Raw genomic sequence first — 111,151 nt, 5'->3', positions numbered from 1 at the left:
GCTCCGGCGCGCCGACCGGCGGCGCTCACGGAACGGCTCCGGACGGCTACTCCTCCAGCCGCTCGGCGAGCAGCCGGGCCAGATTCCTGGCCTTTTCCTGCAGTTCCTTGCTGTCGGGAGCCTCGGCCGGCGCGGCCGTCCGCTCCTCGTACTGGACGGTCACGATGACGTTCGATGTGCGGAACACCACGCTCACGAGACGCTTCGCGCCGGACGGACCGGTGGTCTCGAGCGTGTCGTCGAGGAAGGCGACCTCGCCGAGACCTTCGAGGACGCGAGACTCCAGACCGGTGGGCGGAGCGGTGGGCGTGGTGGCGGGCCCGGTGGTGGCGGTGGCGGTCGTGCGAGGCGCCTGGGGCGCCTGGGGTGCGTGAGCCGGCTGGTGGCCGGCAGGCGGGGCGACCGGGCCCGTGGACGAACCGGAGGACGAGGGGGCCACAGGAGGCGTCGTCGTCGCCGCCGGGGTGACGCCGGCGGCGGCCTGCTTCCGGCCGTACACCTCCTGCGCCCGGGCGTCGTCGCTGACCGACGGGTCGTAGGAGACGACCCGCTCGATGTCGAGGGTCAGGCGGTGGGTGGTGTCCGGGGCGTCCGACTTCCAGCTGCAGCCCACCCGGCGGTCGGTGTCGAAGGTGGCGGCCGCGGTGCCGCGATAGGTCCGGGCGCGCTCGGCGTCGGGCAGCGCGGCGGCCCCCGGCAGCAGGTCCATCAAGGTGGGCCCGGGCACCGCGCCACAGGGCTCGAAGAGCGTGCGGTAGCGACCGGGTGGCGCGGCGGGGGCGGCGGGGCCCGCCTTGGAGTCGACGGTTTCGGTGTCCGCGGCCGTGCCGGAGGAGCAGCCCGACAGACCGATCCCGAGACCGAGGGCGAGAGCGGCCGCGGAGAGGACCGCGGGCCCGGACCGACCGGAGGCGTACGCCTTGCGCTGCACGATCCCAGGCTCCCTTCTCCCGGAGGAATCCCCCGAAAACTGTTTGCCGCCCCGTGGGGCGCGGTGAACACAATGTGTATCGCACGCGCAGCCGTTGATGCCGGTCCGCAGTCACCTGTACGGGCTTTGGCTCCGGTTTTTGCGTTATCAGACTTTCCGGGGGAAGTGAGTAGATATGTCGTACGTGGAGGTACCGGGCGCGAAGGTGCCCATCCGTATGTGGGCGGACCCGTCCTCCGTCGAGGGCGGCGCCATGCAGCAGCTGCAGAACGTGGCGACGCTGCCGTGGATCAAGGGCCTCGCCGTGATGCCGGACGTGCATTACGGCAAGGGCGCGACGGTCGGCTCGGTGATCGCGATGCAGGGTGCGGTGTGCCCGGCGGCGGTCGGCGTGGACATCGGCTGCGGCATGTCGGCGGTCAGGACGTCGCTGACGGCGAACGACCTTCCGGGTGATCTGTCGCGGCTGCGGTCCAAGATCGAGCAGGCGATTCCGGTGGGGCGGGGGATGCACCGGGAGATGGTCGATCCGGGCCGGCTGTACCAGTTCGCTACCGCGGGGTGGGGGGACCTGTGGTCGCGCTTCGACACGGTCGCCGATCCGGTGAAGTTCCGCCGGGAGCGGGCCGAGAAGCAGATCGGCACGCTCGGCAGCGGCAACCACTTCGTTGAATTTTGTACGGATGAGAGTGGAAGCATCTGGCTCATGCTGCACTCCGGCTCGCGGAACATCGGCAAAGAACTCGCCGAGTACCACATCGGCGAGGCGCAGAAGCTGCCGCACAACCAGGGCCTGGTCGACCGCGACCTCGCGGTGTTCGTCGCGGACACCCCGCAGATGGCGGCCTACCGCAACGACCTCTTCTGGGCGCAGGAGTACGCGAAGTACAACCGCGCGATCATGATGGCGCTGTTCCAGGAGGTCGTCCGCCGGGAGTTCCGCAAGGCGAAGGTCAGCTTCGACCAGGTCATCTCCTGCCACCACAACTACGTGGCCGAGGAGCGGTACGAAGGCATGGACATGCTCGTCACCCGCAAGGGCGCGATCCGGGCCGGCTCCGGCGAGTACGGGATCATCCCGGGCTCCATGGGTACCGGCTCGTACATCGTGAAGGGCCTCGGGAACGCGGCCTCCTTCAACTCCGCCTCGCACGGCGCGGGCCGCCGGATGAGCCGCAGCGCGGCGAAGCGGCGGTTCTCGACCCGGGACCTGGAGGAGCAGACCCGGGGCGTGGAGTGCCGGAAGGACTCGGGCGTGGTGGACGAGATCCCCGGCGCCTACAAGCCGATCGAGCAGGTGATGGAACAGCAGCGTGACCTGGTCGAGGTGGTCGCGAAGCTGAAGCAGCTCATCTGCGTCAAGGGCTGAGGCGGGCGCCGGGGACTTCCCGGTCAGAGCTCGCGGTGGACCTTGGTGTTGCTGGCCTGGGCGCGGGGGCGGACGACCAGGAGGTCGATGTTGACGTGCGGGGGGCGGGTGCAGGCCCAGGTGATGGTGTCGGCGACGTCGTCGGCGGTGAGGGGTTCGGCCACGCCGGCGTAGACCTTGGCGGCCTTGTCGGTGTCGCCGCGGAAGCGGGTGGTGGCGAACTCCTCGGTCTTGACCATGCCGGGGGCGATCTCGATGACGCGGACCGGGGTGCCGACGATCTCCAGGCGGAGGGTCTCGGCGAGGACGCGGGCGCCGTTCTTGGCGGCGACGTAGCCGGCGCCGCCCTCGTAGGTGGCGTGGCCGGCGGTGGAGGAGAGGACGACGACGGTGCCGTCGCCGCTCGCGGTGAGGGCGGGGAGCAGGGCCTGGGTGACGTTGAGGGTGCCGATGACGTTGACCTCGTACATGCGGCGCCAGTCGTCGGGGTCGCCGGTCGCGACGGGGTCGGCGCCGATGGCGCCGCCGGCGTTGTTGACGAGGACGGCGAGGGTGCGGAAGGCCGTGGCGAACTCGTCGACCGCGGCGCGGTCGGTGACGTCGAGGGCGTAGGCGGTGGCCTGGTGGCCGGCCTCGTTGATCTCGGCGGCGAGGGCTTCGATGCGGTCCTTGCGGCGGGCGGTGAGGACCACGCGGTAGCCGGCGGCGGCGAGCTGCCGGGCGGTGGCCGCGCCGATGCCGCTGCTCGCTCCGGTGACGACGGCGATGGGGGTACCGGCGGCAGTCATGACGTGCTCCTCGCGCGTGCGGTCGGGGGTGGGGATCGCGTGGTCAGGATAGGGCGGGACGGATTCAGCGGCCGCGCGGGGCGTACATGATGACCGCCATGCCGGCGAGGCAGATCAGGGCCCCGATGACGTCCCAGCGATCGGGGCGGTAGCCGTCGGCGACCATGCCCCAGGCGAGGGAGCCGGCGACGAAGACGCCGCCGTAGGCGGCGAGGATGCGGCCGAACTCGGCGTCGGGCTGGAGCGTGGCCACGAAGCCGTAGACACCGAGGGCGAGGACGCCGGCGCCGATCCAGATCCAGCCGCGGTGTTCCCGTACGCCTTGCCAGACGAGCCAGGCGCCGCCGATCTCGAAGAGGGCGGCGAGGGCGAACAGGGCGGCGGAGCGGGCGATGAGCATGGGGGCAGGGTGGCACATCGAGACACGCGGCTGACGGTTAGTCAGAACATATGGGTTGTCATGGGTATCTTCTGGGCATGACTGCGATGCGCAAGGCGCTGCTCGGCGCGGCCCTGACGGCTGCCCTGGTGACCGGCACGACCTCGGCCGCCGCCGCGCCGCCGGAGGCGGATCTGGCCCACCACGGCCATGTCTCGCTCTGGGACGGGCGGATCGGTGTGTGGCTGGTCAGTGAGAACCACGGGCCGTCGAACGTCTCCCAGGCGACCGTCCGGCTCGCGTTCTCCGAGCCCATGGCGGGCGGCCAGGAGCTTCCCCCGAGCTGTCTGTGGAGCAGTGACCGGGTGGTCTCCTGTCGTACGGGTGAGCTGCGGGCGGCCGGTGCGGTCGGTGAGCTGGCGCTCGATCTGCGGACCGCGGGGCGGCCGCAGGAGCTGACCGTGGACATCGGCACCGTGTGGCGGGACGGGGTGTCCGACGGCAATCCCCGTAACGACCTCCACCGTGTGCTGGTCCTGGCGACCGGCGACCCGTACGTCTTCTGAGCGCGGCGAGGGCCGGGGGATCGCCGCCTAGGCGCCGAGCGGGGCCGTGTAGCCGTCGGGGCGGACCAGGAGCGTGTCGCGGCGGGTCGGGTCGGCCCAGGTGGCCCGTATCGCGCGGTCGGGGGCGACCGGAGCCGTACGGGGCAGGGCCGGGGTGGTGCCCTCGGGGGCGATCAGGACGAACTCGCCCTTGCGGAGCAGCTCGTAGAGCCGGCCCTCGCGCAGCTCCAGGTCCGGGACGCGGCGCGTTTCGGGGCCGTAGGAGAGGCCGATGCCGCTGATCTGGCCCACGGCGCGGTCCGCGGCGGGCCGGACGACGCCGAGGATCCGGGTGGCGAGGGCGCGGGCGGCCCGCTGGAGCGGGGAGTGGCCGATGGCGAGCCGGATGAGGGTGCCGCTGCTGCGCAGCACCAGCTTGCCGATCGGGTGTCGCTCGGCCTGGTAGCTGTCGAGGAGGGCCTCGGGGTCGGGGGCTTCGCCGCGCAGGACGGCGGTGAGCTTCCATGAGAGGTTGGCGGCGTCCTGGAGGCCGGTGTTCATGCCCTGGCCGCCGGCGGGGGAGTGGACGTGGGCGGCGTCGCCGGCGAGGAAGACCCGGCCGGAGCGGTAGGCGGGGGCCTGCCGTTCGTCGCTGTGGAAGCGGGAGACCCAGCGGGCTTCGTGCATGCCGAAGTCGCTGCCGAGGGCGCGGCGGGTGATGTCCCGGACCTCGTCGAAGGTCACCGGCTCGCTGTCGGGGACCTGGCGGTCGCGGTCCCAGCCCATCACCCGGTACCAGCCGTCGCCGAAGGGGGCGATGAAGGCGAGGGCGCCGCCGGAGGCGGTGACGGTGAGCAGCCGGCCCCCCGGCTCCTCGGTGAGGCGGACGTCCGCGAGCACCATGGAGCGGATCACCGAGGCGCCGGGGAAGGGCAGGCCGATGGCGCCGCGGACGGCGCTGCGCACGCCGTCGGCGCCGACCAGGTAGCGGGCGCGGAGGGTGGTCGGCCCGTCGGGGCCGGCGAGTTCGGCCGTGACGGTGTCGGCGTCCTGGCGCAGGCCGCGCAGCTCCGTGTCGTAGCGGAAGTCCACGCCGGAGGACAGCGCGCGCCGCTCGAGGAGCTGCTCGACCTCGTACTGCGGGGTGGTCAGGAGGAAGGGGAAGCGGGAGGGCAGGCGGGAGAGGTCGAGGTCGAGTCCGCCGAAGATGCGCAGGCCGGTGATCCGGCTGCCGGTGGTGAGGAGCTCGTCGGCGAGGCCGCGGGCGTCGAGCTGCTCCAGGGTGCGGGCGTGGACGCTGAAGGCGCGGGTGAGGTTGCTGAGGCCCTGGGGCCGGCGCTCGACGAGGGTGACGCGCCGGCCGGCGGCGGCGAGGTCGCCGGCGAGCAGGAGTCCGGTCGGTCCGGCGCCGACGACGAGGACGTCGGCGTCGGCGTCGGGGGTCGGGTGAGGGGTCTTGTTCGTGGTGCCCGTGGTGCTCATCGCTGCCTCCAGGGGTGCCAGGCCCAGGTCCCGGCCTGGGTCCACGCCCGTTGGCCAACAGGTGTTGGTCAACGCTTGTTGGCAAATGTAGGTCCGCGCCATGGCGTTGTCAACGCCTGTGGGCCTACACTTGTTGGCATGAAGTCTCCACGTCGCTCCGACGCCACCCGGACCGCGATCCTCGACGCCGCCCGCGAGCGCTTCGCCGCCGACGGCTACGAGCGCGCGACGATCCGGGCCATCGCCCGTGACGCCGGGATCGACCCCTCGATGGTCATGCGCTACTACGGCAACAAGGAGGGCCTCTTCGCCGCGGCCTCCACCTTCGAGCTGGAGCTCCCGGAGCTCGGCGCACTGCCGGCCCGGCACGCCGGCGCCGCGCTCGTCGCCCACTTCCTCGACCGCTGGGAGCGCGACGACGTCCTGACCGGGCTGCTGCGGGTCGGGGTCACCAACGAGGCCGGGGCGGAGCGGATGCGGTCGGTCTTCGCCGAGCAGCTCGGGCCCATCACGGCCGGCGTCTGCCCCGACCCCGCCGACGCGCCCCGCCGGGCCGGTCTCGTCGCCTCCCAGATCCTCGGCATGGCGCTCACCCGCTACGTGCTGCGTCTCCCACCCCTCGTGGACATGTCCCGCGAGGACGTCGAGGCGTGGCTGGGGCCGACCGTGCAGCGCTATCTGACCGCCGAGGCGCCCTGAGCCGGCGGAGTGCGACGCCGAACGACTCGGCGACCGCGCCCCGGCCGGAGTGCGTCAGCGCGCGGCCGCGCCGCCGAACTCGCGCACCGCGTCCGTGACGATCGCCTCCAGGCGGGCGTGGTGGGCGCCCCGCCAGTACACCCGGCCGCAGTCCACGCACCGCGCGAAGACGTCGTACGTGTTCTCCGTGCCCTTCTCCAACTGCTCGCGCACCGCCTCCTTGTCGGCGTCCGCGAGCGACCCGTTGCACGCCGTGCAGCGCGTCCAGGGCGCAAGCGGCGGCGCGAACCGTTCGAGGACGTCACGGAGCTGTTCGTCGGGCCGGTCGCTGTAGACGTACGCGCCGGCCCACAGCTCCCGGCGGCGCAGCAGCCCGCGGTCCCGGGAGAGCATCACCCGGCGCTCCTTCGCGGACAGCGCGGCCAGGGCCGGGTCGCCGATGTCCTCGCTCTCGTACGCGGCGTCGACGCCGAGCAGCCGGAGCCGCCGGGCCAGCGTCCCGAGGTGCACGTCCAGCAGGAACCGCAGCGGGGCGCCCGGGACCGGCTGGGGGCGCAGGACGCCCTCCACCTCGACCGTCTCGCCGGCCACCGGGACGTGCGAGGGGTCCACCGGGCGTCCGTCCACCAGCAGCCGCCCCGCCTCGGTCAGCGGCACGCCCAGCGACTCGACCACATGGCCGAGGGAGGAGACGCCGTCGGTCGCCACGGGCGTCCGGCCCGAACGACGGTCGGCCGCGACGAAGAGCCGCAGGCCGGGGGCGAAGCTGATCTGGATCTCCGGTCCGTTCACGCAGACAGGATGGCATCGGGTGTGGTGGGGCGGCCAGGCAATTCCCCACCGACCGAGCTGACCGGGCCGGCCCGACGACCGCCTCCCGGTTCCGCCTCCACCCCGCCCTCGGACTCCGCGCCGACCGCGCGGTACGGTCCCGCCATGAAGATCATCGACCTCGAGCCCGGCGATCCCCGCCTGGAGAGCGAGCTCCTGCCGGTCCTGCGCGAGCTGCGCCCCCACCTCACCCCGGAACTCTTCCGCGACGTCTACGAGAACGGGTACCGGCAGGGCCTGCGCTTCAGCGCGGCATTCGCCGAAGACGGGCCCAGGGGCGGTGCCTGCGTCGGCGTGGCCGGCTGGCGGATCGTCATCAACACCAGCTCGGTGAAGAAGCTGTACGTGGACGACCTGGTGACCAGGGAGACCGCCCGCTCCACCGGCGTCGGACACGCCCTGATCGCCCACCTGGAGGCGCACGCCCGCGCGGCCGGCTGCTACGAGCTCAACCTGGACTCCGGCACCCACCGCACCGGAGCCCACCGCTTCTACCTGCGCGAGCGCTTCGACATCGTGGCCTTCCACTTCACCCGCGAGCTCAAGGCCCTGGGGGAGTAGCCGGAGCGTTCGCCACGCCCGCGAGATCGAGCCGCCAGTCGTTGCAGCGCATCGGCCGGCCCGGCGGGTACTCGAAGTCCCGCTCCCCGAGGAGGGTGAAGCCGGCCTTGCGGCACACCGCGTTCGAGGAGCCGTTGTCCGTCGACGGGAAAGCGTGCAGGTGACGGAACCGGCCCTCGGCGCGCGCCCGTTCCACCACCGCGCGCGTGGCCGCGGTCGCCACGCCCCGGCCCTGGAAGCCGGGCAGCACCGTCCACCCCGTCTCGTACGCCGGCTCGCCCTCCCAGGAGGTCTCCCAGAAGCCGATGCTGCCCGCGGCCGTGCCCTCGGGCAGCAGCACGATCCGGAACATGCCGCCCGGCCGGTCGGCGTCGGCGCTCAGCGCCTCGTACCGCGACTGCCGCGCGGCCAGCTGCTCCTCGGTCTCCGGGCCGCCCAGATACGCCGTCAACTCCGGTGCGTTCACCGCCCGCAACAGGTCGAAGTCGCCTTTCGACCACGCTTCCAGCCTGACGGTCGTGCTCTCGGTGTCCATGACCGCACCCTAGGCGGGAGGTCTGACAACGGGCGGCGGCAGGCCCTCTTGTGCGGGTCGGGGAAGCGCTCCAAGGTGGGGACCGGGAGAGGGAGATTTCCGGCCGGGGAGGGAGCAGCCGCATGTCGGACGCCAGGGGCACGGGCGGTGCGCGGGAGTGGGGATTCACGGACGATCTGGGTGCGGCCCTGACGGCCGCGCGCCGACCGGAACGGGTGGTCGCGTACGTACGGGCCGGGGCCGCCCTGCTCGACCTGGGGGTGCGGCCGGTCGCGGTCTACGGGTCCGGGCACGACGCCGATCGGCTCGATCCGGTCAAGGCGGGCGGTCTCGCGGCGGCGGGAGTGCCCTACCTGGGGCCCGGGCGGGCCCTGGACGAGGCGCGGATACGGGGGCTCGGCGGCGTCGACCTGGTGGTGGACGTGACGTACGACGGCAAGAGCCCGTACGCGGTGGACGGGGCGCTCGCCGAGCGGCTCGGGGTGCCGCTCGCCGCGCTGGCCGTCGGCAACGAGCTGACGTTGGGGGCGATCGTCGACCGTTTCGCCGCGCTCGCCGGGGCGCTGGGGGCGGAGGCCGACGCGGGCGCGAGGAGCACCGGACGGCTGGGCGACGCGGAGGCCGCGGTGCGGGCCGCGGCGGCCCGTACCGGGGCGACCGTTCTCGCGCTGTCCGGCGCCGGTCCGGAGCAGGTGCACCTGGCGCGACCGCACGCCTGGCCGGAGCTGGCGCGGCTCGCGGAGCTGGGCGTCCGGTTCGTCGACCCGGGGCCGGGACCCGGGGCGAGCTGGCTGACCACCGACTGGGAGCACGCCGTCGGGCTCGGCCCGGACCTGGTGCTCTTCGACAGCCGGGCCAACGCGGTGCCACCGCACGCGGTCCCGCCGGGTGCCCGGCTGGCCCCCTGGAACCCGGAGACCCCGCCCAGCCCGGCCGCCTGCGCCCGGTTCTTCCAGGACCTGGCGGCGGCGCTGGGGGACGGGGACGGGGGCGGCGAGCCGTAGTCCGTACGCCGACGGGTCCCGGGTGGGGCTACGGCAGTCGGGCCCGCAGCGAGTTCGCGAACTCCTCCGCCCGCGCCAGCTGGGCGCGGAGTTCCGCGACGCGCTCGGCCGCGGCCTGCTCGTAGCCACGGACGCGGGCGACGAGGGCGGCCCGGACGGCGGGGTCGAGCTCGCCCGGGGTGTCGGGCACGTCGGCGGCGAGGCGGTCCACGGCGGTGAGGAGGTCGCGGGTCTCGTCGAGGGTGAAGCCGAGGGGTTTCATCCGGCGGATCACCATCAGGCGGGCCACGTCGGCGTCCGTGTACAGCGGGAAACCGCCTTCGGAGGCCGCGGACGGGACGACGAGGCCGCTGTCCTCGTACTGGCGGATGGTGCGCAGGGACAGTTCCGTCCGTGCCGCGACCTCGCCGATCTGCATGGGGCGCACAGTGCTGGTGCTCACCGCATGTCCTTCCCTCGTACCGCACATCACATCCGATTTGTCCTCACTTCATCACTTATGAGGACCGGAAGTGTGGTGAAACGCCTGGGGAGGTGGCGGAGGGCCCCGTTCAGCAGTCGTCCCGTACCCCCTCAGCCGTCCTTCGAGCAGGAGTCGACGGGGGTCGCGCTCACCGCCTGAGTGCCCCAGTCAAGCCGCCGCAGGGCGTCCTTCCCGTCCTTGCCGTCCTTCTCGCCCTTGGATTCCTTGGCGTCCTTGCCGCCGGCCGGCTTCACCTTCACGGTGATGCCCTCGGCGTCCAGTTCCACCAGCTCGCCGCACACCACCCCGTCACGCGTGTGCACCGACACCGACGCGCCGCCGCCCTTGTCGGCGGACGGCGCCACCCAGGTCGTCATCACACCGGCGGCGGTCGCGAGGACGCCGGCCACGGCGAGCCAGCGCGCCCGGTTCACCAGGACGGCCACCCGTGCGCTCTCCTCCGACTCCCACGCGAGGAGTTGCTCGCCGTCGGCGGCCTTCAGCTCGTCGCCCGGGCGCCCGTGGGCCGCCGAGGCGGCCGTGAACGCCGAGAACAGCAGGGCCAGCAGCCCGCAGGCCATCATCACGACGACCGCCGTGCGGTAACCGGTGGGCAGTTCGGCCACGTTCTCGCGCCCCTTGAGCACGAGGACGGCGGCCAGCAGCGCGGTCGCGGTGGCGAGGAAGTTGCGCCAGCCCTCGGCCTGGTGCCGGGCGATCCCCAGCTGCGACTGGAGCATCTCGAACAGGCGCTGCTGCGCCGCGTCCCGGGCGGCACGGGCCGTCAGACGCGGCGGAGGGGGAGGCGGGGGCAGGGGCGGGGTAGAGGGAGGAGGCGTGCTCATCAGAGAGCACCCTCCTCGGGGAGCCGCACCGTCCAGCAGGCCCCGCACCCGTTGCGCTCGTCCGCTTCCCTGTGCGTGATCCGGCACTCGCAGTCGACCGTCCGGTCCCGGTTCGCCTGCGGCTTCTTCCGGCCCCAGGGCAGACCCTTGGTGACGGTGCCGGGCACGATGTCGACCAGCGACTTGTCCGTGCGATGCCCGCAGACCGGGCAGGTGCCCGTGGCCACGAGGAATCCGCCGTCCCGGTGCCAGGCGAGGTCCCCGGGCGGAGCGACCCGCTGCTCCCGGTACGGCTTGTCGTCGTCGGGGGTCGTCATGCGGGGGCCTCCAGATCGGTACGGGCGGGGTGGGGCGGCGGCGGCATGTGCAGGCCGAACAGCGGGGCGTAGAAGGTGAGCCGTTCCCGTACCTGCGCGGGCGTCAGCTCGGTCTCCTCCGACGACAGCTGTACGTGGTCCTCCGACACCTCGCCCGCGACGGCCGGCTCCCGGCCGGTCAGATGCCGGCTGAGGAGGATCACGTCCTGCCAGTCCGGCTCGTAGCTGTCGTCCTCGGGCTCGGGGCAGGCCAGGGTGAGGCCGTAGCGGGTGTAGGGGGCGAGGGCCCGATAGGTGGAGCGCAGGCCCTTCTCCAGACGGACGGCGGTGGTGACGAGCGCGAGCGGGGTGACGGTGCCTTCGCTGAGGGGCGCGTAGAAGAGCAGGCGCTCGAGGACGGGGTCGCGGTCGGCCGGTTCGGCGCCGATGTCCTCCCGGTAGGGGACGTGGGGGGCGCCGAGGGATTCGTACGCGCGGAGGCGGGTTGCGGCGGTGTCGAGGGAGTAGTCGAGGTCGATGGCGTAGCGCACGATCTGCCGGTGGGTGAGTTCGGTGCGCCACTGGCACGAGCTGTCGGTGAACAGTGCCATGAAATCCGCGAGCTCCGGTTTCAGGTCACGTGCTTCGGCGGGGACGTCGTCGACGCTGATGCCGTACGGCTCGGCTTCGGCGCGCAGCTGGTCGGCGAGCTCGCCGACGGAGGACCGGCGGGCAGCGGCGAACGTGATCAGGAAGCGGCCGTCCACCCGGTCGGACGTGTCGGGGAACGGGGCCTGGAAACCCCAGCTCTGACCTTCCCGTCCTTCGACGTTCCTGTCCGGCTGGACCAGGAGTCGCAGGGGTGGCACCTCGCCCTCCAGCCGGGCACGGACCGCGCTCGGGGCGTTCACGACCACGCCCCCGGCCTCGGCGAGTGCGGTCAGCGCACTTGCCTCGGAATCCGCCGACCCCGAGTCCAGCCGGTGCTGAAGGGCGCGCAGCACGCTCCACACGCTGAGAGGTCCGTGTGGCGGTTGTAGGCCGGCTCCGAGGAACTGCCACCAGGAGGGCGCCTTCACGGACGCCAGCGGTCCGGGTGAGACCTCGGGCAGGCCGAGCCGCCTGAGGGTGTCCCGCATGATCGCGGCCGTCGTCCCCACATCGGGGTCCGCGCGTTCGGCGGAGAGACGGACCAGGTCCAGCAGACCGAAGGGGTTGTGGAGACCGCTGAGGGGGAGGTGCAGGTGGCGCACGTCGTCGTCCGACAGGAAGGCATCGTCGAACGTCCCGCTGAGCTCGTAGCCGAGGGCCGCGTACGTCTTGCCGACGGCGGCGACCTCCGTGGTCACCGAGCGCGTGCGCTTGGCCGCGTAGGCGGCGACGGTCGGGGTGATCAGACGAGGAAGGCTGTCGAGTCCCGGCACGGATTTGCCGGTCACGATCCTGTGTTCGTGCGGGGTCGGGATGTGAGAACCGAGCTCCCCGAGGACGGGCGGCTCGGGTAGAAGGGCGTCGAAGTCCCCCAATCGCCCGAGGCGTTCGGCCAGCTGTCCGAGCGGCATGCCGGTGGCGACGCCGACGTCGATCAGATCTGCCTGTACAGGCGCCTGGGTCGGGTCGTCCGTCGCGTACTTCGGCTGGCCGTCGTGGATGTACGCCGAGTACAGCATGGTCGCGAGGCCGTCGCCGGTCATGTGGTCCAGGGCCCGGATGTCCGCTGCTTCCGGGATGTGTACCCCTGCGACGGCGTACCGGCGCAGACCCCGCAGAGTCGCGCGGAGGCTCAGCCCACTGGATGCCGAGGCGCGGAGTGCGGCTGTTCCGGGACACCACCGGCTGTATCCCTCCGCCGAAAGGAACACCAGGGCGTCCAGGGGCGCCGGTGTGGGATAGCCCTGGGGGCGGCCGATGCCGGGGCTGAACGCGTTCTTGTACGGGGTCTCCGTCCCCACCAGGCTGTTCCGCCACTGCAGGAACAGCTGTGAGCCCTGGTGCAGTTCGTCGACTTCGTAGATCGAGACGTCGACGTAGGTGTCGGCGTCCATCGGAAGACACCCCAGGGCCGAGAGGGGCTGCAGGCGCTGCGCGGAGTACACCGGCTTCTGGAACCACTGGTTCACGTCCATGGACGCCTCCGTGTCCAGCAGCCGGCGCACCACCAGCTCGGTCGCGTGTGTGTCGCTCTCAGCGAGCTTCCACAGCCAGTCCAGCGGCATCGGATCCCACAGCAGAAGGTCGTCGACGGCGGCCCGCAGGTCCTCGGCGGCCGCGCCGCGGTCGAAATACTGCAGACGGTTGCGGTCGGCGGTGAGCTTCGCCCCGTGCCGGCGCCGCAGGTTGATGACGTAGCCGTACGGATGGTCGTCGTGCCGGACGCGGACGCCGTCCACGAGCCGCGCGCCCTGCGCAGGTACCCACCACACGTTGCCGTCCTCCTGGCGGCGGGGCAGCGGGACTGCGCCCGGGACCCGTAGCTGGCCGGCCGGCCAGTGGGCCTCTTCGCCCTCACCGGACAGGCCGTCGACCACGGCGATGTTCACGTCGCTGTACCAGACCTCGTCCCGCAGCACCTTCACCAGCGACGGCGGATCCGCGCAGAACTCGGGGCGCAGGTACAGGCGGACGCGGGTGCCCAGTCCGATGTCGTCGGTGCGGGTGATGTGCATGAGGCCGGAGTCCGCGACGACGTCGACGCGGTGGCCGCTCTCGCCGGCGGCGGCGACGCCGTTCGCGCTGGCCGGGCGGGTGGAGACCTGGATCGCCTCGGCCAGCATGAAGTAGCTGAAGACGCCGATGCCGAAGCGGCTGTTCTGTTCGGGGACGATGCCCCTGCGGCGCCAGCGGCGCATCTCGCGGATGCGGGCCGGGGACTGTTCGTAGCGGCGGCCGGCGCGGGCGAAGAGGTCGCGGAGCTCCTCGACGGTCATGCCGATGCCGGCGTCCTGGCACTCGATGTAGAGCCGGCCGTCGGCGGTGTCGCGGCCCAGGGTGAAGATGATGGTGTAGTCCGCGAGCGGCTTGATGTGTGAGGGGTCGATCTCGTGCACGGCCGCCGCGTAGTCCTGGCGGGCCTGGCGGCGGCGGCAGGCGTCCAGCGCGTTCTGGTAGAGCTCGCGGACGGCGAGGGTGCGGTCGCCGTAGAGCTGGGTGCCCATGATCAGGGGTTTGACGCCGTCCTCGGAGAGCTGGAAGCGCGGGGGCGGGGCGTCGTAGGCGCTGAGCCGGGCGGGGGCGAGGGAGTCGGTGCTGACGTGCTGGGGCAGCGCCGCGTACAGGTCCTCGTTGGGGGTCGCCTTCGTCAGGCTCCGTACGGCGGCGACGACGGAGTCGACCTGGCGCTCCAGGGCCACGTGGAGCGCGGCGTTCTCGCAGGCGGAGTACAGGGTCAGGTCGGTGGGGTTGCCGGCCTCCATGAAGTCGCTGTTCGCCACCTGCCGGACCACGGCCTCCGGTTCCACGCGCAGGTGGGTCACCCCGAGGTGGTCGATGACGATGCCGTCCAGCAAACGGGGGTCGATGGCGAGGAGTTCGGCGATGTGCAGCAGTCCGGCCAGCTGGCGGGGCCGCCACTTGCAGGCGAACAGGCCCAGGCGGGTGGACAGCTGGTCGTCCCAGTCCTTGCCGTCGGGTGCGACGGGCCCGGGGCGGCTGCGCATCTGCATGACGACCTGCTGGAGGGCCGTGCCCAGCTGCTCGGAGGCGTGCCGCGGGGCCTTGCGGCCCTGGTAGGCGGCGAGCACGGCCGCGTCCGTCAGCAGCCTCATGACCGTGGACAGGCTCTGCAGCGCCCCGACGGTCTCCTGGGTGCCGGTGGAGGCGTCCCACAGCTGGTCCCAGTCGGCGAGCAGCTGGTGCCGCAGCCACTGTTCGGTGGCCCGGGCGGCGCCCGGGTCCGCCGGGTCGTCGGGGTCGGGGCGGGTGCGCAGCCGTTCGCGCTTCTCGTCGATCTGCTGGTACGCCCTGCGGACGTCGGTCATGTCCTCGGCGAGGTTGCCGCGGAAGGTGCCGGATGTGAGGTCCACGGTGCCCTCGGGCACGCCGTACGGATCGTAGAGCTCGGCCAGCGCCCGGCGCCCGCACGCGATCGCCGCCTCGCGGACGAAGGGGGCGGCGAGGAGCGTGACGGTCTCCAGCGGACTCAGCCTGCCGCCCTGGTCGGTGGCGGGGACGAGGCGGTCGAGCTGGGCGAGGACACGGCTGGGGAAGGCGCGGTCCTCCCAGGGGTCGCGGCCGGCCTTCTTCGGCTGCCCGGCGTCGGCGCGGATCTTGAGGACCTCGTCGATCAGCCGGTCCAGGAGGTCCTGGAGGGCGCCCTTGTCCAGGCCGTCGGCCGTCACCCGCCGCCACAGGCCCGAGGCGCGGACGTCCGCCTTCCACCGGTCGAGGGCGGGATCGAAGGCGCAGATCCGGTGCCCGGCCCGGGGGGAGTCGCCGGGTGCGGGACCCAGCCAGCGGAACTCCGGCCGGTGGTCGTGGCCGTGGGCCTCGGCGATCTCCCGGGCCCGCACGCGCACGTGGTGGATGACCTCGGCGACCGTGCTCACCGAGGAGTCCGGGGACAGGGCTTCGGCGAGCGCGCGGCCCATGAAGCTGCCCGCCTCGGTGCCCATGGCCTCCTGGCCGACGGCGCAGGCGTGGACCAGGACGACGTGGTCGAGCGGCATGTCCGCGGTGGCGGGTTCGAGGGGCGTCCGCCAGGTGGTCCCGAGACCCTCGTCCGCCTCGTCGCGGCACGCGTCCAGGCACACCATCACCGTGGCCCGGCTCCTGAGCTGCTCCAGCAGATAGTCCGGCCTCGTGTGCACGAGCTGCTGGCCACCGGAGGCGCGGTCGGCGCCGCTCGGTACGAGGTGGTCGCCGCCGCGGCGCCGTACGCCGTGCCCGGAGAAGTAGACGAGGGCGAAGTCCTCGTCCTCGCTCTTCTGCAGCAGGTCGTTGATCGCGGCGTAGATCCGGTCCCGGGTCGTCGCCTCCGGCGTGTCGAGGACCGTCACGTCCGACTCGGCGTAACCCGAGCCGAGCAGCGCGTCCCTGATCCGCTCCACGTCCCCGGCGGTGAAGCCGAGGTCCTCCTCCGGCACGGCGATCAGCAGTGCCCGTAACGCGCCCATAGTGGAGCAGTCCCCCCGGTTCCCCCGGTCCGTCGTCAGCAGAGGGGAATTATGGCAGGCGCCGCCGCCGGGTCAGGGCCAGACGAGGCAGTACGGCTGGTGGCCGGCCTCGTGCAGGCGATGGCTGAAGTCCTGCCATTCGTGGAGCAGTTGGTACACGTTGAAGGCGTCCTGCGGGCCGCCGCGGTCAGGGACCGTGGACCAGATGAAGGCGGCGGCACCGACCGATTCCTCGCCGATGCCGCGGAGCGGGTCGACCACGGTCATGGGGAGCTTCACCACGGCGTAGTCGGGGTGGAGGACGACCAGTTCCAGCGGGGGGACCTTGTGCAGGGGCATGCCCTGGATGCCGGTGAGGACCATCGCGGCTATGGTTTCCGGCTTGATCTTGGTGAACATGCCGCCCATGCCGAGTTCGTCGCCGCCGAGTTCCTCGGGGCGCATCGAGATCGGGACACGGGCCGCCGTCGCGCCGTCGGGCGCGCCGAAGTACTTGTACGTCACCCCCAACCGGCCACTCCCGCCACTTGCGCCGTTCTCGCCGCTTGCCCCGCTGGGGCTGCTCAGACCGTTCAGGCCGCCGAGGCCGCTGAGCCCGCTCAGACTGCTTCCGCTGATGCTTCCGGGACCGCTGATGCTTCCGGGGCCGGTCACGCCTCCGGTGCCGGTTCCGCCCTCCTGCGCCGGGCCCTCGATCGGCCCGCCGTCGCGGGCGCGGGCACGGCGGGCCCGGGACCTGGCCACCCGGGACGACTCGTCCAGGCCCCGGTCACGGTCCTGCGCCGGCTCGCTGGTCGGTGCTCCGGCCGGTGTGCCGGTGGCCCGGGGATCGACGGCCCGGGAATCGGGGGCCACGGACTCGGCAGGCCGCGGGTCGGCGGCGCGGGGCTCCGGAGCGCGTGACTCGGCCCGGGGGTCGGCCGGCTTCGGCTCCCCGCCCGCCCTGGGCTCACCCGTCCTCGGCTCGTTCGCCCTCGGCTCCTCCGTCCTCCGGCGCCGGTGCCTCCCTCGCCGGACAGGCTCGGGACCCAGGTCGTCAGTCCCCTCGCCCGGTCCGCCACCGCGATGCATATCTCCACCCGACTGCTGTTCCAGACCGCACGTCCGCGCCACGCGGCCCGATCATCGTGACAGTGACCTCCCCCGCGCTCGTGCGGTGAAACACCTGTCCGCAAGATCGCCGTGGCCTCTGACACCATGGATTCCGTGAGCCATCCCTATGACGCCCCAGTTTCGCAGACGCGGAGGACAGACGCCCTGGTGTAGTTCACAGGATGCCCACACCGTCCCCACCCGTCTCAGCCGTTCCCCGTCCCTCTTCGTCCCTCCCCAGCCGTTCCCCGTCCGCTCCTCCGTACCCGACGTCGTACTCGCAGGTCAGGATCACAGTGCCGTATTCATACGAAGCCCCAGTCTCACAGACGCTTTTCGACCGCGCCTCCCTTGTGACGCCCGGCGGCGTGAACTCTCCGGTGCGAGCCTTCCGGGCCGTGGGCGGTACGCCCCGGTTCATGGTGTCCGGTACCGGTCCGTACCTCACCGACGCGGACGGTCGCGAGTACGTCGACCTGGTCTGCTCGTGGGGTCCGATGATCGTCGGGCACGCGCACCCGGAGGTGACCGCGGCGGTGCAGGCGGCCGTGTCGCGCGGGACCTCCTTCGGAACGCCCGGCGAGGGCGAGGTCGCGCTCGCCGAGGAGATCGTCGCGCGGATCGAGCCGGTCGAGCAGGTGCGCCTGGTGTCCTCCGGCACCGAGGCGACGATGTCGGCGATCCGGCTCGCCCGCGGGTTCACCGGCCGCGCCAAGGTGATCAAGTTCGCCGGCTGCTACCACGGGCACGTGGACGCGCTGCTCGCCGCGGCCGGCTCCGGTGTGGCCACCTTCGGGCTGCCCGACACGCCCGGCGTGACGGGCGCGCAGGCCGGCGACACCATCGTGCTGCCGTACAACGACCTGGAGGCGGTGCAGGAGGCGTTCCACCGCCACCCGGGCGAGATCGCCTGTGTGATCACCGAGGCCTCGCCGGGCAACATGGGCGTCGTCCCGCCGCTGCCGGGCTTCAACCAGGGCCTGAAGGACGCCTGCGCCAAGAACGGCGCGCTGTTCATCTCCGACGAGGTCATGACCGGTTTCCGCACCTCGCGGGCCGGCTGGTACGGCGTCGACGGCGTGAAGCCGGACCTGATGACCTTCGGCAAGGTCATGGGCGGCGGCTTCCCGGCCGCGGCCTTCGGCGGCCGTGCCGACGTGATGGGCCACCTCGCCCCGGCCGGCCCGGTCTACCAGGCGGGCACCCTGTCCGGGAACCCGGTCGCGACCGCCGCCGGGCTCGCGCAGCTGCGGCTGCTCGACGAGGCCGCGTACGACAAGGTGAACGCGGTGTCGAAGGAGATCCAGGGCCTGGTCACGGAGGCGCTGTCCAAGGAGGGCGTGGCGCACCGGCTGCAGACCGCGTCCAACATGTTCTCGGTCTTCTTCACCTCCACCGAGGTGCGCGACTACGAGGACGCGAAGAAGCAGGAGGCGTTCCGCTTCAACGCCTTCTTCCACTCGATGCTGGCGGACGGCGTGTACCTGCCGCCGTCGGCCTTCGAGTCGTGGTTCGTGTCGACCGCGCACGACGAGCGGGCCGTGGAGCGCATCGCCGCCGCGCTGCCCGCCGCCGCCCGCGCGGCCGCGGAGGCGACCGCATGAGCGGCGCGAAGGGCGACATCACCGTCGTCCACCTGATGCGGCACGGCGAGGTGCACAACCCGGACGGGATCCTCTACGGCCGCCGCTCCGGCTACCACCTGTCCGAGCTCGGCCGGCAGATGGCCGACCGGGTCGCCGAGCACCTGGCGGGCCGGGACATCACCCGGGTCGTCGCCTCCCCGCTGGAGCGGGCGCAGGAGACGGCGGCGCCCATCGCCAAGACGCACGGCCTGGGCCTGGTCACCGACGAGCGGCTGATCGAGGCGGGCAACGTCTTCGAGGGCAAGACCTTCGGCGTGGGTGACGGGGCGCTGCGCAAGCCGGGCAACTGGAAGCACCTGACCAACCCGTTCCGGCCGTCCTGGGGCGAGCCGTACATCGAGCAGGTCGTGCGGATGATGGCCGCGCTGGACGCGGCGAAGGACGCGGCCCGCGGGCACGAGGCGGTCTGCGTGAGCCACCAGCTGCCGATCTGGATCGTGCGCAGCTTCGTGGAGCGGCGCCGGCTGTGGCACGACCCGCGGCGCCGGCAGTGCACGCTGGCCTCGCTGACCACGTTCACGTACCGGGGCGACAGGATCGTGTCGGTCGGATACAGCGAGCCGGCCCTGGACCTCGTGCCGGAGCACCTGCGCGCGGGCGCCAAGCCGGTCAAGGGCAGGGCCAAGGCCTTCGGGGCGTAGGCGCGACCGCCCGGTCCGGGCGGAGGCGGCGAATCCGGTCCGGGGCGTAGACGCCGGGACCGGACCGGGAGTAGAAGACCCTCAGGGGCGGTCGGACGACCGTGAGTCGTCCGACCGCCCCTGAAATTTTTGTGCTATTCCCCGGAACCTCCGTGTTCCTCCCCGCATCTCACTCAATGTCGGTTTGGATGACGTTCAGGTCATGTGTCAGTACGAATGGGGATGTCATGCGCGGGATCAACCGAAGGGGTCTGCTCGGGGCGGGCGTTGGTGCCGCCGCGGCCATGGGACTGGCCGCCTGCACCGGAGGAAACCAGGACAAAGGCGGGCCTTCCGGTCCCGGTAAGGGTGGTGACGCCACGGGCGGTCCGAGCACCCCCGCCACCCCCACCCAGGACGACGGCCGGCCGATCGGCGACGGTTCCACCGCCGACACCGGCAAGCAGCCGAACCAGCCCGACGCGCCCGTGCCGCTCGAACCGGGCCAGACCCCGCCGCAGTTCGTGATCTTCTCCTGGGACGGCGCCGGCGAGGTCGGCAACGGCCTCTTCCCGCGCTTCCTCCAGCTCGCCAAGGACCACGACGCGGCGATGACCTTCTTCCTCTCCGGGCTCTACCTCCTGCCCGAGTCGAAGAAGCACCTCTACCGCCCGCCGAACAACCGCACCGGCGCCTCCGACATCGGCTACCTCACCGACGACCACATCAAGGACACCCTCAAGTACGTCCGCCAGGCCTGGCTCGAAGGCCACGAGATCGGCACCCACTTCAACGGCCACTTCTGCGGCGGCTCCGGCTCCGTCGCCCACTGGACCCCCGCCGACTGGCAGAACGAGATCGACCAGGCCGTCGGCTTCGTCACCAAGTGGAAGACCCACAGCGGCTGGACCGACCTCGACCCGCTGCCCTTCGACTACACCAAGGAGCTCGTCGGCGGCCGCACGCCCTGCCTGCTCGGCCAGGACAACCTGCTGCCCACCGCCAAGCGCCTCGGCTGGCGCTACGACGCCAGCTCGCCCGGCGGCCGTCAGATGTGGCCGGTCAAGCGCCAGGGCGTCTGGGACCTGCCGCTGCAGGCCGTGCCCTTCCCCGGGCGCTCCTTCGAGGTCCTGTCCATGGACTACAACATGCTCGCCAACCAGTCGAAGAACTCGACCAAGGGCATGCCCTCGCGTTATCCGGGCTGGCGCAAGCAGGCCACCGGGGCCTACCTGTCCGGCTTCCGGCGCGCGTACGAGTCCAACCGCGCCCCCTTCTACATCGGCAACCACTTCGAGCAGTGGAACGGCGGCATCTACATGGACGCCGTCGAGGAGGCCCTGAAGGGCATGGCCGGCAAGAAGGACGTCCGGCTGGTCTCCTTCCGGCAGTTCGTGGACTGGCTGGACGTCCAGGACCCGAAGATCCTCGCCAGGCTCCGTACCCTCGAGGTCGGCCAGTCCCCGGCGGGCGGCTGGAACGCTTTTCTCAAGCCGGCGTGACCACCCGCGTGACCACTCGCGCGATCACCCGCGTGACCGCCTTCGGCTTAACCGATCTTGACAAGGGGCGTTACGGGCACGTAGGGGGGTGCCCAAGATCCGCGAAACGCCCATGCGAAACTTTTCACATGAGTCCTCGCCGCGCACCCCGCCGCGCCCTGCTGACGGCCGGAGCCCTCGCCGCCGCGCTCGCGCTGACCGCCTGCAGCTCCGACTCCAAGGGCAAGTCGGGAGGCGGCGGTGACACCAACTTCGTGACCAACACGGGCGGTATCGCGACCGTCGCGAAGGGCGAGCGCCGCCCGGTGAACAAGATCGCGGGCGAGACCCTCGACGGCAAGCAGCTGGACGTCGCCGGCCTCAAGGGCAAGGTCGTCGTCCTCAACGTCTGGGGCTCCTGGTGCAGTCCGTGCCGAGCCGAGGCCCCCCACTTCGCGAAGGTCTCCGAGGAGTACAAGGCGAAGGGCGTCGAGTTCGTCGGCCTCAACACCCGCGACTTCAAGAAGCAGGACGCGGTCAACTTCGAGGCCGACTACGGCGTCACGTACCCGAGCCTCTACGACCCGGCCGGGAAGATCATCCTCAGCGGCTTCCCCAAGGGCTCGCTGCCGCCCCAGGCCATCCCCTCCACCATCGTCCTCGACAAGGACGGGAAGATCGCCGCGCGTTCCCTCATGGCGCTCGACGAGGCGAAGCTGAAGTCCATGATCGACCCGCTGGTCGCGGAGAAGTGACGTGAACGAGACGGTCTTCAGCGGAGCGCTCCTGCTCGCCCTGCCCATCGCCGTGCTCGGAGGACTCGTCTCCTTCTTCTCGCCCTGCGTGCTGCCGCTCGTCCCCGGCTACCTGAGTTACGTGACCGGCGTCACCGGCACCGACCTCGCCGAGGCCCGCCGGGGCCGGATGGTCGCCGGGGCCGGCCTCTTCGTGCTCGGCTTCTCCGCGGTCTTCGTCTCCGGCGGCGCCCTCTTCGGTTACTTCGGCTGGACCCTCCAGGCGCACCGCGAGATCCTCACCACCGTCCTCGGCATCCTCATGATCGTCATGGGTGTCTTCTTCCTCGGCCTCATGCCCTGGTTCACCCAGCGCGAGTTCCGCTTCCACAAGAAGCCCGTCACCGGCCTCGTCGGCGCGCCCGTGCTCGGCGCGCTCTTCGGCATCGGCTGGACCCCGTGCATCGGCCCCACCCTCGCCTCCGTGCAGGCGCTCGCCGCCGAACAGGCCAGCGCCGGCCGCGGCGCGCTGCTGACCGTCGCGTACTGTCTCGGTCTCGGGCTGCCGTTCGTGCTCACCGCCGTCGCCTTCCGCAAGGCGCTCGGCGCGTTCGCCTGGGTCAAGAAGCACTACACCTGGGTGATGCGGATCGGCGGCGGGATGATGATCCTCACCGGCGTTCTGCTCCTCACAGGTGCGTGGGACAGCATGGTGTCCACGATGCAGGGCTGGTCCAGCGGTTTCACGGTGGGGATCTGAGAGTTCCGAGATGAGCAAGACCGAGACTGACAGGCACGAGCCGCACGAGCCGCGCGAGCCGCACGAGCCGCGCGAGTCGCACGAGATCGGCGAGGCCGGCGCGCAGCTGTCCACCGCGCCCCGCGAGGACACCTCCGACGGCGGCGTCATCGGCGGCCCCACCCTCGGGGTCGTCGGCTGGATCCGCTGGTTCTGGCGACAGCTGACCTCCATGCGGGTCGCCCTGATCCTGCTGTTCCTGCTCTCCCTCGGCGCGATCCCCGGCTCGCTCATCCCGCAGACCAGCGCGGACGAGCTGAAGGTGCAGCAGTTCAAGGACGCGCACGAGACCCTCACGCCGCTCTACGAGAAGCTCCAGCTCTTCGACGTCTACGGCTCGGTGTGGTTCTCCGCGATCTACATCCTGCTGTTCGTCTCGCTCATCGGCTGCATCGTGCCCCGCACCTGGCAGTTCGTCGGCCAGCTCCGCGGCCGCCCGCCGGGCGCCCCCGCGCGCCTGACCCGGCTGCCCGCGTACACGACCTGGCGCACCGAGACCGAGCCCGAGCAGGTCCGCGAGGCCGCGCTCGCCCTGCTCAAGGGCCGCCGCTTCCGCGCCCATGTCGCCGGGGACGCCGTCGCCGCCGAGAAGGGCTATCTGCGCGAGACCGGCAACCTGCTCTTCCACGTCGCGCTGATCGTCATCCTCGTGGCCTTCGCCGTCGGCCAGCTCTACAAGTCCGAGGGCGGCAAGCTGATCGTCGAGGGCGACGGCTTCTCCAACACCCTCACCCAGTACGACGACTTCAAGTCCGGCTCGCAGTTCTCCACCGACGAGCTGGCGCCGTTCAGCTTCAGCCTGGACAGCTTCACCGGCACGTACGAGAAGAACGGCCCCCAGCGCGGCACCCCCCGCACCTTCGAGGCGGCCGTCTCCTACTCCGAGGGCGGCGGTCCGGACAAGAAGGCCGTCATCCGCGTCAACGAGCCGCTCCAGGTCGGCGGCTCCAAGGTCTATCTGATCGCCCACGGCTACGCGCCCGTCATCACCGTCCGCGACGGCCGCGGCAAGATCGTCACCAGCGGTCCCGTACCGCTGCTGCCCATCGACAACAACATCACCTCCACCGGCGCGATCAAGGTGATGGACGGCTACCGCGACAGGAACGGCAAGAAGGAGCAGCTGGGCTTCCAGGCCTTCTTCGTGCCGACCTTCGCGGGCGCCGGCAAGGGAACGATGTTCTCCCAGTTCCCCGCCCTCGACTTCCCCGTCATGGCGCTCACCGGCTACCACGGCGACCTGCGCGTCGACTCCGGTCTGCCGCAGAACGTGTACCAGCTCGACACCTCCAAGATGAAGCAGTTCAAGGTGACGGGCGGCACCGGAAGCGCCAATCGGCTGCTGCCGGGCGAGACCATGACGCTGCCCGACGGCGCCGGCTCGATCACCTTCGAGAAGGAGATCAAGGAGTGGGCGAGCTTCCAGATCTCCCAGCAGCCCGGCAACGGTCTCGCCCTCGCCGGTGCGATCGCCGCCATCGCCGGGCTGGCCGCCTCGCTGTTCATCCAGCGGCGCCGCGTCTGGGTCCGGGCCGTACGGGGAGCCGACGGCGTCACCGTCGTCGAGATGGCCGGCCTCGGCCGCAGCGAGTCCGCCCGGCTGCCCGAAGAGCTGACCGAGCTCGCGCTCACGCTCAACACCGAGGCGCCGACCGCGCCGGAACCCGCAGAAGAACCTGCCGAAGCTGGAGAGGCTGACAAGTGATCCTCGCCGCCGAGACCAACGAGAGCCTGGCGCAGATGAGCAACACGCTCATCTACTCCTCGATGGCCGTCTACACGCTGGCCTTCCTGGCCCACATCGCCGAGTGGGTGTTCGGCAGCCGCAGCAAGGTCGGCCGCACCGCCGCCGCGCTCACACAGACCAGGACCGCCGCGGCCCCCGCCGTGACCGTGCGGGGCACGTCGGCGAGCGGCGGCACCGCCGTCCTCGACAAGCCGAAGGTCGTCACCCGCTCCACGGCCGGCGCCCGGGACGTCCCGGACGGCCCCGGCGCGGCCGGCGGCACCGTCAAGGGCGACCTGTACGGCCGGATCGCCGTCTCCCTGACCACGCTCGCCTTCCTCGTCGAGGCGGCCGGTGTGGTCACGCGCGCGCTGTCGGTGCAGCGGGCGCCGTGGGGCAACATGTACGAGTTCTCCACCACCTTCTCCACCGTGGCGGTCGGCGCGTACCTCGGCTTCCTCGTCGCGAAGAAGAACGTCCGCTGGCTCGGCCTGCCGCTGGTGACGACCGTCCTGCTCGACCTCGGCGTGGCCACCACCTGGCTCTACACCGACAGCGACCAGCTGGTCCCGGCGCTCCACTCGTACTGGCTGTGGATCCACGTCTCCACCGCGATCTTCTGCGGCGCCGTCTTCTACCTGGGCGCGGTCGCCACCCTGCTCTACCTCTTCCGCGACTCGTACGAGAGCAAGCTCGAGACCGGCGGCGAGCCGGGCGCCTTCGCCCGCTCGGTGATGGAGCGGCTGCCGTCGGCGGCCTCCCTGGACAAGTTCTCCTACCGGGTCAACGCGGCGATCTTCCCGCTGTGGACCTTCACGATCATCGCGGGCGCGATCTGGGCCGGCGACGCGTGGGGCCGCTACTGGGGCTGGGACGCCAAGGAGGTCTGGTCCTTCATCACCTGGGTCGGTTACGCCGCGTACCTGCACGCCCGGGCCACGGCCGGCTGGAAGGGCCGCAAGGCGGCGTACATCGCGCTCATCGCCTTCGGCTGCTTCCTCTTCAACTACTACGGCGTGAACATCTTCGTGAGCAGCAAGCACTCCTACGCCGGGGTGTGAGCCGCAAGCCCTGCCGGCGCCCGCGCTGGCAGGGCTCCCGCCCCCGGGCCACGCTGGAGGTATGAGCGAGATACCCCGGGGCAGGTGCGAGACCCACGACGGCGACGCGCACCTGCTGCGGTACGTGGTCGAGCTGCCGCACCCGATGGTGCGCGTGTGGGCCGCCGTCGCCACGCCCGAGGGCCTGCCGCAGTGGCTGTGCGCGGCGGACCCCCTGGAGCCCCGCCTGGGCGGGCGCGTCACGCTGCGCTGGTTCACCAGCGACACGGTCGTCTCCGGGCGGGTGACCGCCTGGGACCCCGAGTACGTGGCCGAGTACACGGTCGATCCGCCGCACGGCCGGATCCGCTTCCACCTGGAACCGGGCCGGCCGGACGCGGCCGGGTCGACCGTGCTGCGTTTCACGGCGGAGTTCCACGGCCCCCGGGAGGCGAGGCCGGCCACGCTGGCGGCCTGGCACGAGCACCTGGAACGGCTGCGGGACGCGCTGGACGGGCGGCCCACGGACTGGCTCGACTGGACCGCCGACCGGCTGGAAGAGCTGCGGGAACGCTACGAGCGGGACGAGGCGCCCTGGCCGAAGTGGGTGCCGTAGGGGATATAAGGGTGCCCCTACGGCCTCCCCTCCTCAGCCCCGCTTCGGCGGCAGGCAGCTCGCCGCGGGCGGCTCGCCCTCGGGCCAGGCGATGGCGACGAAGCGCTGCGAGCCGTCCTGCGCCAGCTCCACGATCGGCACCGCCTTGTTGTACGGGTTGCCGAAGTTGTCCAGGCAGATCCAGCCGCTCGCGCCCTGCACCCGCAGCGAGCCCTTGACCTGCGGCCACTGGGTGGCCACGTCGGCGAGCTCCGGGTGGGCCGCGCCCGCCGGGGTGGCCTGGCGGATCGCGTGGACGGCGGTCGCCATCGCGTCGTACGCGACGATCGCCTGCCCGTCGGCGAGCGCGACCGGCTCCTTGGAGGCGCGGGCGATGTCCGTCACGAAGGTCTCGTACGCGACGGTGGAACCGCCCGTCGCCGGCACCGTGCGGCCGGGGCCGGGCCGCCAGGCGTCCGGGTGCGCGAGGGAGGCGTAGCGGACGGTCAGCCGGGCCTTGAGGGCCTGGCGGTTGAGCTTGCGGTCGGCGCCCAGGTAGGAGCCCTCGTCACCGGTCAGGACGGTGAAGGAGCGCTCGGCGCAGCCGCGGGCGCCGAGGGCGTTGATGAACTGGCGCAGCTGGGTGTGGCGGCCGGCGAAGAAGACGGTCTCGGCGCGGGTGTCGCAGATGAGGTGGGTGATCTGCCGGAAGGTGTTGGCGGTGGTGCCCTCCTCGGTGGGGTCGGGCGGCGAGGTGAACAGCTGCGGCTCGTAGGGCGCGCCCTCCAGGGAGGTGGCGAAGGCCGACTTGAGGGTGTCGGTGTAGTGGTCGCCGGTGCGGGTGTCCTGGACGAGGATGGCCTTGGCGGCGTCGACCTTGCCGAAGTGGGCGAGTGCCTTGGCCTCGTCGCCGTTGGTGGGCGAGACGCGGGCGAGGCCCGGATAGCGGTTGTGGCCGGGGCCCGGGCCGTTGGCGATGTCGTCGGCGGTGATGGTGGTGCCGACGACGGCGATGCCCGCGCCGGTGAGGGCGGCGACGGCCTGCCGCACCTCGGCGGAGGAGGTGGCGACGCCGGTGACGGCGCGCAGCCGCTGCGGGGCGGCGGTCATCGTCGTCAGCTGGTCGACGGTGGTCTTCCAGTGGGCGTTGCCCTTGCCGGTGTTGGCGAGGACGAGCCGGATCCTGGGGGTCTCGCTGTTGGACTCGTGGTTGGCCCGGTACTGGCGGGCGTAGGCGCCCTGCACCTCGTGCAGGACCTTGACGCGCATGCCGGGGTCGGGGGAGGTGAGCGGGAGGAGGACGGCGACGGTGGCGTACTCGTCGGGCCCCAGGGCGGCGTTCTCGCGGCCTATGAGCCCGGCGACCTCGGTGAGTTCGGGGACGCCGAAGGCGTAGCCGTCGCCGTTGACGCCGATGCACTCGTCGGAGCCCTGGGGGCGTGCGACGCCCGCCGCGCAGGAACGGTCCTCGGGCGTGGTCCAGGTCCTGATCCCGTAGCCCAGCGGCACGCCCAGCACGACGAGGGCGATCAGGGCGGCGAAGAGCTTCTGCCTCGGGGTGTAGAGATAGCGGTTGCGCAGCCGGTTGGCCATCGGCTCAGACTCCGTCCTCGTGGTCGCGGCCCGGCGGCAGCGAGGGCCGGCGCCAGGCGTGGATGTCCCTCGGCCAGTGGGTGGCCGCGTCCCACAGGGGGCTGTTGCCCGTCAGATGGCGGCCCGAGAGCTGGCGCAGCTCGTGCGCCAGCTTCTCGGTCACCTCGCCGTCGGGCAGGGCGAGTGGATCGGTGAGCAGCCATACGGCGTGCAGCAGGCGCCGTACGGACAGATGGAGGGCGATCTCCTCGGCGTCGAGCCCGGCGGGCAGGTCGGACGCCTGCCGGCCGAGCGCGACGGCCCGGCGCGGGTCGGGGCCGTCGGGGCCGTCGGGCCCGCCGCCGTGCGGGTCACGGGGGTAGGGGGCGGAGGCGATGAAGCGGAGCCGGCCGAGCCAGCCGACCACGTCGGGCTCGGGGAAGGTGGTCCGCAGATGGCTCACGGCGTCGTCGACCCGGCCCAGGGCCAGCTCGTGGTACAGCCGGTAGGGGATGTTCGGGGTCTGCCCGTAGTGCCGGTGGAGGGTCTCGTGGACGGCGCGCCAGGCGGCGTGGCGCGGGTGGTCGGCGTCCTCGAAGCGCAGCCGGTGCAGGAGCAGGGCGCGCAGCAGAGGGTCGGCGACGAAGTGCTCGGGGCCCTCGGGCCAGTCCTCGGCGCGCAGCTCGTCGCGCACGAGGAGTGCCATGTCGCCGTCGCGGGACTCGGTGTGCAGCCGGGTGCGGGCGAGCAGCCGGGCCGACTCCTCGTCGTGGGCGGCGGCAAGCACGGTGAAGGGCTCCAGGCGGGGCTGCGGGAGCAGCGCGCCGAGCAGGGCGGGGGCGACGGGCACGGGCCGGGCGTCCTCGCGGAGCTCCACGGTCAGGTCGAGCAGGGCGCCGGGGGTGAGCCCGGGCCGGGCGGTGCGCGGGGCCTCGGCGGCGGCCTGGCCGAGCAGCATCACGCCGAGCGGCCGGCCGCCGGTGAGCCGGTGGACGCCGCGGGCGAGGTCGGCGGGGGTGCGCCCGGAGGGGTCGAGGCGGTCGAAGGCGGCCTGGGCCTGGGCGGGGGAGAGCGGGGTGAGTTCGACGGCGAGGATGCCGGAGGTGATGTCCGCGCCGCGCGGGGCGGGTGCCCGGTGGGCGGTCTCGGGCAGCCGCAGCCGGTGGGCGTGGCGCATGCCCTCGTGTTCGCGGACCCGTGAGGTGGCGAGGACGACGACCTTGTCGCGCCGGCCGTCGTGGCGGGCGCGCAGGACCGGTTCGACCAGGCGGCGGCCGAGCTCGCCGTGGGCGTTGTCGAGGAGCAGGACGGGCCGGCCGCGGCGGGTGCCGACGCGGGTGATGCCCTTGTAGGCCTGGCCGAGGTCCTCCAGGAGCGCGCCGACGAGGAAGTCCTCGGCCTCCTGGCGGCGCCGGCCGCCCTGCTGGAAGTCGACGGCGAGCTGCTGGAGCCCGGCCTTGCCGCGGCCGCCGGCGTTGCGGTAGCTGCCGTAGAAGCCCTCCGAGCGCTGCTGGACGCGGCCGAAGACCTCTTCGAGGACGGTCTCGACGGTGGCCTCCGCGAGGAGTCCGGCGAGCGGTGCGGTGGCCTCGGCGAACCGGGCGGCGAGCTTGGTGAGGACCTTGGTGACCCAGTTGGCGGCGGCGCCCTTGGTGGCGTCGACGGTGGACAGCACGGGGCCGAGTCGTTGCAGGTCGCGCTGGGCCCGCTCCTCGTCCTCCTGCGTCCAGCTGGTGGAGGCGACGGCGACCAGGCCGAGCGAGAGCCGCGGGAACTGTACGGGCTTCGCCCCGGTCACCCGCGGCGAGAGCTGCACGGCGAGCTCGGCGAGCGCCCCGGTGACCTCGGTCCAGCCGGGCCCGTGGTCGGCGGGCGGCTCGATGTGCGCGCAGTCGAGCAGCGCGAGCGGGGTGGCGCCCTTGTAGGTGTTGCGGAGCTGTTTGAGCAGGGCGGTCTTGCCGAGCCCGCGTCCGCCGGTGAAGACGACGACGGGCGGGTCGTCACCGTGCTCGTACGGCACGCGCGCGAGCCCCTCGCCGCCGAGCCCGACCAGTCGCGCGGCGAGTCCCGTGCGATGGAGCACCGCCTCGCGGCCGTAAAGGACTCTGTCCACCCGCTACCCCCCGCATCCCACCAGACGTGCCCCGTCACATCTCAAGTGAAGGATATCGACAGGGTGTTGGGATGAGGTCAGAGTTGACGAGGTCAATCCGGGGCCGATCCGGGGCAGGTCCGGGGGCGCTCGGCGGGCGGTGGCGGGCTGTGACCGAAACGGGGCGAGCGCGCCTGATCGAACTGGACAAGTGTGCACAGGCTGGCTGATGATGTGCCGCCGGTCGAATCTTAAGGAAATAATCATGCCTCGCGGTTTCGTGCTGCCCTGGTCACGCGGGACCGTGGCCGAGTTGTTCACCGGCCGCGACAACAGTCTCGGCTTCCTGAGGCTCGCCCTGGCCACCGCCGTCGTCGTCTCGCACGCCCGCATCCTCGGCTACGGCGGCAAGGAACACCTGCTGGGCTTCAGCCACGGGCAGCTGACCCTCGGCACCATCTCCGTCTACGGCTTCTTCGTGCTCTCCGGAATCCTCGTCTCCCGCAGCGGCGCCCGGCTGCCCGTGGGCCGCTACTTCTGGCACCGGGTGCTGCGGATCCTGCCCGGGTTCTGGGTGTGCCTGCTGTTCACGGCCTTCGTCGCGGCGCCGTTCCTGCACTGGTACGTACGCGGTGACCTGGGCGGATTCAGCGGCCCCGCGGGCCCGTTGGACTACGTCCAGGCCAACTGGTCGCTGGCCATGCGGCAGTACGACATTTCCGGCATACTCACCGAACTGCGTGGATCCGGCGCACAGGTGTACAACAGTGCCTTCGACGGCGCCCTGTGGTCCCTGCGCTACGAGTTCCTCTGCTACGTCGGCGTCGCCGTCCTCGCCGTGACCGGCGTCCTGACCCGCGCCCGCCGCGCGGTCCTGCTCGTCACCGCCGTGCTGTTCTGGCTCGTCGCCCGCCAGGCGCTCGACAAGCCCTTCTGGCACGGCCCGAGCGAGGCCCGCTACTTCGAGGCCGTCGAGCTGCCGCTGCTCGGCGTCGTGACCCCGGCGTACACCATCTACCTCGGCCTGGCCTTCTGCCTCGGCGTGCTCATCGAGCTCTACCGCGACCGCATCCCGGTCAGCGACTGGCTCGGCGCCGCCTCACTCGCCGTGGTCGCCGGCAGCCTCCACTACGGCTACTTCTTCGTCTTCGGCATCCCCGCCTTCGCGTACGCCCTGGTCTGGCTGGCGATCCGCCTTCCCGCGCCGTTCCGCCGCATCGGCGCCCGCAACGACTACTCGTACGGCATCTACATCTACGGGTTCGTCGTCCAGCAGGTCCTCGCCGTGATCGGCTGGACCCGCTGGGGCATGCCGGCCTACCTCGGCCTCACCATGGTCTTCACCCTGATCCTGGCGGCGGCTTCCTGGCACCTCGTCGAGCGCCCCGCCCTGCGCATGAAGGACCTCTGGCGCCGCCCGCCGGCCCCACGCCTGCCCCAGCCCGCCAAGGCACCGGCCGAGCCGGAGGCTCCCGTACCGGTCGCCGCCGGACGCTGACCCGCGCGGGCGGTCATCCGGCGGTGATCGCGTCGAGCTGCGCCCGCAGATACGCGTGGGACTCGATGCCGTTCACCGTGGTCCCGGGGTCGCACTCGTAGAAGTAGACCAGCGACATCAGCTCCTCGGCGGGTGCGTCGGCCGGGGGCGGGAGGACCCGGTGGCGGCCCGAGCGCCAGCGGCCGGCCGTCCAGCCCGCCATGAGGTCGCCGATGTTGACGGTGAAGGCCTCCGGGTCGTACGGGGCGTCCTGCCAGCCCTCCGCGTCCGTGTGGAGCTGCAGTCCGCCCTTCCCCGCCTGCCGGTCGAGGATCGTGACCGTGCCGAAGTCGGTGTGCGGGCCGATGCGGAACTGGCCCGGCGCCGGGTCTCCGACCCGCTCCCGCCCCGGGTACCAGTTGATGTTGAAGCCGAAGGTGGGGTGGCCGGTGTGCCGGGTGAAGAAGTCGGCCTCCTCGCCGAGCGCCGGGCCCAGCAGGCCCAGGACACGGTCCGACAGCGACCGCATCAGGCGCAGGTACTCCTCGACGAGGGGCCTGAGCTCCGGCACCTCGGCGGGCCAGGTGTTCGGCACGAACCACTCGGCGTCCACGGCCGGGTCCCCGGTCGGCTCCTCCGCGGCGAAGGAGAGCGACTCCTTCAGGTCGGGCGGGGTGGCGGTGCCCTCCGCGTAGCCGTTGGCCTCCGCCCCGGGGCCGAGCCAGCCGCGCCCGCCGACCTTCACCGCGTACCGCTCCTTCACGGCCGCGGGGAGGTGGAAGAAGCGCCGGGCGGCGGCCCGGATCTCCTTGCGCAGCTCCGGCTCGACGCCGTGCCCGGTGACGAGCAGGAAGCCCGCCTGCCGCAGGGCGCGGTCGACGGCGGGCAGCTGAACGGCCGGATCCCGGCGGAGGTCGATCGTCGGAAGGCTCGCCTCAGTCATCGCCGATGTCCTCGTTCCACAGGGCCGGATGCTTCTCGATGAACTCCCGCATCAGGGCGGCACACTCGGGATCGTCGAGCACCAGGACCTCGACCCCGTGCGCGGCCAGCCAGTCGTGCCCGCCGTGGAAGGTCTCCGCCTCCCCGACCACCACCCGCGAGATCCCGAACTGCCGCACCAGACCCGAGCAGTACCAGCACGGCGACAGGGTCGTCACCATCGTCGTCCCCCGGTACGAACGCTGACGCCCGGCCGCCCGGAACGCGTCCGTCTCCGCATGCGCCGAGGGGTCCCCGTCCTGCACCCGCCGGTTGCGCCCCCGCCCGAGCAGCGCGCCGTCCGCCCCGTACAGCGCGGCGCCGATGGGGATGCCGCCCTCGGCGACACCTGCACGGGCCTCGTCGAGGGCGGTGCGGAGGAGGAGGCGGGCGTGTTCGTCGTCCATGGGGGGACTGTTCCCCGGTGTGGAGTCGGGATCACGCGGAGGGCTATTCCTGCTCTGGGTCCAGGGGCGTGACGTAGGAGCCCTTGCCGCGAACGGTGATCACGAGCCCCCGGTCCCGGAGCTCCTGTGTGGCGCGGCGGGCCGTGAGGCGCGCGACGCCGTACTCCTCGGCCAGGCGGTTCTCGGACGGGATCGGTCGGTCGGGGGCGAGGGCGCCCGAGGCGATCTGCTTGCTGATGATCTCGGCCAGCTGAATGTAGAGCGGTGTGGCGCTCTGCGGGTCTAGGGGCGCGCTCGGTGAGGACGAATCGCTCATGTGTCCAACGTAGAGCGCTGCACCCTGACACGATCGAGTGGATCCCTCTGTACTTGTATACAGAGGGCTATAGCTCGACCTAGATTCTGGACAGTGAAGACCCCGGCGAGGTGGCTAGACCTCCCGGGGCATGGCCACCAACTACAACGGAGTTGATGACGTGCGGAACCCTATCGCGCACCTACTGATGTGGTTGCTCATCCTGACCCTGCCACCCACCGGCAGGCACCGGCCCCGCCCGGTCACCCCCGCGCCCCGCCCACGGCCACGCGTCCCCGCCCAACGGTCTCCCTACGCCAGGGAGCAGGCGATGCTCCTCGACGGGTCCCGATCGCCCCTGGAGCGCCCCTACCTGGCAGCCGCCTCGGCGCGGGCGGAGCAGCGCAGGCGGCGGCGGGCGTTGTGGCTGGCCACCGTCGGGGTGGACGTCGACCACCGGAACATCCATGCCGGGGCCGCCCGATGAGCCGCTGTGGGGCCCGGCGGCCCGTGGTCGCCGTCGTCGAGGTGATGCGGCCGGTGTGTGCGGGCTCGGTCTGTGTGCTCGCCGTCGGGCATGACGGTCCCCATCGCGACCGTGCCGGGGATGCGTGGTGGGTGACGCCGGAGATCGCCGACGCGGTGAGCGTGTCTCTGCTGACCCAGGCTCTGACCGCCGCGCCCGAGCCGGAGCTCCGGTCACCACGCTGCGTCGTCGGCCGCCACGACCGCTGCCGGGACCACGTGCCCCGGGACAGCGGCGTACAGGGCGTCCGTCATCTGGTGTGCGGGTGCGCCTGTCATCCGGCGGCCCCGGCCTGACCGACGGCGGCCTCACACGCCGACGGCGGCCTCCTCGTACGGGAAGCGGGCGAGCGGCGGCTCGTGGTGGAAGAAGGTCTCCGCGCGGGTCATCGCCGCCGTGTCCGCCCGGACCCGGCCCGGGCGGGAGCCGGTGCCGGTCAGGACGCCGCCGAAGCGCATCCGCAGATAGGCCGCCGAGTGGCTCAGGGAGGTCACCAGGCCGTCCGCGACGACGTGCTCGTCGTGGGCCAGCGCGGTCACGCCCCACAGCGTGCCGCCCGCCATGCGCTGCTTGAAGTCCGAGCCGGGCACGTTCAGCCAGCCCGACCAGTAGTCCAGGAAGCGCTTGGCCTGCGCGGAGAGGGTGTACCAGTACAGGGGCGAGACGATGACGACGTCCGTGGCCTCCGTCGTGGCGTCCATCAGCATCCGCTCGGTCTCGCCGGTCGGCGGGCCGGTGAGCTCGTGCCGCCCGTCCTGGAAGTCGGGCAGGTCCAGTCGGTTCAGGTCCACCCAGCGCTGCGGGACACCGGCCGGGAGCCCGGCGGCGGCCGCGCGGGCCAGGATCTCGGAGTTGCCGTCCGGGCGGGAGCTGCCGAGGACGAAGAGGAACGAGCGGTCCGAGAAGTCCGGGCCGTGCGGTGCGTGCGGGGCGTCGAGGGTCATGTCATCTGCTCCGTCCGGTGGGTGGTTCCCCGGTGCCAACCCCACCGGCCCGCACGGGTATTCCGTCGGGGTGACCGGGCCCCGCCGGCCGGTGTCGCGGACCCCATCGACACGGCCGATGGCCCCATCGGCAGGACGCCCCACTGACCCGTGGACCGCCCCCGGCCCGGCTCCGTAGCGTCGGCGGCATGAGAAACGAGACCAGGGGAACTCTCGAACTGACCCTCGCCATGGTGCTTTCCGGCACCCTCGGCGTCTTCGTCGTCGAGGCGGGCGCCTCGCCGTTCGTGGTGGTGTTCTTCCGGTGCCTGTTCGGGGCGCTCGCCCTCGGCGCCTACAGCCTGGCCCGGGGTTTCCTCACCGGGCACGGACTCACCCCGCGGACGTTCGGGCTCGCCGCGCTCGGCGGTGCGCTGATCGTCTTCAACTGGGTGTTCCTCTTCGAGGCGTACGAGGCCACCTCGATCTCCCTGGCCACCGTCGTCTACCACACCCAGCCGTTCTTCCTGGTGCTGTTCGGGGCGGTGGTGCTGCGGGAGCGGATCGCGGCGGCGAAGGTGGGGTGGCTGGTGGTCGCCTTCGCCGGGCTGGTGCTCGTCTCCGGGGTGCGCCCCGGAGACACCGCCTCCCTCGCGGGGCTCGGCTACGCGCTCGCGGCCGCCGTGCTCTACGCCCTGTCCACCCTCGTCACCAAGCGGATCACCGGCGTCCGCCCGCATCTGATCGCGCTCGTCCAGGTCACCACCGGGATCCCGCTGCTGCTCCCCTTCGCGGACTTCGGCGAGGTGTCGGGCCTCGGCGCCGGCTGGGGCTGGCTCGCCGGGCTCGGACTGCTCCACACCGGCGTGATGTACGTCCTGATGTACGCCGCTTACCAGAAGCTGCCCACCGCGAAGATCGCCGTCCTCGCCTTCACCTACCCGGCCGTCGCCATGCTCGTCGACTGGCTGGTCTACGGGCACCACATCGGGCTCGTGCAGGCGCTCGGCGTCCCGCTGATCGTGCTCGCCAGCCTCAAGGTGACTCTTGGACGAGCCGCCGCGCCTGCTCCACGAACAGCCGCACGTGTCCCGGCAGCCGCTTCCCCCGCCGCCACGCGATCTGGGTGAAGAGCCGGAACGACGGCTCCCAGTCCAGCGCCACCAGCGCCCCGGACGCCAGCTCCTCGCGGACGGCGATCCGGGGCAGCAGCGCGATCCCGAGGCCCGCGGCCACCCCGCGCTTGCTCGCCTCGATCGTGCCGTACTCGGTGAACACCGGCCCGTACGGCTTCAGCTCCGCCTCGAAGAGGTCGCGGTAGGGGCAGCCCGGCTCGGTGCCCACCAGGCCCGCCGCCGCCAGGTCCCCGGCCGTGAGGCCGCTTCGCCCGGCCAGCGGATGCCTCGGCCCGGCGACCAGGACCAGCGGCTCCTCGGTGAGGACCTCGCTCTCCAGGCCCTCGTGCTCGGTCTCCGCCTCCATCAGGAACCCGATGTCGTACGTCCCGGCGCGCAGCGCCTGCCGGGTCGCGTCGCCCAGCGTCGGGCGCAGCGCGAGCCGCACCCCCGGGTAGCGGTGGTGGAAGAGTTCAAGCAGCGGCGGCAGCCGGTAGGAGGTGAGCGACTCCATGGTGCCGACGGCGATCGACCCGGCCGGTTCGCCGCCCGCCGTCACCGCCGCCCTGGCCTCCTCGGTCAGGGCGATGATCTGGCGGGCGTACGGAAGCAGCCGCTCGCCCGCCTCGGTGAGGCGGATGCGGGAGCCGAGGCGCTCGAAGAGCTCGGTGCCGAGCGAGGACTCCAGGGAGCGGATCTGACCGGTGACGCTGGACTGGGCGTACGCGAGCTCGGTGGCGGCCCGGGTGAAGGACAGCACGGTCGCGACCTTCTCGAAGGTGACCAGGAGCCGCAGCTCCATCACTGGTCCTTGTCGCCGTCCTGCTCGCGCTTCTTCAGCTCCTCCTCGCGGCGGCGCAGGTCGGCCTCCCAGTCCTTGAGGAGGGACTCGTCCTTCTGGTTCTCCTCGCGCAGCGACTTCAGGAACTCGGGGTTGTCGTCGGGGGCGACCCACTCGTGGCGGTGGTTGCGGTGCCATTCGCTCGGCGTGCGGCCTCCGGCCGGAGCCTTGCGCATCTTGCCGGCGGCGAACCAGACGATCGGTCCGACGATCCAGAACAGCAGGATGATGATGACCCAGACGACCTTCGGCAGGTGCTTGACCTCGTCCTCGGGGGTGTTGAGGCAGTCGATCAGCGAGTAGATGACCAGCGCCAGCGGCAGGATGAACATCAGTGCCCTGAGCATGTGGGACAGCCCCCTGGATGCGATGGCGGACCGTTCAGTACGGCCCCGGTGAGGCTTCCAGGTTATCGGGTGACCGATACTTGCCCCTATGGCTTACGACGATCTCCGCTCGCTGCTCAGGGCGCTGGAGCGCGAAGGCGACCTCAAGCGCATCAAGGCCGAAGTCGATCCGTACCTGGAGGTCGGGGAGATCGTCGACCGGGTCCAGAAGTCGGGGGGCCCGGCGCTGCTCTTCGAGAACGTCAAGGGCTCCTCGATGCCCCTGGCGATGAACGTCTTCGGCACGGACCGGCGCCTCCTCAAGGCCCTGGGCCTGAAGTCGTACGACGAGATCAGCGAGAAGGTCGCCGGTCTGCTCAAGCCGGAGCTGCCCAAGGGCTTCATCGGTGTCCGGGAGGCCTTCGGCAAGCTCGGCTCGATGGTCCACGTCCCGCCGAAGATGGTGAAGGACGCCCCGGTGCAGGAGGTCGTCCTCACCGGCGACGACGTCGACCTCGACAAGCTGCCCGCGCTGTTCACCTGGCCCAAGGACGGCGGCTCCTTCTTCAACCTGGGCCTCACCCACACCAAGCACCCCGAGAACGGCATCCGCAACCTCGGGCTCTACCGCCTCCAGCGCCACGACAAGCGCACCATCGGCATGCACTGGCAGATCCACAAGGACAGCCGCAACCACTACCAGGTGGCCGCCCGGCGCGGCGAGAAGCTGCCGATCGCCATCGCCTTCGGCGCGCCCCCGGCCGTCACGTACGCCTCGACGGCGCCGCTGCCGGAGGACATCGACGAGTACCTGTTCGCGGGCTTCCTCCAGGGCAAGCGGGTCGAGATGGTCGACTGCAAGACGGTGCCGCTCCAGGTCCCGGCGGACGCCGAGGTGGTCCTGGAGGGCTGGCTGGAGCCCGGCGAGATGCTGCCGGAGGGCCCGTTCGGCGACCACACCGGCTTCTACACGCCGCAGGAGCCCTTCCCGGCCCTGAAGATCGACTGCGTCACCATGCGGAAGCGTCCGCTGCTCCAGTCGATCGTGGTCGGCCGCCCGCCCACCGAGGACGGCCCGCTCGGCCGCGCCACGGAGCGCTTCTTCCTGCCGCTGCTCAAGATCATCGTCCCGGACATCGTGGACTACCACCTGCCCGAGTCCGGCGGCTTCCACAACTGCATCATCGTGGCGATCGACAAGAAGTACCCGAAGCACGCCCAGAAGGTCATGAACGCCATCTGGGGCGCCCACATGCTCTCGCTGGAGAAGCTGATCGTGGTCGTCGACGCCGACTGCGACGTGCACGACTACCACGAGGTCTCCTGGCGGGCGCTCGGCAACGTGGACTACTCCCGTGACGTGCTGATCACCGAGGGCCCCGTCGACCACCTCGACCACGCCTCCTACCAGCAGTTCTGGGGCGGCAAGATGGGCATCGACGCGACGCGCAAGCTGCCCGAGGAGGGCTACACCCGGGACGGCGGCTGGCCGGACATGGTCGAGTCGGACCCTGCGACGGCGGCCCTGGTGGACCGGCGCTGGAAGGAGTACGGGCTGTGACGACCGCGGCCGTTCCCGGCGCGCAGCCGGGCCGCACGAAGGCCTTCCTGCGGCTGGTGATGATCGAGCACTCGGTGTTCGCCCTGCCCTTCGCGTACATCGCCGCGCTCACCGCGATGTACGAGGAGGACCGCAGCGTCCACTGGGTGCGGCTGCTGCTTGTCACCGTCTGCATGGTGGGCCTGCGGACCTTCGCGATGGCGGTCAACCGGATCATCGACCGCGAGATGGACGCCCGGAACCCCCGGACGGCGCAGCGCGAGCTGGTCACCGGCGCGATGTCGGTGCGGCACGCCTGGGTCGGCGCGCTGATCGCCCTGGTCGTGTTCCTGGGCGCGGCGGCGCTGCTGAACCCGCTGTGTCTGGCGCTGGCGCCGGTCGCGGTGGTGCCGATGGTGGTCTATCCGTACGGCAAGCGGTTCACGAACTTCCCGCAGGCCATCCTGGGCCTGGCGCAGGCGATGGGGCCGGTCGGCGGCTGGCTCGCGATCTCCGGGGCCTGGTCGTGGGAGGCGGTGGTCCTCGGCCTCGCGGTCGGTGTGTGGATCGGCGGCTTCGACCTCATCTACGCCTGCCAGGACGTCGACAGCGACCGCGAGACCGGGGTCGGCTCGGTGCCGGCCAGGTTCGGCGTGCCGGCGGCCGTGTGGGGCGCGCGGGTCTGCCACGTGGTGACGACGGCCCTGCTGGTCTGGTACGCGCTGCTGACGGACGCGGGCGCGTTCTTCTGGGTGGGTCTGGTGATCGTGGCGGCGGCGTTCTGCTACGAGCACGCGATCGTGAAGCCGCGCGATCTGTCGCGGCTGAACCGGGCGTTCTTCACGGTGAACGGCTTCATCGGCATCGCGCTGTTCGTGTGCGCCCTGCTTGACCTGCTGGTGCGCGGGCTCACCCCGTAGGTGGCCGGATAGGCTCGTCGGCGTGGAGCCGGTAGAGAAGCAGCAGCGTCGTCCCTGGGTGGTCGGGGTGTCCGGGGCGTCGGGGACCCCGTACGCCGCCTCCGTGCTGCGGGGGCTGCTCGCGGCGGGGGAGAGCGTGGATCTCGTGGTGTCGCGGGCCTCGCGGCTGACGCTGCTCGACGAGACGGGGGTCTCCTTCCGGGACGCGCACTGGCGCGAGGACCTGGCGACCTGGCTGGCGCGGGGCGCCGACGGGAAGCCGGACACCTTCGCGGTGGACCCGGAGCGGCTGGCCGACGTGCGGTACTGGGCGGCCGGGGACCTGGCCGCGGGGCCGTCCTCGGGGTCGTACCCGGTGAAGGGGATGCTGATCGTGCCGGCGTCGACGGCCGCCGTGGCGGGGGTCGCGCTCGGTCTGTCGAAGGATCTGCTCCAGCGGGCCGCGAGCGTGATGCTCAAGGAGCGGCGTCCGCTGGTCGTCGCCGTGCGGGAGACCCCGCTGAACGGGCAGACGCTGCGGCACATGGTGGCGCTGGACGAGGCGGGCGCCGTGGTGCTGCCCGCCTCTCCGGCGTTCTACGCGGGGGCGACGCACATCCAGGATCTGGTGGACTTCGTCGCCGGGCGGGTGCTCGACGCGGCAGGGGTGCCGCACGGGCTGTACCGCCGGTGGGAGGGAGAGCTCGGTGGAGCCCTGCCCGGTGATTAGCGCTTCTTGGCGGCGCGCTTGCGCGCGGCGCGCTCCGAGGCGGCGGACGGCTGGTGGGCACGCGAGCGGTTGGCCAGCTCCTGCAGCTCTCGCATACGGGCGTAGGCCATCTCGATCGTGTACACGGTGAACACCACTCCTGAAGATCGTCTTTGATCTGAATGAACGATTCACAGGGTGTCGGACCCTGTGTACCTTAGATTCTATACCTAAACTCGCGGTATCGCTGGACAATGGAAGGCTTCATACCTATGGACGCCGTGGACAGGCAGCTCATCCAGGCCCTGCGCGAGAACGGCCGCGCCTCGTACGCCGAGCTCGGCCGGCTCGTCGGGCTCTCCGGCCCCTCCGTCACCGACCGCATCAACCGTCTGGAGGCGGCCGGCGTCATCACCGGCTACCGCGCCACCGTCGACGCCGCCTCCCTCGGTCTCGGCGTCACCGCCCTCATCGGCATCTCGCTCTCCGACGCCGCCGACCACGAGGACGTGGCCCGCCGGCTCAAGGACCTGGCCGAGATCGAGGACTGCTGGTTCATCGCCGGCGACGACTCGTACATGCTCAAGGTCCGCGCCAACGACGTCGACGGCCTGGAGAAGACCATCCGCCGGCTCAGCGGCACGAAGGGCGTCTCCCGCACCCGTACGACGATCGTGCTCTCCACCAAGTGGGAGAACCGGGTCGGGGATCTGCCGGAAGAGGGCTGACCCGCAGCGAGTACGGTGGTGGGGCCTGATTCACGGGGATCGACGGAAGAGAACGGAAGGCGGCCGGAGATGGACGCTGGGCTCAAGCGCGAGCTGGAGCAGAAGGTGCTGGCCGGGGAGCGGCTGAGCCGCGAGGACGGCATCGCCCTCTACGACTCCGACGACCTCGCCTGGCTCGGCGGCCTGGCCCACGAGGTCAGGACCCGCAAGAACGGCGACGTGGTCCACTTCAATGTCAACCGGCATCTGAACATGACCAACGTCTGCACCGCCTCCTGCGCCTACTGCTCCTTCCAGCGCAAGCCGGGTGAGAAGGACGCGTACACCATGCGCATCGAGGAGGCCGTGCGCCTCGCGAAGGCGATGGAGAACGAGAACCTCACCGAGCTGCACATCGTCAACGGGCTCCACCCCAACCTGCCGTGGCGCTACTACCCGCGCTCGCTCTCCGAGCTGAAGAAGGCGCTGCCGAACGTCTCGCTCAAGGCCTTCACCGCCACCGAGATCCACCACTTCGAGACCATCTCGGGCCTGACCGCCTCCGAGATCCTCGACGAGCTGATCGAGGCCGGTCTGGAGTCGCTGACCGGCGGCGGCGCCGAGATCTTCGACTGGGAGGTCCGGCAGCACATCGTGGACCACCGCACCCATTGGGAGGACTGGTCCCGGATCCACCGCCTCGCGCACGAGAAGGGTCTGAAGACCCCGTGCACGATGCTGTACGGCCACATCGAGGAGCCGCGCCACCGCGTGGACCACGTGCTGCGGCTGCGCGAGCTCCAGGACGAGACCGGCGGCTTCCAGGTCTTCATCCCGCTGCGCTACCAGCACGACTTCGTGGACATGCAGGACGGCAAGATCCGCAACAAGCTCCAGGCGCGGACGCAGATGGCGACCGGCGCCGAGGCGCTGAAGACCTTCGCCGTCTCGCGGCTGCTCTTCGACAACGTCCCGCACGTCAAGGTCTTCTGGGTGATGCACGGCGTCCAGACCGCTCAGCTGGCGCTCCAGCACGGCGCGGACGACATGGACGGCTCGGTCGTCGAGTACAAGATCACCCACGACGCCGACAACTACGGCACCCCGAACAAGCTGACCCGGGACGACCTCCTGGAGCTCATCCGGGACGCCGGCTTCCGGCCGGTGGAGCGCAACACGCGCTACGAGGTGATCCGCGAGTACCCGGGGCCGGACGCGGAGCGCCGCGAGTCGCCGCAGCCGATGCGCGTCTGACGCGCCGGATTCTGTTCCTGGACGCGCCGGACTTCGTTCCTATCGGAGCGGAAGCAACATGATGATGTCGTCGCGGTCGTCGCCCGGGGCCACCCGGATGGCGGCCGGGACGCGTCCGACCTCCTTGTAGCCGGCCCGCGCGTAGAACGCGTCGACGCCGGTGCCGCCGCGGCAGGTGAGCCGGATCGCCTCGATGTGCTCGAAGCCCTCGGCGGTGCGGGCCGCCTCCTCGACCGCCGCCATCAGGTCGAGTCCGTAGCCCTTGCCCTGGTGCCCGGGGTGCACCATCACCGTGTACAGCCACACCCAGTGCGTCATCAGGGGGTGGCTGTTGTACGTGAAGAAGGCGGTGGCGGCGACTTCGCCGGCCTCGTCGCGGCCGACGAGCAGGCGCGTGGTGCCCTCGGCCATGGCGACCAGGTGCCGGAGCAGGGCGGGCCGGATCTCCTCCGGTGTCACCGGGGGGACGAACCCGACGGCGCCGCCCGCGTTGGAGACGTCCGCCCAGAGGGCGAGGACGCCGTCGCGGAGGGCGGGGTCGACGGCCGGGTCCAGCTCGAACGTAAGGGTCATAGGTCAAGAGTATCCATTACTTTGCCTGCGGCTCAAGGGTCGGCGACCGGGCACGGCGGGGGCCGTGCTTCACTGGAGGGACGCTTGTCCTGTACGGGAGGGACTCACATGCTTCGCTACAGCCTGATGCGCCTCGGTATCTTCGCCGGCAGCTTCCTCGCGCTCTGGGGCCTGGTCTACATCGGCGTGCTGCCGCGCGGCCTCGGCGACTCCAACCTGCTGTGGGTCCTCCTGCTCTCCGTCGTCGTCTCGGCGCCGCTGAGCTTCGTGCTGCTGCGCAGGCAGCGCGACGAGCTGAGCGAGCGGATCGTGGCGAAGGTCGACCGGGCCAAGGGCCGCCTCGAGGCGAACCGCTCGGCCGAGGACGCCGCGTAAGCGGCGCGAGGGCCGTGTAAGGCTCGCGTAAGTTACGTCACAACCTCATACATCCCGGACACCCCGGGCTGGAGCTTCGAAGGCTCCTGCCTGGGGTGTTCTGCGTTTCGGAGGCCTTCGGGGCCGTAGAAGCCTCAAAGAATGGCTTTGAGGTTCTCAAAGTTCAAGTGTTAACGTGTCGGGCATGAAGACAGCAGTGCGCCTCCTCGATGCCGCGAGCACCCCGCTCGTGGCGCGCCTGCATGTCGATCTGTGCCGCTGTATGTCCGCGGTCTGTTGCCGCGCGCTCTGACCCGGCATCATGCAGCGGCCCGCGTGTTTCGCGCGAGTGTGCCGCACCCCCGTCCCCGTATTTCCCCGATACGCACCCGTGGAGTGTGTCTGTGTCCGCGTCCGCGTCCGCGCCCGTGACGAAGTCCCCGTCCCGCATACCCAAGGTCCCGTTCTGGGCCCAGATCGTCGCCGGTCTCGTCATCGGCGTCCTGCTCGGCTGGCTCGCCCGCAGCCAGGACATCGGCTGGCTCAAGGAGACCCTGACCCAGGTCGGCGGCATCTTCGTCCAGCTGCTCAAGCTGGCCGTCGCCCCGCTCGTCTTCTTCGCGATCCTGGTCTCGATCACCAACCTCCGCAAGGTCAACAACGCGGCCCGCCTGGCCGCCCAGACGCTGGTCTGGTTCATGATCACGTCGCTGATCGCGGTCGGCATCGGCCTCGCCATCGGCCTGATCACGAATCCGGGCTCCGGCACCGGCCTGACGCCGGCGGACGGCAAGCGCCCCGAGCACCAGGGCAGCTGGATCGACTTCCTCACCGGCATCGTCCCCACCGACGTCATCACGCCCTTCACCGAGCTGAACGTCCTCCAGATCGTCTTCATGGCCGCCGTCGCCGGCATCGCCGCCCTCAAGCTCGGCGACAAGGCCCAGCCGATCCTGTCCCTCTCCGAGTCGGTCCTCGAACTGCTGCAGAAGGCCCTGTGGTGGGTCATCCGACTGGCCCCCATCGGCACCGCCGGCCTCATCGGCAAGGCCATCGTCACCTACGGCTGGGACCTGATCGGCAAGTACGCCACCTTCACCGCCGACGTCTACATCGGCTGCGCCCTGGTCCTCTTCGGCGTCTACCCGCTGCTGCTCGCGACGGTCGCCAAGCTCAACCCGCTCCAGTTCTTCAAGGGCGCCTGGCCGGCCATCCAGCTCGCCTTCGTCTCCCGCTCCTCGGTCGGCACCATGCCGGTCACCCAGCGGGTCACCGAGCGCCTCGGCGTCCCGAAGGAGTACGCCTCCTTCTCCGTGCCGTTCGGCGCCACCACGAAGATGGACGGCTGCGCCGCGATCTACCCGGCGCTCGCCGCGATCTTCATCGCGCAGATCTTCGACGTGCAGCTGGGCATCAAGGAGTACCTGCTCATCGCCTTCGTCTCGGTGATCGGCTCGGCGGCCACCGCCGGTCTCACCGGCGCGACGGTCATGCTCACCCTGACCCTGTCCACGCTCGGCCTCCCGCTGGAGGGCGTCGGCCTCCTCATGGCGATCGACCCGATCCTGGACATGATGCGCACCGCCACCAATGTCGCCGGCCAGGCCCTGGTCCCGGTGATCGTCTCGGCCCGCGAGAAGATCCTGGACGTCGACGCGTACAACTCGGCGTCGGCGTCGCCGGTGGACGACTCGCGCGACGAGCGCGAGGTCGCGGTGCCGGCCGCCGCCTGACCCGTACGCCGGCCTGTCGGCCGACCCGCACCACGCACCGCGCCCCGGACCGCCGAATGGTCCGGGGCGCGGATCTGTCCAAACGGCGTACGGCACCCTAGATTTACTCGGAAGTAAGGTTACTGACCGGTTCTCGACGTCCGAGGAGCCGCACGTGCCCGTCTCCGAGTTCCAGCCCGAACCGCCCGAGCTGACCGTCGTCGACGGGACCGTACGCGAGGCCGCCGTACCCGCGCTCGTCCCACCCGTGCGACGCGGCTCCCTCGCCGACCTGCCGTACGACACCGCCCGCGAGGAACCGGCGGCGGCGCTCTTCTCCCGCAAGCGGCCCGACGGCACCTGGGCGGATGTCACCGCCTCCGCCTTCGCCGCCGAGGTGCACTCCGTCGCCAAGGGGCTCATCGCCCAGGGGCTGCGGCCCGGCGACCGGCTCGCGCTGATGTCCCGCACCCGCTACGAGTGGACCCTGCTCGACTTCGCCGCCTGGGCCGCCGGGCTGATCACCGTCCCCCTCTACCCGACCTCCTCCGCCTACCAGACCCGCTGGATCCTCCAGGACTCCGGCGCCGTGGCCTGCGTCGTGGAGGACGCCGCCCAGGCCCGGCTCGTCTCCACCGAACGGCGCCAACTGCCCGCCCTCGGACACCTGTGGGCCCTCGACACCGGCGCCGTCGACCAACTGCGGCGGGCCGGCGCCCGGGTGGCCGACCAGGCCGTCACCGCACGGCGCGGACTGCTCACCCCGCAGACCCTCGCCACCCTCGTCTACACCTCGGGCACCACCGGCCGCCCCAAGGGCTGCGCCCTGACCCACGCCAACTTCTTCGCGGAGGTCGACAACGCCGTCGCACTCCTCCATCCCGTTTTCCGCTCGGTGAGCAAAGAACCCGCCTCCACCCTGCTCTTCCTGCCGCTCTCGCACGTCTTCGGGCGGATGGTCGCCATCGGCTGCGTCCGCGCCCGGGTCCGGGTCGGACACGCGCCGTCCGTCGAGAGCGACGAACTCCTCGCCGACCTCGCCTCCTTCCGGCCGACCTTCCTGCTCGCCCTGCCCTACGTCCTGGAGAAGGTCTTCCACACCGCCCGCGCCACCGCCGAACGCTCCGGCCGCGCCGGGACCTTCGACCGCGCGGCCCGGGTCGCCGAACGCTACGGGCACCAGCCCCGGCCCTCACTCGGCCTGCGCGCCGCCCACGCGCTGTACGAGCCGCTCGTCTACAAACGGATCCGGGCCGTGCTCGGCGGCCGCGTCCGCCACGTCATCAGCGGCGGCTCGCCGCTCGGCGCGCGCCTCGCGGAGTTCTTCGCCGGCGCCGGCGTCGAGGTGTACGAGGGATACGGCCTGACGGAGACCACCGCCGCCGCCACCGTCACCCCGCTCGCCGGGCCCCGCCCCGGCACCGTCGGCCGGCCCCTGCCCGGCACCGCCGTACGGATCGCCGCCGACGGCGAGGTCTGGCTCAGGGGCGGCCACGTCTTCGCCGGCTACTGGGACGCCCAGCGCGGGGCCGCCCTGCCCCACACCGACGACGGCTGGTTCCCCACCGGGGACCTCGGCGCCCTCGACGACGAGGGCCATCTGCGGATCACCGGCCGCAAGAAGGAGATGATCGTCACCTCCGCCGGCAAGAACGTCGCTCCCGCCCCGCTCGAGGACTGGCTGCGCGCCCACCCCCTGGTCGCCCAGTGCATGGTGCTCGGAGACCGCCGCCCGTACGTCACCGCCCTGATCACCCTGGACCACGAGGCACTGCTGCACTGGCGGCGGATGCGGCACAAGGACCACCTCGCGCTGTGGGAGCTCGCCCGCGACGAGGACCTGCTCGCCGTCGTCCAGCGGGCCGTGGACGACGCCAACCGGCTGGTGTCGCGGGCCGAGTCGATCCGCGCCTTCCGGGTCCTCACCACCGAGTGGTCCGAGGCCGGCGGACACCTCACGCCCTCCCTGAAGCTCAAGAGGAGGGCGGTGCTGCGGGACTTCGCCCGGGAGATCGACGCGATGTACGCGGAGCGCCCGCCTCCGGGAACGTGACCCGGACGGTCAGCCCGCCGCCCTCCGCCCCGGTCCCGGCCGTCGCGGTCACCTCCGCCCCATGGGCGCGGGCGATCGCGTCGACGATCGAGAGCCCCAGGCCCGCGCCCTCCCCGGGGCCGTGGGTGCGCTCGTTCAGACGGCGGAACGGCTCGAAGAGCAGCGGGACCGTGCCGGGCGGCACCACCGGCCCGGTGTTGGTCACCTCGATTCCTTCCGCTCCGACACGAATGACCACCCGGCCGTCCGGCACGTTGTGCCGCATCCCGTTCGCGAGCAGGTTGTGCAGCAGCCGGTCCAGCAGCACCGGGTCCCCCTCGACGGCCAGCGGACCGGCCCGTACGACCATGGCCACCCCGCGCCGTTCCGCCTCGCCCGCCAGCGCGGCCGCCGCCTGCCGGGCCAGCTCGTCCACCGCCACCCGGCGCCGCTCCCGCAGCCCCTGCTCGGACGTCGCCAGGAGCAGCAGCCCCTCGATGATCCGCTCGCTGGAGTCGGCGACCTCGATCAGCTTCGACCGGATCCGCGCCACCCGCTCCGGGGACGGCTCGCCCGCGAGGCCGATCTCCGCCGCCGCCCGCTGCACGGCCACCGGTGTGCGCAGCTCGTGCGCCGCGTTCGCCGCGAACCGCTGCTGGGCGGCGACCAGCCGCTCCATCCGCCCGAGCATCTCGTCGAAGGTGTCCGCCAGCCGCTTGAGCTCTCCCGGCGGGCCGGCGAGGGCGATCCTCTCGTGCAGGTTCTCGCCGGACAGGCGGCGCGCCGTGTCGGTGATCACGGCGACCGGGCGCAGCACCCGGCCCGCCACCCACCAGGCGACGATCACCGACAGCAGCGCGTACACGAGGAAGACGGTCACCGAGACCGTCAGGAGCCGCTCGAGGGCGGCGGACTCGGCGGCGTCGCTGACGGACCGGGTGATCGCCAGCGCCGCCCGGGGCACGGTGCCGGGCGGCACCGGACCGGGGCTCGCGGGCACGGCGCTCGGGTAGTCCGTCGGGAAGGCGGTGGGGTACGCGGTCGGCAGGTCCTCGAGCCGCCGCGCCGGTACGGCGGTGGTGACGGCCATGCTGATCGACGAGTACAGGCCCTCCTTCACCAGCACGTACACCACCCCCGTGAGCAGCGCGCCGGCGATCACCAGCAGCCCGCCGTACAGCGCGGTCAGGCGGGTTCGTTCCCCTCCGAGCGGAACGAAGGCGGACGGGCCTTCCGCGCGCGGGCGGGGTCGGCCGGGCCGGCGGGGTCGGCGGCTCATGACGCGATCCGGTAGCCCGTGCCCGGGACCGTCTCCACCACCGGAGGCTCGCCCAGCTTCGCCCGCAGCTTGCTCAGGGTCACCCGGACCGCGTTGGTGCGGTAGCTGGTGTGCTCCTCCCACACCTGCTCGATCAGGTCCTCGCCGCTGACCACCGCGCCCTCGGCCCGCAGCAGCGCCTCGAGGACCCCGAACTCCTTGCGGGACAGGTGGAGATGGCGGCCGTCGCGACTGGCCTGCCGGCGGGCGGTGTCCAGGACGATCCCGGCCCGTTCCAGGACGGGCGGCAGCGCGGGCCGGGCGCGCCGCCCCAGGGCCAGGACGCGGGCGAGCAGCTCGTCGTACGCGAAGGGTTTGGCCAGGTAGTCGTCGGCGCCGAGCCCGAGGCCCTCCACCCGGTCGCGTACCGTCCCGGCGGCCGTCAGCATCAGGACCCGGGTCATCAGCCGCTGCTCGACCACCCGTCGGCACACGTCGTCGCCGTGCATCCCCGGCAGGTCCCGGTCCAGGACGAGCACGTCGTACTCGCCGAGCCGCAGCTTCCGCAGCGCCTCCAGACCGTCGGCCGCCACGTCCACGGCCAGCGCGGCGCGGCGCAGCCCCTCGGCGATCATCTCCGCGAGGAAGGCCTCGTCCTCCACCACCAGTACGCGCATGGCCCCTGTGTATCCGAAAGGGACCTTTCGCCGGTGTAAACGAAACCGCTGAGAGAAGCGAAACATCCCTTCGCGGCACCCTCCTCGCCATGACCATTCGACGGATCACCCGCGCGGCCGCCGCCGCTTCCCTGGCCGCCGCCCTCTCCCTTCTCGCCACCGCCTGCTCGGGCTCCGACCCTGGTTCCTCCGGGAGCGGAACGAAAGACGGCGGTGTGACGGAGGAGGGCAAGAAGGCCGACCAGGCCTTCGAGCACCGCAAGTGCCTGCGCGAGCAGGGCCTCGACGTGCCCGAGCCCAAGCCGGGCGAGAAGGGCGTCGGACTCACCATCGGCGGCGACGGCATGTCGAAGGAGAAGATGGAGAAGGCGTTCAAGGCCTGCCAGAGCAAGTCCGGCGGCTCCGGGTTCGGCAAGGAGCCGACGCAGGCCGACAAGGACAAGGCGCTGGCGTACGCGAAGTGCATGCGCGAGAACGGCTTCAACATGCCGGACCCGTCGTTCGACGGCGGCGCGCAGAAGGCCATGCCGATGCCGCAGGGCGCCGAGAAGGACAAGATGGAGAAGGCCGCCAAGGCGTGCGAGGGCGTGGTCCGATGAGCGACCGCGCGACCCGCGAGCGGACGCTGGGCCGGCGCCGGCTGGTGATCGCCCTCGTGACGATCGCCGCCGTCGCGGGCGTCGGCGTCGCCGTCACCGCCCTCGCCGCCCCCGAGGCGCCGCGCTCCACCGCCACCGGCGCGCGCGGCCTTCCGCCGGACACCGCTCCCGTCACCCGCGGCGACCTCAGCGACAGCTCCCAGCAGGACGGCACCCTCGGCCACCTCGGCGAACGGCGGATCAACGCGGGCGGTCCGGGCGGAACCCTGACCTGGCTCGCCCCGACCGGCTCGGTGGTCGAGCGGGACGAACGGCTCTACGAGGTCGACGGCGAGCCGGTGCTGCTGATGTACGGGGACGCCCCCATGTACCGGACGCTCAAGACCGGCGACAAGGGCAAGGACGTGCGGCAGCTGGAGGAGAACCTGGCCGCCCTCGGCCACACCGGCTTCGACGTCGACGAGGAGTACACGGAGAAGACGGCCGTCGCCGTCAAGCGCTGGCAGAAGTCCCACGACCTGAAGCGGACCGGCACCGTCGGCCCGGAGCGGATTGCGTTCGCGGGCAGCGCCGTACGGGTCAAGGAGGCGGGCGGCGGGGGCACCGACGGCACCCGGGTCGCGGCCGGCGACCGGGTCGCACCGGGCTCCCCGGTCCTCACGGTGACCGGCTCCGAGCGGGTGGTGAGCTTCAAGGTGCCGGCGTCGGAGGCCGGTTCGGCGAAGGTCGGCACCCGGGTCACGGTCACGCTGCCCGACGGCACGCGGCTGCCGGGCAAGGTGTCGGTCGCCGGGAAGACCGCGTCGACGGGCGACGACCCGCAGGACAGGACCCCGAAGATCGACATCACGGTCTCCTTCGACGATCCGGAGAAGGTCAGGGGCGTCGACCAGTCGCCCGTCACCGTCGACCTCGTCGGCGAGACCCGGCGCGACGTCCTGTCCGTCCCGGTCAACGCCCTGCTCGCGCTGCCCGGGGGCGGCTTCGGCGTCCAGGTCGTCGACAACGGCAGGACCAGGGACGTGAAGGTCGAGCTCGGCATGTTCGCCCAGGGCAGGGTCGAGGTCAGCGGCGCGGGGCTGCGCGAGGGCATGAAGGTCGGGGTGCCGTCCGTATGACCGCCGCCCGTATGACCGCCGCCCGTATGACCGCCGTCGGGGAACTCAGGAACGTCGTGGAACTCAAGGGCGTCGTCAAGGAGTACGCGGGCGGGGTCCGCGCCCTCGACGGTGTCGATCTCAGCGTCGGCGAGGGGGAGTTGCTCGGCATCGTCGGGCCCTCCGGCTCCGGCAAGTCGACCCTGCTGCACATCGTCGGCACCCTGGACCGGCCGACCTCCGGCACGGTCGGGATCGCCGGGCACGACATCGCCTCCCTCACCGACCGGCGGCTGTCCGCCCTGCGCGCCCGCCACATCGGCTTCGTCTTCCAGGCCTTCCACCTCGTGCCCGGCGTCGGGGCGGTGGAGAACGTCGCCGAGGGGCTGCTCTACTCCGGGCTGCCCCGGGTCCGGCGCCGGCGGATGGCCGCCGAGGCGCTGGCCCGGGTCGGGCTCGCCGACCGCATGCACCACCGGCCGCACGAGCTGTCCGGCGGCCAGAAGCAGCGCGTCGCGATCGCCCGGGCGGTGGTGGGGCAGCCCGACCTGCTGCTGGCCGACGAGCCGACGGGGGCCCTGGACTCGGCGTCCGGCGAGGCGGTCATGGACCTGCTGCACACCCTGAACGAGGAGGGGGCGACGATCGCCGTCATCACCCACGACACCGAGATCGCGGGCCGGCTGCCGCGCCAGGTCCGGATCCGTGACGGCCGGGTCGTCGCGGACACGGCCCGGGGAAAGGTCGCCGTCTGATGTCCCGTGCGCGCACCCTGAAGGCCGCCCGGCTCGGGCCGCGTGACGTCCTGCACGTCGGCTCGGCCGGGCTGCGCAGCCGGCCCGTACGCGTGGTGCTGTCCGCGCTCGGCATCGCCATCGGCATCGCGACCATGATCGCGGTGGTCGGCATCTCGGCGTCCAGTCAGGCGCAGTTGCTGCGGCAGCTCGACGCGCTCGGCACGAACATGCTGGTCGCCAAGCCGGGCGAGGGGATGTTCAGCGGGCAGGAGGTCAAGCTGCCCAAGGACGCGGTCGGCATGGTCGGCCGCATCGAGGGCGTCGAGAAGGCCGGCGGGACGGGCGACCTCGACCGTTCGGTACGGCGCTCGGAGAAGATCCCGGAGGGAGAGACGGGCGGCATCGCGGTGAAGGCGGCCACGGAGGGGCTCCTCGGTGTGCTGCGCGGCACGATGGCGTCCGGCACCTGGCTCAACGCCGCCAACGGCCGCTATCCCTCGGTGGTGTTGGGGCATGTCGCCGCCGATCGGCTCGGCATCGACCGGCCGGGACGCCAGGTCTGGATCGACGACCGCTACTTCACCGTCGTCGGCATCCTCGACCCACTGCCGCTCGCCCCGGAGATCGAGCGCTCCGCGCTGGTCGGCTGGGACGGCGCCCAGCGGCTGCTGGGCTTCGACGGACATCCGACGGCGGTATACGAGCGGTCCACGGACGCGTCCGTACGGGAGGTCCAGCGGCTGCTCGCGCCGACGATCGACCCGCGGAACCCGCAGAACGTGGCCGTCGGCGACCCGTCCTCGGCGCTGAAGGCGAAGGCGGCCACGGAGGGCGCGTTCTCCACCCTGCTCCTCGGGCTCGGCGGGATCGCGCTGCTGGTCGGCGGTGTAGGCGTCGCCAACACCATGATCATCTCAGTTCTGGAGCGACGCCACGAGATCGGCCTGCGCCGCTCGCTGGGCGCGACCCGGGGGCAGATCCGCCTCCAGTTCGTCACCGAGTCCCTGATGCTCTCCGGCCTCGGCGGCCTGGCGGGCGTGGCCCTGGGCGCGGCGGCGACGGCGGTGTACGCGACCACGGGCGGCCTGCCCTGGGTCGTCCCGCCCTGGTCGGCGGCGGGCGGCTTCGCCGCGACGCTGGCGATCGGCACCGTGGCGGGGCTGTATCCGGCGGTGAGGGCGTCGCGCCAGTCGCCGACGCTGGCGCTGGCGGCGGTGTAGGAGGAGCCGGAGCCGGGTGGGGGGCCTGCCGGTGGGCAGGCCCCCTCGCTCGCTTACGCCTACGGGGTGTCTCGCCGATCAGCACGGCAGGATCGGCGAGACACCCCCTACGGCCAGAGCAGCTCGCGGACCCAGCCGTCGCCCTGCCGCGGCCGCCGGTAGAGGAGCCGTACGTGCCGGCGGTCCTGGTCGCCCTGGAAGAACTCCACCTCCGCCGGCTCCACCACGTACAGCGTCCAGCTCGGCGCGTGCGCCTCCGGATCCTGCCGGGCCCGTTCCCACGCCGCCGCGCTCGCCCGTTCCAGCTCGTCGAGCGAGCCGAGCACCTCGCTCTGCCGGCTGACCAGCGCCGAGGCCAGGGCCCCGGTGGTCCGGGCGTGCAGATCCGCGTAGGCCTCCTCGGGCGGCGCGGTGACCACCCGGCCCCGCACCCGCACCTGGCGGCCCTGCCCTGCCCAGTAGAAGTGGAGCGCCGCCTCGGGCCGGGCGGCGAGCTGGCGGCCCTTGGCGCTGCCCGCGTGCGAGGCGAAGTGCCAGCCGCGCGCGTCCACCTCGTGCAGGATCACCGTCCGCACGTCGGGTCGCCCGTCCGCGTCCGCCGTGGCGACCGCCATCGTGTTCGGCTCCACGACCCCGGCCGCCACCGCGTCGGCGAACCACGCGTGGAAGAGCGCGACCGGATCCTCCGGCACGTCCGCCGGATCGAAGCCGGGCAGCTCGGTGTCCCAGACCCGCACGGACCGCAGGGCCTCCTGAAAACGCCGTTCGTCGTCCATGGCGTCCATCATGAGGCCCTGCGGTGGGGTGGCGCGGTACCGGCGCCGGTGGGTCAGCCGGTGTAGTAGCCGGCGATGTCGGCGAGGAGGTCGACGCTGCCGGCGTGGTTGTAGAAGGTGATCTTGCCGTCCTTGACGGGGACGATCACCAGGTTGGGCACGGACTGGCCGGCGGTGAAGTTGAGGTTGGAGACCGGCGGTCGGGCCGTGCCGTACGGGTAGACGGACACGTAGCTGGTCGCCGTCGGGTTGGTCGCCGTCACGTTGAGGACGACGGCCGAGTACTTCGTGCCGACCTCGAGCGTCACCGTCCTGCCCGCGCCGACCTTGCCCCTCGGCGCCCCCTCCCCGGCGATGGTGTTGAGGATCCGCTTGGGCTGCATGCCGGTGAAGACCGACCCGGTCCCGTCCTTGAAGTAGCCGGTGACGTCGGCGAGGAGGTCGACGTTGCCCGCGTGGTTGTAGAGGGTGACCTTGCCGTCCTTGACGGGGACGATCACCAGGTTGGGGACGCTCTTCCCGGCGGTGAAGTTGAGGTTGGAGACCGGCGGGCGGGCCGTGCCGTACGGGTAGACGGACACGTAGCTCGTCGCCGTCGGGTTCGTCGCCGTCACGTTCATCGCGACGGCGCTGACCCCCGGCTCGTCGATCGTCAGCGTGACGGTCCCCTTCGGACCGACCTTCGCCTTCGGGGCGCCCACCCCGCCGATGGTGTTGAGGATCCGCTTCGGCGCGACCGGCTGGTACTCCGCGCCGGAGGTGCCCTCGGTGTAGTAGCCGGCGATGTCCGCGAGCAGGTCGACGGAGCCGGCGTGGTTGTAGACCTCGACCCAGCCGTCGACGACGGGCACGGTCACCAGATTGGCGACGGACTGCCCGGCGGTGAAGTTGAGGTTCGACGTCGGGGTACGGCGCGTGTCGTGCGGGTACACGGAGACGTAGCCGTTCGCCGTCGGGTTGGTCGCCGTCACGTTGAGGACGACGGCGGTGAGCCCCTCCGTGGGCACGCCGGCCTGGCCGGCCACCTTCAGCGCGACGGTGCCGCGCGGGCCCACCTTCCCCTGCCGGACACCGGTGCCGGCGAGGGTGTTCATGAGTCGGGTCGGGGTCACGGGGGTGTAGGTGCCCGGGAGGGTGGTCAGGGAACTGCCGACGACGTCGAAGGCCCCGGCCTGGCCGTCAATGGAGCCGTCACCGCCGCCCAGGGGTCGGGCGAGCAGCTCCCAGCGGTACTGACCGGGCTCGATGCCCCGGCCCTGGGCGTCCTTGCCGTCCCAGGTCACGCGGACCGAGGCGTTGACACCCTGCGCGCCTTCGAAGGTGCGCACGACCTCGCCGTTGCCCTTCAGCACGCGCAGTTGCCAGGAGCCGACGGGCCGGGAGTAGCGCCATACCGGGGACCAGGTGGCCGTGGGCTCGGCACCTTCGCCGTCGAAGACCAGCTCCGGTACGGTGTGGTCGATCGGTGCGAGGCCGTCGGGGACCAGGCCGACCCGCTTGACGTGGATGTCGTTCCCGGCACCGATGTACGCGACACCGCCGCCGAACTTGTCCACGGTCCAGGTCGTGTTGCGGCCGGAGCCGGTCGGAGCGCCCGGGAGAGCGGCGAAGTCCGAGGTCACGCCGGAGGTCGTGTTCGTCAGCTGGAGCTTGTCGCCCACGTGCCGGACCACGAAGCCGTCGCCGAGGAGAGCCTCGCCGGTGGGCACCGGGACGCTCTTCTGCCAGATCTGGTCGTAGACGCCCGCCTTGGTGGTGCCGCAGGCCCAGTAGACCCAGCGGCCCACGGCCTGGAGCTCGCTGGGCCGGCAGCCGGACCCGAGGTCGACGGGATTCGTGGTCGTCCTGGTCTTCAGGTCGTACGTGTTGACCTTGTCGCCGGTGGCGGCGGCGAGCTTCCAGACCCGGTCGCCCCACACCGAGGCCGCCGAGTTCACGGTGTAAGCGAGGCCCGTTCCCTGACCGCTGTCGAGATCCATGACGTGGTAGCTGCCGCCGTCGCCCTGAGTGACCACGTAGCGGCCGGCGGCGTCGGTCTTTCCGGGCCGGGTGGGCGGGGTCACGGCGCGGAAGGACGAGGTGTCCGTGGGGGAGATGAGCGTCTCATGGTGCGGGCCGACGAGGACCGAGTCGCCGTCGCCGAGGGACCGAAGCTCGCTCTGGACGCCGTGTTCGGTGGCGAGCATGCGGTGGCGCAGCCGGGGCGCGCTCGCCGACGGGGTGCCCGTCAGGTCGGTGTCGACATCGTAGAGCGCGGGGTTGTTGCCCGCCCAGGAGTCGCTGACGTAGCTCAGCCGCCCGGCGCCGAGGGCGAGGCCGGTGTACGCGGCGGGGACGTGCGGGACCTTGCGCACGGTGCTCAGGACGGGCAGGCCGTCGCCGTCGGGGGTGATGCGGCGCACGGCCCAGTCGGTGGAGCCGGTGCCGCCGACGGCGAGGACGCTGCCGTCGGGGGCGACGCGGACCGTCGCGGTCGCGGCGGGCAGCAGTTCCTTGGCAGGGCCGCCGCCGAGGGGGACTGCCAGGAGCTTCTCGCCGAGGACGTGTGGCGCCTTCCAGACGATGGGCTCCGTGGCCGCGATCACCCAGTTCCCGCTCACGGTGAAGTCCATGGCGACCGGGCCCGCTTCGGAGCCCACGACGGTGGTCGTCACGGGTTCGGCCGCGGGGGTGGAGCGGGGCACGGTTCTCACGACGCCGGATCGACTGTTCCAGGCGACGATGTGCTCGCCGGACAGACGGTAGTGGGAGGCCGCGCCGATCCGGTCCGACAGCCTGGTCAGCGTAGCACCGGCGTAGTCGAGGTAGTAGGCGGTGGCGTCGTCCAGCAGGATCGCGCCGCGGCTGTCCTGGATGTCCACGTACAGGTTCGCGCCGGCCTCGGGGAGGCCGGTGACCGGGCGCTCGACGGGGGTGCCGTTCTCGGACGAGATCAGCCAGTAGGCCTGGACCTTCGTGTTCGTGTCCGGCCTGATCGTACCGGCGAGCACAGTGTCGGCGGTGAAGCCGTCGGCCCAGAACCGCTGGGCGGGAAGGGTGAGAAGCGTTTCCTTGCCCGTCGCGAGGTCGGTGACCGTCACCCCTCCGTTGCGCCAGTCGGCGGAGAGTCCGGAGTGGCCCGCCTCGGCGTACGCCGGGATCGTCCTCGTCTCGCCCGTGGCCGCATCCGTCCAGAGGGTGCCTGTCGTGCCCTCCTGGCGGTGGACGTAACCCGTGGTTCCGGCCTGGTAGAGGGTGTCGTTGCGAGGCTTGAAGCGCCCCGGGTCCCTGATGACGACCTCGTCGGAGGCCGCCGGTGTGTCGGCGGCGACGGCCGGGGTGGTGCTGAGTGCGGTGGCGAGGCCGGTCGTGATGCCGACGGCGGTCGCGACGGCGAGCGCTCCGCGCGTACGCGCGCGGACGCGTGCGGGTCCGTACAAGGAATTCCCCTCCGAAAGACCGATCAGGCGGAGGTCGGATGGCCGTTGTTCGCGCGTGTCCCGCGCGGCCCCCTCGGCGCTTCCCGTACCGCACCGCCTGTCTGAGGCCGTGATCGTAACAGCGGCACCTCTACAGGGGAACTGGTTTCGAACTCGTTCAAGCGGCGGTCGTCCGGAGCGTCTTGGACGCCTCGTAGTCCTTCAGCGGCACCGCGTTGGCCGCCTTCTGGATGTCGTCGCGGATCTTCTTCGCGATCAGGTTCTTCCAGGGGGTCTTCGGCAGCGTCCGCACCATGAACATGCGCAGGGCGATCTTCCACTTCGTGTCCAGGGTCATCTCCTTCACGAAGCCCTCGGCCATCCGCTGGTTCTGCTCGACTCCCGGCCGCATCACGCGCTCGTACTCCTCGAACGCCACGCGGTGGTCCCCTTGGGCCGCCGCGAGTTCGCCCGCCAGGACGTACGCGCCGGTGAGGGCGAGGCCGGTGCCCTGGCCGGAGGCGGGGGAGGCGCAGTGGGCGGCGTCGCCGAGGAGGACGACGCGGCCGCTCGACCAGCGGTCCATCTCGATCAGGCTGATCGAGTCGAGGTAGAAGTCGGTGGCGTCGGCCGCGTGGCCGATCAGCCGGGGGATCTCCCAGCCGTCGCCCGCGAACGCTTCGGAGAGCACACGCTTCTGGGCGCCGAAGTCCCGGTGGTGGTAAGGGAGTTCCTCGGGCGAGCGGAAGACGAAGGAGTTCTTCGCGGAGGTCTCGCCGGCCGAGCTGTAGACGCACACCAGCTTGCCGGGGAGGGCGTGGTACGTCTCCCAGCGCTTCAGGCCCAGGTGGTTGGGGGCGGTGAAGATCGAGATGTACGCGCCCAGGTACCGCTTGAACCGCCGCTCGTCGCCGAAGGCGAGGCGCCGGGTGTGGGAGTGCATCCCGTCCGCGCCGACCACCAGGTCGAAGCGGCGCCGGGTGCCGCTCTCGAAGGTGACGTCGACGCCGTCGCCGTCGTCGTGCAGGGCGGCGACGGAGTCGTCGAAGAGGTACTCGACGTCGTCGCGGGTCCGCTCGTACAGGATCCGGGCGAGTTCGCCGCGCATGATCTCGTCGTCCCCGTCGGCCCGGCCGCCGAAGATTTCGGCGGGCAGTTCGCCGATGGTGCGGCCGCCGGCGTCGACATACGAACCGCCTTCCATGTCCGTGGAGTTGGCGCGGATCTCATCGAGGATCCCCATCCGCCGGCAGACCTCGATCGCGGTGCCGCGGATGTCGACCTTGTAGCCGCCGGTGCGCAGTTCGGGGGCGCGCTCGACGACGGTGGGGGTGAAGCCGTGGCGGTGCAGCTGGAGGGCCAGGGCGGGTCCGGCGATCGAGGCGCCGGAGATCAGGACGGTCTTGGCAGCGGGCTTGGCAGTGGTCATGGCGGGGCGTGCGGCGTGCGACATGGCGGACTCCTCGTCGTGGGTGGGCGCGGGGCCTTCCGGCCCCGCACAGACGACTATACGGATGTCCTACACGACTGTCTATGACGCTTGTATAGATTCTTGGGAGTGGCCCGCGCCCCGCCTCAGCCCCGGCCCAGCACCACCGTCCCCGAGGAGCAGAACCAGCCCCCCGTACCCGACGCCACCGCCAGCTCCGGCAGCGAGCCGTCCGGGCGCAGGACCTGGCGGCCCGGAGCCTCGCCGCGCAGCTGCCGCACCGCCTCGACCAGCAGGAACAGGCCACGCATGCCGGGGTGGCAGGCCGAGAGTCCGCCGCCGTCCGTGTTCACCGGCAGCCGGTCCTTCTCCGCGAAGAACGCGCCGCCCTCGCCCTTGGCGCAGAACCCCAGGTCCTCCAGGGTCACCAGCGTCATATAGGTGAACGCGTCGTAGATCTCGGCGAGTTCGACGTCCTCGGGGCGCACTCCCGCCCGCTCGAAGGCGAGCCGCCCGCTGACCGCCGCCGGGGAGACCGTGAAGTCCTCCCACTCCGACATCGTGGTGTGCGAGACGTACTCGCCCGTGCCGAGCACCCACACCGGCGCCTTCGCGGTGTCGGGGACGTACTCCTCGGCCGCGAGCAGCACCGCGCAGCCCCCGTCGCTGCGGATGCAGCAGTGCAGCTTCGTGAACGGGTCCGCGATCATCGGGCCGTCGAGCACGTCGTCGACCGTGATCGGCTCCCGGAACATCGCCTCCGGGTTGAGCGCCGCGGCGGCCCGCGCCTGGACGGCCACCTCGGCCAGCTGCTCCAGCGTCGTGCCGTACTCGTGCATATGGCGGCGGGCCGCCATCGCGTACTTGGCGATCAGGCTGTGGCCGTACGGCACCTCGAACTGCAGCGGGCCGCGCGCGCCGAAGGAGAGGTTTCCGGTGCGCCGCCCGGCCCTGATGTCGGCGCGGGCGGTGGAGCCGTAGACCAGCAGGACGGCGTTCGCGCGGCCGGCCGCGATCGCGTCGGCGGCGTGCGCGGCCATGACCTCCCAGGTGGCGCCGCCGACGGCGGTGGAGTCCACCCAGCGGGGGCGCAGCCCCAGGTACTCGGCGACCTCGACCGGGGCGAGGGTGCCGAGGCCGGCCGAGGCGAGGCCGTCGATGACGGAGCGGTCGAGGCCGCTGTCCGCGAGGGCGCGGCGGGCGGCCTGGGCGTGCAGGGCGTAGGGGGTGGCCTCGTCGACCCGGCCGCAGTCGGAGAGGGAGACGCCGACGACGGCGACGCGACGCCGACGCGCGGGCGAGGGTGAGGGTGAGGGTGAGGGTGAGGGTGATCGGCGGTCCCATGGGGTGGTGGACATAAATCTGACGGTACATCAGATCAATCGGATCGGGAGGTCCGTCGGGGTGGGCATCTGCCGTGCGCGGCCCTAGCATGACGCCCCGTCAGATACGGAGGGGAGACCCATGCGTACCGCCGCCGTCACCGAAGAACAGCAGGAGATCCGCCGCACCCTGCGCGAACTCCTCGCCCAGCGCGCCGGACCGGCCGCGACCCGCGCCGCCGTCACCACCCCCGAGGGCTACGACACCGCGCTCTGGGCCACCCTGGCCGGCACCCTCGGACTGCCCGGACTCGCCCTGTCCGAGGAGTACGGGGGAGTCGGCTGCGGCACCGCCGAACTCGCCCTCGCCTGCGAGGAGACCGGCCGCGTCCTGCTGCCCTCGCCGCTGCTCGCCACCGGCGTCCTCGCCGCCCCGCTGATCGCCTCCCTCGGCACCGCCCGGCAGCGCGCCGAGCTGCTGCCGCGGATCGCCGACGGCACCCTCACCTGCGCCCTCGCCCTCCCCGGCGGCTCCCTTCCGCTCGCCCTCGGCCTCACCGGCGACAACACCGCCGAAGCCTGGGCCGGCGGCGGGCGCTCCGGCGGCGTCCAGGCCACCCGGCCCGCCGAGGGTGTGCACTGGTCCCTGTACGGGCAGGCCGACCACGTCCTCGACGGGCACAGCGCGGGGCTCCTCCTGGTCGCCGCGCACACCGGCGGCTTCCCGCGCAGCCGCACCCTGCTCTTCCTGGTCCGAGAGGACGCTCCCGGGCTCGTACGGCACCGTGAACCCACCCTGGACATCACCCGCTCCCAGGCCACCATCCAACTCCGCGACGCCGAGGCCGAATTGCTCGGCGAGGAGCCGGTCGACGCGCTTGCCGCCCTCGCCGCCGCCGGGCGGGACGCGGCCGTGACGCTCGCCGCCGAGGCGGTCGGAGCCGCCCGCGGCGCCCTCGACCGCACGGTCGAACACGCCCTGACACGTGAGCAGTTCGGTCGTCCTATCGGCTCCTTCCAGGCGGTCAGGCACCGCCTCGCCGACCTCCTCGTCCAGATCGAGTCCGCCCGCTCCCTCACCCTCTGCGCCGCCGGCGAGGAGGACCGCGTCTCCGCCGGGCTCGCCCTCGCCCAGGCCCTGGAGGCCCAGCGCGCAGCCGCCGCCGAGACCGTCCAGCTGCACGGCGGCCTCGGCATCACCTGGGAACACGACGCTCACCTCTACTTCAAGCGCGCCGCCGCCGACGAGCTCCTCTTCGGCCCCGCCCCGCGTCTGCGCGCCCACGCCGCCGCACGGGCCGGACTCTTCGACGGCCCGCTCCCCGGGGAGGTGGCCTAGGTGCCGAATACGCCGGATACGCCGAATCCGCCGGATACGCCGAATACATCCGATGCGCCGGATACGCCGAGGACGCCCAGGACACCCAGGACGCCCATCGGACTGCGCCTGATGCAGAAGGTCTCCGCCACCCGCGCCTTCGCCAGGGTCGCCCCGCACGTCGTCCCCGCCATGGACCGGGCCGTCCACCGGCTCACCCGGGGCAGGGTGATGCTGAGCGCCCGCATGCTGCCCGGCCTGATCCTCACCGCCAGGGGCGCCAGGACCGGGCAGCCGCGTGTGACGCCGCTCGCCTGCGTGCCGGAGCCCGACGGGACCTGGCTGCTGATCGGCTCCAACTTCGGCCGTCCGGGGCATCCCGCCTGGACCGCGAACCTGCTCGCCCACCCGGAGGCCGAGGTCAGCTGGCGCGGCGAGAGCTTTCCCGTACGGGCCCGGCGGCTCACCGGGGAGGAGCGGGCCGAGGCCTGGCGGGCGGCGCTGGCGTTCTGGCCGCCCTACGCCACGTACCAGGCGCGGATCGAGCGGGAGATCCGGCTCTTCCGGCTGAGCCGTCTTCCGTAGCCGAAGGGGAAGAGCACGAAAACGCCGGCGGCGGTCTCCCGTACGGATACGGGACCGCCGCCGGCGCGACAGGACGGATGAAGGAGCCAGTGGGCTCGCGGGGATTACTTCGTCGGCTTCTTCCCCGTGATTCCCAGGTGGACCAACAGGGCGAGGTTGGGCTTGAGTTCGGCCTGCTTCACGCCCCAGGTCTGGAAGCCCTTCTGGTGGCCGGCGACCGCCGCGAGCATCGCCACCAGCGAGCCGGCCATCGCCGCCGGGCTGATGTCCTTGTCGACCTTGTTCTTCGACTGGAGCTCCTTCACCGCGTCCGTCAGGGAGTTGGTGACCGAGTTCAGGATCTTCATGCGGATCTTGTAGAAGCGCTTGTCGCCCTCCGCGGCCCCGAGGTCCACCACCCTCAGGATCGCGTCGTGCTTGCGCCAGAAGTCCAGGAATCCCTCGACCAGTTCCTCGGAGGTCTGCCAGCCGGCCTTGCCGACCCAGGAGCGTCCGGAGACCAGATCGGTCAACCCGGCGCCCTCCTTGGCCATTTCCTCCGCGATCTCGAGGACGGCGCCCTCGACGTCAGGGAAGTACTGGTAGAACGTCGCGGGTGAAGTACCCGCCTTCCGGGCCACGTCGATGACCTTGACGTCCCGGTAAGGCGAGGAGCTGAGCATCTCGCCGAGGCAGTCGAGCAGCTTCTGCCGCGTCGCCTGGCCGCGTCGTCCGGCCACGCGGCCGTCGACGGTGCGTACTTGTCCTGTCATGCCGTCAGCTTACCGAGGGGTGATCGGCGCGCGATTCGGCCGACTGCAAATGGGGTGCACCCCCCTCGGAGGGCCTCCCGGGAGCCGCTCGCGCACAGATCCCACTCGCCGCGATCTCGCCCCGATCTCGTCCCGATCCCCGATGGGCTTATTAACAGCCTGTGGACAACTTCGGTGGACAACCCAGGCGGGACAAGGGCTCTCGCCCCCCTAAAGGCGTATATGTTCGATTTTCGAGGGGTGCGGAACGGCGCACCGGACCCCATTCTGGAGCCATGGCCGTACGCACACAGGGCACCCCGTGCTGGGTGGACGCGCAGCTTCCCGACCTCGAGGCCGGCAAGCGCTTCTACGGCGAGCTCTTCGGCTGGACCTTCGACCCCGACCGTGACGAGGCGCTCCTCCGGGGCCGCCGCGTCGCCGGGCTGCTGCCCAAGCGCGACGGCCGGATGCCGACCACCTGGACCGTCTACCTCACCACCGGCGACGCCGGCACCGTCGCCGCCCGCATCAAGGCGGCCGGCGGCCGGATGGTGATGGACCCCTATCCCGTGGGCCCCTTCGGGGTCCTGGCCCTGGCCGCCGACCCCGGCGGCGCCGTCTTCGGCCTGCGCCAGTCCGGCGACGACGACGGCTTCGAGGTCACGAACGAGCCGGGCGCCTTCTGCTGGATGGAGGTCTACACGCGGGAGCCCGAGGCGGTCGACACCTTCTACGCCACCGTCTTCGGCTGGCTCGGCCGTCAGACCGACCCCGCCGAGGAGGGCCGCAGCGGGGGCTACGACTACCGCGTCTGGTCCCCGCCCGGCTCCCGTCCCGGCGACGACACCGCCTTCGGCGGCCGGGCGGTGATCTCCGACGACTTCCCCGTCGAGATGCCGGGCCACGTCCTCGTCTACTTCGCCGTCCGCGACTGCGACGAGACCTGCGCCACCGCCGTACGCCTCGGCGGCCGTGTCACCACCGACCCCTTCGACACCCCGCACGGCCGCATCGCCGTCCTCCACGACAACCAGGGCGCCCGCTTCGCGGTCCTGGCCGAGCCGAAGGGCCGTCCGGAGCGCCCGGAGCCCAGTGGAGCCATGGAGCCCGCCGGGGCCGAGGAGCGCACAGGAGCCACGGAGCCCGACGGGGCCACGGAGCCCGCCGGGCGACCGGGGGAGCGCGCCCCGGAGCGCTGAATCGTTCCTTCCGACCCTTCCGATATGACCGGTGACACCCCGATCCGCCCCCGGGTTCGCAACCACCGCCCCGGACAGGAACAATCAGGGTCCACGGGGCCGTACCCTCATGGCCCTACGGGGAGGTGGCAGGCAAGTGGAGCAGCTGACGCAGCACGACCCGAGAAGGATCGGGCCCTTCGAGGTGCTGGGCCGGCTCGGTGCGGGCGGAATGGGGCTCGTCTATCTCGCGCGCTCGGCGTCCGGGCGGCGCGTGGCGATCAAGACCGTGCGGACCGAGCTCGCCGAGGACCAGCTGTTCCGCGTCCGCTTCACCCGTGAGGTGGAGGCCGCCCGGGCGGTCTCGGGCTTCTACACCGCGGCCGTCGTCGACGCCGACCCGCGCGCCGCCGTGCCGTGGCTCGCCACCGCGTACGTCCCCGCGCCCTCCCTCGAGGAGATAGTGAACGAGTGCGGGCCGCTCCCGGCCCAGGCGGTGCGCTGGCTCGCGGCCGGCGTCGCCGAGGCCCTGCAGTCCATCCACGGCGCCGGCCTCGTCCACCGCGACCTCAAGCCGTCCAACGTCCTCGTCGTCGAGGACGGCCCCCGGGTGATCGACTTCGGCATCGCGTCCGGCGTGTCCAACACGCGCCTGACCATGACCAATGTCGCCGTCGGCACCCCGGCCTACATGTCCCCCGAGCAGGCCCGCGACTCGCGCAGCGTCACGGGCGCCAGCGACGTGTTCTCGCTCGGCTCGATGCTGGTCTTCGCCGCGACCGGCCACGCCCCGTACCACGGAGCCAACCCCGTCGAGACCGTCTTCATGCTGCTCCGGGAGGGCCCCGACCTCGAAGGGCTGCCCGACGAGCTGCGGCCGCTCATCGATTCCTGCATGCAGATGGACGTCGCCAAGCGCCCCACCCCGGCCGACCTCCAGGCGCAGCTCGCCCCGCACCTCTTCGGGTCGGGCGAGGACGACAGCGGTACGGCCGCGGCCTGGCTGCCGCAGCGCGCCACGGCCATGATCGAGGCCCGGCGCGGCGGGCGGCCCAACCCGCCGCCCCCGGCCGCGCCGCCGATGCCGCCGCGCCCGCCGCGCGAGCCCGCGGACTGGGGCGGCGACCCGCGCGGCGGCGGCCGGCACGCCGGTCCCGCCGCCGGGCCCTCCTCGGCCTCGTCCCCTGTCTCGGTCTCCTCCCCGGCCTCGGCCGCCTCGGGCGCGTCCCCGGCTTCCGTCGCCGAGTCGGTGCCCGACGCCGGACCCGTACGCCTCGCCGGCGCCGCCGTGCCGATCGGCCCCGGCCCCCGGGTCGCCGACACCCGCGCCGCCGTGGCCCTTGCCCCGGGCGCCGCGGCCGGCACCGCCACCGGCTGGATCCGCCCGCCCGGCGGCGGTCCCCACGGCGCCGAGCCCGGCCCGCCGCCCGGCTCCCGCCCGCTGCCGGGACCGGCCCGCGCCCCGGAGGCGCAGCAGACGCCCTCCGCACCGGACGCGCCCGCGCCCGGCCACTGGCGGCCCTGGCGTTTCCGCATGTCGAACGATGTGTGGGGCACCCCGGTCGTCGACGGCGACCTGCTCTACGTCACCTCCTTCGAGGTGCACGCCCTGGACACGGCGAGCGGCCGGCGTCAGTTCAAGACCCGGGACGTGGCCTGGTCGATGGCGGTGGCCGGCGGCCGTATCCACGCTTCGGACGGGCCCACGCTCTACGCGCTCGACGCCCTCGACGGCACCGAGCGCTGGCGGCTGCACACGGACGCCTGGGTGTACTCCCTTCAGGTGGAGCGCGGCACCGTCGTCACCGGCACCCGCGGCGGCGGGGTGCAGGCCTGGGAGGCGTCCAACGGGGCCAAGCTGTGGGAGATCACCGGAGCCCAGAGCGACTTCGAGACGCCCGAGGGCGGGCCCGCCGTGCACGGTGACACCGTGTACGTGTGGCGGGACGCCCGGCTCCAGGCGCTCGACGCCCGTACGGGCGTGGAGCGCTGGTCGTACCCGATCGGCGACGCCGCCTCCTGCGCCCATGTGCCGGTGCGGGTGGCCGCGGCCGAGGACGGCTGTGTGTACGTGGCGGCCGGCACCCGGGTGCTGTCCGTCGACATCGCGAGCGGGCACGTCCGCTGGCACTTCGAGGCGCCGGCCGTCTTCCTGTCGCCGCCGGCGTTCGCGCCGGGGCCCGCGGTGACCGGTGGCGGGGTCTACCTCGCGGACCACCTGGGCACGGTGTACGCGATCGACGCCACCACCGGCAAGGACCGCTGGCGGATCGCGACCGAGCCCCGCCAGTCGGTCGAGCCGGTGCTCGTCGCGGCGGGCCACGTCCACGTCGGCAGCGGCAGCGCGCTCTACACCCTGGACGCCGTCACCGGCACGCCGAAGTGGCGGTTCGCGGCGGGCGGCGAACTGATCGGCACCCCGGTCGTCGCCGACGGCCGGGTGCACTTCGGCTCGGCCGACCACGTGCTCTACACCCTCGACGCGAGCGGCGGCCAGCTGCGCTGGAAACTCGCGACGGGCGGCGAGATCACCGGTTCGCCGGTGGCGCGGAACGGCGTCGTGTACGCGTGCAGCAAGGACCGCTGCGTGTACGCGCTGGACGCGGTGAAGGGCACGGCGACGAACCGGGGCGCGTAGCGCCGGGGGGGAGACGGGACGAGGCGAGGCCGGCACCCAGGGCGGGTGCCGGCCTCGGGGCCCGGAGCGGTGTGCGTACGGACTACGGGTGGGGGTGCGGGTCGCTCAGGCGACCGGCACGGGCTCGTTCGCGGCTCAGGCCCGGTGCTCCGGGGGCGGCGGGTTCTCGTCGCGGCCCGGGTCCCAGGGGACGTCCGAGGACGGCGGCGGTGCGGACCGGGGCGGACCGGACTCCCGCCCGTCGTACCCGGCCGGCCCCTCGTGTCCGCCGTGCCCCCGCCCGTATCCCTGGTCGTCCCCCCGGTCGTATCCCTGGTCGTGCCCCCGGTCGTATCCCTCGTCGTGACCCCGGTCGTCGTCGTGTCCCCAGTCCCTGGGGCGGTCCACCCGGGTGGCGTGGCGGCGGGTCCGGCCGGACATCACGAGCGCGCCGATGAGCAGCAGCAGCCCGCCGCCCAGGGCGTTGGCGACGCCGTCGCCGAGCCCCTGGCCGTCGGACCCGACGGAGAGGCCGTCCTCGACCTGGCCGACCCGGACCATCCACAGGACGGTGAAGCCGAGCACGACGACGCCGGCCACGGCGACGAGCACGCGGGAGCGCAGCACGACCCCGATCAGGGTGAGCAGCGCGGCGAAGGCGAACGGCAGGAGGATCGAACCGATGATCTCGGCCTTGGCGTCCGTGACGCCGGTGAAGAGCTCGTCGATCCGGTAGTCGCGCCCGTGACGGCCGTCGTACCAGGCACGGAAGGGGCTCCAGACGGCGGCCGTCGCTCCGGCGAGCGCCAGGACCGAACCGACGACGTTGCGGATCATCGCACGGCCTCCTTAGGGTCCGGCTCTCGGTCTCGACGCTACGCCGGGTCCGGGGCCCTCGCCACGCGGCGGTGCGGCGGCGCTATGGTGACGCGAACACGGCGAAACGACAGGGAGGGCGGGGTTCATGGTCCGCACCAGGCTGAAGCTCGCGGCGACGCTCACGGTGGTGGTCCTCGCCCTGACCGGCTTCCAGACGAGCTCGGGCGGCAAGGGCGGTGGCAGCAAGTCGGGCAAGAGCAAGAGCAGCCGCGGTGGCGGCTGCTCCAGCTCCGAGAAGAAGAACGACGACTACGACTACGAGGGTGCGGGGACCGCGTCCGGCGGCTCCGGCAACGGTTCCACGTACACGCCGTCGCCCACCTCGTCCCCGACCTCGGACGTCGAGGTCTTCGTCGTCGACTGCGTCGAGCCCGCCCAGAAGAAGCGCAAGGGCAAGCCGGCCCGCAAGGCCGACACCACCGCCACGCTGAAGCTCACCTCGCGGAGCGCGTACCCGAAGACCTACAAGGTGGTGCTGGAGTTCAAGGGGACGGGCGGCTCGGCGGTGGACCGGGCCGAGACGGTGGTCTCCGTCGACGGCAACGCCTCGAAGACCTTCGACGTCCGGATGCGGAAGCCGAAGGCCGTCGGCCAGGTGAAGGACTGCTACGTGTACGACGTCCGCGAGCTCGCGCCGACCACTCCCGCCCCGTCGGCCACCGCTAGCGCGTCCTGAACCCCTTTTTCCTTCCTCTCCCGGAGAAAAGCTCGGCCTGCCGCTCCGGCGGCAGGTTCCCGAGCGCCACCAGGTGCGGCGCGTGGGCGAGGGCCTGGGCGCGGGCGGCCTCCTTGACCGACCACAGGGCCCGTACGGTCCCCTGCACGGCCTCCGTCGGGCAGGCGGCGATCTCGGCGGCCGCCTCCCGGGCCGCGGCCAGCGCCCCGCCGCGCGGGGTCAGCTCGCTGACCAGGCCCGTCTCGTACGCCCGCCGGGCCGAGATCCGCTCGGCGGCCCCCATCAGCGCCATCCGGGCGACCTCGCCGAACGGCATCCGCTGGGCCATGTGGACGGTCTCGAAGGCGCTGACCATGCCGTAGGTGGTGTGCGGGTCGAAGAACTCGGCCCCCTCGCCCGCGATCAGGAACTCGGCCTCGCCGAGGAGGTAGAAGGCACCGCCGCAGGCCATGCCCTCGACGGCCGCGATCACCGGTTTCCACAGGTCGTTGGCCTTGGGGCCGATCCGGAGCAGCGGATCGTCGATCGTGTACGGGGAGGAGGGCTGCGGCACCCGTCCGGCGTCCTCCCGGTCGATCCCGGTGCAGAAGGACCGCCCCCCGGCCCCGGTGACGACGATCGCCCGGACCTCGTCCTCGTGGCGGAAGCCCCGCCACACCTCGCCCAGCGCCCGGGCCATCTCCAGCGTGATCGCGTTGTGCTTCCCGGCCCGGTCGAGGGTGACGACGGCGACGCCGGTCTCCTTGTCCCGCTCCACCGCGATCGTCATCCGCGCTCCAGGAGCCAGCGGGGGACGGTGACGCCGTCGATCTCGGCGAAGGCGACCCGCACGGCGGCGCCGATGCGCAGCCGGGCCGGGTCGACGGAGTTCAGGGGGGCGTCGGGGGCGCTGACGACGTTGCCGGCGAGGCGGATGCGGGGGGCGTCGGCGAGTTCGACGAGGACCGCGTTGTAGGGGGCCTGGGCGGCGTAGTCGGGCAGCAGCGGGGGGTGCGGGACGACGAAGGACCAGATCCGGCCGCGGCCGGACATCAGGCGCCACTCGCTGTCGAAGGACTGGCAGTGGGGGCAGCAGGGGCGGGGCGGGAAGCGCAGGTGCCCGCAGTCCTCGCACGCCTGGACGCGCAGCTCGCCCCGGGCGGCGTACTCCCAGAAGGGCGCGCCGTCCTCGTCGACGACGGGGGTCAGCATGACGGATCAACTCCTCAGCAGGATCGCGGACGTGGGGACGCCTTCTCCGGCGGTGACGAGGCAGGTGGCGGCGTCGGGGACCTGGGCGGTGGAGACGCCGCGGAGCTGTTTGACGCCCTCGTTGATGAGGTTGAAGCCGTGGACGTAGGCCTCGCTCAGTCCGCCGCCGCCGGTGTTGAGGGGCAGCCGGCCGCCGATCTCCAGGGCGCCGCCCTCGGTGAAGGCCGCCCCTTCCCCCCGGCCGCAGAAGCCGTAGCCCTCCAGGGAGAGGGGGACGAGGGGGGTGAAGGCGTCGTAGATCTGGGCCACGTCGACGTCGGCGGGGCCGAAGTCGGCCTGCTTCCACAGGTGGCGGGCGGCGGTCCAGGCGGGGCCGGAGAGCGGGTCGTCGTTCCAGTAGTTGACCATGCCGTGGTGCTGGGCGGGCAGGCCCTGGGCGGCGGCGTGGACGTAGACGGGGCGGTGGCGGCAGTCGCGGGCCCGCTCGGCGGAGACGATCACGCAGGCCAGCGCACCGTCCGTCTCCAGGCAGTTGTCGAAGAGGCAGAGGGGTTCGCTGATCCAGCGCGAGGTCATGTACATCTCGCGGGTCAGCGGGCGTTCGTACATGATCGCGGCCGGGTTCTGGTTGGCCCGGTTGCGGCAGGCGAGGGCGACGTTGAAGAGGTGGTCGCGGGTGGCCCCGTACTCGTGCATGTAGCGGCGGGCGAGCATGCCGATCTCGTCGGCGGGCCGGACGAGTCCGAAGGGGCGGGTCCACTGGCCGGGGGTGGGCAGCTGGACGGCCGTGTTCTTCCAGGGGCGGGGGCCGGAGCCGCGCTTGCGGGAGCGCCAGGCGACGCCGACGCCTGCCTGCCCGGTGGCGACGGCGGCGGCGAGGTGTCCGACGGTGGCGCAGGAGCCGCCCCCGCCGTAGCCGACCTTGGAGAAGAAGGTGACGTCGCCGGCGCCGATGGCCTTGGCGACCTCGACCTCGTCGGTCTCCTCCATCGTGTACGAGGCGAAGGCGTCGACCTCGGAGGGCGCGATGCCGGCGTCGTCGAGGGCGGCGAGGATCGCCCGGCAGGCGAGGGTCTTCTCGCTCTCCGGGAGGTGCTTGGCGAAGGGTGTCTGGCCTATCCCGACGATGGCCGTGGCGTCCTTGAGCACGGCGACCTCCCCGATCGCTGGCTGGGGGCTGGCTGCTGACAGGGCGTCAGGCTACAGCTAATCTGACGGATAGTCAGCTAAGTCGTTCGCGCGGGCTAGGCCGTTCCGTACGGCTCGGGAGGGGTGGGCGCTGTGGAGTGGGGCTCGATACCGGAGTTGGTACGCTGGGCCGCGAAGCGGTACGGGGAGCGGGAGGCGGTCGTCGAGGGCCGCACCCGGATCTCGTACGCCGAACTCGGCGCCCGCGTCGAACGGGCGGCGGCCGCGTGCCTGGCCGGTGGCGTACGCGCCGGTGACCGGGTGGCGATCTGGGCGCCCAACACCCTCGACTGGATCGTCTCCGCGCTCGGCGCGGTCACGGCGGGCGCGGTCCTCGTTCCCCTGAACACCCGCTTCAAGGGCACGGAGGCGGCGGACGTCCTGGCCCGCTCCCGGGCCCGGCTGCTCTTCGTCACCGGCACCTTCCTGGGCACCTCGTACGTGGCGTCGCTGCGCCGCGCCGGTGTCGAACTCCCGGATCTGGAGCAGGTGGTGGTGTTCGGTGACACGGCGCCGGACGACGCGGGCTACACGACCTGGAAATCGTTCCTCTCGGAGGGGAACGAAGTCGGGGCGGAGGAGGTGCGGGCTCGCGCGGCCTGCGTCGCGCCGTCGGACCCCTCGGACATCATCTACACCTCGGGCACCACGGGCCGCCCCAAGGGCGCGGTGATCACCCATGAACAGACCCTGCGCTGCTACGCGGTGTGGAGCGAGCTCGCGGGTCTGCGCGAGGGCGACCGCTATCTGATCGTGAACCCCTTCTTCCACACCTTCGGCTACAAGGCCGGGATCATCGCCTGCCTGCAGCGCGGCGCGGTGATGGTCCCGCAGCCCGTCTTCAACGTGGACACCGTGCTCGCCAACATCGCCGCCGAACGGATCTCCGTCCTGCCCGGCCCGCCCACCCTGCACCAGTCGCTCCTCGACCACCCTTCCCGCGCCGCGCACGACCTCTCCACCCTCCGCCTCGTCGTCACCGGCGCCGCCGTCGTCCCGCTCCGGCTCGTCGAACGCCTGCGGTCGGAGCTACGCGTGGGCACGGTCCTCACGGCGTACGGCCTCTCCGAGGCGAGCGGCATCGTCACCATGTGCCGCCGGGGCGACCCGGCCGAGGTGATCGCGACGACGTCCGGGCGCGCGATCCCCGGCACGGAGGTCCGCCTGTCCGCCTCGGGCGAGATCCTGGTGCGGGGCTTTCACGTGATGCGCGGCTACTTCGAGGACGAGGCGGCGACGGCGGAGGCGATCGACGAGGACGGCTGGCTGCACACCGGCGACGTGGGGGTCCTGGACGAGGCGGGCAACCTGCGGATCACCGACCGGATCAAGGACATGTTCATCGTCGGCGGCTTCAACGCCTACCCCGCCGAGATCGAACAGCTCCTCGGCCTCCACCCCGACATCGCCGACGTCGCGGTCATCGGCATTCCGGACCCGAGGCTCGGCGAGGTCGGCAAGGCCTTCGCGGTCCGCCGCCCCGGGGCGGGCGTCACGGCGGACGACCTGATCGCCTGGTCGCGCCGCGAGATGGCCAACTACAAGGTCCCGCGCGAGGTCGAGTTCGTGACGGAGCTGCCGCGGAACGCGAGCGGGAAGGTGCTGAAGGGGGCGTTGCGGGGCCGCCAGCGGAGGGTTCACTGAGGAGGTCGGGCGCCGGTGGGCTCCGGCGTCGGTCGGTCGACCATCCGGTCAGGTGCCGGTGGGCTCCGGCGCCGGCCGGTCGACCATCCTCGCCCAGTGCCAGCAGCCGAGCACCAGCGCTGCCGTCAGCCACACCACGCCCAGCCAGGGGTAGGCGGCCTCGCCGGCGCAGTCCGCCAGGTCCGCCTCGCCGGCCGCGTGCAGGCGGTGGCACAGGCGCGGCGTCCCGACGGCCGTCTGCACCGGCCACGCCAGCACCATCGTGGTGACCAGGCCGCCGACGGCCCCGAACCCGGCCGCAGCGACGGCCCGTTGCCCCCGGTCGTCACGCCCGTGGCGTGTCGGCCGGTAGAAGACGGCGATCTGGAGCGCCAGCGTCACTCCGAGCGCGAAGCTGAGCCAGTCGTACCGCCCTTCGCCCAGCGACAACGTGATCACCGCGGCGAGCGAGGCCGACCACAGCGCGGCTTGGTCGACGACCCCCCTGGTCCCCTGGTCCATGCCCCGAGGCCAGAAGCGGCGCGCCGCCGACGACCGGGAAGCGGGCGGACGTCCCCCGATGGTGTGGCAGGGGCGCACGCCCCCCTCCTGCGGGGGCGCCCGGCACGCAAAGGGCCCGGACCGGTGTTCCCGGCCCGGGCCCTCCCCCCTGCGCGCGCGTGGCGTGCCTCGCCCCGCACGGCCTGCGGTCCCCACCGCCCGCCGTGCCGGACGTGATCGATCATCACCCACATCGAACGCGGGTGCGAGGCTGGCTGGCCGAATCCGTCAGGTCGCCCTGGCGCGATCCGAACGTGCCGGAACCTTGATCATCACCGTCGTACGTGATCACCTGAGGCGGACCGAAACGCATCCCCCGACCCCGGAAAGGCGTTGCCCCATGCGCGTCAAAGCCTTCGACCACCTCGTGCTCAACGTGACCGACGTCGACCGGGCCCTGGAGTTCTACACCGGCCCCCTCGGCCTCGCCCCCGAGCGGGTGGAGGAGTGGCGCGCCGGCAAGGTGCCCTTCCCCTCCGTCCGCATCGACGACAGCACGGTCATCGACCTCTTCTCCCGCCCCCGCGGCGAGTCCAACGTGGACCACATCTGCCTGGTCGTGGACCCCCTGGACTGGCAGGAGGTCATCGACTCCGGCACCTTCGACGTCCTCGAGGGCCCCGTCCCCCGCTGGGGCGCCCGCGGCTCGGCCCAGTCCGTCTACGTCAAGGACCCGGACGGCAACACGGTCGAACTGCGCTGGTACCCGGAGGACGTCGAGAACGTCGAGGACTAGGACCCGGCCGTGGGGCGGCGACGGGCGCGCATCAGGCGAACGCCCTTCACCGCGTGGACGGCGGTCACGAGGGCGAAGCCGGCGGGGACGATCCAGAAGAAGGATTCCGCCACGAACAGGCTCAGCAGCACGCCACCGAACAACAGCATCGAACCGACGGCCTCCAGCAGGTCGAATCGCGCCTTCGACCGCAGGGCGGGGTCGGGCCCGCGCATCCGGCGGGCGAGGGGGACGAGGGCGAGGGCCTGCAGGACGATCAGGCCGAGGGCGACCCACACGAACCAATCGGGTATGTCCACGGCCGCACTGTAGCGTCCGCCGGGGACACGGGAGCGACGTTTCAGGGGCGCGGGAACAGGCCGGAGGGGCCGGGCGGCTCAGCCCGGCCCCTCCTCTGCGGGCCTGTGCGGCACGCGTGGGCCCTGCCCCAGGGGCTCCCCCCGGATCCCTCGGGCGTCCCCCGAGCCCCGCGTTCCGTACGGCCCCGCCCGGCCCCGGCGACTCCCCCGATGGCGTCGCCGGAACCGTCCCCGTGTGGTGCGGTCTACTTGGCCGGCTCGGTGGTGACGTGGATGTTGCCGAGCGGGGCGGCCGTCCCGCTGTCGGCGGTCGGCTCACCGGTGACGTGGATGTTCTTGATGCCGATCTTCTCGGCGATCGCGTCGGTGACCGGCTCGTCGGTGACGTGGATGTTCTTCGCCTCGACGTCGGCCAGCGCCGGCTCGCCCGTGACGTGGATGTTCGTCGGCTTGATGGTCGACTCGTCGCTCATCGCAATCTCCCGTTGTGACGCTGTCAGATAGGTCGCGAGGCCCGCCCGGCTGTTCCCCCGTGGACGGCCGGACGGGCCCCCCTGTGCAGGGCCGTTCACCCTAGTGCGTCGGAGCGACGGCCTCACCGGCGACCCGTCTGCCCCCCGACGCGACGGATCGATGAGATGAGCATGGCGGGCGGCGATAAACGAATGATGAACGCCCAAGTCCGGGCGGTCGGACCGTCAGGCGGCGGCGATCGGCCGCAGCAGCGCGCGGACCTCACCGGCTTCGGGGGACCCCAGTCCGTCGTAGATCTCCAGGGCCTCCCGCCAGCAGACCTGGGCGCGGCCCACCTGGCCTATGCCGGTCAGAGCGCGGCCCAGCACCGTCAGTACGTTGCCCCGCCGCCACTCGCCGCCGATGTCCCGCAGCACCGTGAGCGCCATCTCGGCACTGGCCGCCGCCTGGGCGTACCGGCGTGCGGCGACGTCCACCTCCGCGATGCGGAACAACGTCATCCCCTCCCAGAGACGCTGCCGGCTGTCGCGGAAGACGTCGAGCGCTTCGGTCAGGCTCGCGGAGGCCTCCGTGAGCTGACCGCTCTGGGTGAGGGCGACTCCCATCGCGTAACGGCCGTTGGCGCCCTTGAGGGCGTGTCCCATGCGGTCGTACATGTCCGCGCCCCGGCGCGCGAGGGAGACGGCGCTGGCGGTCCGTCCGGTGAGGAGGTGGATACGGGAGAGGTTGCACAACGCGCTGGCCTCACCGGGACCGTCCTGGCAGTCCCGGAAGGCCTCGATGGCCTCGTTGAGGAAGTCCTCGCCCTCCTCGTACCGATTGCGGTAGACCGCCATCACGCCGAGCGTGTTGGCGGCCCAGCAGTGCGGAAGCCGGTCGTCGACACCGTTCGCCAGGCGCATGGCCTCCCTGGCCTCCCCGTCGGCCTGGTCGAACCGGCCCGAGACGTGGTGCACGTACGCCAGCGTGATGGACGCCCGGCACTCCGCCCGCACGTCCCCCGCGCCCCGCGCCGCCTCCCGGAGGCCCGCGGCCACCGCCTCGTACTCCTTGGAGTTGGCGCCGGACTCCGCGAGGTCGAGGGCCGCCCACAACAGGTCCACCGCGCGGCGCAGGGTGTCCGGGGTCGTGGCGGACTGGCGGACGCAGGCGAGGAGGCAGTTGGCCTCCGCGTAGAGCCAGTCCTGGGCCGTGTGGCGGTCGGTGAAGGTGAGGCCCTCGTAGTGGGTGGGCTCCAGGTGGTCGACCAGGCGGTCGCCGGGGCGCTCGATGGCGTAGACGCGGCTCGCCGTCGACAGGTAGAAGTCGAGGAGGCGGGAGAGCGCCCGCTCCCGTTCGACCGGCGGCTGCTCGTCCCGCTCCGCGCACGCACGCGCGTAGAGGCGGACCAGGTCGTGGTAGCGGTAGCGGCCCGGGGCCGCGGATTCGACCAGCGAGGTGTCGACCAGCGCCTCCAGCAGGTCCTCCGTCTCCCACTCCGGGAGGTCCAGGACCGCGGCCGCCGCGGCCAGGGAGATGTCCGGGCCGTCGGCGAGGCCGAGCAGGCGGAAGGCGCGGGCCTGGGCCGGTTCCAGCTGGCCGTAGCCGAGTTCGAAGGTCGCCTTGACCGCGAGGTCGCCCGCCTGGAGCTCGTCGAGGCGGCGGCGTTCGTCGGCCAGCTTGGCCGCCAGGACGGAGACCGTCCAGGTGCGGCGGGCCGCCAGCCGGGACGCGGCGATCCGGATGGCGAGCGGCAGGAACCCGCACGCGGCGACCACGTCGAGCGCGGCCTCCCGCTCCGCCCGCACCCGCTCCTCGCCGACGATCCGGGTGAACAGCTGGAGCGCCTCCTCGGGGGACATGACGTCCAGGTCCACGAGGTGCGCCCCGGCCAGGTCGACCATGCGGATACGGCTGGTCACCAGCGCCGCGCAGCCCGCCGTGCCCGGCAGCAGCGGGCGGATCTGGGCGGCGTCACGCGCGTTGTCGAGCAGCACCAGGACCCGGCGGCCGTCGAGCGTGGAGCGGTAGAGCGCGGCCCGCTCGTCGAGCGAGTCCGGCATCGCCGAATCGGGTGTGCCGAGCGCCCTGAGGAAGGCGCCCAGCACCGTCTCCGGCGCCGCCGCCCGGGAACCCGCGCCCTGGAGGTCGACGTACAGCTGGCCGTCGGGGAAGTGCGGGCGGGCCTCGTGGGCGACGTGCACGGCCAGGGTGGTCTTGCCGACGCCGCCGATGCCGGCGAGGGCCGAGACCGCCATCACGGAACCCTCCGCGGTGGCGAGCCGGTCGCCCAGCTCCCGTACGAAGGCACTGCGGCCCGTGAAGTCAGGCACCGTCGCCGGCAGCTGGGCGGGCCGGGCCACCGGCGCGGCGGCCGGGGCCTGCTCCTCGACCGGGCGGGCGAGCTCGGCGTCGGCCTGGAGGATGCGCTGCTGGAGCCGGGAGAGTTCGGGCGTCGGGTCGACGCCGAGCTCGTCGGCGAGCAGGCGGCGGGTGTCGGCGTAGACGGCGAGCGCCTCCGCCTGCCGGCCACTGCGGTACAGGGCCAGCATGAGGAGTTCCCGGAGCCGCTCGCGCAGGGGATGCGCCGCCGTCAGCGCGGTCAGCTCGGAGACGGCCTCGGCGTGGGCGCCGACCTCCAGGTCCAGGTCGAGCCGGGTCTCCAGGAGCTGGAGCCGCCACTCCTCCAGTCGGGTGCGCTGGTTCTCGGCGTACGGTCCCGGCACGGAGGCCAGGGCCTCGCCGTCCCACAGGGCGAGGGCCTCGTTCAGACGGTCGCGGGCGTCGCCGCGCCGGCCGGCGGCGCGCAGCTTCTCGGCCTCGGCGGCGAGCTCGTGGGCGGTGGTGAGGTCGAGGGCGAGGCCGGCGCGGCTGGTGCGCAGGGCGTAGCCGCCGGAGTCGCTGACCAGGACGCCGGCGTCGAGGACCTTGCGCAGCCGGGAGGCGTACGTGCGGACGGCGGCGAGGGCCTGGGAGGGCGGTTCCTCGCCCCAGATGGCGTCGATGAGTTCGGCGGCGGTGGCGGTCCGGCCGTCGCGCAGCAGCAGCGCGGCGAGCAGGGCGCGCTGCTGGGGCGATCCGGTGGGCAGCGCCTGGTCGCCCCGGGCGGCGCGGACGGGGCCGAGCACGCGGAACCGCAGGTCGGGGCCGGCGGCCGAGTCGGAGCCGGTGTCAGAGCCGGAGGCGGTGGAGGCGGCTGTGACGGCGCCGGCCCCCGGCCTCGCGGCGCCGCCCCTGGAGGCGCCCCGCATGGGTGTGCCGGAGCGCGGGTCGTCGGCCGGCCCGGTGACGTTCCCGGTGCCGGTTCCGTCGGAACCCGTCGCCGGAGTCCGCTGCTCCGGAACTCGCGGCCCGTTCTCACGGTCCATTAGCTCCCCCTGCCCGTACCGCTGGTTTCGCCCAAGACAGTCTGCCTTGTCCGGAGGGCGCGCGTCAGCATCGGGTCGGCCGTTCCCAGGCTGTGACAGAGGGCCGCGTCAAGGGCCCGCGGGCGCAGTTTACTGACGGATCGTCAGATCAGCGCTACCGTGAACGGCATGGAGAGCTTCCCGAAGATCATCTCGGTGGACGACCACACCGTGGAGCCCCCGCACGTCTGGCAGGACCGGCTCCCGTCCCGCTACCGCGACACCGGACCCCGGATCGTCCGCGCGCCACTGAAGGAAATGACCTTTCTGGGCGGAAAGTTCGCGCCCGTGATGGGGGCCAAGGGGGACGAAGGCCCCATCGGCGACTGGTGGGTCTACGAGGACCTGCACCGGCCCCTCACCCGGCTCGACACCGCCGTCGGCTACGACCGCGACGAGATCCGCCTGGAGGTCATCACCTACGAGCAGATGCGGCCCGGCTCCTACTCGGTGCCCGAGCGGCTCGCCGACATGGACGTCAACCACGTCCAGTCGGCCCTCTGCTTCCCCACCTTCCCCCGGTTCTGTGGACAGACCTTCACCGAAGCCGCCGATCGTGAACTCGGCCTCCTCGGCGTCCGCGCCTACAACGACTGGATGGTCGAGGAGTGGTGCGGCCCCGAGGCGCACGGCCGGCTCATACCCCTCACCCTGATCCCGCTCTGGGACCCCGAGCTCGCCGCCGCCGAGGTCCGCCGCAACGCGGCCCGGGGCGTGCGGGCCGTCGCCTTCTCCGAGATCCCGCCGCACCTCGGGCTCCCCTCCGTCCACACCGACCACTGGGACCCGTTCCTGCGCGCCTGCGACGAGACCGGCACCGTGATCGCCATGCACATCGGCTCCTCCAGTCGCATGCCGTCCACCTCCGCCGACGCCCCGCCCGCCGTCGGCTCCACCATCACCTTCGCCAACTGCTGCTTCTCGATGGTCGACTGGCTGATGAGCGGTAAGTTCGAGCGCTTCCCGGGTCTGCGGATCATGTACGCCGAGGGGCAGATCGGCTGGATCCCGTACATCCTGGAACGCGCCGACGTCGTCTGGGAGGAGAACCGCGGCTGGGGCGGCGTGGCCGAAAAGGTGCTGCGTCCGCCGTCCGAGCTCTTCGCCGAGCACGTCCACGGCTGCTTCTTCGACGACGCCTTCGGGCTGCGCAACCTCGACGCGATCGGGGTGGGCAACGTGCTGTACGAGACGGACTACCCGCACTCGGACTCCACCTGGCCCAAGTCCCGCGAGGTCGGCGAGGCTCAGATGGGCCACCTCGCCCCGGACGTCGTCGAGCGGATCGTGCGCGGCAACGCGATCGACCTGCTGGGCCTCACCCCGGACGGCCTCTGGCGGCCGTGAGGGCGGCCGGTGCGCCACGGCCCGGCCGGCCTCGCACCCCTTGTCTGATGGAGCGGCAGCCGCCAGCATGGCCCCCACATCACAACTGACGCTCCGTCAGATCGAGGGAGTCCCCATGGTGGTCTACGGCATCCAGCTGCCCGTCCAGTCCCAGAGCACCCTCTACGCCGAGCCCTGGGAGGCCGCCGCCGGGCCCGCCGAGCTGCTCGCCGTGGCCCGCGCCGCCGACGTCCACGGCTTCGACTACGTCGCCTGCTGCGACCACGTCGCCATCCCGCGCCGGCTGGCCGGGGCGATGAGCACCGTCTGGTACGACCCGGTGGCCACCCTCTCCTTCCTGGCCGCCGCGACCGAACGGGTCCGGCTGCTCTCCCATGTCGCCGTCGTCGGCCTCCGCCACCCGCTGGTCACGGCCAAGGCGTACGCGACGCTCGACCACCTCTGCGGCGGCCGGCTCGTGCTCGGGGTGGGGGCGGGGCACGTCCAGGAGGAGTTCGAGGCGGTCGGCGCCGACTTCGCCGGGCGCGGCGCCGTGCTCGACGAGACGATCGACGCGCTGCGGGCCGCGCTCGGGACCGAGGAGTACCCGGAGCACAGCGGCGAGCGCTTCTCCTTCCGGGACCTCGGGCAGCGGCCGCGGCCCGCGCAGGACCGCGTCCCGGTCTGGGTGGGCGGCTCGTCCCCGGCCGCCGTGCGCCGGGCCGCGCTCAAGGGCGACGGCTGGCTGCCGCAGGGCGATCCGCGCGGGCGGCTCGCCGAGCAGATCGCGAGGCTGCGGCGGCTGCGCGAGGAGGCCGGGATCGAGCAGCCGATCACCGTCGGCGCGATCACCGAGGCGCTGTACGTCGGCGAGCCGGGCTGGGACGTCGGGCGGCGCACGCTCGCCGGCAAGCCCGAGGCCCTCGCGAGCTCCCTGCGCGCCTACGGGGAGATGGGCGTGCACCAGATCCAGGTGCGGTTCCGCTCCCGGAGCCGCGCCGAACTCACCGACCAGATGGCCGCCTTCGCGGCCGAGGTCGCACCCCACCTCTAGAGGCGAGGAGTCAGGGCATGGGCAAGCTGGACGGGCGGGTCGTCGTCATCACGGGCGCGGCGCGCGGGCAGGGCGAGCAGGAGGCGCGGCTCTTCGCCGCCGAGGGGGCGCGGGTCGTCCTCGGGGACGTGCTGGACGACCCCGGCGAGGCGCTCGCCAAGGAGCTGGGGGAGGAGCGGGCCGCCTACGTCCACCTCGACGTGACGAAGGAGGAGGACTGGGCGGGCGCGGTCACCGCCGCCAGGGAGCGCTTCGGGCGGATCGACGGACTGGTGAACAACGCCGGCATCCTGCGCTTCAACGAGCTGGTGTCGACGCCGCTGGACGAATTCCAGGCGATCGTCCAGGTCAACCAGGTCGGCTGCTTCCTGGGGATGCGGACGGTCGCGCCGGAGATCGAGGCGGCCGGCGGCGGGACGATCGTCAACACCGCCTCGTACACGGGTCTGACGGGCATGGCGGGCGTCGGGGCCTATGCCGCCACCAAGCACGCGGTCCTCGGGCTGACCCGGGTCGCGGCCCTGGAGCTGGCCGGGAAGGGGATCCGGGTCAACGCGGTCTGCCCGGGCGCCGTCGACACACCCATGAGCAACCCGGAGGGCGTGGACCCGGAGGCGACGGCCGAGCTGTACCGCAAGCTCGTGCCGCTGGGGCGGATCGGGCGGCCGGAGGAGGTGGCGGCGCTCGCGCTCTTCCTGACCGGGGACGACTCCGCGTACATCACCGGGCAGCCGTTCGTGATCGACGGCGGATGGCTGGCCGGAGTCAGCCTCTTCTGACGCTTCGTCAGCTATTGACAGGCACCGGCGCATCACACAATCTGACGGAACGTCAGAAACTCACGAGGACGGTGAACCCCCTTGGAATTCGGGATCTTCGTACAGGGATACGTCGGCAAGCGCGCCGAGACCGATCCCGAAGCCGAGCACAAGGCGCTCATGGAGGAGACCGAGTACGTCATCCAGGCCGACGAGTCCGGCTTCAAGTACGCCTGGGCCTCCGAGCACCACTTCCTGGAGGAGTACTCCCACCTCTCCGCCAACGACGTCTACCTCGGGTACCTCGCCCACGCCACCGAGCGCATCCACCTCGGCTCCGGCATCTTCAACCCGCTCGCCCCCGTCAACCACCCGGTCAAGGTCGCCGAGAAGGTCGCCATGCTCGACCACCTCTCCGGCGGGCGCTTCGAGTTCGGGTCGGGGCGCGGCGCCGGCTCCCACGAGATCCTCGGGTTCATGCCGGGCATCACCGACATGAACCACACCAAGGAGATCTGGGAGGAGACGATCGCCGAGTTCCCCAAGATGTGGCTCCAGGACGAGTACGTCGGCTTCCAGGGCAAGCACTGGTCGCTCCCGCCGCGCAAGGTCCTGCCCAAGCCGTACGGCAAGTCCCACCCCGCCATGTGGTACGCCGCCGGCTCCCCGACCTCGTACGCCATGGCGGGCAGGATGGGGCTCGGCGTCCTCGGCTTCAGCGTGCAGAAGGTCTCCGACATGGAGTGGGTCGTCGAGTCGTACAAGAACGCGATCAAGGAGGCCAGGGCGGTCGGCGACTTCGTCAACGACAACGTCATGGTCACCTCGACCGCGATCTGCGCCGAGACCCACGACAAGGCCGTCGAGATCGCCGTCGGCGGCGGCCTCAACTACCTCCAGTCGCTGCTCTTCCGTTACCACGACACCTTCCCCCGGCCCGAGGGCATCCCGGAGTGGCCCGAGCTGCTCCCCGAGTACTCGGCCGAGATCATCGAGCTCCTCATCCAGGAGGAACTGATGATCTGCGGCGACCCGTCGGAGGTCCTGGCGCAGTGCAAGCGCTGGGAGCAGGCCGGTGCCGACCAGCTGTCCTTCGGGCTGCCGATCGGGATCTCGTACGAGGACACGATGAACACGATCAAGCTGATCGGCGAGCACGTGATCCCGAAGATCGACACGGACCCGGTCCACCGCACCACCCGCTTCCGGCAGGCCGCCGGCACCTGACGGGCCCCACCCAGCGCGGGGCGGTGTCTTCCCGGACCGTCGCCCCGTACCGGCCCCGGCCGGCGGCCGTTCCGCGGCGGCCCCGGTCCGGGGCACACCCGCGCCCACGTGCAGAGAGGGGAACGTCATGCTCGATCACCTGATCAAGGGCGCCACCGTCGTGGACGGCACCGGCGCCCCCGCCTTCACCGCAGACGTCGGGACACGCGACGGGCGGATCGTCTTCGCGGAGGCGGGCGAGGCCGCCCGCACCAGCGAGGACGCCGGCGGTCTCGTCCTCGCCCCCGGCTTCGTCGACCCGCACACCCACTACGACGCCCAGCTGTTCTGGGACCCGTACGCCACACCCTCCATGAACCACGGCGTCACCACCGTCGCCGGCGGCAACTGCGGCTTCACCCTCGCCCCGCTCCACCCCGACCGGCCCGAGGACGCCGACTACACCCGCCGCATGATGTCCAAGGTCGAGGGCATGTCCCTCAAGGCCCTGGAGGAGGGCGTCGACTGGAGCTGGTCGTCGTTCGGGGAGTACCTCGACGCCCTGGAGGGGCGGATCGCGGTCAACGCCGGGTTCATGGTCGGCCACTGCGCCCTGCGGCGGTACGTGATGGGTCCGGACGCCGTCGGCGGGCAGCCCACCGACGCACAGCTGCGGCGGATGGTCGACCTCCTCCACGATGCCATGGCGGCCGGCGCCTGGGGCCTTTCCACCACCCAGTCCTCCACCCACTCCGACGGCGACGGCGCCCCCGTCGCCTCCCGGCACGCCACCCCCGCCGAGCTGATCGCCCTGTCGCGGGCGGTCGGCGAGCACGAGGGCACCCAGATCGAGGCGATCCTCGCGGGCTGCCTCGACCAGTTCTCCGACGCCGAGATCGACCTCTTCGTGGAGATGACCGCCGCCGCCGGGCGCCCGCTCAACTGGAACGTGCTGACCATCGACGCCACCGTCCCCGAGCGCGTCCCCCGCCAGCTCCTCGCCTCCGAGCGGGCCCGCAAGTCCGGCGGCCGGATCGTCGCCCTCACCATGCCGATCCTCACCCCCATGAACATGTCGCTCGGCACCTTCTGCGCCCTCAACCTCATCCCCGGCTGGGGCGAGATCCTCTCCCTCCCCGTGCCCGAGCGGATCGCGAAGCTCCGCGACCCCGCCGTACGGGCCGGGATGCTGCAGCGCGCCGACTCCAGGGAGGCCGGCGTCTTCCGGCGCCTCGCGCACTTCGGCCGCTACGTCATCGGCGACACCTACAGCCGCGAGAACGAGGGCCTGACCGGCCGGGTGGTCCAGGACATCGCCGCCGAACGCGGCCAGGACGCCTTCCAGTGCCTGGTCGAGATCTGCGCCAACGACGACCTGCGCACCGTCCTGTGGCCGATGCCCACCGACAACGACCCGGCCTCCTGGGCGCTGCGCGCCGAGACCTGGCAGCACGAGGACGTCCTGCTCGGCGGCTCCGACGCGGGCGCCCACCTGGACCGGATGTGCGGGGCGCCGTACACCACCCGCTTCCTCGGCGACTGCCTGCGCGGCCGGAAGCTGGTGCCGCTGGAGCAGGCCGTGAAGATGCTGAGCGACGACCCGGCGCGGCTCTTCGGGCTGCGCGGGCGCGGCCGGATCACCGAGGGCCACCACGCCGACCTGGTCCTCTTCGACCCCGAGCGGATCGACGCGGGCCCGGCGACCCTGGTGCACGACCTGCCCGGCGACAGCCCGCGCCTGGACTCGCGCGCGACCGGGATCGTGTCGGTGCGGGTCAACGGCGTGGAGACGGTCAGGGACGACGAGGTGACCGGCGCGGTCCCGGGCCGGGTGCTGCGCTCGGGCCGCGACACGAGGACGGTGAGCACCCGGTGACGTACGAGCCGAGGACCGAGCGCCTCTATATAGGAGGGGAGTGGGTCGAGCCCGACGGCGGGCACTACGAGGTGATCGACCCCGCCACCGAGCAGCTCGTCGGCCTCGCCCCCGAGGCCTCCCGCGCCCAGGTGTACGAGGCGGCCGAGGCGGCCCGCGCGGCCTTCGCGACCTGGTCCCGTACGAAGCCGGAGGAGCGGGCCGCGATCCTGGACCGGGCCGCCGCCCTGATGGACCGCGACGCCGGTCCGAACACCCTGCTCGCCCGGGCCGAGACCGGCGCGACCACCGCCACCGCCCGCGGGATGCAGGTCGCCGTCGGCGCCTCCCGCTTCCGCCGCTACGCCCGGGGCGCCCTGGAACCGGTCGAGCGGGCCCTGCCGCCGCAGATCAACGAGGCCGGTCCCATGGGGAGGGCCGGGGTCTTCGGCGCGGTGGCCGTACGGCGCCCGGTCGGCGTCGTCACCTGCGTCACCTCGTACAACAACCCCTGGGCCAACCCGGCAGGCAAGATCGCCCCGGCGCTCGCGATGGGCAACACGGTCGTGGTGAAGCCCGCCCCGCAGGACCCGCTGTCCGTGTACGCGATGACCCGGGCGCTCGAGGAGGCCGGGGTCCCGGCCGGGGTGGTGAACGTGGTCACCGGCTCCGCGCCCGCCGTGGGCGAGGCGGCCGTGGACTCCCCGGCGGTCGACATGGTCTCCTTCACCGGCTCCACGGCCGTCGGGCAGGCGATCGGCGAGGTGTGCGGCCGGCAGCTGAAGCGGCAGCTGATGGAGCTGGGCGGCAAGGGGGCGGCCCTGGTCTTCGACGACGCGGACCTGGAGGCCGCGGTGACGGGGATCGGGACGACCTTCTCCTTCTACAGCGGGCAGATCTGCACGGCCCCGACCCGGGTGCTGGCCCAGCGCGGGATCCACGACCGGCTGGTCGCCGGGCTCGCCGCGTACGCCGGCCGGCTGACGGTGGGGGATCCGGCGGCGCCCGGCACGGTGGTCGGGCCGGTGATCTCGGCGGCGCACCGCGACCGGGTGGAGTCCTATGTGGAGCTGGGCCGCAAGGAGGGCGCGCGGGTCGTCGTGGGGGGCGAGCGGCCGTCCGTCGGCGACGGACGCGGTTTCTACGTGGCCCCGACGCTCCTCGCGGACTGCGCGCCCGAGATGCGGGTGGTGCGGGAGGAGATCTTCGGACCGGTGGTCGTGGTGGTGCCCTTCGACGACGAGGAGGAGGGGATCGCGCTCGCGAACGACAGCGACTACGGCCTGATCGACTACGTGTGGTCGGGGGACGTGGCCCGCGCATTCCGTATCGCGGGGCGGCTGAGGGCCGGCGGGGTCGGGGTCAACACCATCGGACGGAACATGGAGGCTCCGTTCGGCGGCTTCAAGAAGAGCGGTGTGGGCCGGGATGTGGGCTCGTACGCACTGCACGCGTACAGCGAGCTACAGGCTGTGGTCTGGCCGGGGTGAAATGGCGATCCGAGGGCCTCCGCGAAAATTCCTCGGGAAAATTTGAAAACGGACATTTGGGGTACGGCTGCGGTTCCCGCATATCGGACGGCCGGGGAATCGCCTACCGGTTGGTCGGTCCCGTCCGGTCGTCGATCTTTCAATCATTGGCGAGCGTCCGCGTTTGACCTCGCAATGAAAGGCATTGATCGTCCCGACCGGCGGACTTCGATCTTCCGGATGTGGAAACCGCAGCACTTAACGTCCTGTTCATGACTCAGGTGGAAGCACGGCCCCAGGCCGGAGACACGGTAAGGGGCGTCACTCCGGGCGACGGTCACGGAGTACGCACCAAGGGCCTCGGCGGCAACTCCGTAGGCCTCCTCGGCAGTGCCGTCATCGGCATCTCCACTGTCGCCCCCGTTTACTGCCTCACCTCGACGCTCGGCTCCACGGCCGGCGAGGTGGGCCTGCAGATGCCCGCGATCTTCCTCGCCGGGTTCCTGCCGATGCTCCTCGTCGCGTTCGCGTACCGGGAGCTCAACAAGGTGATGCCGGACTGCGGCACCTCCTTCACCTGGACGGTGAAGGCCTTCGGCCCCAAGATCGGCTGGATGTGCGGCTGGGGCCTCGTCATCGCGACGATCATCGTCCTTTCCAACCTGGCCGGCGTCGCGACCTCCTACTTCTGGCTTCTGGCCGGTGAGATCAGCGGCAGCGAATCGATCGCCGCCCTGGACGAGAACAAGGCCGTCCACATCCTCACCTGCCTCACCCTGATCGCCGTCGCCACCGCGATCAGCTACCGCGGCATGACCGCGACCAAGGGCGTGCAGTACGCCCTCGTCGGCCTCCAGCTCGTCGTCCTCGGCCTCTTCGTGGCCATGGCGCTGTCGAAGGCCGGCTCCTTCGAGACCTCGGTCGACTTCTCCTGGTCCTGGATGAACCCCTTCGCGGTGCAGTCGTTCGCCGCGTTCACCGCCGGACTGTCCCTGTCGATCTTCATGTACTGGGGCTGGGACGCCTGCATGGCGACCAACGAGGAGACCACCGGCAGCAGCAAGACGCCCGGCCGCGCCGCGCTGATCGCCATGGTCGTCCTGGTCGCCTCCTACATGGCCACCGGCATCGCCGCCCAGATGGCCGTCGGCTCCGGCGACCAGGGCCTCGGCCTCGCCAACCCGGAGACCTCCGACAACGTCTTCGCCGCCCTGGCCGGCCCCGTCATGGGCCCCGCCCTCGGCATCCTGCTCTTCGTCGCGGTCCTCGCCTCCGCCGCCGCGAGCCTGCAGACGACCTTCATCCCGGTCGCCCGCACGGTCCTCGCGATGTCGACCTACGAGGCCCTGCCGAAGTCCTTCACCAAGGTCCACCCGGTCTTCAAGACCCCCGGCAAGGCCACCGTCGTCGCCGGTGTCGCGACCGGCGTCTTCTACACCGTCATGACCCTGGTCAGCGAGAACGTCCTGGTCGACACGATCTACGCGCTCGGCCTGATGATCTGCTTCTACTACGCCCTGACGGCCTTCGCCTGCGTCTGGTACTTCCGCGCCGAGCTCTTCCGCTCCGGCCGCGACTTCGCCTACAAGGGCCTGATGCCGCTGCTCGGCGGCCTGATGCTGACCGCCGTCTTCGGCAAGACGCTCTACGACATGTGGGACCCGGCCTACGGCTCCGGCTCCGCGGTCCTCGGCGTCGGCTCCGTCTTCGTCATCGGCGTCGGACTGCTGCTGCTCGGCGTGGTGATCATGCTGGTGATGCAGCGCCGCAGCCCCGCCTTCTTCCGGGGCGAGGTGCTCACCAAGGAGACCCCGTCGCTGGTCGTCGAGGACTGATGGACTCCTCGACGGACCGGTAGCGGAAAACGGCGAGGTGGCGGGCCCGTGGGGGGTCCCGCCACCTCGCTGTTTTCCGCTACGGATCAGTGCTGCCCCGGAAGCAGCCCCTCCACCAGCCTGTTGGCGGCGGGCATCTCCGCCGGGGCCGCCGGCTTCTCCGCGGGGTCCAGCAGGCCGCTCAGCGGGAGCGACGGGGGCAGGCTGTTGCCGGCGCTCTCGGCGGCGGCGGTGTGGGCGGCACAGAGCCCGCCGGCCAGGGCGAGCGAGGTCAGGGCGGCGGCGGTGAGGATCTTCTTCATGCCGCACCCAACGGCGACCGGCCGCGAGGGGTTACGTCACGCTCCCTACGATGCCCCCATGCCGTACGCACCCACCGAGACGAACTGGTCGCTGCGCCCCGGCCGGGCCCAGGACGTGGAACCCATCGCCGAACTGCGGGCCGAGGTCCTGCGCGCCGACCTGCTGCGCCTCGGGCGCTACGACGAGCACCGGGTCCGCCAGCGCCTGCGGGACGGCTTCTCAGCCGCGTACACCTCGGTCGTCGAGACCGACGGGACCTTCGCCGGCTGCGTGACCCTCCGCCCGGACGAGACGGGGCAGGGCTTCCACCTGGAGCACTTCTACCTGGCCCCCGCCACCCAGGGCCGCGGCCTCGGCACCGCGGTCCTGCGCACCCTCCTCGCCCGCGCCGACACGGCCGGCCTCCCCGTCCGCCTCACCGTCCTCCAGGGCAGCCCGGCCCGCCGCCTCTACGAGCGCGAGGGATTCCGGGTCGAGTCCGAGGACGCGATCGACGTGGCGATGGTCCGGGAACCGGCGGCGGGCCGCTGAGGGCGGGCCGCCGCCGGGGGCGTCAGCCGGCCTGTTCCGCCTGTTCCGCGATCAGGGCGGTGGCGACCGTGCGGAAGCCCAGGCGGGCGTAGAGGCGGGCCACCGTCTCGTCGGTGGCGGTGAGGAAGACGGTCTCGGCGCCGCGGGTCCGGGCGTCCGTGACGAGGGTGGCCGTGACCGCGAGGCCGAGGCCGCGACGGCGGGAGCCGGGGCGGGTGCCGACGCCGACGACCTCGGTGACCGGGCCGACCGGCTGGTGCTGGCCGGCGGCGAGGGCCGTGCCGGTGGGGTCGAGGGCGGCCGCGAGGCGGGTCAGGCCGGCCTCGATCCTGGCCGCGACCTGGGCGGCGGCGCCGGGCGCGGGGGTGGCGCCGAAGGCCGCGTACGGGGCCGCGACCGCGCTCTCGAAGGCCGGATCGCCGGCGCCGACCATGCGCACGGTGACGTCCTTCGGCGGCGCGGGCAGCTCCTCGGCGGTCTCGGTGAGCACCATCAGCGGATGCTCGTGCACCACGAGCCCGCTCGCCTCGACCGCCGCCCGCAGCCCCGGCGTGGTCTCCGCCACCCACTCGAAGGCCTCCGGCACGCCCAGCTCCCGCTGCCGCGCCCGCACCTTCTCCACCGCCTCGACGGCGACGGCGCCCGTGTGCCCGAGAGCGGGCCGCGCGTAATAGGGCCAGCCCTCCCCCTCCCGTACGAAGAGGGTCAGCGCACCGAAGTCCTCGGCGCGGGCGGCGGACCGGGGGACGGCGTCGTAATAGGCCTCGAGTCGCTTCAGCACCCGGCCACCGTAGAGGCGGCGAAGGGCGGCCGCAGGTGGATTTCCGGCGGACGGCCGGCCACGCGCGATGATGGATCCATGACCGAGATCCTCACACCCCGCCTCCTCCTGCGCCGCTGGACCGACGACGACCTCGTCCCCATGGCCGAGATCAACGCCGACCCCGAGGTCATGCGGTGGATCGGTGACGGCTCGGTGCGCGACCTGGAGCAGACCGCCGAGGGGATCGAGCGGATCGAGGAGATGTGGGACGAGGAGGGCTTCGGCCTGTTCGCCGTCGAACTCCTCGGATCCGGCGAACTGGTCGGCTTCACCGGCCTCTCCGTGCCGGAGTTCCTTCCTGAAGTCCTTCCCGACGTGGAGATCGGCTGGCGGCTCGGGCGGCCCTTCTGGGGACAGGGTTACGCCTCCGAAGCCGCGCACGCGGCCCTGGAGTTCGCCTTGGAGGACCGCGGCCTCGACCGGGTCATCAGCATCGCCAGGATCGGGAACACCGCCTCCGAGAACGTGATGCGCAAGCTCGGCATGGCCCCGGAACGGGAGACCGTCGACCCGAAGTACGGCCACCCGCTGCGCGTCCACGCCATCGACCTCACGGAGTACCGGGGCTGACGCCTCCCGTCGCGTCCCGGGAGCGCCGTGTTCCTGTCACGGCCCTCGGAATCTCGCGCCCCACCCCCTACCGTGCCCCCATGCGGATCTCGACCACGATCTTCCTGACCGACGAGACCATCACCCCCGTGCGGCTCGCCCGCGAGCTCGAGCAGCGTGGCTTCGCCGGGCTCTACCTGCCCGAGCACACCCACATCCCCGTCGAGCGCGTCACCCCCTACCCGGCCGGCGGCCCGCTGCCGCCCGAGTACGGGCGCACGCTCGATCCCTTCGTGGCCCTCGGCCAGGCCGCGGCCGTCACCGAACGCCTCGGCCTGGGCACCGGGATCACCCTGGTCGCCCAGCACGACCCGATCGCCCTCGCCAAGCAGATCGCGACCCTCGACCACCTCTCCGGCGGCCGCTTCACGCTCGGCGTCGGCTTCGGCTGGAACAAGGAGGAGGCCGCCGACCACGGCGTCGACTGGGGCACCCGCCGGGCCCGCACCCGTGAGGCGATGCACCTGATGCGGGCCCTGTGGGCCGCCGAGCCCACGGCGTACGAGGGCGAGACCTCCGGCCTGTCCGTCCGCGCCTCCCACGCCTGGCCGAAGCCCGTCGCCGGCGGCACCCCCCGCACCCTCGTCGGCGGCGCCGCGGGACCCGGGCTCTTCTCCCACGTCGCCGACTACGCCGACGGCTGGATGCCCATCGGCGGCCGCGGCCTGACCCAGGCCCTTCCCGCGCTGCGGGAGGTCTGGGAGGGGGCCGGTCGTGACCCGAAGGCGCTTCAGGTCGTCCCCTACGCGGTCCTCCCCAGCCCCGGAAAGCTCGCCCACTACGAGGAACTGGGCTGCGAGGAGGTCGTGCTCCAGCTCCCTCCGGGCGGCGAACGGGAGGTCCTCGCCGTACTCGACGACTACGCCCGGTACCTGTGACCCGCTCGTATGCTCGGTCCATGACCGATCAGCAGGCACCCCGCACCCCAGGACCCACCGAGAACGCCATGCGCCGTGCGCTCAAGCGGGCCAGGGACGGGGTCGCGCTCGATCTCGCCGAGGCCGCCGTGCTGTTGCAGGCCCGGGGGGACGACCTGGACGACCTGGTGGCCACGGCCGGCCGGGTGCGTGACGCGGGGCTCGCGGCGGCCGGGCGGCCCGGGGTCATCACGTACTCGAAGAGCGTGTTCATACCGCTGACCCGGCTGTGCCGGGACAAGTGCCACTACTGCACCTTCGCGACCGTGCCGGGGAAACTGCGCCGCGAGGGACACGGGATGTTCATGTCGCCGGACGAGGTCCTCGACATCGCCCGCAAGGGCGCCGAACTCGGCTGCAAGGAGGCCCTGATCACCCTCGGCGACAAGCCCGAGGACCGCTGGCCCGAGGCCCGCGAGTGGCTGGACGCCCACGGCTACGACGACACCCTCGCGTACGTACGGGCCATGGCCATCCGCATCCTGGAGGAGACCGGGCTGCTGCCCCACCTCAACCCCGGGGTGATGTCGTGGACGGACTTCCAGCGGCTCAAGCCCGTCGCCGCCTCCATGGGGATGATGCTGGAGACGACCTCGCGGCGGCTGTGGGAGGAGCCCGGGCAGCCGCACTACGGCTCGCCCGACAAGGAACCGGCCGTGCGCCTGCGGGTCCTGGAGGACGCGGGGCGGTCCTCCGTGCCCTTCACCTCCGGGCTGCTGCTCGGCATCGGGGAGACCTACGAGGAGCGGGCCGAGTCGCTGTTCGCGCTGCGCCGGATCGCCCGCGCCTACCACGGCATCCAGGAGCTGATCATCCAGAACTTCCGCGCCAAGCCCGACACGGCGATGCGCGGCATGCCGGACGCCGAACTGGACGACCTGGTCGCGACCGTGGCGGTGGCCCGGCTCATCATGGGGCCCGCCGCCTGCCTCCAGGCCCCGCCGAACCTGGTCGACGCCGAGTACGGGCGGCTGATCGCCGCCGGCATCGACGACTGGGGCGGGGTGTCCCCGCTCACGATCGACCACGTCAACCCCGAGCGGCCCTGGCCCCGGATCGAGGAGCTCGCCGAGAAGTCCGCCGCCGCCGGCTTCTCCTTGCGCGAACGGCTCTGCGTCTACCCGGAGTTCGTCACCCGCGGCGAGCCCTGGCTCGACCCGAGGCTGATGCCGCACGTGCGCGCGCTCGCCGACCCGGAGACCGGACTCGCCGACCCGGACGCGCCGGTGCGCGGGCTGCCCTGGCAGGAGCCCGACGAGACCTTCGCCGCCGCGGGCGGCACCGGCCGCACCGATCTGCACCGCACCATCGACACCACCGGCCGCACCGGCGACCGCCGCGAGGACTTCGACCACGTCTACGGCGACTGGGAGGCGCTGCGGGAGGCCGCGGCGCCCGGCATGGTGCCCGAGCGGATCGACGCCGACGTGCGGGAGGCGCTGGCCGTCGCCGCCGACGACCCGACCCGGCTCACCGACCCGCAGGCCCTCGCCCTGCTGCACGCCGACGGCCCTGCCCTGGACGCCCTGTGCGCGGTCGCCGACGACCTGCGGAAGTCGGTGACCGGCGACGAGGTGACGTACATCGTCACGCGCAACATCAACTTCACCAACGTCTGCTACACCGGCTGCCGCTTCTGCGCCTTCGCCCAGCGGCGCACCGACGCCGACGCGTACACCCTCTCCCTCGACCAGGTCGCCGACCGGGCCCGGCAGGCGTGGGACGTCGGCGCCGTCGAGGTCTGCATGCAGGGCGGCATCCACCCGGACCTGCCCGGCACCGCCTACTTCGACATCGCGCGGGCCGTGAAGGAACGCGTCCCCGGCATGCACGTGCACGCCTTCTCCCCGATGGAGGTCGTCAACGGCGCCTCCCGCACGGGTCTTTCGATCCGCGAGTGGCTGACCGCCGCCAAGGAGGCCGGGCTCGACTCGATCCCGGGGACGGCCGCCGAGATCCTCGACGACGAGGTCCGCTGGGTGCTCACCAAGGGCAAGCTGCCCACGGCCACCTGGATCGAGGTGATCACCACCGCGCACGAGCTGGGCATCCGCTCCAGCTCCACGATGATGTACGGGCACGTGGACCAGCCCCGCCACTGGCTCGGCCACTTCCGCACGCTGTCCCGGATCCAGCAGGAGACCGGGGGATTCACCGAGTTCGTGACGCTGCCGTTCATCCACACCAACGCCCCCGTCTACCTCGCGGGCATCGCGCGGCCGGGCCCGACCGTGCGGGACAACCGGGCCGTCACCGCCATGGCCCGGCTGCTGCTGCACCCGTACATCCCGAACATCCAGACCAGCTGGGTCAAGCTGGGCGCGGAGGGCGCCGCCGAGATGCTCCGCTCGGGCGCCAACGACCTGGGCGGCACGCTGATGGAGGAGACCATCTCGCGGATGGCCGGGTCGAGTTACGGCTCGTACCGCTCGATCCGCGATCTGGAGGCCATCGCCGAGGCGGCCGGCCGCCCCTCCCGGCCGCGGACCACCCTCTACGGCGAGGTGCCGGAGGAGCGGCAGCGCGCGGCCCGCGCCTCCGACGGGCACCTGCCGGAGCTGCTGCCGATCGTCCAGGAGGACTGAGACAGGAGGGGACGGAGACGAGAGGGGACTGAGACAGGACCGGGAACACTGCGGTCAAAAGCGGACTGAAGGGCGTCGGATCACATAACGTTCCGGCCCCCGAACGAGCGCATCCGGTCTATTACAGTGCTCGGCAGACCGGTGTACGGGGACCTCGTACGGGGGAGGGCACGTCGTGACCACCACAGCCGCGGCCGTGTGGGGCCGCACCGAGCAGCAGGACTTCCGGGCCCGGGTCCGGGGCTGTCTGCTCGGCGGGGCGGTCGGCGACGCCTTCGGCGCCGGGGCGGCCGGGCGCTCGCTCGAGGAGCTCCGGACGGCCCACGGGCCCGAGGGCCTGACCGAACCGGTCCCCGCCCACGGCCGCAGGGGAGCCGTCACCGCCGCCACCCAGATGTCGCTGTTCACCGTCGACGGCCTCATCCGCGCCCACGTCCGCCGCGACACCGGCGCCTGGCACCCGCCCACCGACGTCCACCGGGCGCACCTGCGCTGGGCGGCGACCCAGCGCGACTGGGGCCCCGACGAGCGGCGGGCCGACCTGGGCTGGCTGGCCCGCGAGGAGTGGCTGTACGCGCGCCGGGACCCGGCCAGGGCCTGTCTGACCGGTCTCGGCGACGAGATCCTCGGCACGGTGGACCGGCCCAAGAACCCGCAGGCCGCGGACAGCGGCGCCCTGGTGCGCTCGGCGCCCTTCGGCCTGCTCGTCGGCTGGGAGCCGCAGCTGGTGTGCCAGCTCGCGGTGGAGTGCGCGGCGCAGACCCACGGAGACCCGGCCGCGTATCTGTCGGCCGGCGCCTTCGCCGTCGTGGTGCACGGCCTGGCCCGTGGCGACAGCGTCGACGGCGCGGTGCGCACGGCGGTGGAGCAGGTGGCGCCGCGACCCGGCCACGGGCCGGTCACCGAGGCCCTGGAGGCCGCGCTGGCCGCCGTACGGCAGGGGATGCCGGACGCGGAGCGGGTGACGGCGCTCGGGGCGGCGGAGGACCGGGCCGAGGGGCAGCTGGCGGCGGCCGTGTACTGCGCGCTGGTCGGCGAGGACATCCGGCACGGGCTGCGCCTGGCGGTCAACCACGACGGCCCGTCGGCGGCGACCGGAGCCCTCACCGGGGCGCTGCTCGGGGTCATGCACGGCGAGACGGCCCTCCCGCCGGCCTGGGTGGCCGAGCTGGAGGGCCGGGGCACGGTCCTGGAGCTCGCGGACGACTTCGCGATGGAGATGACCCAGGGGGCCGCCCTGCACGGTCCCGGTGTCGCGGAGTGGGCGTCGGGCTGGCTGGCCCGCTATCCGAGGGCCTGATCAGGGCCTGATCAGGGGCTGAGCGGCGGCTGATCGAGGTCAGGTCGAGGGCTGGTCAGGTCAGGGTTTGATCAGGTCAGGGTTTGATCAGGTCAGGGGCTGACCGGTCCGCTCGTCCGTGGCCTGGCCGGGGACGGCGGCCGCGGTGCCGTCGTCGCTGTGCAGCCGGTCGAGGAGGGCGTCCCGCTCCGGGGTGGCCTCGGGCTTCACGTATCCGATGAGGACGTACAGGACCAGCGAGGTGGCGAGCGGCGAGACGATCTGGATCTGCAGCTCGATGCCGTCGAGGCCGTAGTTGGTGAGCCAGAAGGCGAAGAGTCCGGCCGCCCAGGACACGAGCGCCGCCGTGGGGCCCGACTTACGGAAGGCGCGCAGCAGGCCGAGCATGAACGGGATGGCGATCGGCCCCATGAGTCCGGCGACCCACTTGATGACGACGGTGATGATGTCCTTGAAGGTGGGGGAGTTGACCTGGGTGGCGACGGCCATCGACAGGGCGAGGAAGGCGATCGTCGACCAGCGGGCGGCGAGCAGCCCGGCCGCCTGCGACCAGGTGCGGGCGGACTTGCTGAGCACGGGCGCGATGTCCCGGGTGAAGACGGCCGCGATGGCGTTGGCGTCCGAGGAGCACATGGCCATGGTGTGCGAGAAGAAGCCGACGATGACCAGGCCGAGCAGTCCGTGCGGCAGGAGCTGCTCGGTCATCAGGGCGTACGAGTCGGAGGCGTCGGGCTTCTTCGGGTCGACCAGCAGCGGCGCGACCCACATGGGGAAGAAGAGGACCAGCGGCCAGACGAACCACAGGACGGCGGAGAGCCGGCCGGAGCGGGTGGCCTCGCGGGCGGTCGGGGTGGCCATGTAGCGCTGGGCCTGGTTCCACATGCCGCCGCTGTACTCGAAGGTCTTGATGAAGAGGTACGCGAGGAGGAACGTCAGCGTGTACGGGCCGGCCGTCGGCGCCGTGTGCCCCTGGAGCTCGGGCCGGTCCCACACGGTCCACAGGGCGCTGATCCCGCCGAGCTCGGCGAGGACGGCGACGAGCATGGCGATGCCGGCGAAGAACTGGATGACGAACTGCCCGAGTTCGGTGAGCGCGTCGGCCCACAGGCCGCCGACCGTGCAGTAGATGCCCGTGATGACACCGGTGATGAGGATGCCCTGGTTGAGGGAGATCCCGGTGAAGACGGACAGGAGGGTGGCGATGGCGGCCCATTTGGCGCCCACGTCCACGATCTTCAGCAGGACGCCGGACCAGGCGAGGGCCTGCTGGGTGGGCAGGTCGTAGCGGTTCTTCAGGTACTCCAGGGGCGAGGCGACGTGCAGCCGGGAGCGGAGCCTGTTGAGGCGCGGCGCGAAGAGGTGGGCGCCCACGGCGATGCCGATGGCGATGGGGAAGGACCAGGTGACGTAGGAGGTGACGCCGTAGGTGTAGGCGATGCCGGCGTATCCGGTGAACATCACGGCGCTGTAGCCGGACATGTGGTGGGAGATGCCGGACAGCCACCAGGGCATGCGGCCGCCGGCGGTGAAGAAGTCGGAGACGTCGTCCACGCGCTTGTGGGACCAGACGCCGATCGCGACCATGACGCCGAAGTAGCCGATGAGCACGGCCCAGTCGAGACTGTTCATTGCGCCCCTCCATGAGATCCGGTCCGCCTTGTGAACGCGGTTCATGGTGTGGGGAGTTGTCAGGCAGGGACAAGGCGAGGAAGGGTCAAGGGACAGTAAAATCGTTCTGTTTGCTGACCCTTGTTCATGTCTATGAACATGTGGCGATGGTGCGGACGGTGCCGGTGCCGGTGGCCGGACAGGAGCTGATCGGGGGCCCCTCAGCGCATCAGCTCTCCCGCGTTGACCAGCAGCGACTGCCCCGTGATCGCGCGCGCCCGGTCCGAGGCGAGAAAGGCCGCCGCCTCGGCCACGTCCCCGTCCGTCGCGAGCTCCGGCAGCGCCATCCGCTCGGCGAGACGGGCGAGCACCTCGGCCTCCGGCACCCGCTCGGTGTGCGCCGTGAACTGGACGTACGCCTGGACCGGCGGTCCCCACATCCAGCCCGGCAGCACCGTGTTGACCCGGATCCGGTGCGGGCCGAGCTCGCGGGCGAGCGAGTACATGGCCGAGGTCAGCGCGCCCTTGGAGGCCGCGTACGCCGCCTGCCGCACCTGAGAGGGCGCGGCGACCGCCGACTGGGTGCCGATCAGGACCACCGAGCCGCCCCGCTCCTTCAGGGCCGGCAGGCAGGCGCGGGTCATCTTGAGGGTCCCGAGCAGGTTGACGTCCAGGACGCCCTGCCAGGTGGCGAAGTCCGCGTCCTCCAGGCCGCCGAAGTGCGAGTCCCAGGCGGCCACGTGGACCACCGCGTCGATCCCGCCGAAGCGCTCGACCGCGAGCGCGGCGAGGGCCTCGCACTGGGCCTCGTCGGTGATGTCGGTGGCCCGGAAGGCGGTTTTCTTCCCCTCCGGATCGATCTCCGCGGCCGACGCGGCGAGATTCGCCTCGGTGCGCGCGCCGAGGACCGCCCGGCCCCCGTCCCGTACCACCGTCTCCGCGACCCGGTGGCCGAGCCCGGCGCCGACGCCCGACACGACGACCGTCTTTCCCTGGAGCAGCATCCGGGACCTCCCTGGGCCTGTTCATCGATCTGACGGCCCGTCAGAGTAGGGCTGACCCGCCCACAAGGGAAGAGGAGCGATGATGAGCGAGGACACCAGGAGCGAGACCTACGCCGAGCTGGCGTCGACCGGCCCGTACGGGGTGCGCCCCGGCCACGCCCTGATCACCATGGTCGAACCGCACCCGGGCCACGAGCACGCCTACAACCGCTGGTACGAGGACGACCACTACTACGCCGGCGCCATGGCCATGCCCTGGATGTTCGCCGGCCGCCGCTGGGTCGCCACCCGCGCGCTCCAGGAGCTGCGCGCCCCCGAGAAGTCCGCGGTCGCCGAGCCCGTCACCGCGGGCTGCTACCTCTCCACGTACTGGATCACCGACGGCCGCTACGACGACCACATGAAGTGGACCGTCGCCATCAACAAGCGCCTGAACCGCGACGGCCGGGTCCACCACGACCGGACCCACGTCTTCACCTCGTTCCAGGACCACGAGGCGACGGTCTACCGCGACGGGACGGCCGGGCCGCGGGACTTCCACGCGCTCGACCACCCGTACGCCGGACTGGTCCTCCAGGTGATCGACACCGAGGGCCCCGAGCGGCGGGCGGAACTGCTGGAGCGGCTGTGCTCGCGCGAACTGCCGCGGCGGCTGGCCGGCTCGCCCACGGCGATGGTGACGGTCTTCCGGCCCACGCCGCTGCCCGGCGACCGGATGACCTATGTGAAGCAGGTCGAGGGCGTGGACACCCGGCTGACCCTGCTGTGGTTCCTCGAGCGCGATCCGCGCGACTGCTGGGCGGACCACTTCGCCGACCTGGCGGCGGTGGGGGATGCGGCGGGGGGCGTCGCGGGGGAGTGGGGAGGCGGTCGGGTCGAGCTGCTGGCGCCGTTCATCCCGACGGTGCCGGGCACCGACCGCTACGTGGACGAGCTGCGCTAGGGACGCCCCGGGACCCGGGGCAAGGCCGAGCCCCCTCGGCCAGGACGGCGGACCGGTCGAGAGGGCTCATTCCTTGACGTTCCGCGAAGGGCGCGCGGGGTCACAGGGCCCCGGCGCTCACCTCGCCCACGAACGCGTTCCACGAACCCGGTCCGAAAGAGAGGGCGGGACCCTCGGGAGCCTTGGAGTCGCGCACCGCGATCGCGTGCACGACCGGCGACTTGACCTCGACGCAGGCTCCGTTGCCACCGGAATACGACGACTTCGTCCAGGTGTCCGTAGCGCCCTGAATAATGGCCATGTTTCTCACTCCGGTTCTGCCAGTGCTGCCAGTAGATGTCGCGCCAACGTCTTGCCTTGGCGTGATCGACGCTACAAGCCCGGCCCCCTCGCGCGGGACCGTCGTTCACCCGACCGGATGGCATATTCCATGTGCGCTTCCGCCGGAGCGAGTCGGGGGTGTACCGTACCTGCCTCTTCCCCCGCGCCCCCGCCGAATGACGGCATTCAGCCCGGCCCGCCCCTATTTTCCGTCGGCGTACTCCTTCGCGATGCTCGTGAGGAACTCCCGGGTGTCCTCCACATTCAGTGCCTGTGCCCGCAAGTGCTCGTACATCACGCTGTACTTCGCGACATCCTGCGCCTTCTCCAGATACAGGTCGCTCGTCACGCCCTCGATGTAGACCACCGAGGAGTCGGACGTGTCCGGGAATTCCAGAATCGCGTAATGCCCGCTGATGCCGGGATGCGCGCCCATGTGGAACGGCAACACCTGCACGGTCACATGCGGCAGGTGCGACTGCTCGACCAGGTGCTCCAGCTGCTCCACCATCAGCTGCCGGCCGCCGACCACCCGGCGCAGCGCGCCCTCGTCGATGACCGCCCACAGCCGCAGCGGACGCTCGTCGTCCTTGATGCGGTCCTGGCGACGGGTGCGCACCGTGACCCGCTTGTCGATGTCGGCCGGCGTGGACTCGGGCAGCGCGCCGCTGATCACCGCCTCCGCGTACGCGTGCGTCTGCAGCAGACCCGGGATGATCTGCGGCTCGTACACCCGCAGGCTCTCCGCGTCCGTCTCCAGACCGATGTAGACGCTGTACGGGATGTCGCCGAAGGCGTGCCACCAGCCCTGCTGGCGCGAGTCCTTGGCCATCTGCATGAGCGAGTCGACCACCCGGTCGTCCTCGACCTCGTACACCCCGCACAGATCGCGGACGTCACGCTGGCTGATCGAGCGGCGGCCGTTCTCGAGGCGGCTGATCTTGGACTGGGAGACGAGCAGGCGGTCGGCGACCTGCTCGGCCGTCATGCCCTTCGCCTCCCGGAGCCGGCGCAGCTCCTGGCCCAATCGGCGTCGCCTGACGGTGGGGTTGACACTGGACGCCACGGAAACTGCACCTCCGGCTGTCGGCTGCGTAGCTGTGAGTATCTACTGCTTGGCAGACTGCCACCAAAGGTGTGGTGTGCGCTGGGAAATCAGCACAACGCACGTGTGCGGGACGGCCGTGACGACGGCCGTCCCGCACACGTATGCGGCTCCCGGTGGTCCTGTTGGTCCCGGTGGTCCCGGTGGTCCGGTTGGCCCGGTGGTCCGGGTGGGCGGTGCGGATGGTGCGGATGGCGCTGGTGGTGCGGATGGTGCTGGTAGTGCGGATGGTGCTGGTAGTGCGGACGGGTCACATGGCGGCGCGCGCCATGGTCCCGCGACGCGGCTGGGGCGGCACGCCGCCCGCCGCCGCGTTACGACGGGGCTGGGCGCCCACGCCGTTCTGGACGTCCATCACGGCGTGCGCCACGAGGCCGCCCATCGGGTCGTGCCGGATCAGGTCGCGCAGCCGGGACCGCGACGACCGTCCTTCGTTGCCCGGGTACAGGTGCTTGCCGAGCCCGACCGCGTGGGCCAGGGCGGCGAGCGCCGCGGTCCGCGGGTCCGGCGGTACGCCGGTGCGGATCGCACTGTCCAGCCGGGCTCTGATCTCCCGGCTGATCGCCGTGTCCGTCGCCTGATAGCGAGTCGTCGGCAGCACCCCGCACATCTGGGTCTCCACGGCATGGACCATGCCGCATCGCTCCAGATGCGAGAGATACGTCTGGCGAAGCCCCAGTCGGGGCCCGCCGATCCAGTGGACGGCCCGAACCGGGCTGCCGCGCCTGCGCAGCAGCTCCAGTGCGGAGTCCAGAGTCGGATCTCCGGTCGGCCGTGGCATCACCACGGCGATACGATCCCCGTCAGGGGCTATCCGTCCCGCCAGAGCCAGCTCCACTAGCTGTGCTCCGGCGAGGCCCAGGTCGAGCGACTGCGGCTGCGCTGTGGTACCCGTGGCCGGGTCCAGAGCGAGCAGCAGAAGCTCCTCCGGAAGTGTTCTGCGGCTCCTGCCCATCCATGCCTCCCCGCGTGGATGAATGACAGGGTGACCCCTCTCACATTCATCTGTCGAGAGTGCCTGGGTGGTTCGTACGGGAACCGGCAGGTATGTCGTTCTCGTCTAGCACGGGGGCCAAGGGGTTCACACAGGACACTGGTAGATGGTTCGGACGTACGCATGAGCGATGGAGGAGGCACGGTGGCGGGCGAGTCCCCCGACAAGGCGGAGCAGCGGGAGAGCGCGGTCGGCGGCGACGGCAAGGATCCGCGACTGTCCGTTCTCCAGGACCGTGTGGACGAGCCGACGGCCGTCTTCAAGGCCCTGGCTCCGCGCACGGCACCGGAGGACGAGCCTTCGGCATCCGAGCCTTCGGTGACGGAGGACGCGGACGAGGGTGAGGACGCCGGCGAGGGCGCGACGGTTGCGGAGGCGCCGGAGTCGGAGCCCGAGAAGCCTGAGGCGGCCGAGGAGCCTGAGGCGGCCGAGGGGCCTGAGGCGGCCGAGGGGCCGACCGGGGCCGCTGCGGACGGCGAGCCCGGTGACGAGGGCGAGGAGCGCCTGCGTAACGCCGTGGCGGCGTGGGTGTCGACGGCCGGTGAGGCCGAGGAGCCCGAGACGGAGTCCGAGGTGAAGTCCGAGGTGGCGCCGGACGAGCCGTCAGCGGACTCGTCGGGCGAGTCGTCCGACCAGCCGACGGACCGGCCGACCGACGAGCGGACCGAAGGGTCCGGCACGGACGGCGACCGCGACGGCGGCGCGTCGTGGTTCGCCACGCGCAAGCCGGCCGAGCCCGAGGCGGAGGCCGAGGCGGAGGCCGAGCCTGAGCCGGACGCGCAGCCCGAGCCCGAGCCGCGGCCCGTCGACCAGCCGACCGCGGTCTTCAAGGCGATCAAGCCGCCGACCTCGTCGACCTCGTCGACCCCGTCGACCCCGCCCGCCGAGGAAGCCGCGCCCGTCGCGCCGCCCGTCGACCAGCCGACGACCGCCCTCAAGCTGCCCCCGTCCACCTTCCGGCCGCTCCGGGGCGACATCACGCAGGAGCAGCCGAAGCCCGCACCCGCCCCCGCACCGGCGCCCGGGTCCACGCCCGAGCCGGCCCCCCGGCCCGCGGCCGCCGCCGCTACCCCCGTAACGCCGTCCCTCAGTGAGCCCGAGCGGACCAGACAGCAGCCGCTGCCGCCCCGCCCGCCGCTGGAGATCCTGGCGGAGCTGACGAACACCCCGCCGCCGCCGGAGACGCCGCTGCGCAACACGGTCCGGCGGCTGAAGATCTGGACCCCGCTGGTCCTGCTCCTGCTCGTCGTGTTTGCGGTCGTACAGGTCGTGCGTCCGCTCCCGGAGCCCAAGCTCGTGCTGTCGGCCGCCCCCACGTACACCTTCGAAGGCGGCCGGCTCGAGCTGCCGTGGCCGTCCGAGGGCCAGGGCGCGGCCGAGGTCGAGGGCGTCGGTTCGCTCGGTACGTACGGGTCGCAGAAGCCGGCCCCGATCGCCAGCGTCGCGAAGACCATGACGGCGTACGTGATCCTCCGCGACCACCCCATCAAGGGGAACCAGACGGGTCCGGAGATCGAGGTCGACAAGATCGCCGGCGAGCAGGCGAAGGCGAAGGACGAGTCGACCGCTCAGATCAAGGAGGGGCAGAAGTACACGGAGAAGCAGCTCCTGCAGCTGCTCATGATCCCCTCGGGGAACAACGTGGCGCGTCTGCTCGCCCGCTGGGACGCGGGAACGGAGGCCGCGTTCGTCGAGAAGATGAACGCCGCCGCCAAGGAGCTCGGGATGACCGACTCGACGTACACGGACCCGTCCGGCCTCCAGTCGACGACCGTGTCGACCCCGCTCGACCAGCTGAAGCTGGGGAAGGCGGTCATGCAGTACGACGTGTTCCGCCAGATCGTCGACACGCCGGACATCATGATCGACGGCATCCCCAACAAGATCATCAACAACAACTCGATCCTGCTGGAGCCGGGCGTCACCGGCATCAAGACGGGCTCCTCCACCCCGGCCGGCGGCAACCTGCTGTGGGCGGCGAACACGGTGGTGGACGGCCAGAAGCGCCGCATCCTCGGCATCGTGATGGGCGCCAAGGACGCCCCCGAGCTCTGGCAGAAGCTGGAGCTGGCCATCCAGAACAGCCTGAAGATCATCCAGAAGGCCCAGCAGGACGTCACGTCCGCCGCCGTGGTCAAGAAGGACCAGGTCGTCGGCTACATCGACGACGGCCTCGGCGGCCGCGCGCCGGTCGTGGCGACCAAGGACCTCAAGGCGGTCGGCTGGCCGGGCCTGAAGGTGGACCTGGAGCTCGGCGCCGGCGGCAAGCCCGTACCGCACGCCGGCAAGGCCGGGGACGTGGTCGGCCAGGTGTCGATCGGCACCGGCACCGGCCGGGTCAGCGTCCCGGTGGCCCTGCAGAAGGACCTGGCGGAGCCCGGTCTCGACCGGAAGCTGACCCGACTGGGCTGATCCGGACGGGCGCCCGGGGGCTCCCCGGGCGCCCAGCTGTTAGCGTTCCGAAGGGGACGGAGAAGGGCAGTCGAGGGCGCACGGGAAAGGGCCGCAGTTGACCACCGCCGAGCCGAAACGCGCCACCGCGTCTCCACCGGAGCCCGCACCCGAGGCCGCCCCCATGGACTCTTCCTCACCCTCTTCCTCATCGTCGTCTTCGCCCTCGCGAATAGAACTCCCGGCCCCCCGCCTCTCGGCGGAACAGGCCGCCCCCGCCCGTCCCCGGCGGCGGCGCCGCCGCGTTCCGGTGCTCGTCGCGACCGGCGTGGCCGCGCTCACCCACGTCCTGTGGTTCTTCCTCTTCGCGAACAGCGGCGGCGATCTGGCCGCGCAGGACGCGTGGGCGGAGTTCGTCGGACGGCACCCCGACTCGGCGTACAACCTCGCCTGGTACGGAGGGATGCACCCGGTCTCGTACAGCGTGGTGTCCCCGTACGTCATGTCCCTGATCGGGGTCCGCTCGACGATGATGATCGCCGGGACGGTCTCGGCCGGTCTGACGGCGCTGATCCTGGTGCGGGTGCGCGCGGTGCGCAATCCGATGGCGTGCGCGCTCGCCGGGGTCTTCGCGTTCCTGTGCAACGCGCTGTCGGGGCGGGTCACCTTCGGCCTCGGCATGATGTTCGCGCTCGGGGCGGTCGCGGCCGTGTTCTGCTGGCCGTACCGCTGGCGGTACCGGCGCTGGGCGAAGGCGGCCGTCGCGGCCCCGCTGGCCGGCCTCGCGACCGCGTGCAGCCCGGTCGCCGGGCTGTTCCTGGGCGTGGTCGCGGCGGCGCTGTTCCTCAACAAGCGGCGGCCGGGCGCGTACGCCCTCGGCCTCGCCCCGGTCGTCGTGGTGGCGCTGTCGGCGTGGCTGTTCCCCTTCTCCGGTACGCAGCCGATGTCGCTGATGTCGACCTCGTTGCCGTTCCTCTTCGGCGTCCTGGTCCTCGTCCTCGTCCCGCGGGACTGGCGCACGGTGCGCACGGCCGCGGCGGTCTACGCCGCGGGCACGCTGCTGACGTGGATGATCGACTCCCAGATCGGCTCGAACGTCAGCCGGCTGGCCATGCTCTTCGCCGGAGTCGTCCTCCTGGCCGCCCTTCCCTACGCCCGCCCGCGCTCCCGCCGCTGGTACGCGGTCGTGCTGGCCTTCGTCGGCCTGAACGTCTGGATCGGCTTCAAGGGCGTCGACGACGTGATCCGTACCGCCCCGGACGCCTCCTGGGCCCGCGAGGTCGCGCCGCTGATCAACCAGCTCCAGGTGCGCGGCGCCGAGAAGGCCCGCGTCGAGGTCGTCCCGGCCTCCAGCCACCGCGAGTCCTCCGCCCTCGCGCCGTACATCAACCTCGCCCGGGGCTGGAACCGGCAGGCGGACATGGAGCGCAACCCGCTCTTCTACGACGACACCCTGAACGCCGCGAACTACCACGACTGGCTCGGCCGCTGGGCCGTCCACTACGTCGTCCTCCCGACCGGCGCGCCGGACTCGGGCGCGGAGCGGGAGGCGGAGCTGGTCGGCGACGGCCTGCCCTATCTGAAGCAGGTCTGGTCCGACGCGAACTGGCGCCTCTTCGAGGTCACGAACCCGACCCCGCTCGCCGACCCGCCCGCCGAGGTCCAGCGCGCGGAGGCCAACGAGGTCGTCATCCGCCTGGACGCCCCCGGCCGCGTCCGCATCCGCGTCCCCTACTCCCCGTGGCTCGCCCTCCTCGACGAGAACGGCGCCAAGATCGAACCCCCGCAGGAGACGGAGGCCTCGAAGAAGGCCCGTGAGGAGTCCGAGACCGAACTCCCGAAGGTCTTCGCCAACCTCCACGGCTGCCTCCTGAAGGCCGAACCCGACGTGGAGGGCGACGAATGGACCGAACTCCTCGCCCCCCGCCCCGGCACCTACCGCCTGGGCGCCCCCTACAAGCTCTTCCCCCGCGGCACCACCTGCCCGGAAGAACTCCGCTGACCCCGGCCACGCCGGCGCGGTGGGCCGTCAGCCAAGTCAACAAGGCTGCGCATGGTTGGCCGCGGTCGCCGCAGTCCGCCGGCGTGGGTGTCAGCCGGCGTTGATGTCAGCCGGAGCTGTCAGCGCGCCCAGGGCGTTGCCCACCATCGACGGCCGGTTCTTCGCTCTCCAGAGCCAAGATGGCGCGCTGCCGCCACCTGACGGTCAGGACAACGACGAGCGCGCACGCCAGCAGGGCAACGGCCACTCCGCCCCACAACAGAGCGGCGAAAGCGTACCCGAGCGACTCCACGGCCCTCACTCGCCTTCTTCATCGCTTTCGCCGCTACTCATGGTTTCCAGCAAACGCCGTCTCGCCTGCTCAAGACGGTCGGCGTAGTCGGGCATGAATACGTCGGGCAGTGTCGTCTCCAGAGTCCCGGAGATCGCGTAGATGCCCGACCAGACCGCTCGGTCCGGCACGATCGCATCCAACTGGTCGGACCGCATCATGACTTCGTAGAGCCAGTCAGACAGGACGAACGCCTGATCACGCGTGAGCTCGATTGTCACCAGTTCTCCGTCCACGGGGCCACCGTACAGCGCAGCGACTGCGAACGAGGGTGACAGAACAGCGGCCATCTCTTCACTAGGCGTAGCGGTCGACCAGCTGCGGCGGAACACCTGTCGCTCGTCCACTCCCGTCGGCGTCGATGTCAGGCGTAGATGCCAAAGGCACCTAGGAACGTTCCTAGGTGCCCTTTGCACTGGTGCCCCCGGCGAAATTCGAACCTGCGACCCTCGCTCTAGGAGTTCGGTCGGGGTGTCGTGAGTGGAGGCGGGCTGCTACTCGCGGCTGCCGTGCGTGGCCGTGGTGGACTGCTGTCATCCACCATCGTTGATGTCAGCTGTGGATGTCGGCGTTCGGTGGCTGGTGAACGGCCGGTGATAGTCCGAGGCCTCCCCAATCGGGGGGTAGTCCCTGCCGAAGAGCACGTAGACGGGGTGCTCGGGATACCCGGCTTCGATCTGCGCGAAGATGTCCACGTCGTGGTTCGCGAACCGATGCAGGTACTGGATGAAGAGCTTTAGCTCGTCGTCCGACAGAGGCTCGTCGTGCCGGTCGTTGTGCATGCCACCCCCCACCTATCGGTTGATCGGAATCTCGTAGACGATCTCGCACAGAGCCGCCGGGACGACGATGTCCGCCGTCTCGACGGGCCGACCCTCGTCGCTGTAGTACGTCCGCCGAATGTGCGTGACGAGAGCGGCCTTCTGGATCCCGAGCAGTGACGCCTCTTCGGTGGTCGCCTGCCGTGGCTCTGGCTGTTCAACGGCGTGGCTGACGGTGACGCCGATCTGAGCCATCCGGTTCACGACGCCGGCGCCGGCGTGCGGCCCGCCTTCGGGAAGGACGACGAGAGTCCCGCCGGTGAGGTCGTACGGCTCCCAGCTCGTCGACAGCTGCACGGGTCGCCCGTCGGCGAGGAACTCGTACACGGTCCGGACGCACAGCTCGCCCTCGCCGATCCCGAGCCGCGCAGCGATCTCCGCTGGCGCGGGCACCTTCGCATCGGTCCGGCTCTCCCAGCCACCGTTACGCCCAACGGCCTTCATGTCGGCCCGGAAGGGCGACCCGTCGGGCTGCTCGCGCGCCGCGGACCGAACCATCCGCACCCGTTGCCGGGGCTCGGCTACGTATGTCCCCGACCCGGCCCGCCCTTCCAGCACTCCTTGGGAGATCAACAGCTCCTGGGCGCGGCGGACGACGTTCTCGCCCACCCCGCACTCCTGGCCGATCTGGGCCCGAGAGGGCAGGCGGTCTCCAGGAGTCCACTCGTGCTCCGCGATCCGCCGCCGCAGTTCGTCGGCGATGCGGAGGTAAGGCGGCTGCTCAGGCATATGGAAAATCTAGTCCACTAGCTCTAATCTAGTTAACTAGCTTCACTGAAAGTGATCGCCGGTAACGGAGGCTGCCCTGTGCCTGCTCCCGAAGTAAGCGCGGAGGCCATCGCCGCCCGGCTGTCCGCCGTCGGGCTCACCACGCGCACGCAGGAGCACGCCCGACACACGTCGATCGAAGCGGAGGTACCGGAAGCCCTCCCCGCCGAGACATGGCGGGAGGTCCTGGAAGTCGTGGCGACGGCAGACCGGTTCGGGCTCCTCGCCACCAGCCTGGGCGGCCGCACCCTTTGGGCCGTCGTACGCAAAGCGGTCCCCGCGACGGGCGATGTCCGGGGACCTGGCCATCAGCGATAGGAGCTGATCGGCGTGCTCAACCGTATCCGCCGCGCCCTCGCGCGCACCAGGGAGCGTAACTCCCGAACGCCCCGCCACTGCGCGCCCTTACCGCCCTCCGCCGCGAGCCGCGCGGACACAATCCGGGGAGAGGCGACCGTCCTGGTCCGCCCGTATGTGCCCGCCATCGAACACCTCCTGATGCCCGCGGAGGTCTTCTGATGCCGCCAACTCAGGCCGCGCCGTACCGCTCGACTTCCTGCCGGATCGGCACGCACCACGAGTGCGCCCACTCCGCCCCGGCGACGGCCCCGGTCGACGTCCCCGTCATCTACGAGGCGTGCGCCTGCCCCTGCCACGAGTCGGCTGGGCAGCCCGTCCCCGCGGAGGCAACGGCATGAAGACCTGGACCCCGAACGGAGCCGTGGCCGGCCCCGTCGAGATCACCTCGACCAACGTGCAGCGCGGCGACGTCATCCAGATCGGCGGCCAGCCTTGCCGAGTGGCCGACCTCCGCCAACTACCCCTCGGCGCCAAACGCCTCCTCTTCGAGTCGGGCGAGCAGCTGACCATGCACTCCCGAACCCGACTCGTCGCACTCCGAGTCCTCAGAAGGTGGTGATCCAACCCGTGCCGTCCCTCCGCGACTCCATCGCCGAAGACCTCCGCACCCAGATCACCACCGGCCACCTCAAGCCCGGCGAACGCCTCCCATCGGAACCTCAACTGGCCGCCCGCTACAAGGTCAGCACCCCGACCCTGCGCAACGCCCTGGCGCTCCTCCACGCAGAGGGCCTGATCAACAAACTCCACGGCAAGGGCAACTACGTCCGCCGGCCCCTCAGCCAGCTCACATACGAGGGCGGCGTCCTCACGCCCACCCTCCACCTGACCGTCCGCACGACCCAACTCCGCGCCCAAGGTGTGCTGGCGACCCTTCTCAAGGTCCCGTCGCGCACCCCGCTGACGGAGTTCCTCTGCATCGGCCACGAGGGCGAATCCCCGCACAGTCTGGCCCGCATCTACGTCCCCCGTGACCTCGCCGCCGCCGAGCCGCCCTGGTACCGCCAGCAGCCGGCGGAAGTCCAAGACAGAGTCACCGCCCGCCTCCCAACCCCGGAGGAAGCCGCAACCCTCCGCATCACCCCGACCCTGGCCATCCTCGCCATCACCCGCATCTCGACCGACCCCACCGGCCGCGTCATCGAGGCGGCCCACCTGGTCCTCCCCGGCGACCGCGCCGAAGCCCTCTTCACCACCCAGCACACGACCGAGGAAGGAGGTGCAGAGGGATGACAGCCCACAACGGCCTCCGCCTCCTCCCGTGGACAACCCCCGAGGGCAACCCCTGCTACCTGAGCACCGACGACCCCAACAGCCACCTGTCCCGCCTGGCTGACCACCTGGAAGTCGAACAGCTCGCCCTGGCGTCCGTCCTCGTGGATGTAGCGGCTGGCGTGCTCGGCGATGAGAAGACGGATCTGGGCGCCCTTCGAGCACTGTCCGCGGACCTAGTCGAAGTCCTGCGGGACACTCTTCGCGTCGCGACAAGCCGCGGTCGCAGACTGACGTTTCCGGTGCTTACCGCTCACGAGGGCCAGGACAGCCCCCGGCTACCAGGTGCCCACCACCAATAGTGACGACGCAACCCAACAGAGGCCCCGGGACACCCGGGGCCTCTGCGTGCAGCAGCCAAGTTCAAGCATCGGGCATCTTCTGATCCACCCACGCATCCTCACAGGGCTGCTGCTCTCCTGGGATGCCTGTCGCACCCGAACGCCTCGTCTCCATGCGCATACCAACTGCAACTGTCAGCGACTACATATCGTTCTGACACGGCCGTCGACGTCGCCAGTGATTGTAAATTTGAAGCGCCAGGACGGAAGACCTGAGTGGCCCTGGGGCTACAGAGGGGCGCCGCAGCCGGTCGGTTCGGCCGTGGGCTCTTGCATGGCAAGACGCCTGTGACATCATCAACTTGCGCCAACATGTTGGCCAATCAGTGAGAGCAGACGGCACCGGGGAGGCACCGAGCGATGTCGAGCGAAGCCATCATGATCACGCCCGACGAACGCGATGCTGCCGAGAAACAGATCGCCGATCAGACGAAGCGCATCGATTTCTACATCACCGAATATTCGGTTGAAATCCTTGCGAACAAGATGAACAGTGGCGAGTATGTCGTGCCCGACTATCAGCGCGAGTTCACGTGGGAGCACGAGCGGAAGTCAAAGTTCATCGAATCTCTGATCATGGGCTTGCCGATTCCATTCATCTTTTTCTGGGAGATGGAAGATGGCAAGCTGGAGATCGTTGACGGTTCCCAGCGGCTCAGGACTCTCGAAGAGTTCCTGCTGAAGGGATACCGCCTTGGTGAGCTTGATCAGCTCACCAACGTGTCTTACTTCACCTTCGAAGATCTCCCTGAATCGCGACAGCGAAAGATTCGTAACCGTTCCATCCGCGGCATTGTGCTTAACGAACACGCTGACGAGGCCGCACGATTGGACATGTTCGAGCGGATTAACACGGGCAGCAAGAATGCCAATACTGCGGAGATTCGTCGCGGCGCATTGGCTGGCCCGTTCATGAGGCTTGTAATAGAACTCGCAACAGATACTCGGTTCGCTGAACTCGCTCCGATGAGCGCCAAGAGTAAGAGTGAACGGGGCTACGAAGAACTGGTGACCCGTTTCTTCGCGTACGGAGATGGGCTCGAAAAGTATAGAGACCGTCCCGCTGACTTCATCTTCGACTATGTGAAGAAGAAAAACGTCGTTTTCGGTGAGCGACCGACGCTCCTGGACGAGTATAGGCGGCGTTTCCAGGAGATGCTGGATTTCGTGGAACGAGCGTTCCCGTACGGATTCCGCAAGGCGCCCACTGGAAAGGCTACGCCGCGGGCTCGTTTCGAGGCCATCGCAATTGGGTCTCACCTTGCGCTGCAGGAAAAGCCCGAGCTTCGTGAAATCGGTGCCGATCAACTGAACGTGCGCTCGTGGCTGGAAGGCGCCGATTTTACACGGGTCACAGGGTCTGACGGCGCTAACGCGCGCTCTCGTCTTGAAGGGCGCATCAACTTCGTGCGCGACAAGCTGGTGCGGGAATGAACGCCGGCGACCTTCTCTCATTCTTCGAAGAAAGATTCGAAGAGGTTGACGCCTATGTGGGTTTACTCGAAGAGCTAGAGAAAGCCGCCCAGGATGGTGCCCCCCGCCTCCACGGAACTGCTTACAAAATCTCTGCTACGCAGCAGAAGATCTTGTACTCCAGCCTGTACCTCCAGCTATACAATCTCGTCGAAGCAACGGTTTCGCGATGCGTAGAGGCAATAACCCAGGCTGCGGCTCACGATGGCCGGTGGCAGCCTCACCAGCTTAATACCGAGCTTCAACGCGAATGGATTCGCTCCATCGCGCGAACTCATACAGATATGAGCCCCGAGAATCGCTTGAAGCACGCTGTGCAGCTCAGCGAACACATCATCCAGCAGCTACCCGTTAGGGAATTCAGCGTTGAAGCCGGCGGCGGCGGTAACTGGGACGATGAAGCAATCTTCGTGATGGGCAAGCGCCTGGGGTGCGTGATCTCCATCACGCCTGAGACCCGACGAGACGTCAAGGCCAACATGCGAGACGACCTCGGACCCCTGAAGCTCGTCAAGGATCGTCGGAACAGCCTGGCTCACGGCTCCGTCTCGTTTGCCGATTGCGCGGACGGGGTGGCCGTCGAGGAGCTGCGACGGATGGCCTCCAGTGTCGAAGGCTACTTGCGTGAAGTGATAGACTGCTTCATTCGGCATATCGAATCCCACAATTTTCTCCGGCCGGATTGCAGGCCAAGCGGCGGTGCACCATGACGAGTACGTACCCGACTATTTCTGCAGTCGATCTCTTCTGTGGGGTCGGCGGACTCACTCATGGTTTGGTCCGGAGTGGCATCAACGTTACGGCTGGCGTTGATCTCGACGCCTCATGCCGCTACCCGTACGAAGCTAACAACGATGCCAAGTTCATTGAGCGGGATGTCAATGAGTTGACGCCTGAGGAGATTCTCCCTCACTTGAGCGGGGGTGAGTTTTCGCTTCTCGCCGGATGTGCGCCGTGCCAGCCGTTCTCGTCTTATAGCCAAAGTGGACGCGGTAAGAAGAGTGGCAAGGATTGGCAGCTGGTCTCCAGTTTTGGAGATCTGGTGGCAGATCTCCAGCCAGATCTGGTAACTATGGAGAACGTTTCTCAGCTCGCGTCACATAGCGTGTTCAAACGCTTTCTGAAAAGCCTCACGGGCTACTACGTTCATTGGTCGATTGTTGAGTGCACCAAGATTGGGGTTCCTCAATCAAGGAAGCGGCTGGTCCTTCTCGCGTCAAAGCTGGGCGATCTTGGCCTGGATCGTATCGATCGGATGAATTCACCCGTTCGTACAGTCCGGGATGAGATCTCTGATCTCCCTAAGATTCGTGCGGGCGAGCAACATCCTCGGGATCCACTCCATGCAGCCTGCTCTCTCAGTGAAATGAACATGAGGCGAATCAAGGCCTCGAAACCTGGTGGCACTTGGCGCGACTGGGATCCAGAGCTACTTGCCGCATGTCATCGGAAGAGCACTGGTGCTACTTATCCCAGCGTATATGGTCGCATGGAGTGGGATATGCCGGCCCCCACAATGACGACTCAGTGCTTCGGGTACGGGAATGGTCGCTTCGGCCATCCGTCGCAAGATCGAGCCATTTCCTTGCGGGAAGCGGCTATGATTCAGACCTTTCCTCGCTCCTATAAGTTTCTGGAGGAAGGGGAAGCTGTGCGCTTCAATCGCCTGGGGAGGCTGATCGGTAATGCTGTCCCCGTGCGGTTGGGCGAAGTAATCGGAGAGACCCTGAAGCAGCATGTCGCGGATGTGACGAGGGCGGATGGTTCGGAAACGATGCGTTCCGGGCGACTCTTCTAGTCATTTGGGCGCCGGCGTTGATGCGGGCGATGCTCACGAGGTCGGCGGAGCGGCTTTGGGCTGGAGCTGCTTTGGGGCGAGTGATCATGGCCCCGTAAGCTTCCGGCGCGTCGGGCAGTCTGTGGACCTGCCCGGTAAAGCACGACGTTGGGGCCATGATCTTGGCGGCTCGCCCCAAAGTGGCTGCCTAAAGCCGTGGAGCCGGCCGCCCCAGCCACAGAGGGGTTCACTACCCATCAACCCGAACCGTTAGGCGTGCGGCCGGCGGTCGGGCTGGAGCGGGGCGGAGACAGGAGCGCAGGCCCGGGCGACGGGCCGCGCGCGCCGCGCCGGGCGCGGCGGGTGCCTTGATGAAGTTGGGAAACTCTTACCGCATCTGTGGTGTGGGGGTCACAGGGCGATTGGGGTCCGCCATAGCTGTGTCTACGACTTGCTCGGCGGTCAGCTCGGCGCGGTCCTAGAAGACGTAGTCGCTGAGGCGAGGGCAGGCCAGGCCGCGTTCAAGGGCTTCCAGGACCTCGTCCTGCTCTGCCTCGCCGATCCGTCGGTGGTCAAGCGTTGCCAGGGCGATTGCTTCCTCGCGGCTCGTCGTCCGCACCAGTTTCATGCCCATCGCTGTGGGGTGAGCGAGTGGCCGTCCTGGCTGCAGACGTGCGGGCCTGGCTCGTACAGTGCGTCCAAGAGGCGGATCGCGTAGGGCTCGGTCATGCGCTCGGTGGTCCCCTCCGGTGTGGGCCACTCGACCGCGGTCGACTCGGCGGACCTCTGCTCTGTGCCGCCGGCCAGCCCACGTCGTCGTATCGGGCGGCCTCCGCGTGATCCAGCTCTACGATGCTCGGCACGGGAGCGGAGACACTACTGACCGCTGCTGGCCTCGCACCCCGGGTAGTGATGGAGATCCTCGGCCACAGTCAGATCGGCATCACGATGGACGTGTGCACGGACGTCGTCCAGGACACCCAGCGTGAGGCGATCAGTCACATGGACCGGCCGCTCAGGAGGCGGCCGGCCGTGAGTGCCGCTGCCGTTGATGTCAGCCGTGGATGTCAGAGGCCCCCTGCCGAGATCGGCAGGGGGCCTCTGCGCTGGTGCCCCCGGCAGGATTCGAACCTGCGACACCCGCTTTAGGAGAGCGGCTATGTCACCGGGCCTGACCTGCTGAGCCGCACCTAACGAAGATCGT

At 71.5% G+C, this 111,151-nt stretch carries 103 protein-coding genes, 1 tRNA gene and 2 pseudogenes; 57 read left to right on the top strand and 49 right to left on the bottom strand.

All coding sequences use genetic code 11. From position 1 onward, the window contains the following. Positions 1-46: 46 nt before the first annotated feature. Complete coding sequence (locus tag ACFY7C_RS35880; protein WP_389659551.1) at positions 47-931, bottom strand: DUF3558 domain-containing protein; 885 nt, start codon at positions 929-931, stop codon at positions 47-49. 175 nt (positions 932-1,106) lie between these two features. On the opposite strand from ACFY7C_RS35880, the gene ACFY7C_RS35875 reads away from it, so the two are divergent. Beyond that, positions 1,107-2,300 (top strand): RtcB family protein, encoded by a 1,194-nt coding sequence (locus ACFY7C_RS35875; protein ID WP_389659548.1) that lies wholly within the window; start codon positions 1,107-1,109, stop codon positions 2,298-2,300. A 23-nt stretch (positions 2,301-2,323) separates the two neighbouring features. On the opposite strand, the gene ACFY7C_RS35870 is transcribed toward ACFY7C_RS35875, so the two are convergent. Together ACFY7C_RS35870 and ACFY7C_RS35865 are read right to left on the bottom strand one after the other, a co-directional pair. Beyond that, positions 2,324-3,088: an SDR family NAD(P)-dependent oxidoreductase gene (locus ACFY7C_RS35870; protein WP_389659545.1), complete on the bottom strand. Its 765-nt coding sequence runs from the start codon at positions 3,086-3,088 to the stop codon at positions 2,324-2,326. A gap of 64 nt (positions 3,089-3,152) precedes the next feature. Further along, entirely contained in the window at positions 3,153-3,488 is a 336-nt protein-coding gene (locus ACFY7C_RS35865; protein ID WP_356697148.1) for a YnfA family protein, read from the bottom strand. 77 nt (positions 3,489-3,565) lie between these two features. Between ACFY7C_RS35865 and ACFY7C_RS35860 the strand changes: the two genes are divergently transcribed. Further along, positions 3,566-4,033, top strand: a complete 468-nt coding sequence (locus ACFY7C_RS35860) for a hypothetical protein (RefSeq protein WP_389659542.1) — start codon at positions 3,566-3,568, stop codon at positions 4,031-4,033. Positions 4,034-4,060: 27 nt separating this feature from the next. On the opposite strand, the gene ACFY7C_RS35855 is transcribed toward ACFY7C_RS35860, so the two are convergent. Beyond that, positions 4,061-5,494 (bottom strand): FAD-dependent monooxygenase, encoded by a 1,434-nt coding sequence (locus tag ACFY7C_RS35855; RefSeq protein ID WP_389659539.1) that lies wholly within the window; start codon positions 5,492-5,494, stop codon positions 4,061-4,063. Positions 5,495-5,632: 138 nt separating this feature from the next. Here ACFY7C_RS35855 and ACFY7C_RS35850 point away from each other — a divergent pair, with 138 nt between their 5' ends. Next, a complete protein-coding gene (locus tag ACFY7C_RS35850) occupies positions 5,633-6,193 on the top strand; it encodes a TetR family transcriptional regulator (RefSeq protein WP_389659536.1) in 561 nt (186 codons plus the stop codon). A gap of 54 nt (positions 6,194-6,247) precedes the next feature. On the opposite strand, the gene ACFY7C_RS35845 is transcribed toward ACFY7C_RS35850, so the two are convergent. Beyond that, positions 6,248-6,985, bottom strand: a complete 738-nt coding sequence (locus ACFY7C_RS35845; protein ID WP_389659533.1) for a Mut7-C RNAse domain-containing protein — start codon at positions 6,983-6,985, stop codon at positions 6,248-6,250. Between the two features lie 144 nt (positions 6,986-7,129). Between ACFY7C_RS35845 and ACFY7C_RS35840 the strand changes: the two genes are divergently transcribed. Next, a complete protein-coding gene (locus ACFY7C_RS35840) occupies positions 7,130-7,585 on the top strand; it encodes a GNAT family N-acetyltransferase (protein ID WP_389659530.1) in 456 nt (151 codons plus the stop codon). Here ACFY7C_RS35840 and ACFY7C_RS35835 read toward each other — a convergent pair. Further along, the gene (locus tag ACFY7C_RS35835) at positions 7,566-8,120 is read right to left on the bottom strand and encodes a GNAT family N-acetyltransferase (protein ID WP_389659525.1); all 555 of its coding nucleotides are present in this window, start codon (positions 8,118-8,120) and stop codon (positions 7,566-7,568) included. The genes ACFY7C_RS35840 and ACFY7C_RS35835 overlap by 20 nt on opposite strands. 122 nt (positions 8,121-8,242) lie before the next feature. Between ACFY7C_RS35835 and ACFY7C_RS35830 the strand changes: the two genes are divergently transcribed. Further along, positions 8,243-9,124, top strand: coding sequence for an ABC transporter substrate-binding protein (locus ACFY7C_RS35830; RefSeq protein ID WP_389659522.1), 882 nt, complete (start codon positions 8,243-8,245; stop codon positions 9,122-9,124). Positions 9,125-9,152: 28 nt separating this feature from the next. On the opposite strand, the gene ACFY7C_RS35825 is transcribed toward ACFY7C_RS35830, so the two are convergent. The 5 genes from ACFY7C_RS35825 to ACFY7C_RS35805 all read right to left on the bottom strand — a co-directional run bounded on the left by ACFY7C_RS35825 (position 9,153) and on the right by ACFY7C_RS35805 (position 16,694). Continuing rightward, positions 9,153-9,542, bottom strand: a complete 390-nt coding sequence (locus tag ACFY7C_RS35825) for a MerR family transcriptional regulator (RefSeq protein ID WP_389659626.1) — start codon at positions 9,540-9,542, stop codon at positions 9,153-9,155. Between the two features lie 155 nt (positions 9,543-9,697). Next, entirely contained in the window at positions 9,698-10,432 is a 735-nt protein-coding gene (locus ACFY7C_RS35820) for a hypothetical protein (RefSeq protein WP_389659519.1), read from the bottom strand. Next, a complete protein-coding gene (locus ACFY7C_RS35815; protein WP_389659516.1) occupies positions 10,432-10,749 on the bottom strand; it encodes a hypothetical protein in 318 nt (105 codons plus the stop codon). Before ACFY7C_RS35815 ends, ACFY7C_RS35820 begins: the two co-directional genes overlap by 1 nt. Next, positions 10,746-15,839: a caspase family protein gene (locus ACFY7C_RS35810; protein WP_389659513.1), complete on the bottom strand. Its 5,094-nt coding sequence runs from the start codon at positions 15,837-15,839 to the stop codon at positions 10,746-10,748. The genes ACFY7C_RS35815 and ACFY7C_RS35810 overlap by 4 nt, the downstream gene beginning before the upstream one ends. A gap of 72 nt (positions 15,840-15,911) precedes the next feature. Further along, positions 15,912-16,694, bottom strand: a complete 783-nt coding sequence (locus ACFY7C_RS35805; protein ID WP_389659510.1) for a hypothetical protein — start codon at positions 16,692-16,694, stop codon at positions 15,912-15,914. 533 nt (positions 16,695-17,227) lie between these two features. Here ACFY7C_RS35805 and hemL point away from each other — a divergent pair. The 8 genes from hemL (at position 17,228) to ACFY7C_RS35765 (ending at position 25,593) form a co-directional block, all read left to right on the top strand. Further along, the gene (gene hemL / locus ACFY7C_RS35800; RefSeq protein ID WP_389659507.1) at positions 17,228-18,535 is read left to right on the top strand and encodes a glutamate-1-semialdehyde 2,1-aminomutase; all 1,308 of its coding nucleotides are present in this window, start codon (positions 17,228-17,230) and stop codon (positions 18,533-18,535) included. After that, a complete protein-coding gene (locus ACFY7C_RS35795) occupies positions 18,532-19,218 on the top strand; it encodes a histidine phosphatase family protein (RefSeq protein ID WP_389659504.1) in 687 nt (228 codons plus the stop codon). The genes hemL and ACFY7C_RS35795 overlap by 4 nt, the downstream gene beginning before the upstream one ends. A gap of 227 nt (positions 19,219-19,445) precedes the next feature. Then, on the top strand, positions 19,446-20,699 hold the full coding sequence (locus ACFY7C_RS35790; protein ID WP_389659501.1) for a hypothetical protein: 1,254 nt from the start codon (positions 19,446-19,448) through the stop codon (positions 20,697-20,699). A 128-nt stretch (positions 20,700-20,827) separates the two neighbouring features. Next, a complete protein-coding gene (locus ACFY7C_RS35785) occupies positions 20,828-21,433 on the top strand; it encodes a TlpA family protein disulfide reductase (protein ID WP_389659498.1) in 606 nt (201 codons plus the stop codon). Position 21,434: 1 nt separating this feature from the next. Beyond that, positions 21,435-22,172 (top strand): cytochrome c biogenesis CcdA family protein, encoded by a 738-nt coding sequence (locus tag ACFY7C_RS35780; protein WP_389659495.1) that lies wholly within the window; start codon positions 21,435-21,437, stop codon positions 22,170-22,172. Positions 22,173-22,182: 10 nt separating this feature from the next. Continuing rightward, positions 22,183-23,916: a cytochrome c biogenesis protein ResB gene (locus ACFY7C_RS35775; RefSeq protein WP_389659492.1), complete on the top strand. Its 1,734-nt coding sequence runs from the start codon at positions 22,183-22,185 to the stop codon at positions 23,914-23,916. Continuing rightward, positions 23,913-24,998 carry a c-type cytochrome biogenesis protein CcsB gene (ccsB, locus tag ACFY7C_RS35770; protein ID WP_389659489.1) on the top strand — a complete coding sequence of 362 codons (1,086 nt, stop codon included), beginning with the start codon at positions 23,913-23,915 and terminating at the stop codon, positions 24,996-24,998. The genes ACFY7C_RS35775 and ccsB overlap by 4 nt, the downstream gene beginning before the upstream one ends. Before the next feature lie 61 nt (positions 24,999-25,059). Further along, complete coding sequence (locus tag ACFY7C_RS35765; protein ID WP_389659486.1) at positions 25,060-25,593, top strand: SRPBCC domain-containing protein; 534 nt, start codon at positions 25,060-25,062, stop codon at positions 25,591-25,593. A 33-nt stretch (positions 25,594-25,626) separates the two neighbouring features. On the opposite strand, the gene ACFY7C_RS35760 is transcribed toward ACFY7C_RS35765, so the two are convergent. Both ACFY7C_RS35760 and ACFY7C_RS35755 read right to left on the bottom strand, forming a co-directional pair. After that, on the bottom strand, positions 25,627-27,165 hold the full coding sequence (locus ACFY7C_RS35760; protein WP_389659483.1) for an ABC transporter substrate-binding protein: 1,539 nt from the start codon (positions 27,163-27,165) through the stop codon (positions 25,627-25,629). A gap of 4 nt (positions 27,166-27,169) precedes the next feature. Continuing rightward, on the bottom strand, positions 27,170-29,257 hold the full coding sequence (locus ACFY7C_RS35755; protein ID WP_389659480.1) for a hypothetical protein: 2,088 nt from the start codon (positions 29,255-29,257) through the stop codon (positions 27,170-27,172). 244 nt (positions 29,258-29,501) lie between these two features. Between ACFY7C_RS35755 and ACFY7C_RS35750 the strand changes: the two genes are divergently transcribed. After that, positions 29,502-30,734, top strand: a complete 1,233-nt coding sequence (locus ACFY7C_RS35750) for an acyltransferase family protein (RefSeq protein ID WP_389659478.1) — start codon at positions 29,502-29,504, stop codon at positions 30,732-30,734. 13 nt (positions 30,735-30,747) lie between these two features. Here ACFY7C_RS35750 and ACFY7C_RS35745 read toward each other — a convergent pair whose 3' ends face one another. From ACFY7C_RS35745 to ACFY7C_RS35735, 3 genes are read right to left on the bottom strand one after another with little or no spacing between them, the layout of a single operon-like run. After that, positions 30,748-31,656 (bottom strand): isopenicillin N synthase family dioxygenase, encoded by a 909-nt coding sequence (locus ACFY7C_RS35745; RefSeq protein ID WP_389659475.1) that lies wholly within the window; start codon positions 31,654-31,656, stop codon positions 30,748-30,750. Then, on the bottom strand, positions 31,649-32,101 hold the full coding sequence (locus ACFY7C_RS35740) for a nucleoside deaminase (RefSeq protein ID WP_389659472.1): 453 nt from the start codon (positions 32,099-32,101) through the stop codon (positions 31,649-31,651). The genes ACFY7C_RS35745 and ACFY7C_RS35740 overlap by 8 nt, the downstream gene beginning before the upstream one ends. A gap of 43 nt (positions 32,102-32,144) precedes the next feature. Beyond that, positions 32,145-32,417 carry a GntR family transcriptional regulator gene (locus ACFY7C_RS35735; protein ID WP_389659469.1) on the bottom strand — a complete coding sequence of 91 codons (273 nt, stop codon included), beginning with the start codon at positions 32,415-32,417 and terminating at the stop codon, positions 32,145-32,147. 310 nt (positions 32,418-32,727) lie between these two features. On the opposite strand from ACFY7C_RS35735, the gene ACFY7C_RS35730 reads away from it, so the two are divergent. Beyond that, positions 32,728-32,883: a hypothetical protein gene (locus ACFY7C_RS35730; RefSeq protein ID WP_389659466.1), complete on the top strand. Its 156-nt coding sequence runs from the start codon at positions 32,728-32,730 to the stop codon at positions 32,881-32,883. Between the two features lie 347 nt (positions 32,884-33,230). Here ACFY7C_RS35730 and ACFY7C_RS35725 read toward each other — a convergent pair whose 3' ends face one another. Next, positions 33,231-33,866 (bottom strand): NAD(P)H-dependent oxidoreductase, encoded by a 636-nt coding sequence (locus ACFY7C_RS35725; protein ID WP_389659463.1) that lies wholly within the window; start codon positions 33,864-33,866, stop codon positions 33,231-33,233. 188 nt (positions 33,867-34,054) lie between these two features. Between ACFY7C_RS35725 and ACFY7C_RS35720 the strand changes: the two genes are divergently transcribed. Then, a complete protein-coding gene (locus ACFY7C_RS35720) occupies positions 34,055-34,975 on the top strand; it encodes a DMT family transporter (protein WP_389659460.1) in 921 nt (306 codons plus the stop codon). On the opposite strand, the gene ACFY7C_RS35715 is transcribed toward ACFY7C_RS35720, so the two are convergent. After that, positions 34,881-35,762, bottom strand: a complete 882-nt coding sequence (locus tag ACFY7C_RS35715; RefSeq protein ID WP_389659457.1) for a LysR family transcriptional regulator — start codon at positions 35,760-35,762, stop codon at positions 34,881-34,883. The two genes, ACFY7C_RS35720 and ACFY7C_RS35715, sit on opposite strands and share 95 nt — an antisense overlap. Next, positions 35,762-36,148 (bottom strand): PLD nuclease N-terminal domain-containing protein, encoded by a 387-nt coding sequence (locus ACFY7C_RS35710; RefSeq protein WP_389659454.1) that lies wholly within the window; start codon positions 36,146-36,148, stop codon positions 35,762-35,764. The genes ACFY7C_RS35715 and ACFY7C_RS35710 overlap by 1 nt, the downstream gene beginning before the upstream one ends. Positions 36,149-36,236: 88 nt before the next feature. On the opposite strand from ACFY7C_RS35710, the gene ACFY7C_RS35705 reads away from it, so the two are divergent. The 3 genes from ACFY7C_RS35705 to ACFY7C_RS35695 are packed head-to-tail and all read left to right on the top strand — an operon-like array spanning position 36,237 to position 39,296. Then, positions 36,237-37,688, top strand: coding sequence for a menaquinone biosynthesis decarboxylase (locus ACFY7C_RS35705; protein ID WP_389659451.1), 1,452 nt, complete (start codon positions 36,237-36,239; stop codon positions 37,686-37,688). After that, positions 37,685-38,587 (top strand): menaquinone biosynthesis prenyltransferase MqnP, encoded by a 903-nt coding sequence (gene mqnP, locus ACFY7C_RS35700; protein ID WP_389659448.1) that lies wholly within the window; start codon positions 37,685-37,687, stop codon positions 38,585-38,587. Before ACFY7C_RS35705 ends, mqnP begins: the two co-directional genes overlap by 4 nt. 22 nt (positions 38,588-38,609) lie before the next feature. After that, positions 38,610-39,296, top strand: coding sequence for a UbiX family flavin prenyltransferase (locus ACFY7C_RS35695; RefSeq protein ID WP_389659445.1), 687 nt, complete (start codon positions 38,610-38,612; stop codon positions 39,294-39,296). Here ACFY7C_RS35695 and ACFY7C_RS35690 read toward each other — a convergent pair. Next, positions 39,293-39,433, bottom strand: a complete 141-nt coding sequence (locus tag ACFY7C_RS35690) for a hypothetical protein (RefSeq protein ID WP_389659442.1) — start codon at positions 39,431-39,433, stop codon at positions 39,293-39,295. The genes ACFY7C_RS35695 and ACFY7C_RS35690 overlap by 4 nt on opposite strands. A 114-nt stretch (positions 39,434-39,547) precedes the next feature. Here ACFY7C_RS35690 and ACFY7C_RS35685 point away from each other — a divergent pair, with 114 nt between their 5' ends. Further along, on the top strand, positions 39,548-40,003 hold the full coding sequence (locus ACFY7C_RS35685; protein WP_356697096.1) for an Lrp/AsnC family transcriptional regulator: 456 nt from the start codon (positions 39,548-39,550) through the stop codon (positions 40,001-40,003). A 69-nt stretch (positions 40,004-40,072) separates the two neighbouring features. Then, on the top strand, positions 40,073-41,236 hold the full coding sequence (mqnE, locus tag ACFY7C_RS35680; protein ID WP_389659439.1) for an aminofutalosine synthase MqnE: 1,164 nt from the start codon (positions 40,073-40,075) through the stop codon (positions 41,234-41,236). Positions 41,237-41,275: 39 nt separating this feature from the next. Here the strand turns inward: mqnE and ACFY7C_RS35675 are convergent, their stop codons facing one another. Then, entirely contained in the window at positions 41,276-41,809 is a 534-nt protein-coding gene (locus ACFY7C_RS35675) for a GNAT family N-acetyltransferase (RefSeq protein WP_389659436.1), read from the bottom strand. 108 nt (positions 41,810-41,917) lie between these two features. Here ACFY7C_RS35675 and ACFY7C_RS35670 point away from each other — a divergent pair, with 108 nt between their 5' ends. The 3 genes from ACFY7C_RS35670 (at position 41,918) to ACFY7C_RS35660 (ending at position 45,928) form a co-directional block, all read left to right on the top strand. After that, positions 41,918-42,184, top strand: a complete 267-nt coding sequence (locus ACFY7C_RS35670) for a DUF4229 domain-containing protein (protein ID WP_389659433.1) — start codon at positions 41,918-41,920, stop codon at positions 42,182-42,184. A gap of 383 nt (positions 42,185-42,567) precedes the next feature. Next, entirely contained in the window at positions 42,568-43,896 is a 1,329-nt protein-coding gene (locus tag ACFY7C_RS35665; RefSeq protein ID WP_389659431.1) for a dicarboxylate/amino acid:cation symporter, read from the top strand. Positions 43,897-44,050: 154 nt separating this feature from the next. Then, entirely contained in the window at positions 44,051-45,928 is a 1,878-nt protein-coding gene (locus ACFY7C_RS35660; RefSeq protein WP_389659428.1) for an AMP-dependent synthetase/ligase, read from the top strand. Here ACFY7C_RS35660 and ACFY7C_RS35655 read toward each other — a convergent pair. Both ACFY7C_RS35655 and ACFY7C_RS35650 read right to left on the bottom strand, forming a co-directional pair. After that, entirely contained in the window at positions 45,849-47,186 is a 1,338-nt protein-coding gene (locus ACFY7C_RS35655) for an ATP-binding protein (protein WP_389659425.1), read from the bottom strand. The two genes, ACFY7C_RS35660 and ACFY7C_RS35655, sit on opposite strands and share 80 nt — an antisense overlap. Continuing rightward, the gene (locus tag ACFY7C_RS35650; RefSeq protein ID WP_389659422.1) at positions 47,183-47,842 is read right to left on the bottom strand and encodes a response regulator transcription factor; all 660 of its coding nucleotides are present in this window, start codon (positions 47,840-47,842) and stop codon (positions 47,183-47,185) included. Before ACFY7C_RS35650 ends, ACFY7C_RS35655 begins: the two co-directional genes overlap by 4 nt. A gap of 89 nt (positions 47,843-47,931) precedes the next feature. Here ACFY7C_RS35650 and ACFY7C_RS35645 point away from each other — a divergent pair, with 89 nt between their 5' ends. The 4 genes from ACFY7C_RS35645 to ACFY7C_RS35630 are packed head-to-tail and all read left to right on the top strand — an operon-like array spanning position 47,932 to position 51,495. Then, on the top strand, positions 47,932-48,441 hold the full coding sequence (locus ACFY7C_RS35645; RefSeq protein WP_389659419.1) for a hypothetical protein: 510 nt from the start codon (positions 47,932-47,934) through the stop codon (positions 48,439-48,441). Next, complete coding sequence (locus tag ACFY7C_RS35640; protein WP_389659416.1) at positions 48,438-49,559, top strand: peptidoglycan-binding protein; 1,122 nt, start codon at positions 48,438-48,440, stop codon at positions 49,557-49,559. Before ACFY7C_RS35645 ends, ACFY7C_RS35640 begins: the two co-directional genes overlap by 4 nt. 11 nt (positions 49,560-49,570) lie before the next feature. After that, positions 49,571-50,293, top strand: a complete 723-nt coding sequence (locus ACFY7C_RS35635; RefSeq protein WP_389659623.1) for an ABC transporter ATP-binding protein — start codon at positions 49,571-49,573, stop codon at positions 50,291-50,293. Then, positions 50,293-51,495 (top strand): ABC transporter permease, encoded by a 1,203-nt coding sequence (locus ACFY7C_RS35630; RefSeq protein WP_389659413.1) that lies wholly within the window; start codon positions 50,293-50,295, stop codon positions 51,493-51,495. Before ACFY7C_RS35635 ends, ACFY7C_RS35630 begins: the two co-directional genes overlap by 1 nt. 107 nt (positions 51,496-51,602) lie before the next feature. Here ACFY7C_RS35630 and ACFY7C_RS35625 read toward each other — a convergent pair whose 3' ends face one another. The 4 genes from ACFY7C_RS35625 to ACFY7C_RS35610 all read right to left on the bottom strand — a co-directional run bounded on the left by ACFY7C_RS35625 (position 51,603) and on the right by ACFY7C_RS35610 (position 58,456). Beyond that, complete coding sequence (locus ACFY7C_RS35625) at positions 51,603-52,280, bottom strand: pyridoxal 5'-phosphate synthase (protein ID WP_389659620.1); 678 nt, start codon at positions 52,278-52,280, stop codon at positions 51,603-51,605. 44 nt (positions 52,281-52,324) lie between these two features. Then, on the bottom strand, positions 52,325-55,690 hold the full coding sequence (locus ACFY7C_RS35620; protein WP_389659411.1) for a hypothetical protein: 3,366 nt from the start codon (positions 55,688-55,690) through the stop codon (positions 52,325-52,327). A 157-nt stretch (positions 55,691-55,847) separates the two neighbouring features. Continuing rightward, positions 55,848-57,122, bottom strand: coding sequence for an FAD-dependent monooxygenase (locus ACFY7C_RS35615; protein WP_389659409.1), 1,275 nt, complete (start codon positions 57,120-57,122; stop codon positions 55,848-55,850). A 122-nt stretch (positions 57,123-57,244) separates the two neighbouring features. After that, entirely contained in the window at positions 57,245-58,456 is a 1,212-nt protein-coding gene (locus tag ACFY7C_RS35610) for an acetyl-CoA acetyltransferase (RefSeq protein WP_389659406.1), read from the bottom strand. Between the two features lie 106 nt (positions 58,457-58,562). Between ACFY7C_RS35610 and ACFY7C_RS35605 the strand changes: the two genes are divergently transcribed. Both ACFY7C_RS35605 and ACFY7C_RS35600 read left to right on the top strand, forming a co-directional pair. Next, entirely contained in the window at positions 58,563-59,759 is a 1,197-nt protein-coding gene (locus ACFY7C_RS35605) for an acyl-CoA dehydrogenase family protein (protein WP_389659403.1), read from the top strand. A gap of 111 nt (positions 59,760-59,870) precedes the next feature. Further along, positions 59,871-60,323: a nitroreductase family deazaflavin-dependent oxidoreductase gene (locus ACFY7C_RS35600; protein ID WP_389659400.1), complete on the top strand. Its 453-nt coding sequence runs from the start codon at positions 59,871-59,873 to the stop codon at positions 60,321-60,323. 104 nt (positions 60,324-60,427) lie between these two features. On the opposite strand, the gene ACFY7C_RS35595 is transcribed toward ACFY7C_RS35600, so the two are convergent. After that, entirely contained in the window at positions 60,428-61,075 is a 648-nt protein-coding gene (locus ACFY7C_RS35595; protein WP_389659397.1) for a TetR family transcriptional regulator, read from the bottom strand. Between the two features lie 275 nt (positions 61,076-61,350). Here ACFY7C_RS35595 and ACFY7C_RS35590 point away from each other — a divergent pair, with 275 nt between their 5' ends. Both ACFY7C_RS35590 and ACFY7C_RS35585 read left to right on the top strand, forming a co-directional pair. Then, positions 61,351-62,256: a VOC family protein gene (locus ACFY7C_RS35590; RefSeq protein ID WP_389659394.1), complete on the top strand. Its 906-nt coding sequence runs from the start codon at positions 61,351-61,353 to the stop codon at positions 62,254-62,256. A 109-nt stretch (positions 62,257-62,365) separates the two neighbouring features. Beyond that, entirely contained in the window at positions 62,366-64,873 is a 2,508-nt protein-coding gene (locus ACFY7C_RS35585) for a PQQ-binding-like beta-propeller repeat protein (RefSeq protein WP_389659392.1), read from the top strand. A gap of 135 nt (positions 64,874-65,008) precedes the next feature. Here ACFY7C_RS35585 and ACFY7C_RS35580 read toward each other — a convergent pair whose 3' ends face one another. After that, entirely contained in the window at positions 65,009-65,689 is a 681-nt protein-coding gene (locus tag ACFY7C_RS35580) for a hypothetical protein (protein ID WP_389659390.1), read from the bottom strand. A 127-nt stretch (positions 65,690-65,816) separates the two neighbouring features. On the opposite strand from ACFY7C_RS35580, the gene ACFY7C_RS35575 reads away from it, so the two are divergent. Beyond that, positions 65,817-66,407 carry a hypothetical protein gene (locus ACFY7C_RS35575; protein ID WP_389659387.1) on the top strand — a complete coding sequence of 197 codons (591 nt, stop codon included), beginning with the start codon at positions 65,817-65,819 and terminating at the stop codon, positions 66,405-66,407. On the opposite strand, the gene ACFY7C_RS35570 is transcribed toward ACFY7C_RS35575, so the two are convergent. Genes ACFY7C_RS35570 through ACFY7C_RS35560 form a run of 3 tightly spaced genes read right to left on the bottom strand, consistent with a single transcriptional unit; the run spans position 66,394 to position 68,747 of the window. Then, complete coding sequence (locus ACFY7C_RS35570; protein ID WP_389659384.1) at positions 66,394-67,176, bottom strand: enoyl-CoA hydratase/isomerase family protein; 783 nt, start codon at positions 67,174-67,176, stop codon at positions 66,394-66,396. The genes ACFY7C_RS35575 and ACFY7C_RS35570 overlap by 14 nt on opposite strands. Then, the gene (locus ACFY7C_RS35565; RefSeq protein WP_389659381.1) at positions 67,173-67,598 is read right to left on the bottom strand and encodes a Zn-ribbon domain-containing OB-fold protein; all 426 of its coding nucleotides are present in this window, start codon (positions 67,596-67,598) and stop codon (positions 67,173-67,175) included. Before ACFY7C_RS35565 ends, ACFY7C_RS35570 begins: the two co-directional genes overlap by 4 nt. A 6-nt stretch (positions 67,599-67,604) precedes the next feature. Beyond that, positions 67,605-68,747 carry a lipid-transfer protein gene (locus tag ACFY7C_RS35560; RefSeq protein WP_389659378.1) on the bottom strand — a complete coding sequence of 381 codons (1,143 nt, stop codon included), beginning with the start codon at positions 68,745-68,747 and terminating at the stop codon, positions 67,605-67,607. A 123-nt stretch (positions 68,748-68,870) separates the two neighbouring features. Between ACFY7C_RS35560 and ACFY7C_RS35555 the strand changes: the two genes are divergently transcribed. Further along, a complete protein-coding gene (locus tag ACFY7C_RS35555) occupies positions 68,871-70,430 on the top strand; it encodes a FadD3 family acyl-CoA ligase (RefSeq protein WP_389659375.1) in 1,560 nt (519 codons plus the stop codon). A gap of 48 nt (positions 70,431-70,478) precedes the next feature. On the opposite strand, the gene ACFY7C_RS35550 is transcribed toward ACFY7C_RS35555, so the two are convergent. Next, positions 70,479-70,931 carry a hypothetical protein gene (locus ACFY7C_RS35550; RefSeq protein ID WP_389659372.1) on the bottom strand — a complete coding sequence of 151 codons (453 nt, stop codon included), beginning with the start codon at positions 70,929-70,931 and terminating at the stop codon, positions 70,479-70,481. 379 nt (positions 70,932-71,310) lie between these two features. Here ACFY7C_RS35550 and ACFY7C_RS35545 point away from each other — a divergent pair, with 379 nt between their 5' ends. Continuing rightward, positions 71,311-71,706 (top strand): VOC family protein, encoded by a 396-nt coding sequence (locus tag ACFY7C_RS35545; RefSeq protein ID WP_389659369.1) that lies wholly within the window; start codon positions 71,311-71,313, stop codon positions 71,704-71,706. Here the strand turns inward: ACFY7C_RS35545 and ACFY7C_RS35540 are convergent. The 3 genes from ACFY7C_RS35540 to ACFY7C_RS35530 all read right to left on the bottom strand — a co-directional run bounded on the left by ACFY7C_RS35540 (position 71,703) and on the right by ACFY7C_RS35530 (position 75,826). Beyond that, on the bottom strand, positions 71,703-72,005 hold the full coding sequence (locus tag ACFY7C_RS35540; protein WP_389659366.1) for a hypothetical protein: 303 nt from the start codon (positions 72,003-72,005) through the stop codon (positions 71,703-71,705). The genes ACFY7C_RS35545 and ACFY7C_RS35540 overlap by 4 nt on opposite strands. A gap of 245 nt (positions 72,006-72,250) precedes the next feature. After that, positions 72,251-72,478: a hypothetical protein gene (locus tag ACFY7C_RS35535; protein WP_389659363.1), complete on the bottom strand. Its 228-nt coding sequence runs from the start codon at positions 72,476-72,478 to the stop codon at positions 72,251-72,253. A 225-nt stretch (positions 72,479-72,703) separates the two neighbouring features. Continuing rightward, positions 72,704-75,826 carry a BTAD domain-containing putative transcriptional regulator gene (locus ACFY7C_RS35530; RefSeq protein WP_389659360.1) on the bottom strand — a complete coding sequence of 1,041 codons (3,123 nt, stop codon included), beginning with the start codon at positions 75,824-75,826 and terminating at the stop codon, positions 72,704-72,706. A gap of 168 nt (positions 75,827-75,994) precedes the next feature. On the opposite strand from ACFY7C_RS35530, the gene ACFY7C_RS35525 reads away from it, so the two are divergent. The 7 genes from ACFY7C_RS35525 (at position 75,995) to ACFY7C_RS35495 (ending at position 85,368) form a co-directional block, all read left to right on the top strand. Then, the gene (locus tag ACFY7C_RS35525; RefSeq protein ID WP_389659357.1) at positions 75,995-77,212 is read left to right on the top strand and encodes an amidohydrolase family protein; all 1,218 of its coding nucleotides are present in this window, start codon (positions 75,995-75,997) and stop codon (positions 77,210-77,212) included. Between the two features lie 115 nt (positions 77,213-77,327). Further along, the gene (locus tag ACFY7C_RS35520; protein ID WP_389659617.1) at positions 77,328-78,245 is read left to right on the top strand and encodes a TIGR03619 family F420-dependent LLM class oxidoreductase; all 918 of its coding nucleotides are present in this window, start codon (positions 77,328-77,330) and stop codon (positions 78,243-78,245) included. Positions 78,246-78,262: 17 nt separating this feature from the next. Continuing rightward, positions 78,263-79,024: an SDR family NAD(P)-dependent oxidoreductase gene (locus tag ACFY7C_RS35515; RefSeq protein ID WP_389659354.1), complete on the top strand. Its 762-nt coding sequence runs from the start codon at positions 78,263-78,265 to the stop codon at positions 79,022-79,024. Between the two features lie 81 nt (positions 79,025-79,105). Next, positions 79,106-80,230 carry an LLM class flavin-dependent oxidoreductase gene (locus ACFY7C_RS35510; protein ID WP_389659352.1) on the top strand — a complete coding sequence of 375 codons (1,125 nt, stop codon included), beginning with the start codon at positions 79,106-79,108 and terminating at the stop codon, positions 80,228-80,230. Positions 80,231-80,357: 127 nt separating this feature from the next. Further along, positions 80,358-82,085 carry an amidohydrolase family protein gene (locus tag ACFY7C_RS35505; RefSeq protein ID WP_389659349.1) on the top strand — a complete coding sequence of 576 codons (1,728 nt, stop codon included), beginning with the start codon at positions 80,358-80,360 and terminating at the stop codon, positions 82,083-82,085. Then, a complete protein-coding gene (locus tag ACFY7C_RS35500) occupies positions 82,082-83,554 on the top strand; it encodes an aldehyde dehydrogenase family protein (protein ID WP_389659346.1) in 1,473 nt (490 codons plus the stop codon). The genes ACFY7C_RS35505 and ACFY7C_RS35500 overlap by 4 nt, the downstream gene beginning before the upstream one ends. 251 nt (positions 83,555-83,805) lie before the next feature. Then, positions 83,806-85,368: an APC family permease gene (locus tag ACFY7C_RS35495; RefSeq protein WP_389659343.1), complete on the top strand. Its 1,563-nt coding sequence runs from the start codon at positions 83,806-83,808 to the stop codon at positions 85,366-85,368. 86 nt (positions 85,369-85,454) lie between these two features. On the opposite strand, the gene ACFY7C_RS35490 is transcribed toward ACFY7C_RS35495, so the two are convergent. After that, positions 85,455-85,670: a hypothetical protein gene (locus tag ACFY7C_RS35490; RefSeq protein ID WP_389659340.1), complete on the bottom strand. Its 216-nt coding sequence runs from the start codon at positions 85,668-85,670 to the stop codon at positions 85,455-85,457. A 58-nt stretch (positions 85,671-85,728) separates the two neighbouring features. On the opposite strand from ACFY7C_RS35490, the gene ACFY7C_RS35485 reads away from it, so the two are divergent. Beyond that, positions 85,729-86,202 (top strand): GNAT family N-acetyltransferase, encoded by a 474-nt coding sequence (locus ACFY7C_RS35485; protein ID WP_389659337.1) that lies wholly within the window; start codon positions 85,729-85,731, stop codon positions 86,200-86,202. Positions 86,203-86,224: 22 nt separating this feature from the next. Here the strand turns inward: ACFY7C_RS35485 and ACFY7C_RS35480 are convergent, their stop codons facing one another. Further along, positions 86,225-86,983 (bottom strand): GNAT family N-acetyltransferase, encoded by a 759-nt coding sequence (locus ACFY7C_RS35480; protein ID WP_389659334.1) that lies wholly within the window; start codon positions 86,981-86,983, stop codon positions 86,225-86,227. A gap of 78 nt (positions 86,984-87,061) precedes the next feature. Here ACFY7C_RS35480 and ACFY7C_RS35475 point away from each other — a divergent pair, with 78 nt between their 5' ends. The 4 genes from ACFY7C_RS35475 (at position 87,062) to ACFY7C_RS35460 (ending at position 92,436) form a co-directional block, all read left to right on the top strand. Next, complete coding sequence (locus ACFY7C_RS35475; RefSeq protein WP_389659331.1) at positions 87,062-87,595, top strand: GNAT family N-acetyltransferase; 534 nt, start codon at positions 87,062-87,064, stop codon at positions 87,593-87,595. A gap of 80 nt (positions 87,596-87,675) precedes the next feature. Further along, complete coding sequence (locus ACFY7C_RS35470; protein ID WP_389659328.1) at positions 87,676-88,512, top strand: LLM class F420-dependent oxidoreductase; 837 nt, start codon at positions 87,676-87,678, stop codon at positions 88,510-88,512. 20 nt (positions 88,513-88,532) lie between these two features. Then, positions 88,533-91,136: a bifunctional FO biosynthesis protein CofGH gene (locus tag ACFY7C_RS35465; protein WP_389659325.1), complete on the top strand. Its 2,604-nt coding sequence runs from the start codon at positions 88,533-88,535 to the stop codon at positions 91,134-91,136. A 175-nt stretch (positions 91,137-91,311) separates the two neighbouring features. Next, the gene (locus ACFY7C_RS35460) at positions 91,312-92,436 is read left to right on the top strand and encodes an ADP-ribosylglycohydrolase family protein (RefSeq protein WP_389659322.1); all 1,125 of its coding nucleotides are present in this window, start codon (positions 91,312-91,314) and stop codon (positions 92,434-92,436) included. 87 nt (positions 92,437-92,523) lie between these two features. Here ACFY7C_RS35460 and ACFY7C_RS35455 read toward each other — a convergent pair whose 3' ends face one another. After that, the gene (locus ACFY7C_RS35455) at positions 92,524-94,065 is read right to left on the bottom strand and encodes a sodium:solute symporter family protein (RefSeq protein ID WP_389659319.1); all 1,542 of its coding nucleotides are present in this window, start codon (positions 94,063-94,065) and stop codon (positions 92,524-92,526) included. A 200-nt stretch (positions 94,066-94,265) separates the two neighbouring features. Next, positions 94,266-95,048 (bottom strand): SDR family oxidoreductase, encoded by a 783-nt coding sequence (locus tag ACFY7C_RS35450; RefSeq protein ID WP_389659316.1) that lies wholly within the window; start codon positions 95,046-95,048, stop codon positions 94,266-94,268. Positions 95,049-95,130: 82 nt separating this feature from the next. On the opposite strand from ACFY7C_RS35450, the gene ACFY7C_RS35445 reads away from it, so the two are divergent. Beyond that, complete coding sequence (locus ACFY7C_RS35445) at positions 95,131-95,991, top strand: hypothetical protein (protein ID WP_389659313.1); 861 nt, start codon at positions 95,131-95,133, stop codon at positions 95,989-95,991. 100 nt (positions 95,992-96,091) lie between these two features. On the opposite strand, the gene ACFY7C_RS35440 is transcribed toward ACFY7C_RS35445, so the two are convergent. The 3 genes from ACFY7C_RS35440 to ACFY7C_RS35430 all read right to left on the bottom strand — a co-directional run bounded on the left by ACFY7C_RS35440 (position 96,092) and on the right by ACFY7C_RS35430 (position 98,372). Continuing rightward, positions 96,092-96,292: a DUF397 domain-containing protein gene (locus ACFY7C_RS35440; RefSeq protein WP_389659310.1), complete on the bottom strand. Its 201-nt coding sequence runs from the start codon at positions 96,290-96,292 to the stop codon at positions 96,092-96,094. A 222-nt stretch (positions 96,293-96,514) separates the two neighbouring features. Next, a complete protein-coding gene (locus tag ACFY7C_RS35435) occupies positions 96,515-97,378 on the bottom strand; it encodes a helix-turn-helix domain-containing protein (RefSeq protein ID WP_389659307.1) in 864 nt (287 codons plus the stop codon). A 289-nt stretch (positions 97,379-97,667) separates the two neighbouring features. After that, positions 97,668-98,372 (bottom strand): GPP34 family phosphoprotein, encoded by a 705-nt coding sequence (locus ACFY7C_RS35430; protein WP_389659304.1) that lies wholly within the window; start codon positions 98,370-98,372, stop codon positions 97,668-97,670. A 162-nt stretch (positions 98,373-98,534) separates the two neighbouring features. On the opposite strand from ACFY7C_RS35430, the gene ACFY7C_RS35425 reads away from it, so the two are divergent. Continuing rightward, positions 98,535-100,823 carry a D-alanyl-D-alanine carboxypeptidase gene (locus tag ACFY7C_RS35425; RefSeq protein ID WP_389659301.1) on the top strand — a complete coding sequence of 763 codons (2,289 nt, stop codon included), beginning with the start codon at positions 98,535-98,537 and terminating at the stop codon, positions 100,821-100,823. Positions 100,824-100,986: 163 nt separating this feature from the next. Next, positions 100,987-102,804, top strand: coding sequence for an MFS transporter (locus ACFY7C_RS35420; RefSeq protein ID WP_389659298.1), 1,818 nt, complete (start codon positions 100,987-100,989; stop codon positions 102,802-102,804). A 297-nt stretch (positions 102,805-103,101) separates the two neighbouring features. Here the strand turns inward: ACFY7C_RS35420 and ACFY7C_RS35415 are convergent, their stop codons facing one another. The 3 genes from ACFY7C_RS35415 to ACFY7C_RS35405 form a co-directional block, all read right to left on the bottom strand. After that, positions 103,102-103,371: a hypothetical protein gene (locus tag ACFY7C_RS35415; RefSeq protein ID WP_389659295.1), complete on the bottom strand. Its 270-nt coding sequence runs from the start codon at positions 103,369-103,371 to the stop codon at positions 103,102-103,104. A 297-nt stretch (positions 103,372-103,668) separates the two neighbouring features. Beyond that, positions 103,669-103,917, bottom strand: coding sequence for a hypothetical protein (locus ACFY7C_RS35410; RefSeq protein ID WP_389659292.1), 249 nt, complete (start codon positions 103,915-103,917; stop codon positions 103,669-103,671). A gap of 12 nt (positions 103,918-103,929) precedes the next feature. Beyond that, positions 103,930-104,685, bottom strand: coding sequence for a GntR family transcriptional regulator (locus ACFY7C_RS35405; protein ID WP_389659289.1), 756 nt, complete (start codon positions 104,683-104,685; stop codon positions 103,930-103,932). Positions 104,686-104,763: 78 nt separating this feature from the next. Here ACFY7C_RS35405 and ACFY7C_RS35400 point away from each other — a divergent pair, with 78 nt between their 5' ends. From ACFY7C_RS35400 to ACFY7C_RS35375, 6 genes are all read left to right on the top strand, one after another. Continuing rightward, entirely contained in the window at positions 104,764-105,042 is a 279-nt protein-coding gene (locus ACFY7C_RS35400) for a hypothetical protein (RefSeq protein ID WP_389659286.1), read from the top strand. Between the two features lie 376 nt (positions 105,043-105,418). Then, positions 105,419-105,643, top strand: coding sequence for a hypothetical protein (locus tag ACFY7C_RS35395; protein WP_389659283.1), 225 nt, complete (start codon positions 105,419-105,421; stop codon positions 105,641-105,643). 8 nt (positions 105,644-105,651) lie between these two features. Then, the gene (locus ACFY7C_RS35390) at positions 105,652-106,317 is read left to right on the top strand and encodes a GntR family transcriptional regulator (RefSeq protein ID WP_389659280.1); all 666 of its coding nucleotides are present in this window, start codon (positions 105,652-105,654) and stop codon (positions 106,315-106,317) included. A 740-nt stretch (positions 106,318-107,057) separates the two neighbouring features. Then, entirely contained in the window at positions 107,058-108,131 is a 1,074-nt protein-coding gene (locus ACFY7C_RS35385) for a DUF262 domain-containing protein (RefSeq protein ID WP_389659277.1), read from the top strand. Continuing rightward, entirely contained in the window at positions 108,128-108,880 is a 753-nt protein-coding gene (locus tag ACFY7C_RS35380; RefSeq protein ID WP_389659274.1) for an MAE_28990/MAE_18760 family HEPN-like nuclease, read from the top strand. Before ACFY7C_RS35385 ends, ACFY7C_RS35380 begins: the two co-directional genes overlap by 4 nt. Next, positions 108,877-109,968 carry a DNA cytosine methyltransferase gene (locus tag ACFY7C_RS35375; protein WP_389659271.1) on the top strand — a complete coding sequence of 364 codons (1,092 nt, stop codon included), beginning with the start codon at positions 108,877-108,879 and terminating at the stop codon, positions 109,966-109,968. The genes ACFY7C_RS35380 and ACFY7C_RS35375 overlap by 4 nt, the downstream gene beginning before the upstream one ends. Before the next feature lie 457 nt (positions 109,969-110,425). Here ACFY7C_RS35375 and ACFY7C_RS35370 read toward each other — a convergent pair whose 3' ends face one another. Together ACFY7C_RS35370 and ACFY7C_RS35365 are read right to left on the bottom strand one after the other, a co-directional pair. Continuing rightward, complete coding sequence (locus ACFY7C_RS35370; protein ID WP_389659268.1) at positions 110,426-110,581, bottom strand: hypothetical protein; 156 nt, start codon at positions 110,579-110,581, stop codon at positions 110,426-110,428. Next, positions 110,572-110,751, bottom strand: a pseudogene (locus tag ACFY7C_RS35365) (NUDIX hydrolase); the annotation flags it as partial. The pseudogene ACFY7C_RS35365 and the gene ACFY7C_RS35370, both read right to left, overlap by 10 nt. Before the next feature lie 14 nt (positions 110,752-110,765). Here ACFY7C_RS35365 and ACFY7C_RS35360 point away from each other — a divergent pair. Then, positions 110,766-110,976: pseudogene (locus ACFY7C_RS35360) on the top strand (hypothetical protein); the annotation flags it as partial. Between the two features lie 78 nt (positions 110,977-111,054). On the opposite strand, the gene ACFY7C_RS35355 reads toward ACFY7C_RS35360, so the two are convergent. Beyond that, positions 111,055-111,118, bottom strand: a tRNA-Ser gene (locus ACFY7C_RS35355). Between the last annotated feature and the right edge of the window lie 33 nt (positions 111,119-111,151).

Source organism: Streptomyces sp. NPDC012769 (genome assembly GCF_042901205.1).
Classification (GTDB): domain Bacteria; phylum Actinomycetota; class Actinomycetes; order Streptomycetales; family Streptomycetaceae; genus Streptomyces.
Note: the sequence above shows the minus strand (reverse complement) of the source record. Positions and strands in the feature narration are given on the sequence as shown.

Excerpts from the sequence above, each read along its gene's own strand:
- ACFY7C_RS35875 (WP_389659548.1), top strand. The coding sequence starts at position 1,107 with ATGTCGTACGTGGAGGTACCGGGCGCGAAGGTGCCCATCCGTATGTGG.
- ACFY7C_RS35870 (WP_389659545.1), bottom strand. The coding sequence starts at position 3,088 with ATGACTGCCGCCGGTACCCCCATCGCCGTCGTCACCGGAGCGAGCAGC.
- ACFY7C_RS35865 (WP_356697148.1), bottom strand. The coding sequence starts at position 3,488 with ATGCTCATCGCCCGCTCCGCCGCCCTGTTCGCCCTCGCCGCCCTCTTC.
- ACFY7C_RS35860 (WP_389659542.1), top strand. The coding sequence starts at position 3,566 with ATGACTGCGATGCGCAAGGCGCTGCTCGGCGCGGCCCTGACGGCTGCC.
- ACFY7C_RS35855 (WP_389659539.1), bottom strand. The coding sequence starts at position 5,494 with ATGAGCACCACGGGCACCACGAACAAGACCCCTCACCCGACCCCCGAC.
- ACFY7C_RS35850 (WP_389659536.1), top strand. The coding sequence starts at position 5,633 with ATGAAGTCTCCACGTCGCTCCGACGCCACCCGGACCGCGATCCTCGAC.
- ACFY7C_RS35840 (WP_389659530.1), top strand. The coding sequence starts at position 7,130 with ATGAAGATCATCGACCTCGAGCCCGGCGATCCCCGCCTGGAGAGCGAG.
- ACFY7C_RS35835 (WP_389659525.1), bottom strand. The coding sequence starts at position 8,120 with ATGGACACCGAGAGCACGACCGTCAGGCTGGAAGCGTGGTCGAAAGGC.
- ACFY7C_RS35830 (WP_389659522.1), top strand. The coding sequence starts at position 8,243 with ATGTCGGACGCCAGGGGCACGGGCGGTGCGCGGGAGTGGGGATTCACG.
- ACFY7C_RS35825 (WP_389659626.1), bottom strand. The coding sequence starts at position 9,542 with ATGCAGATCGGCGAGGTCGCGGCACGGACGGAACTGTCCCTGCGCACC.
- ACFY7C_RS35820 (WP_389659519.1), bottom strand. The coding sequence starts at position 10,432 with ATGAGCACGCCTCCTCCCTCTACCCCGCCCCTGCCCCCGCCTCCCCCT.
- ACFY7C_RS35815 (WP_389659516.1), bottom strand. The coding sequence starts at position 10,749 with ATGACGACCCCCGACGACGACAAGCCGTACCGGGAGCAGCGGGTCGCT.
- ACFY7C_RS35810 (WP_389659513.1), bottom strand. The coding sequence starts at position 15,839 with ATGGGCGCGTTACGGGCACTGCTGATCGCCGTGCCGGAGGAGGACCTC.
- ACFY7C_RS35795 (WP_389659504.1), top strand. The coding sequence starts at position 18,532 with ATGAGCGGCGCGAAGGGCGACATCACCGTCGTCCACCTGATGCGGCAC.
- ACFY7C_RS35790 (WP_389659501.1), top strand. The coding sequence starts at position 19,446 with ATGCGCGGGATCAACCGAAGGGGTCTGCTCGGGGCGGGCGTTGGTGCC.
- ACFY7C_RS35785 (WP_389659498.1), top strand. The coding sequence starts at position 20,828 with ATGAGTCCTCGCCGCGCACCCCGCCGCGCCCTGCTGACGGCCGGAGCC.
- ACFY7C_RS35775 (WP_389659492.1), top strand. The coding sequence starts at position 22,183 with ATGAGCAAGACCGAGACTGACAGGCACGAGCCGCACGAGCCGCGCGAG.
- ACFY7C_RS35765 (WP_389659486.1), top strand. The coding sequence starts at position 25,060 with ATGAGCGAGATACCCCGGGGCAGGTGCGAGACCCACGACGGCGACGCG.
- ACFY7C_RS35760 (WP_389659483.1), bottom strand. The coding sequence starts at position 27,165 with ATGGCCAACCGGCTGCGCAACCGCTATCTCTACACCCCGAGGCAGAAG.
- ACFY7C_RS35750 (WP_389659478.1), top strand. The coding sequence starts at position 29,502 with ATGCCTCGCGGTTTCGTGCTGCCCTGGTCACGCGGGACCGTGGCCGAG.
- ACFY7C_RS35745 (WP_389659475.1), bottom strand. The coding sequence starts at position 31,656 with ATGACTGAGGCGAGCCTTCCGACGATCGACCTCCGCCGGGATCCGGCC.
- ACFY7C_RS35740 (WP_389659472.1), bottom strand. The coding sequence starts at position 32,101 with ATGGACGACGAACACGCCCGCCTCCTCCTCCGCACCGCCCTCGACGAG.
- ACFY7C_RS35735 (WP_389659469.1), bottom strand. The coding sequence starts at position 32,417 with ATGAGCGATTCGTCCTCACCGAGCGCGCCCCTAGACCCGCAGAGCGCC.
- ACFY7C_RS35730 (WP_389659466.1), top strand. The coding sequence starts at position 32,728 with ATGCTCCTCGACGGGTCCCGATCGCCCCTGGAGCGCCCCTACCTGGCA.
- ACFY7C_RS35725 (WP_389659463.1), bottom strand. The coding sequence starts at position 33,866 with ATGACCCTCGACGCCCCGCACGCACCGCACGGCCCGGACTTCTCGGAC.
- ACFY7C_RS35720 (WP_389659460.1), top strand. The coding sequence starts at position 34,055 with ATGAGAAACGAGACCAGGGGAACTCTCGAACTGACCCTCGCCATGGTG.
- ACFY7C_RS35715 (WP_389659457.1), bottom strand. The coding sequence starts at position 35,762 with ATGGAGCTGCGGCTCCTGGTCACCTTCGAGAAGGTCGCGACCGTGCTG.
- ACFY7C_RS35710 (WP_389659454.1), bottom strand. The coding sequence starts at position 36,148 with ATGCTCAGGGCACTGATGTTCATCCTGCCGCTGGCGCTGGTCATCTAC.
- ACFY7C_RS35705 (WP_389659451.1), top strand. The coding sequence starts at position 36,237 with ATGGCTTACGACGATCTCCGCTCGCTGCTCAGGGCGCTGGAGCGCGAA.
- ACFY7C_RS35685 (WP_356697096.1), top strand. The coding sequence starts at position 39,548 with ATGGACGCCGTGGACAGGCAGCTCATCCAGGCCCTGCGCGAGAACGGC.
- mqnE (WP_389659439.1), top strand. The coding sequence starts at position 40,073 with ATGGACGCTGGGCTCAAGCGCGAGCTGGAGCAGAAGGTGCTGGCCGGG.
- ACFY7C_RS35675 (WP_389659436.1), bottom strand. The coding sequence starts at position 41,809 with ATGACCCTTACGTTCGAGCTGGACCCGGCCGTCGACCCCGCCCTCCGC.
- ACFY7C_RS35670 (WP_389659433.1), top strand. The coding sequence starts at position 41,918 with ATGCTTCGCTACAGCCTGATGCGCCTCGGTATCTTCGCCGGCAGCTTC.
- ACFY7C_RS35655 (WP_389659425.1), bottom strand. The coding sequence starts at position 47,186 with ATGAGCCGCCGACCCCGCCGGCCCGGCCGACCCCGCCCGCGCGCGGAA.
- ACFY7C_RS35650 (WP_389659422.1), bottom strand. The coding sequence starts at position 47,842 with ATGCGCGTACTGGTGGTGGAGGACGAGGCCTTCCTCGCGGAGATGATC.
- ACFY7C_RS35645 (WP_389659419.1), top strand. The coding sequence starts at position 47,932 with ATGACCATTCGACGGATCACCCGCGCGGCCGCCGCCGCTTCCCTGGCC.
- ACFY7C_RS35640 (WP_389659416.1), top strand. The coding sequence starts at position 48,438 with ATGAGCGACCGCGCGACCCGCGAGCGGACGCTGGGCCGGCGCCGGCTG.
- ACFY7C_RS35635 (WP_389659623.1), top strand. The coding sequence starts at position 49,571 with ATGACCGCCGCCCGTATGACCGCCGTCGGGGAACTCAGGAACGTCGTG.
- ACFY7C_RS35630 (WP_389659413.1), top strand. The coding sequence starts at position 50,293 with ATGTCCCGTGCGCGCACCCTGAAGGCCGCCCGGCTCGGGCCGCGTGAC.
- ACFY7C_RS35625 (WP_389659620.1), bottom strand. The coding sequence starts at position 52,280 with ATGGACGCCATGGACGACGAACGGCGTTTTCAGGAGGCCCTGCGGTCC.
- ACFY7C_RS35615 (WP_389659409.1), bottom strand. The coding sequence starts at position 57,122 with ATGTCGCACGCCGCACGCCCCGCCATGACCACTGCCAAGCCCGCTGCC.
- ACFY7C_RS35610 (WP_389659406.1), bottom strand. The coding sequence starts at position 58,456 with ATGTCCACCACCCCATGGGACCGCCGATCACCCTCACCCTCACCCTCA.
- ACFY7C_RS35605 (WP_389659403.1), top strand. The coding sequence starts at position 58,563 with ATGCGTACCGCCGCCGTCACCGAAGAACAGCAGGAGATCCGCCGCACC.
- ACFY7C_RS35600 (WP_389659400.1), top strand. The coding sequence starts at position 59,871 with ATGCAGAAGGTCTCCGCCACCCGCGCCTTCGCCAGGGTCGCCCCGCAC.
- ACFY7C_RS35595 (WP_389659397.1), bottom strand. The coding sequence starts at position 61,075 with ATGACAGGACAAGTACGCACCGTCGACGGCCGCGTGGCCGGACGACGC.
- ACFY7C_RS35590 (WP_389659394.1), top strand. The coding sequence starts at position 61,351 with ATGGCCGTACGCACACAGGGCACCCCGTGCTGGGTGGACGCGCAGCTT.
- ACFY7C_RS35585 (WP_389659392.1), top strand. The coding sequence starts at position 62,366 with ATGGCCCTACGGGGAGGTGGCAGGCAAGTGGAGCAGCTGACGCAGCAC.
- ACFY7C_RS35580 (WP_389659390.1), bottom strand. The coding sequence starts at position 65,689 with ATGATCCGCAACGTCGTCGGTTCGGTCCTGGCGCTCGCCGGAGCGACG.
- ACFY7C_RS35575 (WP_389659387.1), top strand. The coding sequence starts at position 65,817 with ATGGTCCGCACCAGGCTGAAGCTCGCGGCGACGCTCACGGTGGTGGTC.
- ACFY7C_RS35570 (WP_389659384.1), bottom strand. The coding sequence starts at position 67,176 with ATGACGATCGCGGTGGAGCGGGACAAGGAGACCGGCGTCGCCGTCGTC.
- ACFY7C_RS35565 (WP_389659381.1), bottom strand. The coding sequence starts at position 67,598 with ATGCTGACCCCCGTCGTCGACGAGGACGGCGCGCCCTTCTGGGAGTAC.
- ACFY7C_RS35550 (WP_389659372.1), bottom strand. The coding sequence starts at position 70,931 with ATGGACCAGGGGACCAGGGGGGTCGTCGACCAAGCCGCGCTGTGGTCG.
- ACFY7C_RS35545 (WP_389659369.1), top strand. The coding sequence starts at position 71,311 with ATGCGCGTCAAAGCCTTCGACCACCTCGTGCTCAACGTGACCGACGTC.
- ACFY7C_RS35535 (WP_389659363.1), bottom strand. The coding sequence starts at position 72,478 with ATGAGCGACGAGTCGACCATCAAGCCGACGAACATCCACGTCACGGGC.
- ACFY7C_RS35530 (WP_389659360.1), bottom strand. The coding sequence starts at position 75,826 with ATGGACCGTGAGAACGGGCCGCGAGTTCCGGAGCAGCGGACTCCGGCG.
- ACFY7C_RS35525 (WP_389659357.1), top strand. The coding sequence starts at position 75,995 with ATGGAGAGCTTCCCGAAGATCATCTCGGTGGACGACCACACCGTGGAG.
- ACFY7C_RS35520 (WP_389659617.1), top strand. The coding sequence starts at position 77,328 with ATGGTGGTCTACGGCATCCAGCTGCCCGTCCAGTCCCAGAGCACCCTC.
- ACFY7C_RS35515 (WP_389659354.1), top strand. The coding sequence starts at position 78,263 with ATGGGCAAGCTGGACGGGCGGGTCGTCGTCATCACGGGCGCGGCGCGC.
- ACFY7C_RS35505 (WP_389659349.1), top strand. The coding sequence starts at position 80,358 with ATGCTCGATCACCTGATCAAGGGCGCCACCGTCGTGGACGGCACCGGC.
- ACFY7C_RS35495 (WP_389659343.1), top strand. The coding sequence starts at position 83,806 with ATGACTCAGGTGGAAGCACGGCCCCAGGCCGGAGACACGGTAAGGGGC.
- ACFY7C_RS35490 (WP_389659340.1), bottom strand. The coding sequence starts at position 85,670 with ATGAAGAAGATCCTCACCGCCGCCGCCCTGACCTCGCTCGCCCTGGCC.
- ACFY7C_RS35485 (WP_389659337.1), top strand. The coding sequence starts at position 85,729 with ATGCCGTACGCACCCACCGAGACGAACTGGTCGCTGCGCCCCGGCCGG.
- ACFY7C_RS35475 (WP_389659331.1), top strand. The coding sequence starts at position 87,062 with ATGACCGAGATCCTCACACCCCGCCTCCTCCTGCGCCGCTGGACCGAC.
- ACFY7C_RS35470 (WP_389659328.1), top strand. The coding sequence starts at position 87,676 with ATGCGGATCTCGACCACGATCTTCCTGACCGACGAGACCATCACCCCC.
- ACFY7C_RS35465 (WP_389659325.1), top strand. The coding sequence starts at position 88,533 with ATGACCGATCAGCAGGCACCCCGCACCCCAGGACCCACCGAGAACGCC.
- ACFY7C_RS35455 (WP_389659319.1), bottom strand. The coding sequence starts at position 94,065 with ATGAACAGTCTCGACTGGGCCGTGCTCATCGGCTACTTCGGCGTCATG.
- ACFY7C_RS35450 (WP_389659316.1), bottom strand. The coding sequence starts at position 95,048 with ATGCTGCTCCAGGGAAAGACGGTCGTCGTGTCGGGCGTCGGCGCCGGG.
- ACFY7C_RS35445 (WP_389659313.1), top strand. The coding sequence starts at position 95,131 with ATGAGCGAGGACACCAGGAGCGAGACCTACGCCGAGCTGGCGTCGACC.
- ACFY7C_RS35440 (WP_389659310.1), bottom strand. The coding sequence starts at position 96,292 with ATGGCCATTATTCAGGGCGCTACGGACACCTGGACGAAGTCGTCGTAT.
- ACFY7C_RS35430 (WP_389659304.1), bottom strand. The coding sequence starts at position 98,372 with ATGGGCAGGAGCCGCAGAACACTTCCGGAGGAGCTTCTGCTGCTCGCT.
- ACFY7C_RS35425 (WP_389659301.1), top strand. The coding sequence starts at position 98,535 with ATGAGCGATGGAGGAGGCACGGTGGCGGGCGAGTCCCCCGACAAGGCG.
- ACFY7C_RS35420 (WP_389659298.1), top strand. The coding sequence starts at position 100,987 with ATGGACTCTTCCTCACCCTCTTCCTCATCGTCGTCTTCGCCCTCGCGA.
- ACFY7C_RS35410 (WP_389659292.1), bottom strand. The coding sequence starts at position 103,917 with ATGCACAACGACCGGCACGACGAGCCTCTGTCGGACGACGAGCTAAAG.
- ACFY7C_RS35405 (WP_389659289.1), bottom strand. The coding sequence starts at position 104,685 with ATGCCTGAGCAGCCGCCTTACCTCCGCATCGCCGACGAACTGCGGCGG.
- ACFY7C_RS35395 (WP_389659283.1), top strand. The coding sequence starts at position 105,419 with ATGAAGACCTGGACCCCGAACGGAGCCGTGGCCGGCCCCGTCGAGATC.
- ACFY7C_RS35385 (WP_389659277.1), top strand. The coding sequence starts at position 107,058 with ATGTCGAGCGAAGCCATCATGATCACGCCCGACGAACGCGATGCTGCC.
- ACFY7C_RS35380 (WP_389659274.1), top strand. The coding sequence starts at position 108,128 with ATGAACGCCGGCGACCTTCTCTCATTCTTCGAAGAAAGATTCGAAGAG.
- ACFY7C_RS35375 (WP_389659271.1), top strand. The coding sequence starts at position 108,877 with ATGACGAGTACGTACCCGACTATTTCTGCAGTCGATCTCTTCTGTGGG.
- ACFY7C_RS35370 (WP_389659268.1), bottom strand. The coding sequence starts at position 110,581 with ATGGGCATGAAACTGGTGCGGACGACGAGCCGCGAGGAAGCAATCGCC.